This window comes from Bacillus sp. MZGC1, from assembly GCF_002998605.1.
GTDB lineage: Bacteria > Bacillota > Bacilli > Bacillales > Bacillaceae > Bacillus.
Genome location: NZ_PVRE01000001.1, coordinates 1 through 115,343, shown reverse-complemented (window position 1 = coordinate 115,343; position 115,343 = coordinate 1). Strand labels below are relative to the sequence as shown.

The following is a 115,343-nucleotide window of genomic DNA, read 5'->3' as shown; positions in this document are numbered from 1 at the left end:
TCAGAACAATGACGCAGTGGGCATTTATCATGAAACCTATCAAATTCAAGCCGGCTCGTATGAATCCGTCTATATGAACATGCCTTCCTACGGACTGAGCCAAGCGAGAGCTCCTATTCCAATTGGTAAAGGAAAACAAACAGCGAAAGAACGGCTGAAAACAACAAATTCCTAGAGAGCGAATCTCTAGGAATTTCTTTTTGCAACGGTCACAAAATGCTTTAATATGCGGGCTGTTAATCCCCAAATGGTGTAGTTTTCATAATCATAAAACCATTCCTCTATCGATCGGCTCCCCCAGCGGTACTTCTCACCATTCATGATTTTTTCATAAGGGAAATCCTCAGCTGGTGTTGGCTGAACGGGTACATGATGTAAGTACGGCTCATATTGGCTGAGCCATGATAGAGGCACGGTAAAGGTCTCTTCTACTTCTTCTTGATTGAAGGAGTGTTTCACTTTTTGTTCATCAATGATCCCGACATATGGGTAGACCACGAAGGATGGAGAAGCAATGTAAGGACTGAGCTGTCCAAGAATCTCCACCGATTCTGGTGGAATACCCAGCTCTTCATGTGTTTCTCGCAGTGCAGCTTCCTGTGCTGTTTCGCTGCCGTCGAGTTTGCCACCAGGGAAGCTAATATCTCCCGGCTGTTTTCTCATGATCAGCGATCGCACCTCAAATAATATATGCCATTCCCCGTTTACTTGCACCAAAGGGACAAGGACCGCAGCTTTGAACGCTGTCTCTTCTCCAATAAATAACGGTTGTGATTGATGTAAGTCATTTTTTAATTGGTCAATGAACACGGACATCACCTGTTTTCTGTTTCTTTTTCCTTTAGCGTATCATGGTTCACCTTTTGATTAAAGATGATCTTTCTGACAATTATTTTTATCAATTTGACAACTATACTTGTCAAATTGAATACAATGCTTTACAATCAAAGAAAGATTTCGATCAAAGTTGAGGTGACAGAATGAAAAATCGGCTAAAAGAGCTTCGTGCGCGTGATGGGTTGAACCAAACTGAGCTTGCAAAGCGTGCAAAGGTTTCTCGTCAGACCATCAGCTTAATGGAACGAGATGAATTAATGCCGTCTCTCTTGCTCGCTGTTAAGCTTTCACGAATTTTTCAGGAACCCATTGAACGTATTTTTCTATTCGAGGAGGATGAACTCACATGAAAATTGTATACAAAATGCTCTTAGGTGCTCTCCTTGGCTTTCTCGGCGCTTACTGTCTGCTGGCAGCCGAATTTGAGATGACACTTCTTGATGTTGCATTCGAAGCGACTCTTGTCATCAGCGGATTGACGATTCTATTGTTTATTTATTGTTTTTCAGGGATTTCACGTATGAAAAAAAGAGTATCACTTTCGGTATCTGGTGATGAGGAGGATGAACTGGAAGCAAAACAGTATCGAACCTTTACTGATTTGACGTTAGCCAATACGGTGAGTACCATTTTGTCCATTATTGCCATCGGTATGGCCATCGTAACCGAGCAGCCTATTTGGCTGATTCTGGTCAATGTTACTTTATTTATCGTCACCATTATCAGTTCTTATGTAGCGATATCCGTTCTAAAGCTTGTCTACCCTAATCGCAACCTACCAAGCCCATCTGACAAAGATTATAGTAAAAAGCTGCTCGCTATTTCTGACGAAGGTGAAAAGCATGTGATGCTTGGCGGACTGTTTCACACATATCAATTGATGAATATCCTGTTGATCGGTGCCATGTTTATTTTGATTGTGTATTCCCTTGGGGCCAATCACTCTCAGCTCTTCTCAATCATGGTGATTGGACTTGTTTTAATCATTTTGAATGCAAATTATATGTTCAGGATTAGAAATCGTTAAATGAACAAAAGCACAGCCTAATGCAAAGGCTGTGCTTTTTTCCGTCCATTATGACGCACGGCGTTTCTTTCGTGCATAAATCAATAATAAGAAACCAAACCAAACCGGTGTTAATAAGAGCGCCGGACGTGTTGCATCCGCAAACAGCATGATCACAAGAATGGCAGCAAAGAGCACAAGAACACAAATGTTCACAAAAGGTGTGAACGGTGCTTTAAAAGTAGATGCCGCATGCAGTTCAGGCCGTGTTTTTTTATATTTCAAATGGCAAATTAAAATAATACTCCATACCCAAATGAAACAAATGGCGCTGATGGTTGTGACAATACCAAAGGCTTGTTCGGGAATCAGCTTGCTTAAAAGAGCACCGACCGATACCACAATCGTTGAAACGAATAGTGCATTACTTGGAACAGCGTGCTTGTTCAGACGTCCAAAGGAAGCTGGTCCCTGTTTTTGATGACTGAGATTATATAAAATACGGCTTGTTGAGAACATACCGCTATTACAAGCTGAAGCCGCAGACGTTAAGACAACAAAATTAATAAGTCCCGCTGCTACTGGTATCCCAATCAGCCCAAATGTTTTCACAAAAGGACTTTCTGATGCACTGAGCTCAGTCCATGGGTTGATACATAGTAAAACAAAGATGGCACCCACATAGAAAAATAGAATTCTTAAAGGAATTTTATTAATCGCAGACGGGATGTTTTTTTGCGGATTGGCTGTTTCTGCTGCGGACACACCGACTAGTTCCACTCCCACATACGCAAAGATTACCATCTGGAATGACAGTAAGAAGCCTGTGACACCATGCGGGAATAATCCGCCGTGTGACCAAAGATTCGTTACCGTCACCGGACCTGCATCTGTTTGAAAACCCATGATTAAAAGGACAATTCCAACGCCGATCAGTAATAGAATCGTAATGACCTTAATCAACGCAAACCAAAATTCCATTTCTCCGAAAAGCTTCACCGTTAATAAATTAAACCCTAGTAAAATCAACAAACAAATGATGGCAGGAATCCATTGCGGGATGTCAAACCAGTACTGCACATACACTCCGACAGCAATGACATCCGCCATCGCTGTCATAATCCAGCAAAACCAATACGTCCACCCTGTCACAAAGGAAGCCCAAGGACCGAGATAGTCCTCTGCAATATCGGTTAATGACTGATAGCCCGCCTTCGATAAGAGTAATTCACCAAGTGCCCTCATGACAAAAAAGATCGCCATTCCGACAATTAAATAAGCAAAAATGATCGATGGACCTGCCAATTGAATGGCCTTTCCAGAGCCTAAAAACAGCCCAGTTCCAATGGTTCCGCCAATTGCAATCAACTGAACATGGCGGTTTGATAAATCTCGTTTTAATTCTTGTTGTTCCAATGCTAACGCCCTCCTACGACACGATCTTATACTGAAATAATGAACCCTCAAAAAGTCCATAAAAAAAGAGATTGGATGCGCTCCAATCTCACGGTCATAAAAGAATAGCAAAATAGAGAAAAGCAATACACGGCGTCATCCATGCATTACAAATACAATATTTCGTACTCTTCTGTCCTTTTGCCTGAGATTGTGAACCCTTCGGCGCCGCACATACATGCGGTCTCTCCAGAAGCTGCTCCTGCCATAGTGTGACCCACAGCAATCATAGCCTTCGTTATTTACTTAAAATGTTGCTATTTCTGAATAATTTCATATTTTACGCCTCTAGAAGAAAGCTGTCAATGGAAATCTTTTATGATTTCTGTCACTCTACCTGACATCACTTCATCAACACCCCTCATTAAGGTATAATAAATCAAAAGATGTTCGGCTCGTTTGATGGAGAAATCCATCCTGACCATGAACCAAGTTAGGCAATCCATTGAAGTTGGTGAAGATAAATGAAAAAAATGAACAAACAGCGTGTCACATTACAGGAAGTCGCCCGTCATGCCGGTGTATCGACTTCAACGGCCTCACTCGTTGTTCGAAACAACCCAAGAATCTCTGAAGCCACTCGAAAAAAGGTCCTGCAATCTATGGAGGAATTAGGATACGTGTATGACCGCGTCGCTGCTAACATGCGGTCAAAAAGTTCAAATATTGTAGGTGTGATTGTCACGGATATTTCAAACACGTTTATTTCTGAGTTTTTAATCGGCGTGCAAACCACACTTGAATCACTGGGCTATACCGTTTTACTTGGGACAACCTTTGACAGTGTCGATAAGCAGGAACGGCTCATTTCCACCATGGTAGAGCACCGAGTTGGCGGGATCATTTTAAACCCAGCTTCGAAAAGCTCTGCTCGGACGGTCAAACAATTAAATCAAATTCGCACCCCAAAAGTACTGGCAAATCGTGAATTAGCAGATGTGCATTGTGACTATGTCGGTGCTGATTATGAACAAGGCGCTTGGATGGCGGTCCATCATCTTCTTCAAAAGGGACATCGGCGCATTGCCTTTTTAGGCGGCATCAAGTCCTCCTCGACTTGGATTGACCGAATGAAAGGGTTCAAAAGAGCCCACGACGAGGCAAACCTAACAATTGATGAATCTCTTATTATTGATATGGAACCGACTCGTGAAGGCGGGAAAGAAGCACTCGCCCAAGTCATCGATCAGCCCGATCCTCCTACCGCTATTTTTTGTTTTAGTGACTTAGTTGCGTTTGGGGTCATTCAAGGACTGACATCACGTGACATCAAGCCTGGTGAAGATATCGATGTAGTTGGATTCGATAACATCCCTGAAGCGGAAATGTATCACCCGCCGCTCACCACTGTCTCTTCATTCCCACGGTCCATCGGGGTAAAAGCAGCGAACCTTTTATATCATAAAATGAACGAGCAGGATGAAGAGCTGCAGCGATTGATCTTAAAGCCTCAACTTCATATCAGAGAAACCTCTACCTCATTGTGAAAAGGAGAATTGTGTACAGCAATTCTCTTTTTTTATTGAGTAAGTCAATCATTTCTTTGTTTCATTTTTCTTTTTTTAAATCACAAAGTCATAAACTTGACACATTTTAAACACAGGAGTATATTTATCTCGTTGCTTCTTTTAGTATATCGTTATACCTATTTCTGTGTATCGTTGTTTTTATTCAACATCAGTTAAAAGTGGACTTTTCTGATTCTGATCAAATTATGAAGATTCACTTTCTTATCAAGGCTGTTTTTATTTTTATATTTTAGTAGAACGATGTACTTAATTGAAGAACAGATGAATATTCATTATTTTACATCAATCACATAAGGGGTGTTGTGATGGGCTTTATGTACATTCATAGAAAGAACAACCGACATACAAAGAATTTAACCCTAAAAGGGTTGCAAATATAGGAGTGGGAACATGAAAAATCCTTATATTAAATCATCACTCGGCATGTATTTAAATTACTTCATGCTCGGCATGATCAATATCATTGTAGCGTCCAATATGAATAGCTTATCTGAACGCTACCATGTGGATATTACGAAAATCAGCTTGCTTGTATCGGCGATCGGAATTGGTAAACTGATTGCTCTCTTTTTCTCTGGCCGGTTAGCAGACCGCTGGGGACGTAAGCCTGTCATTATTACAGGGAACTTTATTTACTTATTATTCTTAATCGGTATTCCAACGACAACGAATTATACATTGGCATTTATCTTTGCGATTTCAGCCGGGATTGCAAACTCATTACTTGATTCGGGAACATATCCTGCTTTGACAGAATCGTTTCCTAAAAAGGCAAGTTCAGCTTCTGTTTTAGTGAAGGCGTCCGTTTCAATTGGAGCGACTGTTCTTCCATTTATCTTGGCGTTCCTTATTGCACATGACATCTTCTGGGGCTGGGCGTTCTTTGGACTAGGACTTCTTTATTTACTTGTAGGGATTTACTTGATCTTTATGCCGTTCCCGAACCATAAGCAAGTCTCTTCACAAGATGACCTTCCAGTGCAGGAACAAATGAAGGAAGAACCTAAAATGTTGGGTGAAGGCTTAGCCGTCGTGCTCATGGGATTCACGTCTACTGCATTGTTTGTCGTATGGCAAACGTGGCTTCCACAGCTCGGATTGAAATTGATTGGGCTTGGCGCAGGACAAGCGACACGGCTTCTTTCTTATTTTAGTATTGGTGCCCTTGTGTCAGTTCTACTGCTCTCAATTGTATTAGATAAATTCATTTCGCCGATTATGGTCGCAATCATTTATCCAGTTGGAGCATTTCTTGCCATGCTTTCACTATTTCAAATTGAAACGTATAGCATTGTCATTGTCAGCACCTTTTTCTTAGGATTATTTACAGCAGGGATCTTCCAGCTGGCGATGAGTATTATGATGAAATTATTCCCTACAAACAAAGCAACGGCTTCATCATACGTCAACATTGCGGCAAGCTCAGCGTTTATTCTTGTGCCGCTCATTACAAGCGGTTTGGTCAGCACGTACGATATTAAAATGACGTTATTTTTCGATATGATCATTGCGGTTATTAGCGTATTGTTAGCGGTCTTTGTTCTTGGACGCATGAAAAAATTGTTTAGATAATTAAAGGAGATGTCAATCATGACAAACATACATGAACGTAATATTGATGGAAAAACCAAATTAGTAGGCCTTCTTGCTACACCAATCGGACACAGCCTGTCACCACGTATGCATAACCTTGGCTATACACTAACAGGAATCAACTACGCTTACCTCGCATTTGAAGTAGGGAATGAGGAACTAGAAGCAGCTGTCAACGGTATGAAAGCAATGGGTGCAGCTGGGTTTAACGTTTCTATGCCGAACAAAATGAAAGTGCTAGACTACTTAGATGAACTAGATGATTCTGCAAAATACACACGTGCAAGTAACACCGTCGTAAACAAAGATGGCAAACTGATTGGCTACAACACAGATGGTCTTGGTTACGTGAGAAACTTGATTGAACATGGCGTTGAATTAGCTGGTCAAAAGGTCACACTAGTCGGATCTGGCGGAGCTGCAACACCGATTGCCATTCAGCTTGCACAATCAGGTATTCGTGAAATTAGTATTTTTGCTCGTAATGATCAATACTTTGTTCAAGCAGAAGAAAATGTAAATTACATCAACAACGAAATGACATCATTTGGTGTCAAAGCGAACATTTTCCCACTTGAAGACAAAGACGCTTTCCGCCGTGAAGTAGCTGAAAGTGCAATCTTAGCAAATGGGACAAGCCTTGGCATGAAACCACTAGATCAGCTCAGCATCATCGATGATACGCTTGATGTCCTGCGTGAAGATTTAATCGTGACAGACGTCGTATATAACCCGCAAAAAACAAAGCTCCTTGCGCAAGCACAGGAAGCTGGTGCCAAAACCATTAACGGTCTTGGCATGATGCTATGGCAAGGTGCACTTGCTTACAAACTCTTTACTGGTGAAGATATGCCAGTTGATCAAGTGAAACAAATTCTTTTTGAAAATGACCGTTTCTAAACAAAAGAAAGACGACTTCCTGAGCGGAGGTCGTCTTTTTTATTCATGGACCATGATTTGACGGTATCGATACAGAATATACAGTGCACCGATAATAGCGACAACTGCCACCACCGCATCGAACAGAAAGATTTGTAAAATGGTCGAGTGACTTTCAATTAAACCTGTTACGACCGGAATGACAATAGCCGACACCCCGCCGGCTGTGGAGATAATCCCTGTCATCGTTCCTTTGTTCTTCCAGAAGAATTCAGCCATCACCGTTAACGTCAGCTGAAAAACACCGGCTGTTGAGAATCCCAATACAAAGGCATTGACAGTTCCGATGACCGGGGATTTCACGACCAATAGGAAACAGATGGAGACAAGTGTAATGATTGGATAGATCAGCAGCACAGTGACTGGACGGACAAAACGTCGCAAAAGAAATGCGAGCAATAAGACAGACAGCAGCCCGCCCATGCTATAGTAACTAAGCAGCTTCACAGCACTCCCTGAAGCCATCCCCAATATGGTCTCACCGTAAGTAGGCAGCCAAATTTGCGGCAACGCATACAGCCCATTTGATGTAAAGCTGATCACAATGAGTGCAATCCCTTCTCTCCAAAACGTAGGCTCTATCGAGAAGCGCGGAAGTCCGTCATGCTCCGTTACCTGGACTTGCTCCACCTTGCGATGATTCGGAAATGGCAAGCTCCACAGCATCAAGACATTCACAAGATAGATCAGAGCAGGAACAAAAAATGCCATCCCATAAAACAAATTATGCTCTGCTAAAAAGAAAATCGCCAGTGGTAGGATGGTTGCCCCAATCGAGATAAAGGCCTTCACCATCACATTCGCAGATCCCGAGTTTTGAGGAAAAGCCTCCATTAACGCTGGATACGTTCCTGCATCCATCGCCGAATTCGCCACCCCTGCCAAAATCGCAAACGCAAACGCAATTTGATAATTCGGAGACAATGGGATTCCGATGAGAAACGCCGCCATCAGCACACCCGAAACCAAAATGACCGGCTTTCGCCCAAAACGATCTGACAGCACGCCCGATAGACCATACGTGAGCACCCTGCCAATGCCGAGCGCCGAAATCATATAACTAATTCCCGCACTATTGGTATCTAACTGTTTGATTAAAAATGGCATATTTGAAGCCAAAATAATATTGACCATACCTAATAAAAAATAATTGATATAAAGACTAGAAGCCGTTCTCACATACGGATTTCTCATCCTGACACACCCCTCAACACCATCGCAATGAAGTGACAAATAATGGTTACGCTTACAAGATCTCATATGTGAGGAAGAACAGCTTTGCAGCCTTCACGTTCATACATCTCATCATGTCATGCAGCTCACAGCTTACATGCCCTTCATGTATCAAGCATTTCTTCAATTTTTCACTCTCTTATTTTATATGAATGTGAAAGGTAATGATAGTGAATTGCTTAAATTTGAGAGAAAATCATCGATCAAGCGTATGACTCCATCGATAGAAAAAAAGAGTGGCTAATTCCACTCCCTAAAAGATGTGTCAACTCTATTCATCGTTAATTATTCTAGCCCCCAAATACTTAGCTCATAAAAATATTCCGTTCGCTCTATGCATAACCCAAAACAAAAATCCTCTGCGACTAAAATAAAATCCCCGTATCCACTTGAAAATTTCGTTTGCTCAAGAAGCTGGTTTGTATGAAAAAGGAGTGAGTTATTCAATCAGTGTAAAAGGAGAGACCGTTCGATTGAAGTTAGCAGAGATTCATTCAAAAAATAAGGATTAAGAATAGTACACAAGTGGAAACATGAAGAAATGGTATCTTTATGGAGAACAGCATTGCTTTCATCAATTGAAATGAAACAACCAGCCATCGAAAGAGTTTCGACAACTGGCTGTTTCATAAAGTGTCATGATCCCTGTCTCAAAAATGAGAGTCAGTCCCGAATGTGGGGATTGTTTAATATGTTAGAGATCATTGTCTTTTGAAGATACTATGAATAGCTTTGTATTCGCTGCCGTATTTTCTGGGTAAGATCTTGATTTAATATCATTGCCAATTCGGCCTCATTTACAACAGAGCCCCATCTGAAAATAATTTCACTATTCAAACCATATTTCAAAAAAAGTGCTTGATAATCTACTTCGTGACTATCCTTGTTCAAACCTGAGTAAAACAAATCTTTTATAGATTCCTCTGAAAGAATAGAATCCCTTCTAGTGGCAATCATGAAACTCGATTGATACTTATCCATTATCCGCAATGCTTTATCTAATTCAGGCTGAGGAACTTTCGCCATACTAACATAAAAATGATTTCTAAGTTCATCATAAAAGTAGTTCTGGCCCCTTTTCAAAACCTGAAGTATTTATTTCTGAGTCAATAGACTTCCATACTTTTCGAAATTTCTCTATTCGAGAATGTACATCACTTACTTTCTTACTCAGGAATATATAAAAATGGTAATTATTCAACTGGTCGCTAAAAATTTCGATAAGTTCATTTTGACAATAACGTTGAAAAGTCTTAATTCCGCCATCATCTAAAAAGTAATATCCATTAATACTATATACACTTAGCTGTTTAAGTTCATTTATTTTTTGATCTAACCACTTATAGTAGTTTGTAACTTCTTTTTCGAATTCAAGTTCTATTTTCATTAGGCATCTTTTAATCAGTAGTTACATTTGCTCAAATTGAACAAATGCTTTTTCTTTTTGTAAAAACTCCTCAAAAAGAGATGCTAATCTATTTATATTCTCTTCTTTTGAATACAGCAACGGATTATAACCATCTGAAGGAGGCATATAATGAATAAACGGTTCCATATCCTCAGGATAACCAAAATCTGCGTATACTTCAGAAAGTTCATCCAACAACTCTTCAGTTGAATTCTTATTTATTTCTTTTAAATGAGAAGTTATACCATATCTCCATTTCCTTTTTTCAATGTCCCATTGGCTGGATTCTTCTTCTATCAAATCATTATATAATTCTACCAATACCATTTGAAGTTTTCTATAATCTTCATCTGGGTCGCCAGCTCCCCAAGCTAATTCTAGGATTAAAGAATTTTCACATTCAATATGATTAGATAAATATTCCACAGCATACTTGCTTATTTCTTTATATGAAATCAAATCTAGCCTAATTCCTACATATATAGTTTTCCAATCATAATGAATATTATAAGTTTTTAAGACCTCTATAGAACTTTTCATTTTTTCTTCATTCCTATCTTTTAGGATTTTGATTAGGTAATCCTGTAATTTCACCTTCTGGAATAAACCTTCTATGAGTAACCCCCTTATTGGGATCGACAATCCACTCAAAAATACCATTTTGATCTTTTACCGAAAACACTCTTTCAATTATACGTAAATCTTTATTATAAACATCCTTGTAACTATAGTATTTCATTCCACCTTCTATTTGATATAACTTAACCTTTGTTTTATCACCACCAACCAAATCAAACTCTTTAGCCAGTGGTGTGTAATTGTCAATTATATCATTGAAACCATGTTGACCATCTGGCTTTTTCAACGCACTTCCGACCCTTTTATTATCTATTACCGGATGTTCAATTTTATCTCCTTTAATCCCCATCTTCCCATTGAACCCTTTCGCCCCAAACGGCAAAAGCATTCCCAGCGCCGCGTTCATACTCGCTTCCTGCTGTTCTTTCGAGACCTTATTTCCAAACATGTCTCGCCCAGTAATCGCTTCACTGAAGCCGTTTGTTGCGGTGAGACCATATAAGCCTTTTTGAGATGTTTTTAAGGCGTCAAAGGACTTTTGCGATGTCTTGTAGATGTCGACTGCTCGTACTGCTGCTGATGTGGCTTGAGTCGTTTTATAGACAGCCTTTCCGCCTTTGAAAATACGGCCTGCCCAGCCGACGATTGGGATATAACCTGCTGCTGCCATGCCGCCTGCGGCGACGCGCTGTCCTGCGGTAAGTTCTTCGCCTGTGATCGGGTCAACGCCCGTTGCGGCGCGTTTTGCATCGTTCACGCCAGTCAGTTCATTCACGATATTTCCACCATAATCAAGTGCTTTTTCATACCAAGGGCGGTTGGCGAGTGCTTCTTGTTCCTTTGCGATTTCTCTAGCTTCTTCTTGTTCTTTTTTAATTTTGAGATATTCAGCAGTTTGCTTCTCAATATCGCTTTTTGCCTTGTAGATTTCGCTATTTTGATACGCTTTCTTGTCAAAATTCATCGGCGAAATGGCTTTTCCATCATTTGTCGCATTCATCATTTCTGCGTACAATGCCATTGTAGCTTGCTGCTCCGTTTCTGATAAAGCATATTCATCTTTTAAATTTTGATCAAGCTCTCTTAGGTCTTTTACTGTCTTTTTTCGTTCATCTTCTGCATTTGCAATTTTTTCATCAAAGGTTTGGCTATCAAATACTTCTAGAGAAATGAGGTCGTCGATGTCTTGAAAAATCGTTTTGAGTGCCTTTTTTTGATCCTTTACAATACTTTTGGCGTTTTTGATTCCCATATGTACTGCATTGTCTAAAAAGTGTTCTTCTACAAAGGTATCGTCGCCAAAATTCGTATCATCGAGTGTCCCAGAAACACCTTCATGAAAGGCTTTTTGCTTATCAATGAAGCTGATAAACATGTCTACATTTCCAGCCAGCTCTTTATAAAAGCTTTTAATGTTGTCGGCGCCTTTTCCAGTGAAATCATCACCGAGATTTGCCACACCTTGTAGTGCCTTTTTTAAATCTACCATTTGTTCACGGAGTTCCTGATAGTGTTTTGCCCTTGTGTCCGTGGCACTTGTTAGTGCTTTTGTATCAAGTATCTTGCCCAGAAGAAGTCACTCCCTCCATTATTGATCATAAAGTCTATTTTACCGTGTCCACCAAAACGGAAAAATAGGCTAATTGACATAAAAAATGGAATAGACTCACTATTTAACGGGCTAAAAAATAAGCTAGACACTGTACTTTGCTCTGTCTAGCCATACCCATGTGTTATTTAAAATCATTGATAGGTCCTTTATCCATCAAAACCTCAATTTCATTAGAAGACTTCATTTTTAATTTAGGTCTGCGCTCAGAGTTTGGTTTGCTGTAAAGCTCAAGTGGGCGGATGATCACACCATCATTTGTATTTTGAAGTATACCTGGCACACAAGAATAAATACGATCATTGTCATTGGCATGTTTGGCATGAATCGTCACAGACGTTCCTTGGTGATTATCTATACTCATAGATACTCTATATCTATAAAAGGAACCTGTTCCGTTTGATTGGGCAGAATAAACAACCGGAACGACAGCAAGGATATCGTCATTTAACCGTAGTTTAATAACTTCTGTTTTCATTGATTCATGGTCTCTACCGACATCTCCCATATGCTCAACAGCTCCGTTGCCGTAACTTTTGAGAGCAGGAATTCCTTTCGCACCAAACATAGCCACATCTACTTGCTTTCCTGACTTTGTGTAGACCAATGCATAAATATCATAATCGGTGCCGGACTCCCAGGATACTGTAGCTGTGATCTCAGGCGTTTTCTCGATTATGATCGGTTTATGACCTTTGTCTAGACTAATTTTACCCTGAACTTTCTCTAAACTGATAGGTGCAGCGACTTTCTCTTTAGCAGTTGTCTTCGTTTGAGCAGGGTCTTTAATTGGTTGTTTTTCAGGAGCCATTTGATGTGTAGAAATATCCTGTTCATCAGGTTCAACCTCCACACCATAAAGCTTGCATAGACCTTCCAGTCCAGAATCGAAACCACGCCAAATTGAGCGTGCTTTCGTGTCACCATTTCTTATATATAGCTCTACTACGACAATGCCCTTTTCATTTGTAAAGTTTACTGGTGTTAGATAAAACACCTCGTCACCTGTTCGAATTTCTGCTTGCAAATTCTTCACTTGAGAAAAGCCCGTTCCTTGATCTTCTGTTAATGTAATAGCCATCTTTGTGATTCCAGCAGGCACTTTGCTCATATCAAAATTCAATTGATGCCTTTTCAATTGACCTGATACCTCTGCTGGTAGAAGTGCCGCTGCACCCGAAGCACTCTCTGGTTGATTGTAAAAAATAATGCCATGATCTCCTTCAACCTGATCCGAATCTGTTAAAAGAAACGCTGTTAAAGAAATATCAATTGCAGATGACACTTCATAGCTGATGGATACATGCCCCTTTGGAGAACTTAGTACGGTATTGGCTCCCATTTGCAGTGTTTGATTCATTTCAACAACTCCTATACTTTATCTACCATTTATCGTTTTTATAGATCAATTATACCAAATCATGTAATAGAACCTATTAATATCTTTATCTCTTTTCAACCTCTGCAATGATATGAGACAATGCTAACTAAAAACAAACCACTCCCGAAAGGAAAATCAATGTGTATAAAAGAATCATTCCTGCAATTATGGTGATATTCGGCCTTTGGATTCTTCTTCAAATATCCTTGAACATCAAGATCTTTCACAATCCAATGAACTATTTTGTCGCCATTACTCTCTTTTTTCTTTGTATTCAGGCATTAATAAAATTTAGACAATAAAAATTCACTCAGGCACATACACTTTTTTCAAAGGTAATAAAGATCTTGTCTCAGTTGGCATATCCTCATACCAATGTACAATAAGATTGACGAGTTCTTCTAAGTCCAATAGATGAACTTCATTATGCTTCGCAACAGCTTTTGCATGAGAGGTAAATCCACCAGTAGAAACAAATAAACTATTTGCATTCATGGGGTTTGCTCCTAATAATTGCTGCACTTCTGGCGCACTGGCTGAATTTTTCCGATGCTTGACTTGTACTTTAATAATAGGCTTTTCAAATCCAAATGCATCTTTATAAGCTAATATATCTACACCGCCGTCAGGACCTTTTGGACTCACACGAACATTGTATGACATAGCTTGCAGTAAGCCCCCGACTAAGTCTTGCATCTGCCACGGATCCAGTTTATCCACCTTATCTGCAATCATCACAGTTGCTTTGCTGACTAAATCTTCAATAATTTCATCTTCTTCTGTTTCATCTTCGAATGCTGGTATAGAAGTAGGGTTTTTAAGTAGGTGTTCAATTTCTTTCCCCCAATCGTCTACACGAAAAACAGTTGATATAGAACCGAGGCTGTTCTTAGCTGATTGGCTGAGAGAATCTCGTTTCACTGCGATTGGTTCCCAATTGACTTGAATATGATTTGGATACATTTTATCCCCTGCTGCTTCATCAAAAAAATGTGGAGCAGTCACCGTACCAACTCGATATTCACGGCTTTCTTTTATGTATGTAATAATTCGATCTCCCTTTTGAATTTCTCTACTAAACCTCCATACCTGACTAACCCAGCTTCTTCTCGTAAAAGGTTTGTTCTCGGCGTATATGACATCAGCTCGAGCATTCATCTCTTGCTTTGTTTGATATTGTTTTGGATTACCTAATTTAGGCCACCCGATTGATGCTAATCCTTTCTCTTCCCAAATCGGAATTAAATCATTCTGGTCGCCTGCACGCACCATCCACCATTTCGTCATTTACGATCTCTCCCATTCCAATCTTCTTCTTTTCTTACTAAATTATAAGACTTATATCTAGTGAACAAAAGGAGATACAAACCAATTTTCCCGAAAGAACGTAAAAACCCGAACAAGCACATACTTCGCTCATCCGGGCTTCTCTTTTCCTTTGTTACACTTCTTCACCGTTCGTGGCAATGACGTTTTGGTACCAAGTAAAAGAATCTTTTTTGAGTCTCTTCATCGAGCCGTTGCCTTCGTTGTCGCGGTCAACGTAGATCATGCCGTAGCGTTTTTTCATTTCACCTGTTGTGAATGACACGATATCAATGATGCCCCAAGGTGTGTAGCCAATAAGGTCAACACCGTCGTATTCAATGGCTTTTTTCAGTGCTTCGATATGAGAAGCGAGATATTGAATACGTTCTGGATCGTGAATAGAACCGTCTTCTTCCACTTGATCTATGGCACCAAATCCATTTTCTACAATGAATAGCGGGATTTGATAGCGATCATAAAAACGATTCAAAGTATATCTTAGGCCTGTCGGGTCAATGGACCAGCCCCAGTCGCTTGATTTGATATAAGGATTGTCTACACCATGCGGCAGGGCTCCGTTGACAATATCTCCGTTGTTATCAGACACTGCATCACTTTTAACCGTTGTCGACATGTAGTAGCTAAAGCCAAGATAATCTACTTTCCCTTTTCTTAAGCTTTCTTCATCGCCTTCTTCAAACGGAATATGATAGCCTTCGCGTTCGAATTCTTTAAGTGCATAGCTCGGATAGTAGCCCCGAACTTGTACATCTGGGAAGAAATAGCGTTGTCTCATATATTCTTCAGCAAGCATGACATCCTCTGGATTTGAGGAATATGGATAGATTGGTACGTGAGAAACCATTGCTCCAATTTGAAAAGCAGGATTGATTTCTTTGCCTTTTGCTACTGCCCACGCACTTGCAAGTAATTCATGATGTCCTGCTTGATACATGATTTCTTTGGCATTTTCGCCTTCTTTGACTGATACCCCTGAATTTGTCCAAAGGAACAGTGGGTTGTTGACATCCATTTTGTTATTGATTTCATTAAATGTCATCCAGTATGTGACTTTGTCCTTGTATCGATTGAAGCACACTTCTGCGAATTTTGCGAAATACTCAGCGACTTTTCGGCTTCGGAACCCGCCGTATTCTCTTGCCAAATGAAGCGGCATCTCAAAGTGAGACAGTGTAATTACAGGCTCGATGCCATGCTTGAGCAGTTCATCAAATACATCATCATAGAATTGTAAACCAGCTTCATTCGGTTCAGCTTCATCTCCCTTTGGGAAAATTCGGCTCCAGCCGATGGATGTACGCAGGCATTTCAAACCCATTTCGGCAAACATCGCGATATCTTCCTTGTAACGATGGTAGAAATCGATCGCTTCATGGTTCGGATAAAATTTGTTGTCTTCTATCGTCTCAGTAATTTGTCTCGGTACTCCGTGAGCACCAGCTGTCATTACATCCACAACACTTGGGCCTTTTCCTCCTTCATTCCATCCACCTTCGAATTGATGTGCAGCTAATGCTCCGCCCCATAGAAAACCTTTTGGTAATGTCATTATTTATTCCTCCTATTTTACAATTGTAATCATGACGTCCGTTGGCTGACATGTCGATTGTGCTTCTACCATCACATCTTCATACGCTTGTGTATTGGTGATGATGACTGGTGTGACTGTTTTTAATCCTTTGCTTTCAATGGCTTCTTGATCAAATGTCATCAACAAGTCACCCTTTTTCACCTTGTCGCCTTCTTGAATTTTGAGTGTAAATGCTGAGCCATCTAGAGAAACCGTATCAATTCCTACGTGAACAAGTAACTCCACACCAAATTCTGAACGAAGTCCAATGGCATGCTTTGTTGGTGCAAGCATGACAACACTGCCGTCAAACGGTGCATACAGCTTATTGTCTGTCGGTTCAATGGCAAAGCCTTTGCCCATCGCCCCGGAGCTAAATACGGCATCCGGTACTTCAGATAATGTGAGCACTTTTCCTGCAAGTGGTGCAGTGATTGTTTCTTCATTGTTCATCGAAGCATTCTTTTTTTCTTTATCTTGATCTTTGACAGTTGTTGTTCCGGCTGTCTGCTCCACTGTATCTTCCCCATAACCAAACATTTGAATGAGCACAACTGGTAAGATCAGCGCAATTGCGACACCAATTAAGATACCGATGATCGATGTTGGATAATCTGCACTAATTCCGTTCACAATTGTCAGCGGACCAGGCAAACCTGCATACGCAAAGTAATAAGGCGTGAAGAAGCTGGCAACGATGGCACCGGCTGCTCCAGAAATACATCCGAAAATAAACGGCTTTTTAAAACGTAAGGTAACACCGTAAATCGCAGGCTCCGTAATTCCGAAGAGTCCCGTGATTCCGGCTGAGACTCCGACTTTCCGAGTTTCGCGGTTTCTTGCTTTTAAAATAACTCCTAACACTGCGCCGACCTGAGCGATAACAGCGATGGTTTGATATGCCTGGAAGGAGTCACGTCCATATTGTTCAAAGTTGGCGAGCACCATTGGCGTAATGCCCCAGTGAACGCCGAATATGACAAGTACTTGCCAGAATCCACCGATAATGGCGCCTGCTAAAGCCGGTACATTTTCTGCTAAGATATTGTATCCGTTTGCAATCCCATTTGCACCTGCTGTTGAAAGAGGACCAATTAATAGAATGGTTAACGGAACCATGACGACCATACAGATAAATGGGACAAATAACGGTTTTACTACCTCGTGAATCCGTTTATTTAAAAATCTCTCTACATATGAAAGAATCCATACCAGGAACAGCGGAGGCAAAACAGATGACGTATAAACAGTTTCAGATAACGCAATGCCTAAAAAGGTAACGCCTTCACCTGAAGCCACACGCCCAGCAATTTCTGTCCAAGCTGGACTGACAAGCGCTGCTGTACACGCTACTGCGATATACATATTCGTTTTAAAATGCTTAGCTGCTGTGATGGCAATAAAGATTGGCAAAAACGTAAACGGTGCCCATGAAATGAAACTAAAGACTTCATATGTTCCCGTTTTCGAAAAGCTTGGAAATAACAAATTAATGAGGATAAGTGCACCTTGTAAAATACCAGCTGCAGCCAAAATATACACAAAAGGCGCAAACACAGCGGACATGGTCGCAATGACACGGTTCAGTACCGTTCCCTTGTTTTCATTAGGCTGGTCATCATCCGACGATTGGAGCTGAACAAGGTTGGAAAAATGCTCGTATACTTCACCAACATGCTGGCCGATGACGACCTGAAATTGACCGCCGTTTTCCACCACGGTAATAACACCAGGCATGGCGTTGACTGCTTCCTTGGCCTTTGGATTCGAACGTTTCAGTACCAAACGCAGACGCGTGGCGCATCTTGCGGCACTCACCACATTTTCTTCTCCGCCAACTGCCTCTAAGATGTCTTCTGCAAGCTTTTGATAATCCCTCACTTTTGACATATAACCCCCCCTTTATCACTACTAGTATATGTATATTATAATTATACCGGTACAATATATCAATACATATATAATTTTGATTAGCATATCAAAGGAAAATCGGTATGTGCTATAATACAAAGACAATAAATCGTGAAAACAAAGAGGAATGGCTATGTTAAAGTATCAACAAATTGCGAGCGATATTGAAAAATATATTGTCACCCATGAGCTGCAGCAAGGGGACAAGCTTCCTGTACTCGAAACCCTCATGAGCCAATTTGCTGTGAGCAAAAGCACCATTATCAAATCATTAGACTTACTCGAAAGAAAAGGAATTATCTATCAAGTGAGGGGCAGCGGCATCTTTGTTCGAAGACACAGGCGCAAGGGCTATATCAGCCTTTTATCCAACCAAGGGTTTAAAAAAGATTTAGAGGAATTTCAACTGACTTCAGAGGTTTTAATGCTAGACACCATCAAACCGCCCGAAGAAGCAGCGCTTAATTTGAATATTGAAGAAGATGAGGATGTTTTTTACCTCAAACGCATCCGTTACATCAATGGACAAACCTTATGTCTAGAAGAATCCTATTATCGAAAAACCATCATTCCCTATCTCAACACAGAAATTGCTGCCGATTCTGTTTTTAAATTTATCAGTGAAGGCCTTGGACTCAAGGTCGGCTTTTCCGATATGTACTTACAAGTAGGAAAACTGAATGAAACCGAAGCAAAGCACCTCGGCCTTAAACAAGATGATCCCGCTCTCCGCGTCGAGACCGTCTTTCATCTCACAAACGGCCAGCCCTTCGACTTCTCGAAAATCACATATAACTACATGCAATCCCAATTTTTTATTCAGGCGAATAATTATTATGGGTGATGGATGGAAAAAGCTTCCTGAGACAATCAGGAAGCTTTTTTGTCGTATGAAGAAATGTCGCATGATGAATGTTTTGCCGAATATGAGGCATCACCCGCTCACCTCATCAATTAATGAAAGACCGTTTCGATTCCGCCGCAGCAATACAATCCCTAATTCGGATACGAGCTTCACAATGTTATGACTCACGCCAGACTGTGTCAGCCCAAGTTTCTCCTCGGCTTTTAAAACTGCCGGATTCGACGACTGTTAGAAATATTTTGTATTGGAATGTGATCAGTTTGCTTATCTCATATGTTAATCTCACATTAAATCTTGGCAAAACCTACTGCTCGATATATCTTTGATCTTTCGATTTAAATGGCTTTCTACCAACTGAAAACATTTTTCCTGAATCAATGACCGTTTATGCGTGTCTAGTTGTTCTTTTTCATCACCATGCACATCTTCATCTTCCTCTAACTGAAAATCAGTTAAGTCCATTTTGTCATGAACATGAGTTTTAATAAAAACATGAGCATTGTGAAAATCGTGCATATGCTCTACTAAAGAAGAGATCGTGGTGATAAAATCATCGAATGTTTCTTCTTCAAACGTTTTTTTGAGATCGAGATTACTATGGACATCAATTGAAATGTAATTATATCTTTCATCCAGTTCTTCTTGGGTAGCTAGAGGATTATCGTGAGTCGTTGCTTTTCGATTTAAATCTGTAATGGAGAAATAAATGGTGATTTCTTTTTTATCGAGAAATTCATACTCCCATATTTCTGCGTCTCTTAATCTTAATATGCGGGTTAGGTTGTCCAACTTTTTAAACCCTCCATTGTTATTCATCTATTTCTAAAAAATGATGATCTTAATTCGTCGTTGCCGACGAAGAAGACCTAGACGCTGCCTCATCAGCCTTCACACAATCAATCGCAACAACCAGTGCAATCATCACAGGCTCCATCTCTTCTTTCAAAATATCAACCTTATAGCTGTCACCCCAAGTAAACCATTCCTTCTTCACCTGACCGATCACTTCGCCATTCTGCAGCACTTGGAAATTCATATCCCACCAGTTGCCTTGTACTTCTACACCAGCAGCATCAATTGAATATTTTGCTTTAAAGAACGTAAACTCTTTTTTGATCGTCAATACCTCTTGCCCACCAACTTCTACTAAAAACTTTGGTAAAAAGCTAAACATTTTCTTCGTAATCACGGCGATTTCTTCTCGTTCTGTATTCAGAATGGTGAACGTCTTCGGCATCTTCATAAAGCTGCCCTCAACCACATACACATCGTTCTCCTGCTGATCCTTTACCGTAAACCTGCCGCTCAGACTAAATACTTTCTGCTTCATGTAAAGCTGTTTCATATGTACCTCCCTCTACTAAATGACAACTTCATTAAAGTTTATCATACAGAAAAAGGCCCAGATAACCCAGCTGTAAATTTCTTCACCAAAAACTGTATCAAACTAAGCGTTTTCCCCATTCATTTTCTTTTTAAAAGCAAAAATGGCGATAGCTACAATAACACCTGTATATCCAATTACCCACCAAAGATGCAGTAAAATTGATGCATAGTCTCCAGAAAGTGCGGCTCTGCTAGCGTCTACTGCGTGAGCAAATGGAAGTGCGTACGCAATATCTTTGAACCAGCCTCCAACTAAATTCAAATCGAACCATGTACCACTTAACCATGCGCTCATATTCGTTAGTAGCGCTCCACAAATACCACCAACCTGCTTGTCGTTAAATATACTCCCCACTAAGAGCCCTATGCCGATAAATAGTAAAGATGTTGGCAAAAGGACAAGAATGGATAACAAAACATTGGAATTAAAAGGTAATCTTAAGAAAAGTGCTGCGATAAAGCTAATGATAACTTGAACAATTGCTATCGGTATGAGTGGGACAATATACCCTACAATGTAATCTGAGGCAGAAAGAGGTGTAGTAAACAATCGCATCAAAAATGATGTACTTCGATCTTTAGCTATTAACATTCCAGAGAATAGTGAGATAAAAGAAAGCCCGAAGACGGCTATGCCAGGAATTAGTTTATCAATGACAAATAAATCAGTTGGAACATTCGCTTGAATAGCATGAAGCAAAAATAAGATAACTAACGGGAAGCCTATACCAAATGCTAAGTTTAAAGGATCTCTCAAAATCTCTTTACGATTACGTGCAGCAAAGGCTAGTGACTTCATCTGGTGACCTCCTCATTGGTAGCTAACGAAATAAAGGCATCCTCAAGTGATTTGGTGTTGGTACTTTCCATCAATTCAGCTGCTGTTCCAACTGCCTTTAATTTTCCTTTCGCCATCGTCCCTATTCGATCCGAAAGGGCTGCTGCTTCCTCCATATAATGTGTCGTGAGAATGATGGTCATGCTCCCCTTTAATTTCTCAATAGTACTCCATAGCTCACGCCTTGCGATGACATCGAGACCGAGAGTAGGTTCATCAAGAAAAAGGATTTTGGGGTCTGTAATGAGTGCCATTGCAATACTAAGTCTTCTTTGCATTCCTCCAGATAAGGTTTTAGCCTTCATTTTAGATACCTCCGTCAGACTAAACGTACCAAGCATTTCCTCGACTTTTATATCAACCGTTTTCTTGTGGAATCCGTATATTTGAGCGATTAATTCAAGATTTTCTTTAACGGATAAATTAGGAGCTATTGCCGTTTCCTGTGGTGAAACATTAATCTGTTCTTTTACTGCATAGGGATTAGAAACAATACTGTTACCAAGGATCGTTGCATCACCGGTAGTAGGGATGCTAAGACAGGTCAACATCTTGATCGTTGTCGTTTTACCTGCACCATTCACTCCAAGTAAAGTAAAAAGCTCGCCTTGTTCAATTGAAAGATTAAGAGAATCGACTGCAATCTTTTCTTCGAATTTCTTAGTTAGATTCTTTGTTTGAATAGCAATCATTCCTCATCCTCCTGATCTTCCTGTGCCTTATATATATCGTCAGCAAACTGCAGGAAGGCCTCATTTTTTACAATGGCGATTCCTTGAGCTTCATCGCCCAAAATCAACAGGCTGTCTCCAGGACTGATGCTGAATATCTCCCTCGCTTTTTTAGGAATGACAATTTGCCCGCGTTCACCAACCTTTACAAGTCCAAATATGTGTTTTCCTTTTGGTTTCACCCCTACCTCTTCTGTACCATCCACATTATTCACGAGATCATCCAAAGCAACGCCATATATTTCAGCCAAAGCCTTACAATTGTTGATATCCGGCACAGTTTCTCCCGATTCCCATTTCGCAACAGCTTGCCTTGAAACACCAATTTTCTCAGCCACTTCTTCTTGTGTAAACCTGTGTATTTTTCGCATTTTTTTCAAATTCATATTGATCATGTTTTTCACACCCTTCAATATCATTATATAAGACTTATTCCGATCATCTACCAACTGAACATGACATCAGAAGTTATCTTCAATTTACATTTGGTTAAATGCCTAAGTTTAACCCAAAAAAGCCACCTCGAAATTAAGTGGAGGGGACTTTTTTGGTGTGTAATCGAATATAGGAACTGAGATTCATATGTTTAATCACATATACTAATTTTTAATTCTGCTACAACACCTTTTGCTAAAGCTAATAAGGGAAGTAAGAATGGCTTGGAAAATCGGTATTCCCCCACGCAAAGCATCACTAGATAAGTATAGTAATGTTATCAGTGAATAAAAAGAGGAACTATGAAAAATGTCTGTCACAGTTTGTGATGCAGAATATGTTGTAGGTTTGCCATAGAAAATAAAAAAGTCTCGTTTGAGGGAAATCACTCAAATGAGACTTTTTTGTTTAGTTTCAGCAATTATTTAATAACCATTTACAAAGTAAGCAATGGTTTCTAATTCATCTTCTTTCAGTTCTCTGTTCACGTAATTTTGATATTCTATCGTGATTTTCTGCTTATCTCCACCACAAAGATCGGTATATTTCGCAATCATCCTAAGCTTGTTTGTTTCCTGACGAAACTCCTCTTTTGTCCACGGTCTTTGATGTGAAGGAATATACATATCAGCATCAAAACCATCTAATTCATTTAAAAGTCGCAATGTTTCCTTCATCGTATAATGTACTTTTTCGGCATACATTTTCGGATAAATGCAATCACCAAGAAAAAGGATTTTCTCTTCTTTCACATACACGATGACTGAATCTGCGGCATGATCGCCTCCAACAAGTTGCACGACACACGTGACCCCGCCAAGATCGATCTCCATCCGACGGTCAAATGTCACATCCGGTAAAACCACTTTAATATCTCGATGATCCTGATATTCTTCCTTGATGGCCTTCGCACAGAACTCAATCTCCGTTCCTTCCCTCACCCGCTCATCAATCGCCTCATCTGACCACGAAAACGGAAGCAGCTTCTCCATTTCACTTCTTGTCTTTACAGAAGCAATCGAAAGCGAATCAGGCAGCGCTGGCAGACCAAAGATATGATCCCAATGCCAATGCGTGAGGACAACCATATCAGGAGTCAAGTTCTCATGTTTTAACGTTTCTTTGATAAAGTACTTGGCATGTTCTTTCGAGTTACCAGCATCAATCATTAATGTCTTGTTACTGCCCACAACCATACCTAGAATGGGGCGGTCGGTGAGTGATATTGGTGTGATGTAGGAGAAGGTTTGGCCTATTTTTTTGATTGTGTGCATGGTGTGCCTGCTTTCTTAGATTGTATATTGAAGTACTACTTACGCAGCTGGTTACAAGCCAGTTGTACGTATATGTTATAAGTTTGAAATTCACTTATTATTATAGTCATTAATAATTGAAATAGTCTTGTTTGCAACGTCACTTCCAAGAGATGCATACAATTTCTTATCACCAATAATATAAAATTCTTCTTTAGCTCGAGTGGCCGCAACATTCATTATATTGGGCTCTGAAACAGCCCATTTTGCTGCTCCACTGCTATTTGAATCTGTTCCTAGGACAAAATAGACAATTTTCGCTTCTTTTCCTTGAAAAGTATGAACAGTACCTACATTTGTTGGTTTACCGTCTTTTCGTTTAGTAAAGCAAATTTCATCTAAAACTCTTGTAATTTGATAAGCAACATTTCTAAAGGGAGATATTACATAGATATCATCAGCTAAATCTGTATTTGCTTGTAATTGCTTAGTAATTTGGTTTTTTAGTAACTCAGCTTGTTCTTTAACATATTTGTCATTCGCCTTTCCAACACAATGAAGCCACTCTGATGTCCCTTGCACCTCATCTTCATTTTTACCTTGTACCATTAAACCATCATAAGAAATTTCATTAGAAATCGTGAACATTGGATAGTTTGAACGTCTATGTACCCACAGTGGAATACCAATCCATTCGTCTTCGTTTTTTTGGAATCCATACTGACTAGTATCATCTACTATTGTTTGAGTGGATGCATTAGCAGATACAAATTTTTCGTCTACATTATAGTGTCTTCCAATCAAAGTTAAAACATTTGGATCTAAATTTAATACAGGCTTTATTTGTGAGGGGTCCCCTACAACCATTACTTTTTTACTTCTAAAAATTGCTCCTACACTAGCCTGCGGTAATGCTTGACCAGCCTCGTCAATGAATAAGTTGCCTATTGAATTTTCCTTGAGGTTTTTAAACATTCGACCAAAACTTGCAAAAGTAGTACTGATAACTGGCACAGCGAAATTGATCCATTGCCATGCTTCTGAAATTAACTCATGGCCATTCTCTTTCGCAATGTAATTTGATTGTTTATTCCAGATAATCCTTGCTGCCCTTAAATTTCTTACATTCTCAGAGAGGAATTGCTTTCTCACTTTTAATGCCGAAATAAATAATTCTGATTGTAAAATACGAAACTCCTTTGTAAACCAAGGATTAGACTTTTGGAGTTCTTCGTATGATAGAGAAAAGTCTATTTCCTTAATTTCACTTTGTGATTTGTTCTTTTCAAATGCATCAATTTCTTTTTTCATTTTTCCCAGATCATTATCCTTAGCATTCACCCATCGTTCAAAGGTAGATTTTCTTTCCATCATTTGTTTTTGAGTATGCTCTTTTTTAACAGCATTTTTCGCTAGATGATTTTCAAGCTGTCTATAATCATTTGTAAGTGTTGTTTTTTGTTGAGTTAGATCATTTAAGTGTTCATTCACGCTGCTTAGCTTTTTGAAATAATGTTCGACTTTAGATTTATTAAATATTTTCTGAAACCATAAAAAACTAGGCTTTTGTGAAGTAAGAACATGATAATTTCGTTCAGCTTGTACTTCTGCCCTTGATAAATTTTCAAGTTCAACAGAAACATTAGATAAAACTTTTTGAAATTTTAATTCCTCTTCTCTAAGTCTCTCTAATTCAACTTTTGCTTCTTTTTCATTACTAGTCAAAACTTTATGTTTTTCTTTTTTCTCATTTTCAAATTCTTTAACTTGATTTATATAATTGATATTTAGTTTTCGTATTTTATATAATTTTTGGCTATATTTTTCTACTTTATCTCTTTCAACTTTTAATTTATTATAAAGCCGTTTGAATTCCTGATATACTCCAGTATTCGATTGATCATCTTCCTCTAAATCTTTTTCAATTGCCTCTATATTGAGAAGCAATTTATTCATGTTGATTGAATTTCCACCTTCTAATGAAAAAACACCCCAATTTTTATCATTGAGCAGTTCACTTATAATGTATCGATCTTTCCCAAATCCTTCTCCTGTTAATTGAGAATTAGAAATATCTTTGAAATAATTTGCTTTCTCTAATTGATCTTGAAAACATTTTGGAATCTCTTCTTTCACCGGTAATTCATTAACGATATTTTGGACTGCTCCATTATTTGAACTTGCCACAATAATATTTTTATCAGAAATAGATCGTGGTAAAACGCCAAGTTTAGCATTTTGCCAATAGGTCAGACTGCCTTGAATCACTTTATTAGAAAGATTTGAAATAGCTAGTGCCTGTTGTACGACTAAATCAGCAAAAATATCCTTCAACAATGTTGTCTTGCCTGTTCCTGGTGGGCCGTTAATACTTCGGATATCGTTTTTGTCGTTTAAAGCTAAATTGACAGCTGCTTGTTGCATAAAATAGAGTGCATAATCAGGGTTTGATGGAAAACGTCCTAACGGATAATATTTTGGTTTTAAAGCAATTTCCTCAAAAATATAAGCGTTAAAATGTTCAGACTCTTTATGACTGTCTAGATTTCTTCTATTTCCAGTAAACCCGTTAAAATATCTGTTTATATTTTCAGTATCAATTAACTTTGCCATTTTTAAATCTTCAATAAAGAAGGAATGTAGATTAATATCCTCATTATCCAGATGTCGTATGAATTTATAACGGAAATTATCTATTGACACATGATACTTTTGTATAAGTTCAGAAAACACATTATGAAAACCCTCTTCAAATTTTCGATCTAATTCTTCTCTAAATAAAGTTTCAACTTTTAAGAAATCATCAGGTAAATGGCCATGTTCGCGGATATAACCGCTCATTGTTAAAAATAATTTATCAGCCACTAGGTTGAGTTGATGATCAAAATATAAAGCGAAAGTAAATTTTTCCGAATTACTTATTTCCTCATAAGTTTTCTCAATATTATATTTTTCTCTCAAAATATCAACAACTTCTTGGAAATTGAAAATACCAAAGTAAAATACGATTCCAGACTTTTTAAAGGCTTTATCTAACATATTATTTTGTTGTTTTTGATGAGATAAAAAATTCATAAAGAATTGTTGCCAATCTTTTTCAATACGATGAAATGTCTTTAATAATTTGCCACTTTTATTAATTGAACCTTCTGCTAACTGCTCTATTGTAATCCATGCATTTAGAATATCTTCCTTTTTATTCATGCTATATCTCCTGTTATCGAGCATATTTAAATATCGACAATTATACTTTTGAATAGTCTTTGAGTCTTTAATATTAAATAATAACATACTTTTCCAGTGTAACTCAATTCCATATTGTAGTTAATATGAAGCAGCAAAATATCAACTAAACATATTTCAAAATTTTTTTATAATAACCTTTCTTAGATGGTTTTATTACGCCATTAAATAAATAAAGCGCCATTCAATAGAATTGAATGACGCTTGCTTGATCTATAAATTAACTAATTCTGTTCTCTTTTTTTGAGCAGATAAACCATCCATTCCAACAGAACCATAATAAATAGCTAATCTATGTCCTTTACCAATAATCCCAACTGGATAATCAGCTTCTCCAATGAAACCTTCAAAGTCATCTGGATGGACATCAACTTCAATTTCATGGCCAATGAACGCATGATGATAAGAGAGATCCTGATAAAGTTCGATTAAAAACTGTAGCATTTGATTTTGAAGAATAAATACTTCTTGAGAGGCTACTTCTTCCCAGTTAAAATCTAGTAAGAAACCAAAGTATCCATCTTCTATATGAATTGTTAATCTTACTGGTTTAGAGCTATTTAATAGATTTAATACTTCAAATTCTGTATAGTGACCAGACAAATATGAATCTTCGATGATATTTTTACTTATACTTTGTTCAATCCAATTTTCTCCATCTGTATCTATACTATACTTTACTTTTTTAAAGGACACGTCCCTTTTTTTTAAGGAATTTACGAAAGACTGAAACATTTGAATATGATCATTTTCACGAAAAACAACACCAACATTTACAGATCCACCTATACCCATTATTAATCACCTCTTAACTATTAACTCACCGATTCTAATATAGTTATTTTTTTGTTTCGTTGAGAGCTTATAACCAGTAATAAATTCACCGTTCTGCTTGAAAAATGCAGCTTTATTCCCCCTTAAATGCATCATAACGTAACCTGATTGTCCACTATGCTTTGTTCTATATACATGACTTGAACGACTTACGTGGTTTCTTAGAGCTGTTTCAAATTTTTTTGCATTTGCCTTGCTATAAGATCCTTTTACACCAAAATCAACAGCATGTTTAAATTTCTTTTGTAGCTGCACAGATTTAAACGTAACTGCAGTAACAGCTCTTAAAATTTGACTTCTTGTATACATCTTAAAAGCAATCTTAGCAGAAGTTCTGATAATCACACCTAAAATAATAGCTGGTAAAATAGAAGCCTCAATTTCTTCAGAATTAACAGTGTATTTTTCACCAGAGTCTTTATCTGTTAAGGTAGCTTTAAACGTTTCATTATCCGCCTCTTCAACGGCAATGTCATATTCTTTGTTAATAAGTTTACCATTTTCATCAATAATAGATGACGTAAAGTTCATTTCTTCCGTTTCTAAGCTCATTTCAAGGTCACCCTTAACTTCAAGATCTTCTGAGTTAAAGGTAGTTTCAATATGAAGTGATTCTTCTTCTAAGTCAATTAAATTAATATCCAATTCATCAGTATAATCAATATTTAATTCATCATAGACTTCCTGCTTAATCTCATCAAACTGATTTTCTAACAATTGATTATTTACTTCATTACTTTCACTAATTGCTTCGGCTTGATTTATTGGTAAATTTACAATTACCATCGCAGTCACTATTAATATAGTTATTATTTTTTTATAATTCATTTTAGGCTCCTTTATGATTATAGATTAATAATCCGTTCCCTTGCTCATCATCATTTAAAGATTGAACTTTTCGGGATTCTTGTTTCAACTTTTTCATAAGTTCATCAACATTTAACTTCTTAGATTTACTCAAGTAATCCTGAACATACAGTGAAGTTACACCAGTAACATGTGCGGCTGCAAAGGAGGTTCCAGTAAACAAACTATATTCCCCCCTATGATTAGTAGAGAGTATATCAACTCCTGGTGCAATATAATCTATCTTTCCTCTTGCCGCTGAGCTTGGCCTTTTAAGATTTTTTTTAATAGAATTAACTGATATCACATTTGTGTATTTCGCTGGATACTCTACACCAGTTCCATATGTATTTCCTGCTGCAGCTACTATAATTATTCCATGTGACACTGCTTTATCAATGGATGACTTTAATTTAGCTTTATTAGTAACTACACCTGAACTGATATTGATTATATGTACACCTTCTTTTATGCTCCATTCAATACCCTTTATTAAAGATTCAACATCTCCTTTACCTTGTTGATTTAAAACCTTAACATCATAAAGCTCCACACCTGAATAATTGTAACTTGTTATACCTTTATTAGATTGTCTTGCTCCAATGATTCCTGCCACGGCAGTGCCATGACCAAAATCATCGGTGACAGGTCTTTTTGGAGTAACAGCATTATATTCCTTTTTAACAATACCTTTTAAATCCTGATGTTGTTGATTAATACCACTGTCTAAGATAGCTATTTTAACTTTAGTTCTTCCTTCGCTTCTTCCACTGTTCATCATATATGGATCAAGCAACTTAATATTCCATTGGACTTTTATGTCTTCACTGAAGTTAGCTTTCTCACTCTCTTTATTCGTATTGTTTAAGTTATTAAATACAAAAAAAACAATTAAGAAAACTAACACTATTATACTAATTATAAACGTGTAAATTTTTATTCTTATATATAAAACCTCCTATTCATGACTTAAGAATCACTTAACTTCAAATATATGATAACTTATCGTAATGGAAAATTCAATATTTTTATCCATAATTAGTTATTTAATGAACGTAATTATTAACTTAATTACTTTTTCAGCTTAATATATTAAAGGGGTTAGTTAAACGGAGATTTACTTCTATTAACAGATTACGGTAGGGAATTAATGATTAATCCAGATTCAAACATCAATGATTTTTGGAATAATCAGCTTCCAAAGGAAACTTCAGGGAAGTTGCAATCACTAGAGGCCCCATTCGCAAGTACACATTACGAGGCACTCAATTCGTTAATTAAAGCTTATGATGAGTATTCAATTCATTTAAGAAAATATCTTAAGTCATTACTAATGAATATGAATCCCTATAATTTCGAGTCGTTAGTAATACAGGTATTAGTACAAGTAAATGAGGCACCCTACGGTGAAGTTACTAAAAAAAGTGGCGATGATGGTATTGATGGTCTACTATATAGAACCTTACTCAAACAAGGAGAAATACTCGTTCAAATTAAAAGATATTTAGAAAATAATCTAGTAGGTGAACAAGATATTCGGGATTTTATTGGAGCATGGAGCCAAAAACATAACACTGGTGCTTACTTCGTCACTACCTCTAGTTATACGAATAAGGCAAAATTAAAAAGTGAAGAACGCTGGATCATACTTATTGATGGGAATCAATTAGTTGATTTAATGATTAATCATCAAATTGGGTTAAAAGAAACTAATGATTTAAAGTTCTGTTTAACCCCATCATTAGAATTATTTGATTAATTTTAAAAAGGGATGAACCATGTTCACCCTTTTTAGATTGGGTTTAATTAGTTTTTTTAAAATTAAATGGTAACTAATATTTATGCGCAAAAACCCCATTCACTTATGATAAGGCTCCCCCCGCACAATCCGAAACGCTCGATAAATCTGCTCCACCAGCACCAATCTCATCAACTGATGCGGGAACGTCATTTTCGAAAACGACAGTTTCTCATTCGCACGCTGCATGACGGCGTCGCTTAATCCGAGGGATCCGCCTATGACGAAACATACCTTGCTTTTTCCGTATGTTGCCAGCTTATCTATTGTATCGGCTAATTCTTCGGAACTTTTCATTTTTCCTTCGATGGCGAGGGCGATGACGTGGGCGTCTGGGTTGATTTTGCTTAGGATGCGTTCGCCTTCTTTGTCTTTGATGATTTTCATGTCTTGATCGCTGAGGTGTTCGGGTGCTTTTTCGTCTGCGAGCTCAATGATGTCGATTTTCGCATAGGCTTGTAATCGCTTTGTGTATTCCGCTATGCCTTGTTTTAAATATTTCTCTTTTAATTTTCCTACTGTGATAATTGATATATTCACAGGTCATCCCCACCTTAAGAACAAGTTATTCATATAAGTTATCAACAATTGTGGATAAAATTTGTGTATTTTGTGTCCGATCATTCGTTCCCCACTATATATATTGCAGGTTCATCGCACAATTCACAGGTTGTGGATAAACTGTGTGTATGTTCGATTTTTCTGAATTCTGGTGGCTGTTCGTGATCATCTATGTACATGTCTAATACGGTTTCTATGTGTTCTGCACAAGCATATAATGTTTTGTTCATAAGTTTCTTATTCCTCCAATATGTTGTCTGGTTATTCACAAGTGTTTCGCTCATTGTTCAATATAACCGATTTATTCACATGTTAATAGTCTTTTGCCATTTCCCACACCTTTTATCCACAAACCAAACAAAGAAGCCTCCACTTCTGTGAAGGCTTCTTTCTATAAAAATGGATTATAAAATCTTGTTCCTCTAACAAATGTAATCACTAGCGACACGATGAGTACCACACCAACAAACAATAACGCAGCATAATCTGCTTTTTGAAAGTCTTTCGCCGTGAACCATGTGCGCTTTTTATGCTTTCCAAATCCGCGCAGCTCCATCGCATTGCTGATCGTTTCAATCCGCTCCAAGCTGGAGAAAATGAGCGGCATCACAATCGACAGCGCATTTTTAATCCGTTTCCCCAGTTTTTCATTCTTCGATAAATCAATTCCTCTTGCTTGCTGAGAAATCGCTATCGTTCGAAAATCCCGCTGAATATCTGGAATATAGCGTAAGGCAATCGCGACAGCATAGGAAATCCGGTAGCTGACCCCGATTCGGCTGAGCGATGAGGCAAATTCACTTGGATTCGTTGTGACGATAAACAAAAGCGCTGCTGGCATGACGGTCACATATTTCAGCGTAATATTCAATTGATAGAAAAGCTGTTCCAGTGTGACGTTGTACCAGCCTGCAATATGAAACAGCTCATGCTTTGCTCCGTAGATGGCGACTCCTTGCTGGGGCGCAAAGACGTAAATGGCGATGTTGTTGATGACTAGGAAAATCGCCAGAACAATCACCACGAAGGAAATATCACGAAATCGCACGTTCGATAGCTGAAAGAATACGATACTGGCGGCTAGCATAAAGACTAAAATGCCTGTATCATACGTGAGCATCGCTGCGGATGACCAGAGGATAAAGCAAATGAGTTTGGTTGCACCTGTCAGCCGATGAATCGGCGACGGGCGATCGATATAGGACAGCATGTCTACAGCCATGTCATTCGTTCCTTTCTGTCAACCTCAATGAAGCGATCCACGAGTTCATTTGGATTCGGCCAGTCTGCTTTCAGCGCCAGTTCATACAGCGACGTTTCCTTTAAGCTCGCCTTTTGGACAAGCAGCTGATCTGTCAGCACTTTGGCTGGGGTATCATCTGCGATTTTTTCTCCATCTGAAATGACAATGGTTCTTGTCGTGTATTCGAGCATCAAATGCATATCATGGGTGATCATGAAGATCGTGACACCCTGCTGATTTAATTGCTCTAAAAACGTCATCATTTCTGTGTAATGTTTAAAATCCTGTCCTGCGGTTGGCTCATCTAAAATGATGATTTCTGGCTCTAATACAAGAATTGATGCAATGGTGACGCGTTTTTTCTGTCCGAAGCTGAGGGCTGAAATCGGCCAGTTCCGAAATGGATATAAGCCGCATACTTTTAGAACCCGCTCCACCCGTTCTTTGATGTCGTCTTCCTTTACGCCTCTTAAAACGAGACCGAGTGCGACTTCATCAAAGATCATTTGTTTTGAAATCATTTGATTTGGGTTTTGCATGACAACGCCGATTCGTTCAGAACGCTGTTTGATTGTGTCTCCTGTGATGTCATCGCCATTCAGATGAATTGTCCCTTTCGTTGGCTTTTCAAATGCGCAGAGCACCTTGGATAGTGTCGTCTTGCCTGCGCCATTGGCTCCTGCGATGCTGATCATTTCTCCTTTTTTGACGGTAAAGGAGATGTTGCTCAGCGTGTTTGGTCTTGTCGGATAGTCAAAGCTCAGCTCACGCACCTCTAGTAAATCCTGCGCTGCAATCTGCTCTACTGACGGCTCAGACGCTTCCATCCACTGCTCGATTTTCCCTTTTTCCTCGTCATTTAAGGTGAGATGCTGTAAATTAGCTATCTGATCTCCCGGTGTAATTGGAATGCCTGCATATTTCATGGCCTTTACATATAAAGGCTCGCGCAAATATGCCGCTTCTAATACATTTGAGGCGAGCAATTCATCTGGTGTCATATCCGCCGCAATCGTTCCGTCATTGACGACGATGATGCGGTCCACATGACGGAAGAGGACGTCCTCTAACCGGTGCTCGACCATCACGACCGTTTTTTTCGTTTCTTTTTGCAGTCGATCAATAAGATCGATCACTTCTTTGCCTGTAGACGGATCAAGGCTTGCAAGTGGTTCATCAAACAGCAAAATGTCGACATCGTTGACAAGTACGCCCGCAATGGCGACACGTTGTTTTTGACCGCCTGACAGCTCATGCACGGACGATGCCAGCTTGCCGTCTACCTCTGTTAATCTTGCCGCTTCTTCGACACGTGTTTTCATTTCTTCGCGTGTGACTTGATCATTTTCAAGAGCAAACGCGATGTCTTCTCCAACGGTCAGCCCGATAAATTGTCCATCAGGGTCCTGCAGCACCGTTCCGACGAGCTGTGAAAGGGAGAAAATGTTCTCTTTCTCTGCATTTTTCCCGCCGATGTGAAGACTTCCTTCTATAGAACCTTTATAAGACGCAGGAACTAGCCCATTGATACAATGGGCTAGCGTGCTTTTTCCCGATCCAGACGGGCCTGCGATGAGGACTTTTTCCCCTTCATAGATGGTCAGGTTGATATCTTTCAATGTCGGTTCTGCCTGACTGCGATACTTGAATCCGAAATGTTCGAATTGAATCATCGGTTTCTTCATTTATGTGTTCCACCTTGCTTCATGATGTTTCTTTCGATAGACTGCCGCTTTTGCTTCTCGTTTTCGCATAAGCCGCAATGATGATGGTTCCTAGTACACCGACTGTGATGATGTTCGAGATCCCTGCCACGATGCCTTGAACAAATACTTTGTTCGCAGGTTCTGCATAGATCACAATGTCGAGTACAGGAGCAATGACAAACCAGCCTAATGCCTGCGCACCTGCTTGTACGGCGTTGAAAAGCGTGATCTTCTTCCAGCCAAAGTCGCCCTCTTCTACTTTTAAACGGTTAGAAATGAAGCCAATCAATAACCCAACAACACCTGAAACGATAATCCAGCTCCACCAAGGGCCGAATGTGGTGGCATCTTTAATGAGATGACCAATAAACCCAATCAGTGCGCCTGCAACAGGACCAAAAAGCACAGCCATTAATGCAAGGAATGCGTACGATGTCTCAATTTGTGTATTCGGAATCCCAGTTGGAATGGAGACGAAGCGTCCTAAAATGACAAAGACGGCTGCGCCAATTCCGATGGCAACGACAGTTTTCGTTGAAAGTTGTTTACCTGCCATGATGTTTCCTCCTCTTATTCGTATATAATGCGCGGAGCTTTGCGAATCGAAAGGCGCCAGCCTGTGCCTGTACCGATGTTATAAGCCTTTGCAAATGACCCTTGATTGATCGCCACGCCTAAATGATCGAGTGAATTGACATATACGAGTGGTTCGCCTACCTTTAAATCGGCAAAAGATCGTCCATAGGTCATGATATTTTTATACACATTTTTCGGCCCGTTGGCAATGGTAACTTCTATTGCATCGCCGTAATTAATTGAAAGCTGTTCAAATAACGTGTGATGAATGTTTGTCCATAGGTTTCCGAACCTCACGTCTAAAATATCAATCGTTCCTGTGATGACTTCTTCTTTCGCATACGCCTGTACGACTGGAAGGTGAATAATATCATCAATATTCGCCTTTGGCCCAACCTCTTCAAAAGAAATCACACCTGAAGCGATTCTCGCCCCTGTATACGCGTAAATGTCTCTCCCATGGAATGTATGTGATTTTCCCGACTTCGGCAGCCGGTTAATGGTTTCATCTAAATAACGGGCTTCCACAATGCCAATATCCTGCGCGACGTGCGTGAGTGTCCCGTTATCTGGGGTAATGATATAGTGCGAGCTGGTGGTTTTGACGACAAGACTCTTTCTTTCTGACCCAACTCCTGGGTCAACAACGGAAACGAATACCGTCTCTTCCGGCCAGTATGTGACGGTTTGGAGCAGGCGGTAAGATGCCTCCCAAATGTCATACTGCGGTATATTGTGTGTTAAATCAAAAAGGCGGATCCTGCTGCTCACCGTATTTGCCACTCCGTACATTGCGCTGACTGCTCCATCATCAATGCCGAAATCTGATTGTAAAACCAATGCATGTTCACTCATGTCAATCTCCCTTTCATTTGAAAAAATGGATGTGGTGTTTCACGTGGAACATTTGAACATTTGTATGAAAAAAGTGGACAATAAAAAATACCCCATCCTTATCTTTGAATCATAAGGACGAGGTATTTGTCTCGTGGTACCACCTTTATTTACTGTTTGCTCGCGCTAAACAGCCTCTACAAGTACAAAGCTCCAATCTGGCTCATATACTGTGGTTTTGATAACGAGTACCAACTCTCGTCGTGTCCTACTAATATCATAGATATGTTCAGCACGAGGCTCAGAGACCATTTTTCGAATCATTATTTTTGCTTCTTTTCAGCTGCCGAAGCTCTCTGTGGAAAAATTGATGATTGTACTTTCTCTCGTCATTGCCTGTTTAACTATCTTGAATTAAAGCTATCATACATGATGTTTTTTGATAAATCAAGATATTTTTCTGAACATTTTCAAAAGTGAGTCAACTGATGCTGGAAGAGTCTTCTTTTTATAAAATTTAAACAAATGTTAAAGAGCGAGATATGGTGTCTTTCCTTTCTAGCGGTATAATAAAGATGAAGGGAGGTACAGCGTGTGTGGACCATCTGTATGAATGAGTTTAAGCAGCTCTTCAAAAGCACAAAATCGATTTTAACAATTGTTATTATTTTCATTTTATCTACTTTTGTTTCAACTCTTCCGTTTATTGCTGCTCATCAAGACAAATGGGAGCAGGCAAAGGATCCTTATTCTATTGGGAATGAACTGGTGATGTCGTTATTTGGTTTCTTCCTTATTTTTTTATTGTCTCACGATATTTTGAGCCGAGAAATTCATTTGAAAACCATCCGTTTTCTCGTCAGTAAAACAACCCGTTTGAACATTATTATCGGAAAATATCTTGGGCTGATGCTGTTTTGGCTTAGCTGCATTATGACGACTTACGTACTGAATATGGTGATTTCACATCGTTTTCTGTTCTCTGATGCGTTAAAAATCTTAACCTTTATCAGTGTCGGTATCTCATGTACTTTATTTTTGTCCATGCTCTTTCCAACACCGCAGAAATCAATGTTTGTTGGGATGTTGTTTTCCTTTCTTTTCCCGATCGTCAGTATGATATCTGTTCTTTCTTCAGAACGATTGATTCATTGGTTCCAATATATGACGCCTTATTATTATGCACGCTTGAGTGAACCGCTGACCTATGTACTCATGAATACAGCATTAACCGTTGTATTACTCATTGGAACAGCACTCCTATTTCAAAGGAGGGATGTCTAAATGCTGCATACAAAAGAGCTCACAAAAAAATATCGGACAAAAGTCGCGATAGATCACATTACCCTTGATGTCAATCAAGGCGATATCTTCGGACTCATTGGACCTAAGGGTTCTGGTAAGACGACGTTTTTCAATATCATTACGGGAATTTCCCGGCCAACCTCTGGTACGTTTACGATGATGGATATGCCTTCATTAAAAAAGGTGAGGCAGCATATCGGTGTTCTGCCTGAATATACGGATTTATATGAAGGGCTCACGGCACTTGAACATATTGCCTACTTATCCAAAATCACCGGGACACGCCAGAAAACGAGTGATTATGAAGAACTGCTCGAATTTGTCGGTTTACATCACTATCATCAGGAAAAGGTCGGTACCTTCACACCTGGTATGAAGAAGCGGCTCGGAATGGCGCAGGCCATCGCCCATCGGCCCGAATTTATTTTACTAGACGAGCCTTTTGCCGATATTGATGCTGATTCGATCTTGCACATCCAGCAGGTCATTGAAACGTTAAAACATGAAGGGAAAACCGTCTTTTTAACGGCTGACCGCCCAAGGTTCACAAATAGTATTTGTACCAAAACAGCATTCATTTCTGAAGGAAAATTAGTGTCCCCCCATACTCATCCTCAAGAAAAAACCATCACATCCTCAAACATACGTGCAACCTTCAAGCATGCGTGGATTGATGATGAGGTGAAACCTGTTCTCACGCAGTACTTACAAACTGTCGGAACAGATCTTGTGATCAGTGATGACGAGACCTCATTGTTGATTCGTTCAGAAGCCCAAGTCCCATCGATCATCCGCGCTTTCGTGAAATGCAAAGTCGATTTATACAGAGTCACGGCTCAGGATGCCATGAGCACTTCATAAAAAAGTACCGTACGCGATCCGCACGGTACTTCTTCTTTTTTATAAAGGTTTACTCATATAGATTCCGGTTTCTGCAAATCCGGTCTTCTCGTACAGTGAACGGGCGATTTGATTGTGAGCAAAGACATGGAGCGAGAGTTTTTGCACTCCTAATGACTTTGCCTGCTCCTCTAATGCAGCAATGGCCTGCTTTGCAAAGCCTTTACCTCGATAAGCTTCGAATAAAATAAAGTTATAAATGAATCCTTCCTGCTGAGGGTGATTCGGGTTATAACAAAGCCAAACCCAGCCAATCGCTTCTTCCCCGTTCAAGAAATTCCATAGCTCATGATGCTCTGTCTGCAGACCTTCGGGAAGCAGCCGATCAAATTGTTCTTCGGCGTTTGCAAGTGATTCTTCCTTTTCCCATGTCCCTGCGAGTACCTTTTCTTCTGCGTACCGCTGAATGGCCTTCTCCATCAATACATCGTAATCCGTTTGTGACATTGGTTGTAGTGTAACCAATTCGTACCGCCCCCTTTCCTCCATCATATGATGAGCATGCGAAAAAAACCAGTCCCATCAAGGAACTGGTCATCCGCCGAATCGGTCGGTTTGAGAAAGTTTGACCTCTACTGATTTTTTCTTTCCGCTTCGGTAAAACTCCATCTTTACCTTGTCGCCGACTTTCTTTTGATATAAATACTTACGAAGATCTACGATATTCTGTACACTCTTGCCATCAAAGGAGGTGACGACATCCAGCTCTTTTAGTCCCGCTTTTCCCGCTGGAGACAAAGACTCGACACTCATCACGACAACCCCTGATGTGACTTTAGATGGCAGCTTCAACGTTTCCTGCCAGTGATAGCTCGCAATATCTGCTAATGATTTCATGCCAACGCCTAGATACGGACGCTTCACCTCTCCGTAGTGCTCTAAATCTTCTATGACAGGGATGACTAGATTCGCCGGGATAGACAGCCCGATGCCTTCTACCTCTGATTCAGCAATCTTCATTGAGTTGATGCCGATCACTTTTCCGTCCATATTGATCAGTGCACCACCGCTGTTGCCTGGATTGATGGCGGCATCTGTTTGCAGTACCTCCGCATTCCAATCCGCCTGTCCGTCCCCATTCGAGTCTACAGGAATCGCACGTTCCGTTCCAGAAATGACACCTTGTGTGACAGAGCCCGCGAATTCAAGCCCTAACGGATTTCCAATGGCGATGACTGGCTCACCTGGCTTCACATGATCTGAATTGCCAAAGGCGGCGGTCTTCTTGATCTTATCACTTTTGACGGTGAGAACCGCTAAATCCATCAGCTGATCGCTTCCAACAAGATTGGCACCAATTCTTGTCCCATCCTGAAGGCTCACTTCAAGCTGGTTGGCGCCTTTGATGACATGGTGGTTGGTCACGATATAAAAGGTATCACCCTTTTTCTTATAAATCACACCTGACCCGCTGCCTGCCTCCCCGCCTTCTTCCCAAAAGCTCGACTTTTGGATATTAATGACGCCGACAACCGTATCCGACATATTAGATACGACTTTCGTGACCGCATCATTGACGTTCACATTGACGGTCTTTAAAGGGCCCTGTGCTGATTGCCCATCTCCGTTCTGCTGCCACCCAAAGGGACTGCCGCTCTGTCCTGACACATAGGGGAAAAAGAATCCCATTAAAAAAGCTCCTACCAATACACCGATCAGACCAGATAGGAAATATCCTTTTCTGCTTCGTCTCGGCTTCCACTCTACATCGCGATAATCCACTATGTTTCCTTCCTTTCAGTGAATAGATGATGTATATAGTGTTGGTAAGAAGCTCTTATCTTAATCATACGATTGTAAAAATCATACGGCGCAAAGCGGGGTTGCTTTTTTCGGGTCCGTATCATATAAATCAAAGCCATCCCCGACAACAAAGCCCTTCATCTCAAGCGTCTGCTGGACCGCCATACGGGCTAAATCCTTCATGTTGTTGTCTTGACTCAAGTGAGCCAAATAAATGCGTGAGGTCGCATCTCCAATCACATCTGTCATCGCAAGAGCGGCATCTTCATTTGATACATGTCCGACATCGCTCAGAATTCTGCGCTTAATGCTCCACGGGTATCGGCCCATTTGCAGCATACCGACATCATGATTGCTCTCAAATACAAACGTATTGGCTGACTGAATGATGCCTTTCATACGATCACTCACATAGCCTGTATCCGTCATCAGGGCAAGTTTGCGCCCGCCATAATGGAACACGTAAAACATGGGCTCAGCCGCATCATGTGAGACGCCAAAGGACTCAACATCGAGACCACCAAAGGATTGGACGGTTTCCATATCAAAGTGGAATTTTTGCTCTGTGTCAATCTTCCCGATATGAGACTCCATCGCCTTCCATGTTTTCGCATTTGCATAGACAGGGAGCTTGTACTTTCTTGCCATGACACCGAGCCCTTTAATATGATCTGAGTGCTCGTGTGTCACAAAAATGCCGTCCAAGTCTTCAGGCTTGCGGTCGATTTGACCAAGCAGCTCGACCATCTGTTTGCCGCTTAATCCAGCATCCACTAAAAAGGCATGCTCGTCTGTTTCTAAATAAAAAGCGTTCCCCGTACTTCCGCTCGCTAGTACACTGAACTGCAAGCTCATGTTCTCTCACTCCATTGAAGATTTGTCATCTTTCTCTATATGATCAAGTGTTGAGCCATCAATGGCATTGATCAAATATTCTTCTTCTGTCTTTTTCTTTGAACTAACTGATACGCCTTCAAGCTCGACTCGCCATACAGGCACCATGACCTGCGTGCTTGCACCCGGGTATTGCGTATAGTAGCCAAGTTCTACCTTTTTCACGGTCGTGTTTTGGCTCAGCATGTTTTGTGTATATAAGTCCTTCACGGTTTCAAGGGCTGGGACAAGGGTTTCTTTTCTCACTTCATTAATCGACGTCACCATCGACTGCTGATACGACACGACCTCGTTTTGATCGTTTACATCTAAGGTGATTTTCCCGATGGTTTCGGTGTCATCAAGGCCTTCTTGGAAGATGTATTTCCCTTTATACGTTTGGAAAAAGACGATCTTCCCTGTCTCTTCATCAATACTCCACAGCTTATAATTCTTCCCATCCAGCAAACGCTGGTTTACGAGGTTTGTCGCCGCTGTTTTTATATCCTTTTTTGGCAATGCAACGGGTTTATTGAAGGTCATCTCAAGCAGTGTGACAGGATCATCTTTGTCCGTTTTCGGGAATGTGCTTTTCGCCTTTTGATCAGCTAATCCGTCGACATCCTTTTTCGTATATTGCTTCTTTTCAGCTGTAATGCGGTATCCAATCTTCGCTTCATCTGATAGATTGCCATATTTGATCCCATCTGCCTTCATTTCTTCCAGCGTATCCGTTTTTTCGATAATCGCAAAATGATCGGTTGATCGTTTTTCAAAGTATTGAAAACCTAGAAAGATATCGAGAACGAGAAAGGCTAGGATAAAGATCGTTTTGGTCTTATTCCACTCCATTATTCTCGCTCCCCTCTGTCAACAAATCATGCGATAGTATCACGGTTTTGCCATTATATTTCATGCACCATACTGGCTCCAGCCAGACAAACATCGCTTGATCTTGATCTGATGGGGTTGAAGCAGCTTGATAGGCCGGGAAAATTTGTTCAATTTTCTCCAGGTCATCATATTTCGTCTGCTTGACGATTAAGTCCTTCAGCTCTGTCCCGTTCATCAGCTTGACCTGTTCACTCTGACTCGCTTTGTTGCCTAGAATATAGTTTGGACGCTTGTAATTCAAGATGTCATCATTCGCCCACTGTACTTCAAGAGAGGTCATCCCAAATGGATGCTTTGTACTGTTGACGATCGGCAGACCATCCATAAACATATTAAAGGAAAGCTGCTGGTTGCTGTTGATGCCAAAGTATTGATAGTCATCGGTAAAGCTCCCCGTATCATTGAAATACTTCACACTTCGCTTGATCAAATCCCCCGTTTGGAAAACGGTGCTGGAATTGATATTGCGGTGCTGATATTGGATGCGGTGGTCTTTTTGATTGGCTTCAAGACGGCTTGTGCCATCTGTGTACACTGTCCGATTTAAATTAGACTCCTCGCCCACAAGACTCGGGTCCGTAAACAGAGCGTCCTTGAATTTGCTTGTCTTAATCGTTTCGATAAAGAACATTTTCGCTTCAAGCTGCTTTTGCTTTCTCGGAAGGAGGAAATCTCGTTTAGAATTCGCTGAGAATGTATAGAGATCGTAGCGCGGCATCTCGTTTTGAGCGGCTGAGATACTGTCCATTAGATTCCGATAGTTAGCGGATTCTATTGTCAGCTCAAGCACCGTTTCCTTGCTGTATGAAACCAAATAGACTTTCTTATTGGCCTTGTCCTGCTGGGAGAACGGCACAATCATCCGATCAAACGAGTTGTATTCAATGGACTTATTCGGCCATTTAAACAGCGCTTGGAAAATATCAATCGGAATCGAGTCATTGAACACAAGATCCAATGTCTTCCCCTGTCCTCCGCTTCCATAGAAGAAATTCTTAAATCTCTGCTCAGAATATTGATCCGACACATCCGAAATCTCTTTGACATCCCAAAGGCTCACATCATTCCAGAAGTTTTGAAAGAGTTCCTTTTGATCGACTTTAAAGTGCTCCCCATTTGAATGGATGAACATCTCGCGCGGCTTCACGACATCAATGAGACTTCTAGGCTCATCGCTTGAAATCTTCTTCGTTTCCACGACCTGTGTGCCGGCATCTGCCTGGTCCTGCATGACGGGCTGGAACATCCAAATATTCCACGTAAACACAAGACTGATTGCAATTAGGATTGTCAATATTATGGTTTTAAAGGTCTCACGCTTCATCCCAATCATCCTCTTGTTCTTCATTGTACGGAAGGGTAAAGGTCACCGTTGTTCCTTTTCCTTCAATGCTGTCAGCCCAAATATCTCCGCCATGAGCCTGAACCATTTCTTTTGCAATCGCAAGTCCTAGGCCGGTTCCGCCAAGCTTTCTTGTTCTCGCCTTATCCACTCGATAAAAACGTTCAAAGATTTTATCCATATCCTTCTTCGGAATACCGATCCCTTCATCTTTGACGCTGAATAACACAAGGCCATTCTCCTCATCCAGATCAACGGTAAACGTGATATGTCCACCCTCTGGGGAGTATTTCATGGCATTGGAAATGATATTATCGAGCACCTGTGTGATTTTATCTTGATCAATTTCCACGTATATTTCACGCTGCGGCAGATTGCGGATAAACTCGACATGCTGCTCTTTCGTCATTTCAAAACGATCAATGACCAATGAGATAAACCTGATAAAATTCGTCCACTCACGGTTGAATTGATAATCCTTGCTGTCGAACTTAGACAGCTGCAGCAGGTCATTAACAAGCCGGATCATGCGTTCTGTTTCATTTTGCGTGACACTGAGGAACCTTGGCGCAAGCTCTTTATCACCAATTGCCCCTTCGGCCAGTGCCTCAAGATAGCTTCGCATCGTCGTCAGCGGTGTGCGTAGCTCATGTGATACGTTTGCGACGAATTCACGGCGTTCTGCATCAATTTTCTCCTGCTCTGTGACGTCATAAATGACCGCAATTAAACCATCAATCTTCCCATGCTCTTTCTGAATGACTGAGAAATTCACACGCAAAACAGACAGCTGATCTTCGCGTTCAATTTCTATCAGCATGGAATCTTGATTTTCGACTAAATCTTCAAATGTATGCGTGTCCTCGAGGCCCAGTAAGGACGTAATCGGCATCTCTAGAGCTGTTTCACGTGAAACATTTAACAGCTCTAATGCGGGGCTGTTTAATAGAATAATCGCACCGTTTTGATTCGTGGCGATGACGCCATCCGTCATATAGGCAATGACAGAAGAAAGCTTTTTCCGCTCACCCTCTGTCATGAGCTGCGCTTCCTCCAGTTCTCTCGTCAGATGGTTAAAGGTTGTCGCAAGCTGGCCAATCTCGTCATGTCCATACTTTCGGACTTTCCTGGAAAAATTCCCTTTGGCAAGCTCGATCGCTTGCTTTCTCATATCCGAAATAGGATGAGTGATTGTTCTAAAGATGAAGATACCAAGCAGTGCGGTCGTCCCAAGTGCGATCAGTGTGCCAGTCGCCAAAATGGTGTTAATGGTTCGCATTTGGTTAAACACGCTCTCCATCGAAGACACAACATAAATCACACCGACGGTTTCTTGGTTTTCATTTTTCACGGCTGTCGCAGAAATACGCACCCGTTTATTGGATTCTGGGTCATAGAATTTCTTTTCATAGTCTTTGCCGACCGCAAAAATACGGCTAATGATTTGATCAGTGATTTTCTTCCCGGCAATCTCCTGACTGCCATTATTCACAGAGGCAATGACCTCTCTGCTTTCGTCAATATAGCTGACTTCAGAAATTTCATTAGACTCATCTTTGTTGTTAAAGTCGTTTAATATCTTTTGAGCATCCTCTTTTAATTCTGCCTTGCTTTTCGATGAATCTTGTTCTAGGTAATACGATAACGAGTAGATTCGCTGATTCAAGGAATTATCATAGGAATTAATTAAGGACTGCTCTAGCTGCTTCACAAAGTACACGCCAATGATCTGCATGGCGACAATGATCAGCAGCACGTAAATTAAGGTCAATTTGAAGTGAATCGAGCGAAAAAAACCTACTTTATTCATAAGAATCTTAGTCCTGCTCTGGGTTTCTTAAATAGTAGCCAACGCCTCGTCGTGTCACGATCCAGCTCGGGTGGCTAGGATTGTCTTCAATTTTCTCACGAAGACGGCGGACTGTGACGTCCACTGTACGCACATCCCCGAAATAATCGTAGCCCCATACGGTTTGCAGCAAGTGCTCACGTGTCATAACTTGTCCGATATGTTTCGCTAAGTAATGAAGCAATTCGAACTCACGGTGCGTCAATTCAATTGTTTCCTCACGCTTAGACACCACATACGCATCTGGATAAATGACAAGTGATCCAATCTCAATATCATTTGATTCAGATTCTTCCTCTGTCTGCGGCGCAGCAATTTGTCTTCTCAAATTCGCTTTCACACGGGCAAGCAGCTCGCGCGTGCTAAACGGCTTCGTCACATAATCATCTGCGCCAAGCTCAAGACCGATGACTTTATCAATTTCAGAGTCTTTTGCTGTCAGCATGATAATCGGCATGTCATATTTTTTTCTCACTTCACGGCATACCTCAACGCCATCTTTGTTCGGCAGCATAATGTCGAGCAGAATGATGTCCGGTTTGATTTCTTCTACCATTTCAAGGGCTTCATTTCCGTCATATGCACAATGAACCTCATAGCCCTCTTTTCTTAAGTTAAACTCCAATATATCAGCAATCGGTTTTTCATCATCTACGACAAGAATCTTTTTTTCCATTGTGATTTCCTCCTGCATTTTTAGCATCTATGTCATTCCATTTTGCATCTCTCATCAGGCCTTTTCGTTTGAGCAAAAAAGGCTCACTGTCTATTATAACGTTTTACGTGGCAAAGATAAAAATAATAACGGCTTTCTTTTCTAGTAAACGTTGAATAGGAAGTCACCTCTCAAAAAAATTGATGGCTTTTTTCCTTTTTTATTGAAACTTTTCCAGTCACCAATCGTCTATATAGATGTAACGTCTTCTTCTTATGGAGCCGGGCCCTACCTAGGTCCGGCTTCTCCCTTTTATGCCTTCTTTTCATAAGAAAAACGCACCTGCGATTGCAGATGCGTTTGGAAGTGGCTCGGGACGGAATCGAACCGCCGACACACGGATTTTCAGTCCGTTGCTCTACCAACTGAGCTACCGAGCCATCATCAAAAGATGAATATGTATAAATGGCGGTCCGGACGGGACTCGAACCCGCGACCTCCTGCGTGACAGGCAGGCATTCTAACCAACTGAACTACCGGACCTCAGTAACTTGCCCGAAAAAGCAATCGTGGTGCTCCTTCAAGCAAGTGAGGAAAAATTAGCTTAACGCTAAAGTAAATCAATGACCCGTACGGGATTCGAACCCGTGTTACCGCCGTGAAAGGGCGGTGTCTTAACCGCTTGACCAACGGGCCAATACATGGTGAGCCATGAAGGACTCGAACCTTCGACCCTCTGATTAAAAGTCAGATGCTCTACCAACTGAGCTAATGGCTCTCGGTTTGTGAAAAGTGAATCTGAAGAAGCCGTATTGCGTCAAACCAATCGCTTTAAAAAAGCTGGAACATCGCATCCTAACAAGTTTCAGAGACCTTTGCAACAACGAGATTTATAATATCATAGAGTAATTACATATGGCAATACGTTTTTCGACATTTTTTTAAAAAAAGTGTCGGATGTCAAATCTGCTTTCAAAGCCTCCACTTCTGCAACCGCCTTCATTTTACACGTCTTTTCGGATGATCTCTGCCTATTCAAACACATAGACACGTTTCAGGCCGCTCAAAAATGGCTATACATGAAACAAGTGACATTGTCATTGAAAAAGGAGGAAACAGTATGAGTTCATTCAAATTAGGAGATAAAATGCCCAACTTTTCACTTCCAACAATACAGGGCGATCACATTGATTTCGACAAACATTTAGAGGAGCATCAAAGCTGGCACCTGATCGTTTTCTTTAGAGGATCTTGGTGTCCGGTATGTGTAGAAGAATTAAAAGAGCTCGAACAGCAGCAGTCATACTTTCAAGACAAGGATATCCACTTAATGACGATTTCAACGGATAACCCTGATGACTTGAAGGAATTTGCGGATAAAGAAGGACTATCTTTCCCGATCATGTCTGACCAGGACCTTACTTCATTAAAAGCATATGAAGTCCACTATCACGGAGAAGATGCTCCTTATGAAGATCACGGAGTGCACGGGGAACCTGCCTATTTCTTATTAAATGAAAAGGGCCAAGTCCTCTATCAGCAAAGACAAACAAGTCCGTTTGGCAGACCGCATGCCAACGAACTGCGCAAAATCATCCAGTACATCCGCAAAAACTTAAAAGGCCAATATAAAAGCGTGAAATAAGAAAGAACCCTCGTAATGAGGGCTCTTTTTTTATGATTGTCTTTTGTTAAATAGCCAGTCTGCGGCGAAAAACACAAGAAGTCCCGCCATGAGAATGACAAAAGTGACGGGTGGTCTGTCACCTTCAACATACGAGTACAGCGCATGTCCTCCTAATGCGAGAAGATAAAAGACAAACGCTGGTACAGCTGCTTTATGTGAATTCGCTTGTTCTCTTTTCGTCATTTTTTTAAAAAACATTGTAGCTATTCCCCTTTATGCTGCCTTCTTCATCGTCACCCGGCGAAGTGCCCGCAAACGAATATATTCCATTGGACCCATTCTCCAAACCTTTAGACAAAACGCTGATATGGCAATTTGCAGAAGTGAAATGAGCAGCCATGCCAATACGATAAGAGGGGCGTTGATTTGTCCGCCAAGACCCAATCCCCAGCTATAAAAAAGAACCGAGCAGATGATATTTTGCAGGATGTAACAGCTGAGTGCCATTTTCCCTACATATTCAAACCAATTCCACATGAACCATGATTCCGTGTGAACCAGGAGCTTCGCAATGACAGCGATATAGAAAAGAGAAAGGAATGGCGAAAACGCATAGCGCACAACGAATTCCACTAGTTCGTTCGGAACGAAGACAAGTGCATTCAGCGGCAGACCCACCCACAGACCGACTCGGAATAGTATTTTCCGTAGAGATTGCCCGCGTTCGTTTGCATAAAAAACACCGGCTCTCATCATCCGCACACCTAATAAAAACAGAAATGTGTTCATTGGAATGATAAAAATCGCTTCTTCACGGTACATGAAAAAGTGTTGTAATCGTTCTTGAACCTGCGAGATCCATGTCTCTGGCAGCTGCTCTTCCAGCGCCGGTTCACTGCTTTGATCATACGATTCTGTCTCCATTTCAGAGAGGGAGAACACCATCAGACAGGACAGAACAAGCAAATGAATGACTCCAGAGAACATCATGCCTCTTTTGATGCGCTTGCTCCCTCCTCGTACAATAAATGCCACAAGCAAACCGGTCACAGCGTAACTCATGAGCACATCATATTCCATCACAAGTGCAAAATGGACAAAGCCTTCGATAAATAAAAATAAAAGAATCCATAAATATGTACCTGGCCAAGGCATGTTTTTTCTTTTGGCCTGCTGATATTTCAGCTCTAGCCCTACACCGAACATGATTGTGAGCAGTGAGAGCATTTTCCCATAGACGAACATGGAAACAAGGCTTTCTAGAAAACTGCCATGTTCATATTCATCTGCAATCTGATCTGTCGCAAAGGTATCCCCTGCATACGCAAAAAACCAGACGTTCGTTCCCAATGTGCCTAATATGGCAAAACCTCGTAAAATATCTAATAATCTTATTCTTTCTTTCACTAGAACGCTCCTTCCCCCTATACAGTTATCATATTTTGGTAATGATCGGAAGCCTGTTCTACTGAAATTAAGAAATATTTAAACAAAAAGACACCAGTAAAATGTGCAATTTTACTGGTGTCTGATCAGTCTATTATTATGGACGGTACACGCTGCGGACAACGTTCGTTTGGGAACGATCTGGTCCGACTGAGAAAATGGAAAGTGGAATACCTGTTAATTGTGAAATGCGCTCTAAATAATGACGGGCATTTTCAGGCAGTTCGCTTAAATTCTTCACGCCTGTAATATCCTCTGTCCATCCTGGCATTTCCTCGTAGACAGGCTCACATTTCGCTAGTTCATTTAGACTTGCTGGAAATTCTTCTGTGATTTCTCCGTTCAATTTATAAGCGACACAGATTTTCAATGTTTCAATCCCTGTCAGTACATCAATTGAGTTAAGAGATAGATCTGTAATCCCGCTCACACGGCGAGCATGACGGACAACGACACTGTCAAACCAGCCAACACGGCGCGGACGTCCAGTTGTTGTACCGTATTCACGGCCAACCTCACGGATTTGATCGCCAATTTCATCATGGAGTTCTGTCGGGAATGGGCCATCTCCAACACGTGTTGTGTACGCTTTTGACACGCCGACCACATGTTGAATTTTCGTTGGTCCTACACCAGAACCAATCGTCACTCCTCCAGCCACTGGGTTAGATGACGTGACAAATGGATATGTCCCTTGATCGATATCAAGCATAACGCCTTGTGCTCCTTCAAATAGCACACGGCGGCCTTCATCTAGTGCGTCATTCAAGACAACAGATGTGTCCACGACATATTTTTTCACTTGCTGGCCATATTCATAATACTCGTCTAAAATATCTTCAATCTTGAAGCCTTCTGTGTCGTACATTTTCTCTAAAAGACGATTTTTCTCTTCTAGATTACGTGCAAGCTTCTCTTCAAATACTTCACGATCTAATAGATCTGCGACACGGATACCGATACGAGCTGCTTTGTCCATATAAGCTGGTCCGATTCCTTTTTTCGTCGTACCGATCTTGTTAGCCCCTTTCCGCTCTTCTTCCACCTCGTCCAATTTTAAATGGTAAGGCAGAATCACATGGGCTCTATTGCTGATTCTGAGGTTATCTGTACTCACATTCCGTTCGTGAAGATACGCAAGCTCAGTGACCAACGCTTTAGGATCAACCACCATTCCATTACCGATGACACAAGTTTTCTCTTGATAAAAAATACCGGACGGAATGAGGTGTAGCTTGTAAGTCACTCCATCAAATTTGATCGTGTGACCTGCATTGTTCCCCCCTTGATAACGGGCAATCACCTCTGCATTTTCTGAAAGGAAATCGGTAATTTTCCCTTTCCCTTCGTCACCCCACTGCGTACCTACTACGACTACTGAAGACATATCGTGCACCTCCGTTAACCTTTCAAAACGTTATCTCTTTCAAACACATTTATTTTATCAATGCAAAACGAAAAAGTCAACGTGAAATCCGAACATTAATATCTCGAAATCAAATTTTGTTCGTTTTAATTATGAGAAAAAGCGCTTTAATCACTTCTTCAGCGCTTAAAAAGGGAGATTTTGAGTAAAAACAACTATTTTGATGGTTCCTAATTTCTATTGATTTTCAATTAAATGAATCATCGAGCTTGCCATAAAATCAGGTGAGTACGGTCTCCCTGTCCTCAACCACCATTCTGCTGTTCCAACATAAGCAGAAATGACGAATTGCTGCTGCATGTCGATTGGAACGAGATGTGGATGAGGCTTTGAGCCTGCGATTTCCTCTAACCCCATAGAAAAGCTTTCTTCAAAAAAAGCACGAACCGTTTCATGAATATTGAGCTCTCGTCCTCGTTTCAAAAGAATTTGATACTCCTCTTCATGTTCCTGCAAATGCTGATAAAATCGAAAAATATACACATAAGACGCATGCTCTTTTTTCACATCATCTTCTTGTACAGGAGCAAAAATGGCACATTTCATCACATCAAACATCTCATCCATCACCTGCTGGGCAAGATCAAATTTATCCTCATAATGCTGATAAAAGGTGGTGCGGTGGATGCCCGCCACTTTCGTCAAATCCTGTACAGAAATCTTCTCCCACTCTTTTTCTCTTAATAACTGAAATAACGCTTTTCTTAATTGCTGCTTCGATTCCGTTGCACGCTTATCCCCTCTGTAGCAGTCCGCCACAAGCCATTCTCCCCTTCCTATGAACTTCAACAGATTCCGCTTTTCTGTTGGTTGAATCCTCAAGGCTGATGAATTAACTTTAATCTAACACAATGAAAAAAAGGAAGCATCTGACAACCTATAAGGAGTGATGATCATGGAAACAACTACACCAACTGCCGTGCAAAAAGCGTTATTAAGAGGAAAAAACAAGCAGGATCCGTATAACCCATTTGATTGGTATGCCAACATGCGTCAGACATCACCTGTTCATTTTGACGAAGCCAGCCGAACATGGAGTGTATTCACCTATGAGGAAGCAAAACGTGTGACAATCGATAAAAATACCTTTTCTAGTCAGCCTCCTAAAGACCAGCGGAAGCATTCATTGATGAAAACAATGGTGATGATGGACCCTCCCAAACACACTCGAATCCGCTCCATTGTGAGCAAAGCCTTTACACCTCGAGTCATGAAATTGTGGGAGCCGCGTATTCAAGAATTGATGGAGGAACTCATGGCACAAATAGAAGGGAAAAACGAGATTGACCTAGTGCAAGCCATCTCTTATCCGCTTCCTGTCATTGTCATTGCAGAGCTTTTAGGTGTACCGTCAGAGCATAAACAATCCTTTAAAGAATGGTCTGATATTCTCGTCAGTATGCCTAAAAGTGAAGATGAGGAGGATGTCGCTGAATGGCAGAAAATTCGGGACCAAGGAGAGGCTGACATGATGGCGTTTTTTGCAGACATCATTGAAAGGAAACGTCACAACCTCGGTGAAGATTTGATTTCTCTCATTATTCAAGCGGAGGAGAATGGAGACAAACTGTCAGCGGATGAATTAATTCCATTCTGTAATCTTCTTCTTTTAGCTGGCAACGAAACAACCACCAACCTGATCTCCAATATGATCTTCAGCTTGTTAGAACAGCCGGGTGCGTATGAAGCGCTCGTTCAATCACCTGAGCTCATCCCGCGTGCTGTGGAGGAGGCCGTCCGTTTCCGTGCACCCGCTCCTACGATCGTCCGCTATGTCACAGAAGACACAGAGCTTGGGGGAAAAGTGCTGAAAAAGGGAGACAATGTGATTGTGTTTCTTGCTTCTGCCAACCGGGATGAGCGTCAATTTTTAAACGCACATGAATTTGATATACACCGTCACCCTAACCCTCATATTGGTTTCGGGCACGGCATCCATTTCTGTCTTGGCGCACCACTTGCCCGCTTGGAAGCATGTACTGCCATCAAGGCCTTATTGGACCGATATGAGTCACTAGAGCTCCTCTCCTATATGCCGATGACAAACAGCAGCATGTATGGACTGAAAGAGCTGAAACTGCGTGTCACGCCTCGTTCATAACAGAAAAGACTCCCGGGCATGGGAGTCTTCCTTTTAAACGGGGGTAATTCCTTCTGTGTTCATGAGCACAACTCGATATCCATCTGGATCTTCAATGGTTGCCCCTCCTCGATCCCAGTATGGGTTCGTAGAGGTGACTTGCCGTCCGCCAAATGAGATCAGTCTCTCTTTCATCTGCTGAAACTCCTGTTCATCAGGAATATAAAAAACAAGCAGCTGTTCTGGATGCGGAACGGGCAGGCTCTCTTCTTCTTCATGTTTGGTGATTTCTAAATGAACATGCTGATGAGGAAGCCCCAGCATCACACCATCGTATCCTTCATGCTGATCAAATGAACCTATTCGTTTGAGCCCTAAGCCTTTTTCATAAAAAGAAACAACCTCTTCCATGTTGACGGTTGGACGTGCGATGCGTAATTGAGCGGCTTCGAACTGTTGAAATTTCATCAGTCATCACTCCTTTTCTCCTTTTAGTATACGATTTCTCTCTCTCCCTCTCCTCCTCATTTCGACCGTTTTTCAATCATTCTTTCGATGTAGATCCATCAAAAAAAAGCCCAGCTTCTTGAGCTGGGCTTTAAGCACCGGGCGGAACACCCGCATCGTCAAACCTTCTTTCCAGATTGACGAATTTGTTATATTCTTTGACGAACGCCAGTGATACTGTACCAACTGGACCGTTACGCTGTTTGGCAATGATGATTTCAATAATGTTCTTATTCTCTGATTCTTTGTCGTAGTAATCATCACGATAAAGGAATGCCACGATATCGGCATCCTGCTCGATACTTCCTGATTCACGAATATCAGACATCATTGGACGTTTGTCCTGACGCTGCTCTACTCCGCGTGAAAGCTGAGACAAAGCAATAACCGGAACTTCAAGCTCCCTTGCCAGCGATTTCAATGCCCTAGAGATTTCAGAAACCTCTTGCTGACGGTTATCGCTTGATCGTCCGCTCCCTTGAATGAGCTGTAAGTAGTCAATCAGGATCATGCCAAGACCGTTTTCTTGCTTCAAACGGCGGCATTTCGAGCGAATTTCACTTACCCTGATTCCAGGTGTATCATCAATGAAAATCCCACTATTTGATAGCGAGCCCATCGCCATTGTCAGCTTGCCCCAGTCCTCTTCTGTCAGATTACCGGTTCTTAGGTTCTGTGCATTGATATTTCCCTCTGCACAAAGCATACGCATAACTAGCTGCTCAGCCCCCATCTCTAAACTAAAGATGGCGACACTTTCGTCTGTCTTCGTCGCGACATTCTGTGCGATGTTCAATGCGAAAGCCGTTTTCCCTACTGATGGACGAGCCGCGACAATAATCAAGTCATTTCGCTGGAATCCAGCAGTCATCCGGTCAAGCTCAGAGAATCCCGTTGGAATCCCTGTGATATCGCCTTTTCGGTTATGAAGCTGTTCAATATTATCATATGTCTGAACAAGAACGTCCTTAATGTTTTGGAAGGCTCCTGAGTTTTTACGCTGCGCCACTTCCATAATGGTCTTTTCAGCATCACTCAACAGATCCTCTACTTCATCCTCACGCGTGTACCCATCCTGTGCAATGGTTGTCGCCGTACGGATCAGACGTCTTAAAATTGATTTCTCTTCTACAATTTTTGCATAGTATTCAATGTTTGCGGCAGTTGGGACAGAGTTCGCAATATCGGTTAAATACGAAATCCCGCCTACCTCTTCTAGTAAATCTGTATTGGCAAGTTCAGAAGTCACCGTGACAAGATCGACCGGTTCCCCTCTATCACCAAGTACAAGCATCGCATTGTAAATCTTTTGATGCGACATTCTATAGAAATCCTCTGGAATTAATACCTCAGAAGCGAGCGTGAGCGCAGATGGTTCTAAAAAAACAGCACCTAATACGGCCTGCTCGGCTTCTATATTTTGCGGCGGCAGCCGGTCATCGAGAAGTTCCGTCATGCCAAGCACCGTCCTTTCATAAAAAAATACGCTACTCATCATTTTAACATTTTCATCAATAAAAAAGTGAAAAACATCGACTATAGTCAAAATTACCATGAGGATGTTTCGTTGAACAGCCAACCAACGCATTTCAATAGAAAAGACTCTGTAACATAAATTGTTATAGAGTCCTTCTGTATCGGATTTTTATCTGTTGAAGTTCACACTTGTGATCGATGCTCCAACACGGCATGTTCGAATGCGTTTTTTTAATCTATCGTTTTCTTAACTCCATAATTTTCTTTTTGCCCAATGTCTTGTAAAGACCCGTTTTGATAACCAATAGATAGCACCAAATCGGGAATTGAATCAAAGCCGTTTTTGGCTAGATCAAATAGCTGTGCTCCGTAATGTGAAGCGGCAATGCGTGCATTTTCTGCTGTGTATGGATTTTTCAGGAGTTCTTCTTTGTATATATCAAAAATATTCTTCCCTTTATCCGTTACAAATTGACCGTTTACAATGCTTAAATCTTTTAAATTGTAGCCTGTGACCGTTTTGATTTGATTAACAAGGTGGAATTTGGCAAGAGAATCAGGCGTGAATTGAGTAGAATCGTCAGATCTGCTTTTCATGATGTGGAAAAATAATTCTCTTGTATTGTTGGTTGTATTTAATAGGTCTTCTATTTGTTTGGTCAGCGATTCGTCTGTTGAACCACTCACCAATAATTTGAAATGATTTGGGTCAATGGTAAAAGTTAAATTTGTGTTTTTAGGAATGGTTATACCGTTTTTAGAGAATAAATCTTGCAATTGTTCGTTGACCTTTTGCCGATTGAATATTTTTTTCTCTACGCTTTCTTGGGTAGGATCGTACCGTTTTTCATTACGGAAGATGGCGTCATTAAAGTCATATTGACCTCCTTTATTATTCCTTGCCCAACTCATTTCCATAATGTAAGCAGCTTCTCTTTCCGGTTTTGTTAGATCACTTCTGAAATAAGAAGAATAAGGGTTTCTATACTTATTATATATATGGTCTTGAGGATCTTTGAATCGTTTATTTTGTTCATTTATTTTTTCGTATTTTTCATCTAGTATTTTCATCCGTCTATCAGCTTCGGTCATCACCTCATTTGTACTTTTAATAGCTGATTGACCTTTATAGTCGATTCGGTTCTGATTGTTTGAAGCACCTGCCGTGTATGACGTATTAATATTCATTTTGATTCTCCTTTTTAAAAAAATAGTGATTATTAAATATATCGGCAATTCAGTTAAAATTTGTTAGTTTTGATCCGATATAGTAATTATTACAAGGAGGGTTAAAATATGACAAATACTATCTTCAAACGTTTTTTATTACCTGCATTGGTATTAGTGCTTGTTACTAGTTTTTTTGCACCTAATTCTGCGGAAGCAGCTATTACAGGGAATAACAGTCCTAACACAGCAAGTTCAATGGGATATTGGAAAAATAGTCGTCCAGATACAACAATCTTACCTGAAGGTGAAAATGAAGCGTATTATCAGTTTACGATAAATAAAGGTGAAAGAGTTTATGTCAGAAGTTCTTATAATAAGCAATATACAGGGATGAATATCGAGGTGTATAATTCTAAATATTCTAGGACAGGGTCCGAAGTTATTAATCCTGATTCAGTAACGCCTTTTATTTTTGCTAATACTGGTGAAGTTACATCAACTTCAGAGACTTATTTTGTGAAAGTGACCCGTGGTACATATACAGGGAATATGTACTTTACTGTTTCCATTCAAGATCGTATTAAATCTGGGAATGGGACATTCAATTTTACGGGGACTTCTACCAACTTGGGGAATTCTTCTTTAAATTTTTTAGGAGTTGATTCTTCAGTCATTACAATGGATTTAACTAATAATTCCACAGTTCCTAAACGTGCTGTAGTTAAATCGATTACGACAACTAGTACCCAAACACCCAACCAAGGGAATGTCACACACAAACTGATGGCTAGTGAAAGTAATATTTGGTACACATCACTTTTTTCTTCTGCAACAAGCGGTTCTTACCGTATTTCTCTTGAAGATGAATTAAAAGTCGCTCAAAAATGGAACTTTAAGTACAACGCAAAAGCTACAGCGAGATCTACTATGAGCAATGTCAAAGCCGATATCCGTTACGAATATGATGTCACAGATGGATTCTAATTTAATGGTGTTTACAGACATGTTCACCAATTGATCAAAAAGTAAGGGTACATTCCCTTACTTTTTTAATTGTGTCATTTTTGATGCTATACTTCGCCACTTTTAAAACAGCTACGCATGATATTGAATAAGTTGTGAGATATGATCACCAGCTTTTTGCAAAATCCTCCTCTTTTTGCCTAAAAATATAAGAGGGTCTATAGACTCATTTTTCCTCAAAATTATTTCGAGAAGAAAAACCTATATTTATTCCTGAATCAAACAGAAGAAAATGGTAAATATTCCGAGGCAGTCAAGGTCTTTTGACATTTCTCCTCTTTTTAAATGACAAGGTCCGGTATTCCCTATTTCAAATCATTTGTTAGTGAGTTAGTCCGTTATTTTCTAATATTAAGATTAAAATATCAAATACACAACATAATGAACATTTGACTTCATAATTGATAACCATTATCATTTGATTTGCTTGCGTGATAGTTGAGAATCATTTTCATTTGGAGGAACCATTCTTCAATTACTACACTCATCCAATATCCGCAAGCCTGCTTTTATCATCGTATGATGGTCGAATTTGAGGAAGGAGATTTTTTACATATGTCCAAACGCCCTGAAGGAATGGGTACTGAGGATTCACTTTTCGGAGAAAGCCGTCCTTTTTTTATACCTGGGACGGAGCAACTGGATATCACAGCACACCCATACAGACTTTTTATATTTAAACCGAATACTACTCCTCCAGCGGCTGGTTTTCCAGTCATGTACGTGCTTGATGGGAATTCACTTTTTGGCACAATGGTCGAAGCCATTCGTTTACAGTCAAGAAGACCTGAAAAAACAGGTGTCGTACCTGCCATCATTGTTGGAATTGGCTATCAGACAGAAGCGCCCTATCATCCGCTCAGGCATTATGATCTCACTCTTACCAGCCCTGATGCTTCCATTGGGGGCAAAAGAAAGGACTTCTCCATCCATACATATGGCGGGGCCTCTGCTTTCTTTTCTTTTTTAGAAAAGACTGTAAAGCCTTATATCGAGCAACGCTTTCCGATCAACCTGAGTCGTCAAACACTGTTTGGGCATTCTCTTGGCGGTCTTTTTGTATTACACACACTATTTGAGCACCCTGATGCTTATCAGACATATATTGCGGGCAGTCCTTCTATCCACTGGAATAAAAAATTATTTCTAGAAAAAGAATACCAATTCACCAACCGTATACGTCAGGTGCCTATGGATGTAAGGCTGTTTGTAGGTGTAGGTGAGCTAGAAAAACATCATCCATGTCAAATGAATGATCATGCAAAGTCACTAGCAAATCGTATGTTGCCTTTATCCTCATATGGCTTACATACGGCCTATCATGAGTTCCCTGAAGAAGGACATACGTCCGTTTTACCGGTGCTGATGAATTACGCTTTCCGTTTTGCACTCTATCATGATGATCCTTTAACAACCACAGACATGAAAGAAAGGTAGTGAACACATGAAACATAGTGGTCTATCTCAAAAGATTGCCCTTATCACAGGTGCAGGACAAGGTATTGGGCAAGCAGTCGCAAAAAGACTATCCGAAGAAGGTGCGATCATTGCAGCAGTTGACGCAAATGAAGATCAGCTGCAAAGCACCATCCAACAAATGAATGATGAAGGCATACGCGCCTTTGCCTATCCAGGTGACATTACCAATCAAGCTTCTGTTCAGCACATTGTCGATCAAATTGAAAAGCAGCTCGGACCCATTTATTTACTAGTCAATGTAGCAGGCATTCTTCGAATCGGTTCTATTGACCAGCTTTGTGCAGATGACTGGCAACAAACCTTCGCAGTCAACACACATGGTGTCTTTTACGTATCTCAAGCTGTCTCCAAATACATGATGAAAAGATCAGAAGGGGTCATTGTGACCGTCAGCTCTAACGCAGGTGCCATCCCTAGAATGAATATGGCTGCCTATGCCGCATCAAAAGCCGCAGCTACTTCCTTTACAAAAACGCTTGGATTAGAGCTAGCAGCCTATGGAATCAGATGCAATGTCGTCTCTCCTGGCTCTACCGCAACACCTATGCAATGGGCTTTATGGTCTGATGAACAAGGAGCAGATCAGGTGATTAAAGGTTCATTAGAGACGTATAAAACCGGTATTCCTTTACAAAAAATCGCTGATCCTCAAAACATCGCTGATGCAGTAATCTTCTTTGCATCTGAGCAATCCAGTCATATTACGATGCAGAATCTCACGATTGATGGTGGCGCAACACTCGGAATCTAGCATTTCATCAAAAAGGAGGCCTTTTCATGAAACATTCAATATTGTCGTCAGAAGAAAAAGTACAGTTGATTCAAGACTATCAGCCAGGCGCTTTTTTCCTTGCTTCCCCTAAACGTACGATACTGGCAGAAGGGATTTTCCAGCATATTGAAACCAATCAGCTAAATGAACTATCCACAAGGGTAGCTCACGTATTTGACGCTGCCAAACAAGCTGGTATTCGAACACCGATTGTTGCTGGTGCTGTTCCGTTTGATCCGGCGCAACCCGTTCGTTTAAGTGTTCCAATCCATGTACAGTTTAGTGATCCACTCGAATTTCATCAAGGTGATGAGGAGTCGGAAATGGCAGCTCCATCCTATGAGGTGACACCTGTCCCCTCTCCAGATGTCTACATGAATGGTGTGAACGAAGGGTTAGCTAAAATTGAGAAAGGAGAGCTTAGCAAAATCGTACTCTCTAGATCTCTCCATCTCAAATCAAATCGAGAAATTAATACGAAAGCAATACTTGAACGACTTGCTCGTCATAATACGACTGGCTATACGTTTGCTACAAATGTAGCTGACCCGGAATCTTCCCAAAAGCGCACACTGCTTGGGGCAAGCCCTGAGCTGCTTCTTTCAAAAACTGGTTCAACTGTTATTTCCAATCCACTTGCTGGTTCTCGGCCACGCAGTTCAGATCCAGTAGAAGACCAGCGTCGTCACGATGAACTCCTTACTTCAGCGAAGGATTTACACGAGCATGCAGTGGTTGTCGATGCTGTCACTAAAGCGCTTGCTCCTTACTGTCATACACTAGATGTGCCTGCATCACCATCCGTCATACAAACAGAAACGATGTGGCATTTATCTACTGTCGTTAAAGGTGAATTAGCAGATTCAGGTGTATCCTCAATTGATTTAGCGCTTAGCCTTCATCCAACACCCGCAGTATGCGGAACACCTACAGCAGATGCTCGTGAAGCAATCCAAGCGATTGAACCCTTCGATCGAGGATTTTTCACAGGAATGATCGGTTGGTCAGATGCAAATGGTGATGGTGATTGGATTGTCACCATTCGTTGTGCAGAAGCTGAGGGGCACTCCCTTCGCCTCTTTGCTGGTGCAGGAGTGGTCAAAGGATCAAAGGCAGAAGAAGAGCTAGCCGAAACATCTGCAAAATTCAACACGATGCTTCATGCGATGGGCATCCATCAGTTATAAAAATACATAGGAGATGACAAAACATGTTTGTTCAACCACCTACATGGCCAGAAGAATTTGCAAAACGCTACCGTGAAAACGGCTGTTGGCGTGGGGAAACCTTTAGCGGCATGCTTCGTGAACGCGCCGCATCGTTAGGGAATAAAACAGCAATTACATATGCTGATACGCACATGAGCTACCAAGAACTTGATGAGCGCGTCAGCAGTCTTGCCGCCGGTTTTCATCAGCTTGGAATTCAAAAGGGAAGTCGAGTTGTCGTTCAGCTTCCTAACATTCCTGCTTTTTTTGAAGTCATTTTCGCTTTATTTCGAATCGGTGCTTTACCCGTCTTCTCGCTACCATCTCATAGAAGCAGTGAAATCACTTATTTCATTGAGTTTGCCGAAGCAGACGCATATGTCATACCAGATATCGATGGTAGCTTTGATTATCGATCACTCGCACGTCAAGTGAAAGAAAAGCTTCCCTCATTACCTCATGTCATTGTTGCAGGGGAAGCTGAGGAATTCCTTGACTTGGATGATCTGCGCAAGGACCCATCACTTGATCCTCAAATTCATGTAGAGGCAAGCGAAATTGCGTTTCTTCAGTTATCTGGAGGCAGCACAGGCCTTTCAAAACTCATTCCTCGTACACATGATGACTATATGTATAGTCTTTGGAAAAGCAATGAGGTGTGCGAGCTTACACAAGATAGTGTGTATCTAGCTACACTTCCAGTTGCACACAACTATCCATTAAGCTCGCCTGGAGTCCTTGGGACGTTATACGCTGGTGGAAGAGTCGTTCTTGCACCTGGATCAAGCCCTGATGTAGTCTTTCCACTCATTGAAAAAGAACGAGCAACCATTACCGCTGTCGTTCCACCTATCGCATTGATTTGGCTAGAGGCTGCTCCTCATCGATCAGATGACTTATCCAGCCTTGAGGTCTTGCAAGTAGGTGGTGCTAAATTCAGTGCTGAGGCAGCAAAACGAGTGATGCCTGCCCTTGGGTGTAAATTACAGCAAGTTTTTGGCATGGCAGAAGGTCTGGTCAACTATACCAGATTAAATGATCCTGAACATGTCATTATTCATACACAAGGACGCCCGATGTCTGAATATGATGAGGTACTAGTGGTAGATGATGAGGACAAGCCCGTCCCGAATGAAGTGGCTGGACATCTTTTAACAAGAGGACCTTATACGATTCGTGGCTACTATAAAGCTGATGAACAAAACAAAAAAGCATTTACACCCGATGGCTTTTACAGAACAGGTGACATCGTGCGATTAACCAAAGAAGGAAATGTTGTTGTAGAAGGCAGAGACAAGGATCAAATCAATCGTGGTGGCGAAAAGGTTGCCGCTGAAGAAGTTGAGAACCATTTACTTGCGCACCCTGACATTCATGATGCCGCCATGGTGTCCATGCCAGATCCATTTCTTGGCGAACGCTCATGTGCCTTTGTTATTGCAAAAGGAAACAACAAGCCAGCACCACATGCATTAAAGTCATTTCTAAGAGAACGCGGGCTCGCTGCCTATAAAATTCCCGACCGCATTGAATGGATCGATGCGTTCCCACAAACAGGTGTAGGCAAAGTCAGTAAAAAAGCATTAAGAGAATTAGCTGCAATCCATACTGCCAACGTATAAAAAAAGAGGAGTGAAAACCATGGCAATCCCTACTATTCCTGCGTATCCAATGCCGAGCACACAAGATTTACCCGAAAATAAAGTGAACTGGATACCGGATCCGAAACGTGCTGTTCTGCTGATACATGACATGCAGCAATATTTTTTAAATGCATTTCAACAAGATACATCACCAATCACAGAGTTAGTTCAACATATTGAACAATTACGTAATACATGCAATGAACTTGGCATTCCAGTCGTCTATACAGCTCAACCTGGTGACCAAGACCCGAAGGATCGTGCCTTATTAACAGATTTTTGGGGACCTGGACTTGGTGATGATGAAGCATTGACAAAAATCATTGATCAGCTTGCTCCATCTGAAGCAGATACAATGCTGACAAAATGGCGTTATAGCGCATTCAAAAAATCCAATTTTTTAGATATTCTTCAAGAAGGCGGGCGTGATCAACTGATCATTACTGGCGTATATGCACATATTGGCTGTATGCTGACAGCCGCAGAAGCATTCATGCTCGATATTGAAACCTTTTTTGTCGCCGATGCCGTTGCTGACTTTTCACTTAAGCATCACAAAATGGCAATGACCTATGCAGCTGAACGCTGTGCGGTCACCACAACGACAAACCAAATCATTAGTCGTTTAACAGGACAGGAAGCAGACGATGACCTATCTTTTGAGGCCATCCTTCACCAAGTAGCTGAGTATCTCGAAATCAAGCCGAATGAAATACCGCTTGACGAGAATCTCGTCTACCTTGGGCTTGATTCTATTAGAATGATGAGCCTAGCGGAAAAGTGGAGACAGCAAGGAATGACAGTCAATTTCGTTGAGCTTGCAGCAAATCCAACGCTCACTCATTGGCGAACTCTTCTTTTCCCAGAAAAACAGCCATCTATCCCAAATATCGATTACATGTAAAGGAGGTATAGACCCTTGTCGATCCAGTCAGTCGATTCATTCCCACTAACCGGTGCCCAATCAGGCATATGGTATGCGCAGCAGCTTGATCCATCTAATCCCATTTTCAATACAGCTGAGTATATAGATATTAAAGGTTATATTGACCCCATACACTTTGAAGCAGCCATTAGAAAGACTGTCTTAGAAGCAGATTCCTTGTATATGCGCTTCGTTGAGGATACTGACGGTCCAAAGCAATGGTTTACATCTAAGAAAGAGATTCCATTTCAATATATCAATTTACAATATGAAAAACAGCCGCTTGATGCGGCTAAAGCATGGATGAATGCAGATCTTTCAACATCAGTCTCTTTAGAGAAAGATGTATTATTCCGTGAAGTACTTTTTCAACTTGCTGACGACCGATTTATCTGGTATCAGCGCATTCATCACATTGCCATTGATGGATTCGCCTTTTCGCTCATTGCACGCCGTGTTGCTGAGGTCTATTCAGCCCTATCGAAAGGGACACCTGTGCCTCCTCAAACATTTGGAGCCTTACATGACGTAGTCCAAGAGGAGATCACCTATCAACAGTCCAATCGGTATGAAGAGGATCGAGCGTTTTGGAAAAATCGCTTTGCTGATCAACCTGAAATTGTGAGCCTTGCTGAGCTTGCCCCAAGAACTTCAGATGATTTTATCCGAAAAACCGCTAGCTATGATGCTGAAAAGGTAAGCAAAATGAAAAAAATTGCTCAAGCTTTCGGTTGTACTTGGCATGAAATGATTCTTGCCGCATCCGCTCTATATATGCATCGTATGACTGGTGCACACGATATTGTTTTAGGATTGCCTGTTATGATGCGCCTTGGATCTTGCGCCTTGCAAACACCCGGAATGGTCATGAACCTAGTACCGCTTCGTTTAACATGCAAACCAGAAATGACGCTCTCAGCACTTGTTCGCCAAGTATCTGATGAACTGAAAGCCATTCGGCCTCATCAAAGATATCGTCACGAAGACATGCGGAGAGACTTTAAACTCATCGGAAGAAATCAACGATTATTCGGCCCACAGATCAATATCATGCCATTTGATTATGATCTCATGTTCGATCAGAGCATTGGTCAAGCACATAATCTTTCAGCAGGACCCGTAGATGATTTATCGATCAACATATACGACCGCGCGGACGGGAACGGATTTCAAATCGACTTTGATGCAAACCCTGCCGTTTACAAAGAGCAAGCAGTTGACGCTCATCAGCATCGTTTTCTTCAATTGCTGGAGGAAATAACTGGACTAGAACAAGATCAGACAATCAGTCAATTCAACCTTCTTTTGTCTAAAGAAAAAGAGAACATCCTCAAGCACTGGAATGATACAAAACGAGAATTACCAAAAGAATCTTTACGGGAACTATTTGAAAAACAAGTCAGCAAAACACCACAAGCAAAAGCAATACAGTTTGAAGGAACCACTTTGACCTACGAAGAGTTAAATCAACGGGTAAATCAATTAGCTCATTATTTGAAAAGGCATGGCATCGGACCAGAACAATTTGTCGCAATTGCTCTGCCTCGATCCATCGATATGGTCGTAAGTCTGTTGGCCGTCGTCAAAACAGGAGCCGCATATCTGCCATTAGACCCTGATTACCCTAGCGATCGTGTCGCCTATATGCTAAATGATGCCAAACCAGCGTGCTTGCTCACAGTCAAAGAGACTGCAGACCGTTTGGACCATCCACACATCGTTCAACTCGATGATTCAACTGTTTATCAGGAGATCGTAGGGAGTCCGCATCTCAATCCGACCTGGAACGAAGGCTCTCCACATCACCCGGCTTACATCCTCTACACGTCAGGATCGACAGGCAAACCAAAGGGTGTTGTTGTAACAAAACGAAATGTGATCAACTTTATATTGTCCATGCAAGATTCATTTTTATTAGATCAAGGAGACCAGCTTTTAGCGGTAACGACCATTGCCTTTGATATTTCCGGGCTAGAAATGTTCCTCCCACTCTTACATGGGGCTGCTCTTTTATTGGCAAAAAAAGAAATCATACAAGAGCCAGCAAAGCTTTCAGACATGATTCGTTCTCATCATGTCACAATCATGCAGGCAACACCAACGTTGTGGCATGTATTGGCAGATGAATACCCTGACGTGATAACAGGTATGCGTGTTCTTGTTGGAGGAGAAGCACTCCCTGCCTCCCTTTTGCACACATTGCAATCTCTTCAATGCGACATTACCAATTTGTACGGACCTACAGAAACGACGATCTGGTCTACGATGGAAAATGTCACAGCACATCAAGAGAATAGCGGGCCGCCAATTGGCAAACCCATTTGGAATACGAGTATTTACATTTTAGATGAAGGGCTAAACCCTGTCCCAGCAGGATCAATCGGTGAACTTTATATTGCAGGTGAAGGAGTATCCAGAGGATATCTTGGACGATATGATTTAACGGCTGAACGTTTTGTGGCTGATCCATTCGGTACAAAAGGCACGAGAATGTATCGTACTGGTGATTTAGCCAGATGGCGTGAGGATGGTTCAATTGATTATATCAGCCGTGCCGATCATCAAATTAAAATCCGCGGCTTCCGTATTGAACTAGGTGAAATCGAAACCGTGATTATGCAACACCAATCCATAAAGCATACATCTGTTATCGTTCGTGAGGATCAACCTGGACAACAGCTGCTTTGTGCGTATGTTGTGCTGACAGATGGCACTTCTCTGCACCCTTCAGAGCTCAGGCAGTTTGTGGCTGCATCACTTCCTGATTACATGGTGCCTTCTGCTGTTGTCGTTTTGCCAGACCTTCCACTTACACCAAACGGCAAAATCGATCGCAAAGCATTACCAGCACCAAATATGTCTTTAGTTAGTTCTGACCGTACACCTAGAACGCCCCAAGAAGACATGTTATGTAGTTTATTTGCAGAAACCCTTGGCCTATCTCAAATTGGCATAGATGATAGTTTCTTTGACTTAGGCGGACATTCCTTACTCGCCGCTCGTCTGCTTAGACGTATACGCGATACACTTGGTGCAGACCTAAGCATGAGTACCATTTTTGAATCACCTCGAGTTGCTGAGCTTGCGCAGCACATTGACAAAGCGAAGGACATTCGGCCGCCGCTTCAGGTAGAAAACAAGCCAGATGAGATTCCGTTATCCTTTGCCCAAAAACGGCTCTGGTTCCTTCATTGCCTTGAAGGGCCAAGTCCAACTTACAATATCCCACTTGTCATTCAGCTGACAGGTACACTAGATCAAAAAGCTTTAATTGGTGCATTGGCAGATATCACTGAAAAACATGAAACCCTTAGAACCATTTTTCCAAATAAGAACGGCATGCCAAGACAGGTCATTTTACATCCAAAAAGTGTTCAGCCTGAACTCCATGTCACAGCTTCAAGCGATCAACAAATTGAGAATCAGTTAAACGAAGCCATTCGCTATAGCTTTAAGATTGAAGAAGAACCCGCACTGCGAGCAGATTTATTCATGCTTGATGCAAATCGATCCGTACTGCTTCTATTGCTACATCACATCGCTGGTGACGGCTGGTCACTTGCACCATTGACACGAGACTTAGCTGCTGCTTACGAAGCACGTATACAAGGGAAATCACTCTCCTTGCCAGCCGAACCTGTTCAATATGCTGACTATGCTATTTGGCAACAGAAGCTGTTGGGCAGTGAAGAAGAGACGGATAGTCTATTTGCCAAGCAACTAAGCTATTGGACAGGTGCCTTACAGGACCTGCCAGAAGAACTGGAGCTTCCCTATGACTTCCCGCGTCCACAGGAAGGAAGCTTCAACGGTGCTACGATAGACTTTACGATTGAGCCCGCTTTACACCAGCTGCTCCTTGAGCTTGCAAAGCAGCATCAAGTGAGTTTGTTCATGGTGCTTCAAGCATCACTTGCAGCATTACTGACACGCCTTGGGGCGGGGACAGATATCCCAATTGGCAGTCCAATTGCTGGACGGAATGACGATGCACTTGACGACATTGTGGGATTGTTTGTGAACACACTAGTATTACGTACAAATACAGCTGGTAATCCAACCTTTAGTGAGCTATTGAAGCGAGTTCGAGACGTTGACTTAGCAGCCTATGAGCATCAGGATCTGCCATTTGAACGGCTAGTCGAAATCCTAAATCCAACCCGATCCAGATCACGCAATCCATTGTTCCAGGTCATGCTTGCCTTCCAAAATACACCGAAGGCGGAAATGAAGCTGACACAACTTGACTCAGATCTCTATGTGAAACCAGTAGGGTCAGCTAAATTTGATCTGACCATCGAATTGACAGAACAAAGAACTGAAACTGGATCAGCAGCAGGATTAACAGGTTTGTTTGAATTCAGTACAGATGTATTTAAACAAAGCACCATTCGAGCAATCGCTGACAGAATGAAGCGCTTTTTAACAGAAGTAGCTGAGCGCCCACACCTGCCGATTGGTCAAGTGAACATTTTGTCGGATAAAGAACGACAAACATTTCTCCCTGACAAAAAGACATTCGCTCAGTTAGACCAAGCACCTAGTCTCCCAGCCTTATTTGAAAAAACGGCGCAGCAATACCCTGATCGAGTGGCTGTAACGGATGGCAATCAACAGCTTACCTATGAAGAGTTAAACAACAAAGCCAATCGACTTGCTCATTTATTAATAGAAAGAGGCGTTGGACCAGAACAGTTCGTTGCACTTGCCCTGCCTAGATCAATCGATATGCTCGTAAGCTTATTAGCCGTTCATAAAGCAGGCGCAGCCTATGTTCCGCTTGATCCTGACTATCCAGCAGACAGGCTGGCATACATGATACAAGATGCCAAACCCGTTTGCAGCATCACAACAAAAGCAGATGCAGTGCATCTCCCTGCTGATTGCGATTTGATTTTGTTAGACGAAAAAGAAACGAGCGATCAATTGCTGACTACGCCAAATCACAATCCGGCTGATATAGACAGAATTGAGCCACTATCTTCTCTGCATCCGGCCTATATTATTTATACATCCGGTTCTACAGGGAAACCAAAAGGAGTGGTCATCCCACACCAAAATGTCATCCGTCTTCTGACATCTACTGCACATTGGTTCCATTTTGATGAAGAAGATGTTTGGACAATGTTTCATTCGTATGCCTTTGATTTTTCAGTATGGGAAATATGGGGACCACTTTTATATGGAGGTCGACTTGTCATTGTACCTCATACCATCTCTCGCTCTCCAGAAGAGATGCTGCAGCTTCTAGTCGAGGAAGGTGTGACTGTGCTTAATCAAACACCTTCTGCCTTCTATCAGCTCATGCAGATAGACAAGGAACAACAGACACTTGGTCAAGCATTATCACTCCGCTATGTCATCTTTGGCGGTGAAGCATTAGAGCTTAGCAGATTAGAAGATTGGTACAGCCGTCACCCAGACTGTAAGCCAAAGCTAATTAACATGTACGGCATTACAGAAACCACCGTACACGTTACGTACAATATACTCAATCGAGACATGATCGCAAAGAAATCCAGTAGCTTAATAGGCGAACCGATTCCTGATCTACACGTTTACGTACTAGATGAATACCTACAACCTGTTCCCCCTGGGACGACAGGTGAAATGTATGTAGCTGGAGCTGGCTTGGCAAGAGGTTATCTAAGCAGGCCTGACCTGACCTCAGATCGATTCCCTGCCGACCCTTATGGAGCACCTGGCACAAGGATGTATCGTACAGGTGACCTCGCACGCTGGACAGAAGAAGGGGCACTTGATTACATTGGCAGAGCTGATCACCAAATTAAAATACGCGGGTTTAGGATTGAACTTGGAGAAATCGAAGCCGTTCTGGCACGCCACGATGCAGTTGCACAAGTTGCCGTCATTATGCGAGAGGATCAGCCTGGTGACAAACGCTTAGTCGCATATATCGTAACAACTGAAGAAGACTGTTTCGATACAGAGACCCTTCGTCATTTTGCCGCAGCCAGTCTTCCTGATTACATGGTGCCTGCGGCATATGTACAGATTGATACCATGCCACTTACAGCAAACGGGAAGCTTGATCAAAAATCACTGCCGGCACCTCAATTGCATATAAAGCAAACGGATGGCCGCGGCCCAAGAAATCCGAAGGAGGAAATCCTATGTCATCTCTTTGAAGAGGTGCTTGATTTGCCAAAAATCAGCATTGACGATCGCTTTTTTGACATTGGCGGGCATTCCTTACTTGCGGTTCGTTTAATCAGCCGCATTCGTGATGCACTTGGTGTCAAACTAAGCATCGGAACGTTGTTTGAAGCACCAAATGTTGCAAGTTTGGCAGAGAAACTAGAAACAGGAAGCGATGAAAACGCACTAGAAATCTTGCTGCCACTACGAACAAATGGAGAAAGATATCCTCTCTTCTGTGTTCACCCAGCAGGTGGTCTTAGCTGGTGCTATGCAGGTCTCTTGAATACATTAGAGAAAGACATCCCTATTTATGGATTACAGGCACGAGGAATCGCAAGAAAAGATGACTACCCGCGCACACTAGATGATATGGCTGCGGATTATATCAAGCACATCCAAACGATTCAGCCAAAAGGCCCTTATCATCTTCTTGGCTGGTCACTAGGCGGAAACGTTGTACAGGCAATGGCTACACAGCTCCAGCAGCAAGGTGAAGAAATCTCACTCGTTGCGATGCTGGATGCCTATCCGAACCATTTCTTACCGATTAAAGAAGCACCTGATGAAGAAGAAGCACTAATCGCTCTTCTTGCGCTCGGCGGTTATGATCCAGATACCTTAACAGATGAACCGCTCACAATGAAAAGTGCCGTCGACATCTTGAAAAAAGATGGCAGTGCACTAGCAAGCTTAAGTGAAGATGCCATTAGAAATCTAAAAGAAACCTATGTCAATTCAGTTCGATTGCTCGGAGAATATCAGCCAAAAACTTATCATGGAGATATATTATTCTTTAGATCTACCATTATCCCAGATTGGTTTACACCAATTGATCCCGAAGCATGGGCACCTTATATCAACGGAAAAATTGAACAGCACGACATTCATTGCCGGCACAAAGACATGTGCCAGCCTAAACCCCTAGCAGAAATTGGTGTCATCTTAGACAACACACTGCATCGGGTCAAACAAAAGCACTAAGAATAAAGGAGAGATGACAAATGACAAATCCCTTTGATCGTGAAGACGGTGTCTTTCTTGTGCTTGTCAATGAACAAGGACAGCATTCACTTTGGCCATCATTTGCACCAGTGCCAGATGGATGGGAAAAGGTCTTTGGTGAAGACACTAGAAATGCCTGCATCGATTATATCCAGACACACTGGCAGGACTTACGGCCTTTAAGCTTAACAAAAGAACCTGCCCTAGCACATGGAAAAACGGAATAAATCATCGCACCCTGATCTCACTCAGGGTGCTTTTTTGACAGAATAAACATCACCATCTTTCCAGCCCTTTCTGCTACAATTTAATTGAGAATGTTTATCAATCATTAAGAGATCAGGTGGTTTTATGGGAAATAACAATCAATTACGTACAATGGCAAATGCCGAACAATTCATCTATCGATTAACATATACTGAAAAAATAAATAATGCAGAGCTTCCGCATACGGAGCAACAGCTATCAGATACATTCTGCCTCCTCTTCAGCATAAGCGGCAGCGGTTTACTCACATTGAACGATCAAAAATGGCGATTGAAAAATCTGACACTCTATACGATCATGCCTGGGGAAACATTTATGTTGAAAACAGAGCCTTATCGAAAACACGAGCTCTATCTGTTTCGCTTTCAGCTCTACACACTGCAAGATCAAAACATAGGAGAAGTATCAACTGAACATGCCCGTTCTTTACTGAATGTATGGCAATTTATCGATATTAGCTCGATTGAACAAATTCATTCTTTACTGCCTGAAATGACAGAGGAATGGAAAAGACCTGAATCCATTAGCTTTTTTAGAAGCCAAACTCTTTTTCAACAGCTCATTATGCAGCTTTTCACACTGCATAAAGAAGATATTTGTGACACGGCACATGCCCTTTTCAAAACAAAACAATATATTGATCAACATTCCGAAGAACCCCTCAGCCTTACAAGTCTATCTCATATGGCTGGCATCAGCGCCAATCATTACAGTGACCTATTTAAAAAGCATTTTGATGTGAGTGTCACTGATTATATCACCAAGAAAAGGATGGCTAGAGCCAAACAGTTAATGGCAAAAAGCAATGCAAAGCTCAAAGACATTGCACTGGAAATCGGCTATCAAGATCCCTATTACTTTAGCCGCATCTTTAAGAAAAAAACTGGCATGACCCCTTCTGCTTATATGAAAAGCCGTCAGCGGAAAATTGCAGCCTATGGTCATTCCATACTCGGTCAGCTCACACCAATTCATATCATCCCATATGCTGCCCCTCTTCATCCTAAATGGACAGCACATGATTTTGAGCATCATGCAGAAGAAATTCCGATTCACCTGAGTGCACATCGTATCAACGAGCACGCTGAAGCCAATTTACAGCAATTAAAGGAAACAAAACCTGAGCTGATCATTGCCAATGATCATGTGACAGAGGAAGAAAAACAAGTGTTGAAAACCATCTGTCCTGTTCACTTTGTTCCATTCACACAATTGAATTGGCGCGCTCAATTCAGACAAACAGCTATGTTCCTGAACGAAGCGAAGGAAGCAGAAGAATGGTTGCTTCATTACGAGGAAATCGTCATTCAAGCGAAAAAGGCATGCCTTGTTGATCATCCACCAAAAACCGTCCTGCCTCTTCGTATCTTTCAAGATCAGCTCTACTTGTCTGTAAATCGCACCATGTCAGAAGTGATTTTTCATGACATTGGTCTTCTGCCAGCTTTTCAGAATGATGGTCAGCTAATAGAAAAAAAAATCAGCATTCGCTCCATACAACAGCTAGACCCAGATGCCATCTTTCTCTTCTTGCATAAAGAGCCAAAAACCATTGCATTTTATCAAAAGTTAAAGCAACAGGAGGCTTGGCAAAATCTCAAGGCTGTGAGTCAACAAGCAGTCTATCCACTCGCTTCTGACCCTTGGCGTGAATACACAGCAGCCAGTCATCAACGAGTCATTCAGGACCTTTTATCTTTTTTTCCGTAAAAAGTCCATCATTTGATAGAGAATTGTCTATGGATAAAAGGACGAAAGCCTAATACAATCTTTAATTGAGAACAATTATCAGTTAAAGGAGAAAACAAATGAAAAAATGGTTAGCATTGCTTACCCTTTGTATCATGACGATCACCACAGCAGCCTGTGGTGCTACAGAAAATAAACCTGCTTCAAACACAGCCAAAAGCAAGTCAGCTGAAGCAACAGAAACAAAAATCAATTACTTAGATCAAACGTACAAGCTCAAAACACCAGTGAAACGAATCGTCATTGCTGGAAGCCTAGAATCAATGGAAGATGCAAAATTACTTGGTATCCAACCTATTGGTGCTTCTACCGTAGGCGGCACATTCCCTGAATTATTTAAAGACATCACAGCGAAAACAGAAGGCATCGGTGAAAAAACAGAACCAAACCTAGAGAAAATCTTAAAACTAAAACCAGACGTGATACTCGGATCAACAAAGTTCCCGCCTGCAACAATTAAAAAACTGGATAAAGTCCAAACGACGATCCCAGTATCCCATGTCTCTTCTGACTGGGAAAGCAATCTTTTATTGCTCGGTACACTGACTGGAAAGAGTGAAGAAGCCAAAAACATCATTTCTGATTATCAGAAAGATCTCAAACAAGCGAAAGAAACCCTGAAAGACAAAAGCAACAACAAAACAGCTGTCATTTTACGCATTAGACAGGGCGACCTGTACGTGTATCCTGAAGACGTATACTTCAACTCAACCTTATATGGGGACTTAGGATTTTCAGCACCAAGTGATATCAAAAAAGCCAAAGCACAAGCGATGATTTCGATGGAGCGCCTGGGCGAGCTAAATCCTGACTATATTTTTGTTCAGTTCTCTAAAGCGGAAAACTCATCGAATCCAAACGCATTGAAGGACTTAGAGCAAAATAAAATTTGGACAAGCCTAAAAGCTGTGAAAAATGGGCACATCAATGCAAATGTCGTTGATCCTATGCTTCAAGGAGGAACAGCACTAAGCAAAACAACCTTCCTTGATAAAGCTGTCAAATGGTTAGAGAAAAACAACTAAAAAAAGAAGCGCCAATTTGCGCGATCAGATTGTTGACAAAGGGCTAAAATGATCTTTATTTTTAGCTCTTTGTCTTCTTTTCAGCGTAGTTGAAAACCTTGAGGAGAGAATACACATGAACGGAACGTTTCTATATGACGAGTTTAATGGGCGTCAGCTTGATATTTACCTTCCACAGGACACCTCTATTGATGTTCCAGCTGTCTTTGTACAAGATGGCTCTTCTTTGTTTAGAACACACCTGCTAGAGATCGAAAGAATGATCGAAGCCAATACCATCTCGCCAATCATCATTGTCGGCATACACCCCTTCAATCGACTTGATGAATATACACCATGGAAGGCGTCATCACTGCGTTCTGAGTTTCCTGACTTTAATGGCGAGGCACAGACGTATATGTCATTTTTAGCAAATGACTTGCTCCCATATATCAAAAGAGAATATCCAGTCAAGCAGACCTGTCATCAACATAGTCACGTAGGTGCTTCATTAGGTGGACTATTTGCTATTTATACCCTATTGATGCACCCTGCCCTTTTTAAAAACATCGCATCTATCTCTGGGTCATTTTGGTATCAAGATTTTCTACCGTTTGCTAAACAACAAAGCATTCAGTGTGTGGAGCACCTTGTCTATTTATCTGTAGGCAGTGAAGAAGGTAAAGGCAAAACATCTGCTCAACAGCACATGCCTTTATTCAACAAACAACTACATGACCTTTTATTACAGAAAGGGATGCAGGATTGGCAGCTGCAATATCACATCGAACAAGGGGAGGGCCATCATCTGAAACAATTTCAAAAAAATTTCTTATCGGCCATAAAGTGGTTTTATAAAAGAGAACTCTAATTTTTTATCAGCATGGCACAAAGCCGATATGTTATATTGGAACGTATAGATTGAAAGAGGAGGGATTTGCTCATGAGACCTTTACAAATCTCAGCCGATACAGCACAAAAACTTGCGGCATCACTCAATGTACCCATTGAACAAATCATGCACATGCCGCAGCATATCTTAATCGCTAAACTAGCAGAACTTGAACAGAAGAAAGATCGTTCTTCTTAAAGAAATAAAGGAGTTTACATTCATGGAACAACATCTAGAACAATCAACATTACATCCTCGCAGTAAAGGACAAACCATCCTGCTGATTGCTGGGATTTTACTCATTGCATTTAATCTGCGGCCTGCCATTACGTCCGTGGGGCCTCTCATCGGCGCCATTCGTTCCGATTTACAGCTTTCAAATGGACTTGCGGGTTTTCTCACAACATTACCACTGCTCTCATTCGCATTGCTTTCTCCAATTGCACCTAAAATCGGAAAACGTCTTGGCAATGAACGAACCCTTTGGCTTGGGCTTGCTGTCCTTTTATTTGGGATTGTGATTCGCTCGTTTGGCACGATCATCTTCTTAATGATGGGAACCGCGCTTGTCGGTGTCGGGATTGCAATATGTAATGTGCTCTTACCGGGGCTCGTGAAGCATAAATTTCCTGCACATGCTGGATTGATGACGAGCGTTTATACGACCTCGATGTCCGTCTTTGCGGCACTTGCATCAGGTGTCAGTGTTCCACTCAGTCATACGATGCCTGGCGGCTGGAATACATCATTCCTCGTATGGGCTGGCCTTGCTCTTCTCGCGATGATGGTCTGGGCGCCACAGCTTCTTCATCAGAACACAGCGGCCGTCAAAAGCATTTCGCTCACAGAGCAGCCAATATGGCGTTCACGTGTCGCATGGCAGGTGACCTTTTTTATGGGGTTGCAGTCATTCCTTTTCTATAGCAGCATCGCCTGGTTTCCCGATATTTTAACATCACATGGAATGAACCTGTCGACAGCCGGCTGGATGCTGTCCATTATGCAGTTTGCTGGACTGCCATCCACCTTTTTAACGCCTGTTTTTGCAGAAAAATTAAAAACACAAAGACCGCTTGTCTTCGGACTTGTCCTTGTGTATTTACTCGGCATGATCGGACTTCTTCTCGGAGGATCGTCGCCTATTCTCGTGATCTCTGTTTTATTGATCGGTATTGGACAAGGTGCCAGCATCAGTCTGGCGCTCACATTTATCGGGTTACGAACGACCAATATGGAGCAAGCCGCTGCCCTTTCCGGAATGGCGCAGTCTCTCGGTTATTTATTAGCCGCCGTTGGTCCGTTCATGATCGGTATCCTTTTTGATCTCACACATACATGGACGCCATCCATTATCATCTTTATCATCATCCTATTTTTCATGTTTTTATCCGGTATGCGAGCCGGACGAAGCGTCTATATTTCAGATCCATCATAAAAAAAGAACCCGCCTCCTCGTGAGACGGGTTCTTTTCTGCTTTATGCTTGTTCTGTCACATGAACCTTTAACGTTGCTTGTACCTCTGGATGAAGCTTCACCGGTACATTTGTGTAACCTAATGCACGGATGGCGTCATTCAGCTCGATTTTGCGCTTATCGAGTTTGATTTGATGATCTTTTTGTAATTTATCAGCGATTTGTTTGCTTGTAATCGATCCAAACAGACGACCGCCTTCACCTGATTTTGCAGTGAGCTCCACTGTTAACGCCTCAAGTGTCTCTTTTAGTTGCTTCGCTTGTTCAAGCTCTTGGATGGCATTCTTTTTCTCTTTGTTTTTCTGCCCTTCCAATGCGCTTAGGTTCGTTGGATTTGCTTCAACCGCTAACCCTTGTTTGATGAGAAAGTTGTGAGCGTATCCGTCAGCTACATTCTTGACTTCGCCTTTTTTCCCTTTGCCTTTTACGTCTTTTAGAAAGATGACTTTCATCTTTGAACCCCTCCTTCGAAATATTCATCAATGGCAGCTTTTAACTGCTCTACCGCTTCTTCAATGGTTATACCATACATTTGGGTGGCAGCGTTAGTCAAATGACCGCCGCCATCTAACGCTTCCATGATAATTTGGACGTTGATATCTCCTAATGATCTCGCACTAATGCACACCGTGTTGTCATCTCGTCTAGCGACAGCAAATGACGCTTCTACCTCACTCATTGACAACAGAGAATCAGCCGTCTGGGCAATCGTAATTTGATCATAATACTCCGAGCTGTCTGACGGCAATGAAGCAATCGCCACCTGATTTTGATACAAATCTGTATGTTGAATGAGTTTTGCCCGTTTGATGTAATGATCAACTGTCTCTTTTAGGAATTTTTGCACAAGGACAGGATCTGCCCCCTTCGCACGAAGATAGGATGCTGCATCAAACGTTCTTGATCCCGTTCTCAGCGAGAAACTCTTCGTATCCACGATGATCCCTGCGAGAAGCGCAGTAGCTTCAATCATGTTAATACGCAATTTCTTCGGCTGATACTCTAAAAGCTCTGTCACAAGCTCTGCTGTGGATGAAGCATACGGCTCCATATAGACAAGTAATGGATCACGGATAAACTCTTCGCCGCGTCTATGATGGTCAATGACCACGACATTTTCAATCTTATTGAGCAGTCGTTCTTCCATGACGAGAGACGGTTTATGTGTATCCACGACCACAAGCAATGTATCATCCTCTGCAAGCTCCATGGCTTCCTCTGGGGTGATAAAACGTGACCAAAGATCTTCATAATTCTTAATCTCACTAATCAAGCGTTGAACACTGTCACCAATCTGGTTGGCATCAATGACAATATAGCCTTCTTTCCCATTGGCCTGGGCGACCTTTAAAATTCCAATTGATGCACCGATCGAGTCCATGTCTGGGAACTTATGCCCCATGATCATGACATTTCCGCTTTCAGATACAATTTCTTTTAAAGCATGAGAAATGACTCGTGCGCGTACACGTGTCCGTTTCTCCATTGGATTCGTTTTCCCGCCGTAGAATTTCACTTTTCCATTTGGCTGCTTAATGGCTACCTGATCCCCGCCTCGTCCGAGGGCAAGATCAAGACTCGACTGCGCAAGTGCCCCAAGCTCTTTTAAAGAAGGAACGGACGCTCCAATCCCGATACTCAGAGTAAGCGTCGCACTATGCGCCCCTGTTTTCTCACGGACCTCGTCTAAAATGGAGAACTTCGACGCTTCCAGCTCTGCTAAGATGCTCTCATTTAGAACCGCCATAAATCGTTCAGACGAAATTCGCTTCAGGAAAATGCCATATTCTTGTGCCCAATTGTTTAACAGCGACGTCACTTCACTATTAATGGTGCTGCGCACCTGATCATCAAGACCCTGCGTGACATCATCGTAATTGTCTAAAAAGATATAAGATAACACCGTTCGTTCATTTTCGTACTGTCTTTCAATCTGCACCTGTTCCGTGACATCAAAGAAATATAAAAGGCGCTCTGACCGTTTAATAATGACTTTGAATTTCCGATCATTCAGCGTCACATTTTCTGTCTCGACCTCTTGTTTAATAAGAGGCACAACGGACTCGAATGTATCATACAAAGATCTGCCGACAAGCGTGCTTTCATGAAAGCACGAAGCGAGAAATGGATTTGTCCATTCGATATAATACTGGTCATTAAACAGCATAATACCAATTGGCATTTCCATTAATGCTTCTTCTCCAACCTTTTTGACTCGATAGGATAATGTTGAAATATATGAATCAATCTCTTTTTGCACTTGCGTATCTGCCCACTTTAAGAAGTAGAGCACACCTGCAAGAACGAAAAGACCAACCGCTCCTATGATCCAATTATAATAAAGGTTGAGGAGGACTGTGACCACCGCAAGGACAATCAAAGCGATGATCGGATACTTGATGACAGGTTTTCTATAGAAGCTTGGCACTGATATCAACTCCTCAACATTCAGAGTGAATTATTTGTTTTTTACTTTCTCTCTTAAATCAAAGCCTATGTCAGCAATCCCTATAATACGCACAATCACACCGACTGGCGGATAGAGAACCCCTAACACGATAGCGAAAATGGGCACCGCTTTTGAGATGCTTTTTTCGTGGCAATAATAGAAGATAAAAGAAAATCCCTGAATAAGCACCAGTATTAATAAAATTTGAAAAGCACTCGTTTGAACAAGCCATAAAAAGCTGCCTTTTTCCGTCCGAATCAGCATCAAAAGCAGTGTGAGTAAATAATACCATACCATGCTTTTTGGCAGCCGCATATCCTTAAATTTCTTCAAGACCGGCATGTCTTTGACAAACCGTTTGATCAGAGGCTGCACGAACCAGTGATTCACGAACGCCAGCAATGTGACACCAATTAACAGCGCTACAGGCAAAGCACTCAATGCAGCATCCTGCATCTCTCTGAACTGCTTCAGCTGCTTCGCAATGTTCTGCTCAGAAGCGCCGGATTGCTTTAAGACACTCTCTAACATCGGAATCATTTGTTCAACCGACTCTTTCGCGATACCCATGATATCGACTTGAAAAAGCTGAACACTGACAATAAAGGAGATAAGAAAACTGAATAAATAGATCAGCGCACCTGTAATGATGGCATTCCCAGGCTGCCTTCTGCTGTAGAAAACACCCATGCCTAATCCGGCAGCAATCAGAATTGGCGCACTCATGAGTCCAGCAAGAGACCCAATTAAAAAGCTGATCACTATCCCAATAGCGCCAGCAGCAATTCCTTTTTTCAAGCCGTGCCTGATTGTATAGAGGATAATCGGTATCGGAGCAGCTAGAAAGAAAATAATGGATAATAGCGGCACATACAAATAAAACAGCATCATGACAGAAAAAATACTGATCATGATAGCGCCCTCTACTAACGCTTTTGTTTGTTTCACACCTTCACCTCTATCCAATCCTTTTTCTATATCTTGCTCAATGTGTCCTTCTATGTATACGTACGATGTAAGCTACACCATGTCTTACCCCAACCTTTATTTTACCATAGCGGCAAATCGCAAGTAAAATGCAGGCTATCTTAGGAGCGTTTCACGTGGAACACCAATATAGATTCGTACATGCAACTTTTCAATCAGCATGTTACAATTTTTTAGATTATTCTTAGCTATAAACCCTGAATTCAAGGTCAAAAGCTGTTAGAATAGAAACATCATCAATAAATGTAAGAAGGAGAATTCACATGGGAAAAACACTCGTATTCGGACACAAAAACCCTGACACAGACACGATTTGCTCTGCTATCGCTTACGCTGATCTGAAAAACAAAATCGGCGTTCAGGCAGAAGCGGTCAGACTTGGAGAAATCAATGGAGAAACACAATACGCATTAGATTTCTTTAAACAAGAAGCACCTCGTTTCATTGAAACGGCTGCAAACGAATCAAAGCAAGTCATTCTTGTCGATCATAACGAATTCCAACAAAGTGTAAGCGATATTGATCAAGTACAAGTGACTGAGGTTATTGATCATCACCGTATTGCCAACTTTGAAACAAGTGAACCTCTTTACTATCGCGCTGAGCCTGTTGGCTGTACAGCAACAATCTTAAACAAAATGTACAAAGAGAACCAAGTGAAGATTGAAAAAGAAATCGCTGGTTTGCTTTTATCTGCAATCATTTCTGATTCCTTGCTATTCAAATCCCCAACATGCACACAGCAAGACATTGATGCTGCGCATGAGCTAGCTGAAATTGCAGGGGTAGATCCAGAAGTTTACGGCCTAGACATGCTGAAAGCTGGCGCTGACCTAAGCCAAAAAACGGTTCAAGAATTAATTACAATTGATGCAAAAGAATTTGCACTAGGCAATAGCAAAGTGGAAATTGCGCAAGTTAATACAGTAGATATCGCGGAAGTAACAGCAAGACAGGCTGACATTGAAGCGAAAATCAATGAAGTCATCGCAGCGAAAGGTCTTGATCTCTTCGTTCTTGTGATCACAGACATCCTAGAAAATGACTCCCTTGCTCTTGCACTCGGTACCGAAGCTGAAAAAGTAGAAAAAGCATTTAATGTCACACTTGAAAACAACACCGCTTTACTAAAAGGTGTTGTATCAAGAAAGAAACAAGTGGTACCTGCACTAACAGACGCACTTTCTTAATCAACACAACAAGACTGCTGACATGTTCAGCAGTCTTTTTTCTTCTTTTAATGAATGTACATATCGCTGACAAGAATATCCTTTAGCACACTTGTTGGAATCGTGAATTCAACTACACCCATGTAACCAGGTGCCACATCATATTCATTAAAGGAAATCACCAGTTTGCCTTTTGAATTGATATAGAAGCTTTGATCCGGCTTAATTTTCTTAAATGGATCCGCCATATCTTGCTTGCCAATCCAGTAAATCTTATTTGAATCCTCTTTCATCTGTTTCTTCATTTGATCTTTAATATTTTCACTAATGACATCTATATACCGATCATCTTTAAACAAACTTGGTAATGTAATCAGTACATGATTTTTCTTATCCACCGTATCATATGTCATTTCCTCTGCCGCAGAAGCTTGAGTCGTCACCTTGTATCGACCTAACGAGAGAATTTGGTCATTGTTCGTTCTCACTTCATATCCGCTCTCTACACTTAAATGACCATTTTTATAACCCTTTGTTTCCTTTTCAAAATCTTGATACAGCTTTTTGTTTTCAGCTAAATATTTTTGATTCAGGCTGTCTTGTAATTTTCCGTCCCCAAGCCCTGAAACGTGTGGTGTTTTAAGGTCAATATTCGTTCCTTGATCACTCTTTTTAAATTCTGTGAATGTCACGACTTTCACCAGCTCGCCAATGACAGGCACCTCTGAAATGGCTCTTGCCGCCTGTGGACTGACATTAACAGTCGTGACAAATAGAGCAGCCGCAGCAACAAGTCCGATGGTCCATTGCTGAAAATGAGGTTTTTTGTTTTTTCGTTTCAATGTCCGTTCAACCATAGCATCATATTCCGGTGGAATAGGGATTTCTAAATATTCCTCTTTTAACTGTTCCAAATGCTTATCCATTTATATTTCCTCCTGCGATAATTCTACTTTTAAAAGCCGCAACGCCTTATATAATCTTGTTTTGATGGTGTTTTCGTTTTCTTCGAGAATATGGGCGATGTCCTCTAATTTTAAATCTTCAAAGAATCTCAAAATGATGATAACCCGGTACATCTCAGGCAAATCCTCTATGGCTCGTCTGACATCTTGATCCTCATAGACATCTGACTCACCCTTTGACAAGAATTCGAGTGTGTCATCATCTGTCACTTTCACCCGCTTCTTCTTTCGTAAAAAGTCTAGGGCAGCGTTCACCACGATTTTATAAAACCAGCTATGCATCTTAGTTGCATCCTCTAATCGGTGAACAGATTTGAGTGCTTTATGAATCGCCTCTTGAACGACATCCATCGCATCCTCTGGGTTTTTGACATAACTATAGGACAATCGATAAAAACTGTGTTTATGCTCCATTACGTAATCAGCAAATTGATCCTCAATCTTTCGTTTCTTCATTTTACAAAGAGCTCCTTTATCTTAAATGCGCATCGGTTATTTCTTACAATGGATAGACGCGCACCTTTTGAAAATAGTTTGCGCTCGGTTATTTTTTTAACATGTCATCCCATTTCCGTTTCTATACAAAAAGAGCGAACCAGACAGGTTCACTCTTTCAAAGCAGATATTGTTTGATGGACAAACTGTTTAAGTGGAGAAAGCGGATGAATGATCGGAACGCCTGTCTCCTCTTCCATCTGCTGTGCCGCATGAACCATCGATAGCTGCATCACGCAAATATCTCCGCTTTTTTTCATACATCTTCTAAGTTGCTTTTTGATTTGCTCCTCATAAGCCTGCATATCACCATTTAGGCAAAGGTGAAAGAAATCCTCCATCACCATAACTTCTGCATCAATCTGTTTGCCGTGCTCTTTTGCATATGATTTAAGCCGCTTCATCGTCCCTTCCACTGTATCCGGGTTTGAAAACACAAGTTGAAGAGGCCCTTTTCCCTGACAAATCAGCTCAAACAACGGTTCATCGATCGGAACAATCGGTTGTTTAAAAAGATGCTGCTGATTACCCAAAGCGGCAATGTATTGTGTACACGTGAGCAGAATGAGATCGGCTTCATCTTCTTGCATCAGTTTGTTGATGACATAGGCTTGCTGCTTGTGTTGATCAAAAGTGGGATCTTGTGTAGCGCGTTCTATAAATGATGAATCGACCGTGTGATAAAGCGCAATATCGGTATCGCCAAAAACATCTTCTATATATGACTGATTGGACGGATGGGCGTGAAGGCAGTGTAATCGAATCATCAGGTTCGCTCCTCGTGAAAGTTTTCAATCATTATATCAATCCTTGTATGAAATAGGGAGCATGATGACCATATTGTTAGGGAGATATTGAAGGAGGGATTTAATTGAAAGAAGAACAACACCCTAAACCATCTTCAGAGTCAGAAGACACTTTAACCAATCGGCAAGGTCATCCCGTAACAGACAATCAAAATATGAGAACCGTTGGGAATAGAGGACCAACTACGCTTGAAAACTACGATTTCCTAGAGAAAATTAGTCATTTTGATCGTGAACGCATTCCTGAACGTGTCGTCCATGCGCGCGGGGCCGGAGCTCACGGTTATTTTGAAGCCTATGGCACATTCGGTGACGAACCCATTTCCACTTATACAAGGGCAAAATTATTTCAGGAAAAAGGAAAAAAGACACCTGTTTTCGTTCGTTTTTCTTCTGTGATTCACGGCGGTCATTCACCAGAAACATTGCGTGACCCTAGAGGATTTGCGATTAAATTTTATACAGAAGAAGGCAACTGGGATCTCGTGGGGAACAACCTCAAAATTTTCTTTATCCGAGATGCTTTGAAATTCCCTGATTTGGTTCATGCCTTTAAGCCTGATCCTGTCACCAACCGTCAAGACGGCGAGCGTATTTTTGACTTCGTCTCGCAATCACCTGAAGCGACGCATATGGTGACATTTCTCTTTTCACCATGGGGCATCCCAGCAACCTATCGGCACATGCAAGGCTCAGGTGTCCATGCCTACAAATGGGTGAACCATGAAGGAAAAGCAGTGCTGGTCAAATATCACTTTGAACCGAAGCAAGGCATTCGCAACCTGACGCAAGAACAAGCTCAAGCGATTCAAGGAGAAAACTTTAATCATGCCACACAGGATTTGTATGAAGCCATTGAGCAAGGAGATCATCCTGAATGGGAGGTATATGCGCAGATCATGGAAGATGATGCCCATCCTCACCTTGACTTTGACCCGCTTGATCCGACAAAGCTTTGGTACAAGAATGACTATCCATGGAAACCGATTGGACGAATGGTGTTAAACAAAAATCCAGAAAATTATTTCGCAGAAGTCGAGCAGGTCGCCTTTGGGACTGGCGTTCTCGTAGACGGTTTGGATTTCTCAGATGATAAGTTGCTTCAAGGGCGCACCTTCTCCTATTCTGACACGCAGCGATATCGTGTGGGGCCAAACTATTTACAGCTGCCGATCAATGCACCGAAAAAGCATGTGGCCACGAATCAAAGAGATGGGCAAATGGAATACCATGTCGATCAAGGCAAAGAGCAAAACCCTCATGTGAATTATGAACCATCGATCCTCGGCGGATTAAAAGAAGCCAAGCAGGATGGAAAAGATCATACGCCTTTTGTAGAGGGTGACGTCAAACGAGAAGCCATTGACCGCCCGAACAACTTTGGCCAAGCCGGAGAAACGTATCGCCGTTTCAATGATTGGGAACGTGAGGAACTGATTAAGAACTTAGTCAACACCCTTGCGACCTGTCAAAAAGACATTCAAGAGCAAATGATCGAAAACTTTACAAAGGCTGACCCTGATTACGGAAAGCGTGTCGCTGATGGCTTAAAAGCCTTCAAACAAGAACAGCCAAGCGGACCTATAGGCTCTACAGGCGCCGCACAAGCTGTGGACGAAGCGATTAACAACAGCACACCATCAGATCCTTATTAAATAAAAAAGAATGCAGCGCCTAGGCTGCATTCTTTTTGTATTCATCGATTAAGCGTTTTGACCCTTTTTGATCCATTCTGCTACATTGACTGTACGTTTTGCTTGATGTTTTGCAGCAGCTTCTGCATCCTCTTGGATCTTTCCGTTTTGGTCAACAGTGACACTCACGCCATAAGGGTTGCCCCCTGCACCGTATAACGAGTCATCTGTGTATCCAGGAGCGGCAATAATCGCTCCCCAGTGGAACATCGTTGTGTAAAGGCTAAGAATGGTCTGTTCCTGCCCGCCATTTGGGTTTTGTGCAGAGGTCATCGCACTCACTGCTTTGTTTGCTAATTTCCCTTGGAACCATAAGCCGCCAGTTGTGTCTAAGAATTGCTTCATTTGAGCCGGTAGGTTACCAAAACGTGTTGGCATGCTAAAGATGATAGCATCTGCCCACTCTAAATCACTTAATTGAACCTCTGGAACATCCTTTGTTTCGTCTAAATGTGCTTTCCATGCTGGATTTGATGCTACAACTGCTTCTGGTGCCAATTCAGCAACCTTTAATACCTTCACTTCTGCGCCAGCTTCTTTCGCTCCAGCTTCAGCCCATTTTGCCATCTGATAGTTTGTACCTGTTGAACTATAATAAATAATCGCTAATTTTACGTTTTCCATTTGTTCCATCTCCTTTTGTTTGGTTTGCCCAAAAAGCTTCTGTAAAAATCCCACCTGTATTCCCCACCTTCATTAAAATTGACGACGATACCATAATGCCGCAGCATCGACTTCTTCTCTTGTTAGCTGATGTCCGCGATTTTCCCAATGAAGCGTAACTGAAGCGCCTGCGCCTTGCAGCAATTGCTCGAGCTCCTGTGATTCCTCTGGACGGCACATTGGGTCATTTTCACCAGCTGCGATAAAGACTTGTTTCCCCGCTAATGAAGGCAATGAAACCCCGCGTCTTGGGACCATTGGATGATGCAGGATAGCTCCTTTTAACGCATCCTCGTAATGGAATAAAAGACTTCCAGCAATGTTTGCCCCATTAGAATATCCGATAGCCACCACATTGTGACGATCGAACCCATATTCATCTGCTGCTTCTCCGATAAATGTATATAGTTCCTCTGTACGCTCAATTAAATCCTGCTCATCAAATACACCCTCTGCCAAACGCCTGAAAAAGCGCGGCATACCGTTTTCCAACACATTTCCTCTCACACTAAGAACGGATGCGTCAGCATCTACTAAATCGGCAAGCGGCAATAAATCTTCTTCCGTCCCGCCAGTACCATGCAGTAATAACAAAACAGGTCTTTGTTCATTCTTTCCTTTTCGAAAAAGATGCTTCATCATGAATCTCCCTTCCCTTTAATCTCTCTCACTTCTATTGGCAGCACAATTTGTTCAATCTGACTGCGCTGCGCCTCATATTGCGGTGGCAGTTTCAATGCTTCACCCATTGTTTCCACTGATTCATCGTGTGCAAACCCTGGAGGATCAGTCGCAATTTCAAATAATATGCCGCCAAGCTCTCTAAAATAAATAGCATTGAAGTAATTTCGATCTTGCACAGGTGTCACTTGATACCCGCTTTGCGCAATATGTCTTTGCCAATCTAATTGATCCTGATCATCTGTCGCTCTCCATGCAATATGATGCACAACCCCAACACCCATACGTCCGCGTGCAACAGGTGTCTTGTTCACATCAATCACATTGCCTATCTCACCAAACGAACGGAATCTCACATAGTCCTCTTCTGCTCCAACTCGTTCAAAACCCATTGTTTGTTCTAGCAGCTGCATCGTTTGCTCCGGCTGTGATGTTAACAAAACAGCTCCGCCAAATCCTTTTATCGCGACATCTGGTGTGACCCCGTTAAATGTCCACTCATTTTGTTTTCCCTCCGCTCGTTCTACTAGCTCAATCAACAAGCCGTGTGGATCTTCAAATGAGAGAAAGGCTTCATCAAAGCGTTCAACCATTTCATAAGTAATATCAAACTGCTCAAGACGTTCCTTCCAGAAAGAGAAAGCGCCTGGCGGTACAACATATGTCGTCACGCCCACTTGGCCAGCGCCAATTTGTCCCTTTTGAGCACCTGGCCAAGGGAAAAACGTGATAATCGTCCCCGGAGATCCTCCTTCATTTCCAAAATATAAATGGTACGTACCTGGATCATCAAAATTAACGGTCTTCTTCACGAGACGAAGTCCTAAAATACCTGCATAAAAATCAACGTTCTCCTGAGGATGCCCTACAATTGCTGTGATATGGTGAATTCCTTCTGTTTTCTTCAATTCTAATGACCTCCTAATCATGAAGTACAAGCCTCTATTCATTATGTCTTTACTGACGTCTTTATATTATCTCGAATTCGAGATATTAAATCAAAAAAATATATTTATCTCGAATTAAGGATATGATGTTTTTAAATAAATGTCAACGGTTTTTGTTTTCCCTTTTAAAAAAGCAGGTCTGCTTTTTACATAACAGACCTGCTCTTCCTTGATTATTGCAGTAATTTTTTCTTTTTTAAATAGGCTTTCGCAACCTGAAATGCATCCTTACCTCTCACATTTACTTCATAATTCATTTCTCTCATCTCATCATCTGTGATTTGACCACCAAGCTTATTGAGAGAGGTCTTGATCTCAGGGAACTCAGTTAATGTCTCCTGTCTTAGCAGCGGTGCTCCTTGATATGGCGGGAAAACATGCTGATCATCATCAAGCACCTTTAATTTGTATTCCCTCAATTCACTGTCTGTCGAATACGCATCGACTAAATTGATATCTCCTTTTTGAATCGCTCGATACCGAAGCTTCGGTTCCATCGTCACCACATCGTCAAAGGAAAATTGATAGGTCTTTTGAATACCTAGATACCCATCCTGTCGATCAGAAAATTCTAAGGTGAATCCAGCCTTTATGCGATTCTTGATCTTGCCTAGATCTGAAATATTGGATACATCATATTGATCAGCCAGCGACTGAGGCACGGCTAAAGCATACGTATTGTTGTAAGCCATCGGCTCAAGAAGGCGGAGCTGAAAGGATGATTCCAAACCACGCCTCGCTTGCTCATACACTTTTTCTTTATCTGTGCTTTTCGCTGTTTGTTTGAGGAACTCAGAAATCGCAGTACCGGTAAACTCAGGATAAATATCAATATCACCAGACCGTAAAGCTTGAAAAACAAAGGACGTCTTGCCAAGACCAGGCTTAAGATTGACTTGAATATCCGTATCCTGTTCAATTAAAAGCTTATACATCGAGATCAGGATTTCAGGCTCTGATCCTAACTTTCCACCGATGGTGATTTCTTTCTTTTCTTGTTGAAACAGTAATGGGCCCGCGACAACTGCTCCTGCAATCACAGCAAAAACCGTCACAGAGATCACAGTCTTTTTAAAAGAGATTTTCTCAAAAGTGCGCAGCACCACATCAAATAAGAGTGCGAGTAAGGCAGCTGGTATAGCCCCAATGACAATGAGCGACATATCATTTCGATCAATTCCCAGCAAAATCAGACTTCCTAACCCCCCAGCTCCGATCAGTGCGGCAAGAGTGGCAGTTCCCACAATGAGAACCATCCCGGTTCTGATACCTGCCATGATTACTGGCATGGCCAAAGGCAGCTCCACCTTTAATAACCGTTTGCGGTGATTCATTCCCATGGCAAGCGCCGCTTCTCTCAGGGAAGGGTCGACCTCCTGAATGCCTGTATATGTATTTCTTAAAATAGGGAGTAAGGCATAGACGACAAGCGCAATAATGGCAGGCACTTGTCCAATCCCAACGAGAGGAATCAACAAGCCAAGCAGCGCGAGCGACGGAATTGTTTGCAAAACCGCCGTCACCCCAATCACCCACTCTGCAAGCTTTGGCACCCTCGTTAAATAGATACCTAATGGAATGGCAATCAAAATGGCTAAAAATAAAGCAATAAACGAAATTTGAATATGCTCAAGTAAGGCGTGTCCCAATTGTTCTTTTCGGTCCAATAACACACTGATCCAATCATTCATGTGACTCGCCCCTCTCTCTAGGAGAATCAGCTAAAAACTGAATCACCGCTTGACGATTCACTAGTCCAATTCGCTCCCCGTCCTTTTCTACAGCCAATTCCTCATGCTTTGCCAATTGGGATAAGACCTCATCCAGCGTGGCATGTGCTGTGATCACTTCATAGCCTAAAAGAGACTCATGAGCCATTGGTCTAGCCATGGCCTCTAGCTCAAACGCTTGATGTCCCACATGGCGAGCAGCCCCTGAAACAAACTCCCGAACAAAAGCATTGACTGGGTGTTGAACCAATTCCTCTGGACGACCAATCTGCACCACTTCCCCTTCCTTCATGATACAAATTCGATCACCAAGCCTCATCGCTTCTTGCATATCATGCGTCACGAAGACAATGGTCTTTTGAATACGGCGCTGCAAATCAAGCAGATCATCCTGCAATTTCTCCCTCGTTAGTGGATCTAACGCACTAAAGGGTTCGTCCATCAGGACAATCTCAGGATCAGCTGCAAGTGCACGTGCCACACCGACACGCTGCTGCTGTCCACCAGATAGCTCTGATGGCTTTCGAAGTCGATACATAGCAGGATCAAGCCCAACCATCTGCATCAATTCATCCACCCGCTTATTGGTCTTTTTCCGGCTCCACTGTTTGAGCTCTGGCACCACGGCGATATTTTCTTCAATGGTCATATGAGGAAAAAGAGCAATTTGCTGCAGAACATACCCAATTTCCCAGCGCAGCTCATACATATCATAATCATTTATTTTTTGACCCTTTATGTAAATCTCACCTTCTGTAGAAGAAATGAGACGATTGATCATTTTCAATGTCGTCGTTTTCCCGCTTCCACTAGGTCCAATAAATACAAAAAATTCACCTTTCTGAATCTCTAAATCAACCGATTGAACGGCATAGCGCTCATCAGAAAATTGCATCGATACCTTCTTAAATTCAATCATCTTCCCACGCCCTGACTGCAATTATTTTCTAGACTATCAATATGACAGATTGACCCCGTATTTGTATAGAACAAACTGTCACTTTCTCTCTCTTTTACATACTTCCCCTAGGATGCCCGCCAAAAACAGCTCTAGCCAATTCGGATGAGATTCTTAGTGAAACAAATAAAAAAAGCGAAGAGCTCGAGGCTCTCCGCTTTTAAGTCAACGACTTACTCACCAGTAACGTATGGAAGTAATGCCATTTGACGTGATTTTTTAATCGCTAATGTCAATTTACGTTGATACTTAGCGCTAGTTCCTGTTACACGACGAGGTAAAATTTTACCACGCTCAGAAACAAACTTTCTAAGAAGATCAACATCTTTGTAATCGATGTGCGTGATACCGTTAGAAGTAAAGAAACATACCTTACGACGTTTCGCACGACCGCCTCTGCGTCCACCTGCCATTTGTTTTCACACCTTTCCTTTAGTCAATTTTTCAGATCAATTAGAATGGCAAATCATCATCGGAGATGTCAATCGGTTTACCATCATTCGCGAATGGGTCATCATTGAAGCTATTTCCCTGATTACGATTTTGTTGGTTGCTCTGATTGCCATATGGATTTTGATTTGGTTCATTTCCGAATGGATTCTGATCGTTTTGGCTACCGCCATAATACTGGCCTCCGCTATTGCCACCGCCGCTGTATCCACCTGAACCAGCACCGCCGCTCTTAGGCTCAAGAAATTGAACACTTTCAGCTTGAACCTCTGTCACGAAGACACGCTGTCCTTGCTGATTTTCATAGTTTCTTGTCTGCAAACGACCGTCTACACCGGCAAGACTTCCTTTTTTTAAGAAATTAGCCACGTTCTCGGCTTGTCTTCTCCAAGTAACACAGTTAATGAAATCGGCTTCACGCTCTCCAGATTGATTCGTAAACGTACGATTCACAGCTAGAGTAAACGTGGCTACAGCCGCACCATTAGGCGTGTAGCGAAGCTCAGGGTCTTTTGTTAGTCTTCCGACCAATACAACACGGTTTAGCATATTGAAAGACCACCTTTAAATATATATTTCAATGATTTATACTTCTTCTTTAACAACAATGTGGCGAATGATATCGTCACTGATCTTAGCTAAGCGGTCAAATTCTTGAACTGCTGCAGCGTCAGATTGAACGTTTACGATTTGGTAGAAGCCTTCACGGAAATCGTTGATTTCGTATGCAAGACGACGTTTACCCCAATCCTTTGTTCCAGTGATCTCCGCACCGTTAGAAGTTAACACGTTATTGAAACGCTCGATAACTGCTTTTTTAGCCTCATCGTCAACTGTTGGGCGGATGATGTACATAACTTCGTACTTTCTCATCTGATTGCACCTCCTTTTGGTCTAAGCGGCCCTAAACGGGCAAGGAGCAATAAATTATATTACTCACAATTGTATATTATAACAAATTACTTGGCCTATGACAAGAACCTATACATTAAAACGGAAATGAATGACGTCTCCATCTTTCACTACATATTCTTTACCTTCTAGACGGACTTTTCCAGCCTCTTTTGCAGCAGACATGCTTCCACCAGCAAGTAAATCTTCATATGCAACCGTTTCAGCACGAATAAACCCACGTTCAAAGTCCGTATGAATGATTCCAGCACATTCCGGTGCCTTCATTCCTTTTTTAAACGTCCAAGCGCGTACTTCCTGCTCACCTGCTGTGAAATAAGTAGCTAAACCAAGAAGTGAATAAGATGCTTGAATCAGCTGATCTAGACCTGACTCTTTGATGCCAAGCTCTTCAAGGAACATCTGCTTCTCTTCTCCTTCAAGCTCTGCAATTTCAGACTCGATCTTCGCACAAACGACGATGACTTCAGCATTTTCACCAGAAGCAAACTCACGGATTTGCTGCACATATTCGTTACCGTCATGATCCGCTACTTCATCCTCACTCACATTTGCTACATAAAGAACTGGTTTAGATGTGAGTAAATGAAGCTGTTTCACAAGCTTCTGCTGCTCATCTGTAAATTCTACAGATCTTGCCGATTTCCCAGCTTCAAATGCGTCCATTAGCTTCGACAAAATATCAAATTCAGCTACCGCTTCCTTATCCTTTTGTTTTGCAAGCTTACTCACACGAGCCAAACGCTTTTCAACTGTTTCTAAATCAGCCAAAATTAATTCTAAATTAATGGTTTCGATATCTGACACAGGGTCAACCTTACCTGATACGTGTGTGATGTTATCATCTGCAAAAGCTCTCACCACGTGACAGATCGCATCTACTTGACGAATGTGAGAAAGGAATTTATTCCCTAAACCTTCACCTTTAGAAGCCCCTTTGACAATACCGGCAATATCAGTGAATTCAAAAGCAGTCGGAACTGTCTTTTTCGGCTGCACCAATTCTGTTAGTTTTTGCAAACGCTCGTCTGGAACTTCTACAATTCCGACGTTTGGATCAATGGTACAAAACGGATAGTTAGCAGACTCCGCTCCAGCCTGTGTAATTGCATTAAATAGCGTTGACTTCCCGACGTTAGGTAAGCCAACAATACCAGCTGTTAAAGCCATTCTTTCATCTCCTCTATATCAAACGTGCTCGTTATACTGCGTAATATGAACCTAGAGCAATTATAAGTAGGTTTACATGAAAAGACAAGCTAACCGTTATGCATTATCAATAGAAGAAACATTGCCAAAAAGGATAAATCAGTGCTTTAAAACGCGAATTCACACCTGCTTCTTCTATACAAAAGACGAATTTCATCAAAAAAGCATGAGGCCTACTTAAGCAGTTGGCTCCTCATGCTTGACGAGAATTTTCTTCATTTTTCGTTCAAAGTCTCTTCTTGGGATCATCACGCTGTGCCCGCAGCCTTCACATTTAATGCGAATATCCATGCCCAATCGAATAACTTTCCACCGATTGACACCACATGGATGGGGTTTCTTCATTTCAACGACATCATGTAACCCAAACGCTTTGTCTGCCATCAGCCTTCACCTCTCTTGCTCACTTCATTGAATCTATTGTACAAAAAAACGGCGATGAAGAGCAATGTACAAAACAAAGAACCTCTTTCAATCATTCATCCTATTCTTTTTTATAGAAAAAACCCTTCTTTTAGATCATTTTATTTGTGACCAATAGTTACTTAAACTCCGCTTTTTTTCAATATTGTCACAAACACTGTAGGTCAAAAGGTTTTTATTGGTAGAACGCTGTGGTTTTTCCATATTTTTTGATTTATGATATCTGCATAAATGTTATGTGAGGGAGCAGGTACGATGGTCAATCGAAAGGATAGATTAACTGATAAAGAATATAAAATCATATCCGATCATGCTGGAAACATAGACAATTACCAGCAGCACCATACGATAGAAATAGGTCAGCAAACGCTCACTGTCCATGATTTTCTCAAGGTCGATCATCAATTATATGGTTTAACGATGCAGCCGGAACAATCAGACGAGTTCATCGTCGCTTTTCACTGTCCGCAGCCAAATCAAATGCCGGTGACCTCGCCACAAGATGTACACACCGCGGCACAGTCATTGCTTAAAACGGATTATGCCTATCCCATTGAAAGGAAGTCCCTTGATGGCAATCAAGATCATGTCTTTTTTAAAGGAAAGGAATACATAGAGCAAGTCTGTCAGCAGCATCCAAATGCAGGTATCTATCTCACTGGACAAGCCCTTGCCGGTGCTGTTTGTGCTTATGTTGCAACAGAACAGCCAGCTGTCAAAAAAGCCGTCACCTTTGATAGCCCAAATATATGGAGCAGTCTGTCGCCTGCGATTCAGCAGAAAGCGCAGCAAGGTCAATACACACGGATATTGACTGAATATATTCAACCTAGTCATTATGTAGGTTTACTCAATCGTCATGATCATGGGGTTGGTCAAGTCAAGTATACTGTACCGCCACGGCAGCAAGACGCCATCCAAGAACCCGTTAAATACAAGAAAAGAGAAATTGACACCTTTTTAAAATCAGCTTTTGCGTCTATGAATATAGAATGGAACGAATCCTTTGATACAAATGCTTTTTTAGCTCTTATTTCTGGGAGTTACAAAGTAAATGGGTATTCATTCCACACAGATGGGTCTGCCCGTATTTTAGATGAACAGCTTGATCATAATACAAGTTTTACAGCCCTGCTGTTGCAAGAAATCCATTCTGGACGTGCATATGCACAAAGCGGCCTTGAAATTATCATAAAATCCCATTTACTGAAAAATTCATCCTACGATCTCCAAAGCGTGATTGAACATGAAGTACACACTATATTTGAGAAAATCGATGGGATCGATGAAAGTGTAAAAGACGCCGTCCAGCATGTAAAACAGGAGCTCAAAGGACTCGTCGGCTTTGGTCACTATGATTTACTAAGTCCTAGTGATGTGGAAGCACTAGTAGAGGAAGTGAGGATGGAACAACATCATTCCTCCTTTTATTCACACGAAAAACAGCTGAATGCCTTGTACACCCTGAGAGATTACGAACAAGAACTTTCTACCCTTTCAAGACATATGTACACAATGGGTGATGACTACGCCAAGGCAGATAGACGCCTTGCGATGCAAATGGGTATTCATTAAGAAAGGAGTCATCGCATGATCAATCAAAATAAACCTCCTAGTGACGCCCAGCGTTTCTTGCAAAATGTGAGTGCCCGCCGCTCCATGTCTGTATTTGAAAATCAATCGGCACCGCAAACACAGACGCAGTCCCCCGAAGAAATGGCCGCAATTCAGGCCATACGCAGAGAAGGACAGCGAAAGGATCTAAAACGGCTGCTCAAAATGCGGCTTCATGACGAATTAGCAAACACTCGCGTGCACTTGGAGTATCAATTGTCTAAAACCGAAGATATGATCAACCAAACGACCATTGTCAAACAACACATCTCCCAGCATTTAAAGGGACAAGCCATTTCAGAATTAGAGGAACGACTTCAGCGTCTCAAGCAAATGCCAGTCTATGATGATATCAAAGACGCCATTGATTCTATTCGGATAAAATAAGCACAGCTCTGACAAAGAGAGGTGCTTATTTTATTTTATCAATATAATTTTTAGAGCGGGAAAATATCTTTTTACTTAAAATCGGATATAGCATTAAACAGACAAGCAAATAAAGATTCAGCAAACTATATATCGGATACAAGAAAGCAATCAAATCGGCAAACCCAAGAGATGTTAAAGGCGCCATCAAAAGAAGCATCACGAGCACAACCAGCCAGCGAGGCAATGGTACAAAAGAGAGCATCCGGCTGGATAAACCAAATAAACCTGCCGCTGTCGTCGTATAAATAGCTAGACAAAGGACAACGGTCATAAACACAAACAATGATGTCGGCGCTCCTTCTAATACTGTAAACAAAGGAATGCCTTCTGCTGATAGGCTCCCAGAAATATCAACCAGTATTTCGTTATACACGTACGAGATGACCCCAAAAATCAGGCCGCTTAATATACTCGCCACTTTGGCCTCTCCAAGCCCCTTCATTTCTTTCCCAACCGAAGACAATACTGCGACAACAGATAATATATTCAAAGAAGCAAAGACAATGCTGGCAGGCCAATTGTACTGCTGCCCAAAATCAATCCGCCACATATGATCATGGTTCATATAATAAAAAACAAACGCATAGATGAGCCCCGCCACCAAAATTGGTATAATGAAAGCATTCACAGATAAGAGCCCTTTCACATCCCAGAAAAAAATCATAAATGAAAACAGACAAAATGCACCGATGCCAATCCAAAATGGCACATGATACATCTCGAGTGTCACCCCGCCACCGGCAATCATGACTGTCGTTGTCGTGAATAAATAAAGGACAATTAAAACGTCATACACTTTAGCCAGCCATGGACCGACAAGCCGCTCTAGCACTGGCACAAAGTGATCGGCACGTACCTCATAACTGATTTTCAACACCACATAGGTAGACAGCATGAACATCAATGTAAACAATAGAATGGCTAGTCCGCTATCAATGCCAAAAAACTGCCAAATTTCTTGGCCGGAAGCATACCCCGCTCCTATTAAGCTTCCTAAAATTAAAAGCGTCCACCTTGAACCAGCCTTCCACACAATCATCACCTCATAGGTATAGAATTAAGCTTGTTTCCGTATACTGTTACTAACTACTATGACAAGGAAGTGAGACCTATGAATAGCAAGAACGGTCTTTTTTTTAGAAATAGGGTGAAAGAATACGTGTCCCATACGGATACAAACGCCATTCAACAGCTTAAAAGTATTTTATTCTCGCATCTTCAGAAAGCAGGAAAAAGACCCGTTGCCATCGTTTGTATTGGAACAGACCGCTCAACAGGCGACTCTCTAGGTCCACTTGTTGGTACAAAACTTTCAGGTCTAGATTTGAAAAAGCTTCATGTATATGGAACGCTCTCTGACCCAGTTCATGCGGTCAATTTAAAAGAAAAGCTCGCTGAAATTGAACAAGCTCATAAACATCCGTTTATTGTAGCGATTGATGCCTGTTTAGGAAGAGTGAAAAGTGTAGGCTCCTTCCAAATTGGAGATGGCCCGTTAAAGCCTGGGGCGGGTGTACAAAAGGAGCTGCCAGAGGTAGGAGATATTCATATTAATGGAATCGTCAATGTGAGCGGTTTTATGGAATACTTCGTTCTCCAAAACACACGTCTTCATCTTGTCATGTCTATGGCCAATACACTTTCTGAAAGTCTATCTCACATTGATCAAATGGATTGGACAAGAGAAAAAAGCCGTTCTCTTTTCGCTCCTATTCAAAATATCACTGGGAGAATATAAAAAAGACCATCTCGTATCAAGATGGTCACTCTGATGATTCTCTCGTAGAAAGCAATTCGAGGATTCTTTCTAAATCTTCGTTGGAGAGAAATTCAATCTCAATTTTTCCTTTTTTCTTCTGTTTCTTGATCGTCACTGAAGTGCCAAAGTAGTTTTGTAAGAAAGACTCTCTTTCTTTCAACACTCGATCCTTTGGTGCTTCTTTTTTCTTTGTTTCACGTGGAACATTTTCGTTTAACTGCTGAACAAGTTTCTCAACCTGGCGTACGTTTAACCCCTCATCCACGATTTTCTTTACCAATGGCGCTAGCTTATTTTTGTTTTTCAAGCTAAGCAATGTTCTTCCATGTCCCATCGATAATGTTCCATCTGCAATCAGCTTTTGTACTTCATCCGGTAAAGTCAAAAGACGGAGATGGTTCGCAATATGCGGTCTGCTCTTCCCTAATCGCTTCGCTAATTCCTCTTGCGTCACACTTAGATGATCTAGCAAGGAAGCATAGGCTTCCGCTTCTTCTAATGGAGATAAATCCTCGCGCTGCAGGTTTTCTAAAAGGGCAATCTCTCTCATCAGCGTTTCTGAGAATTCTCTAACGATCGCAGGAATTGTTGTCAGACCAGCTTGTTGCGCTGCACGAAAACGGCGCTCTCCTGCTACAATGTCATATCCTTTAATCGATTTACGGACAATGATCGGCTGTAAAACACCGTGCTGCTGAATTGATTCTTTGAGATCAGACAATGCATCATCATCAAACGTTTTCCTTGGCTGATAAGGGTTCGGACGCAAATCCTTTAATTTGATTTCTTCGACCGTTTCTTCATTTGAGTCTACATGGTTAAATAGTGCATTAATACCCTTTCCAAGACCTTTAGCCATTCGCATCCACTTCCTTTGCTAAGTCTAAATAGACATCTGCACCTCTTGAACGTGGATCATACAAGATAATCGGCTTCCCATGACTAGGCGCTTCACTCAGTCTCACATTTCGCGGAATCACGGTCTGATAGACTTTATCTCTAAAGTATTTCTTCACTTCTTCGATGACCTGAATCCCAAGATTTGTTCGTGCATCAAGCATTGTCAGCAAGACACCTTCAATGGCAAGATCAGTATTTAAATGTTTCTGCACGAGACGAACTGTGTTTAACAATTGGCTCAATCCTTCAAGCGCATAATATTCACACTGTACCGGGATTAAAACGGAATCGGATGCTGTTAACGCATTAATCGTCAGTAATCCGAGTGATGGCGGGCAGTCAATAATCATATAATCATAATTTTGCTTAACAGATTCAAGTGCTCTCTTCAATCTCACTTCACGTGAAATCGTAGGCACAAGCTCTATTTCAGCCCCTGCAAGCTGTATCGTCGCAGGAATGACATCAAGATTTTCGACCTCTGTCGTCTTAATCACATCAAGGACATCTGCATCATCAACTAAAATATCATACACACACTTCTCTACGTCGGCCTTCTCAATCCCAATACCACTCGTGGCATTGCCCTGCGGATCAATATCAACTAACAACACTCGTTTACCTATGTATGCTAAACACGCACTCAAATTAACAGAAGTTGTCGTCTTCCCGACGCCGCCCTTCTGGTTGGTAATCGCTATGATTTTCCCCACGATGTCACCCACTTTCAACTTAACAAGTTTCTCATTTTATTCATACTTCCTATTCTATCAAAAAAAGTATGAAACGTTTGCTTTTTTTGTTTCTCCATTATATATTCGTCAGCAAATGTCTATTTTCGTACATGAAAGGACGAACCAAAACGGATTAAAAAATATATCGATATATCTTTTTGGTGGAAAAGACAAGCATAAAAAACCCTCACTTTCATCAAAAGTGAGGGGCACATGTCAAAAATGTAATCCACCAATTTTACGGCCTTCGTTCACAATGACTTTAGGAGTCACTGTATGATAGCTTCTCTTTTTTAAGAATCCGTAGGGGGTTTTAATGGTATATGTCGCATGTCCCAAAGCGTCACCTGTTTTGGCATAGGCCTGCCACACAATCTTTGAACAATAAGTCGGGTCCAGTGATTGAATTGACAGGGTGATGGAGTATCGAGCCTTTGGATGAGTTTTCACATAATCGTGCGCCCATTCCCCTGCCAGGTCTGCTGTTTCCTCTTGATTAATCCGAATTACCTTTGTATTGGCATTATAGCGAAACCAGTTAAGAATGGAATCAAGCTGAGGATGCTGTCGAAACCCTGGAATAGAAGCAAAGCTTTTCTCATTAATGACGATACCTGCATGTCCAACGATACCCTTCAAAGCATCAGTACTTGTCACCAATATATCTCCTTTTTTAGGCATAATATCGGTACCAGGATACGGCTTTCCTAAAAGGTGCTTGATGGTGTGCGGCTTTTCATCCGTTACCAACTCATCCTGCTTGTTTTGTTGTAAGCCATAATCCTTCAAATCATCCTCAGCTGAAATCAAGTCAATTGTGTCGTCCTGAGACTCATGCTCATGATTTAATTGCTGTAAAGTGACCTCCTTAGAAACAACACCTTGTTTCTTCAGAACGTTCAGTTCTTTTTTGGCCAGCGGGCTTTCTTCTGCAGGAGCCGTTGGCGAATTCACAGCAAATATGGTTGTTTCATTTGTAAAAAGAGAAAAAGAAAATAGTAAATAACAAATAATAACAAATGTCGTCTTTTTCATTTTCATCGAGTCATGTCACCTCCTTTCTTCTATGAAAATCACATTTTACCAATTTATGAATAATAAGTAAATATAATGTGGAACCAATAAAAAAAGCTGACGAGTGGCTCTCATCAGCTTTTTTCTATTTAGGAATCCGAATCGTTAATTGGATATATTCCTCAAACTCTTCTTCCTCGGTATTTATTTTAAGCCCGCTGTCTTCTACCATATGGAGAGACTGACGAATGGTATTCATCGCAATTCGTGTATCACGACTAAACGCCTTACGTTTTGGCTTCGGTTTGCGATCTGTTTTTTGTTCAAGCATTTTCACTACACGCTCTTCAGTCTGTTTTACATTCAGCTGCTTTTCGATGATTTCCTGCAATAGCGCGATTTGTAATTCTGGAAGCTTTAGGGGTACAAGTGAACGTGCATGCCTTTCAGAGATTTTTTTCTCTAAAATGGCCTGTTGTACCTCTTCAGGCAACTTTAAAAGTCTTAATTTGTTTGCAACAGTTGATTGTCCCTTGCCTAAACGCTGAGCAAGCGCCTCCTGTGTTAAATCATGAAGCTCTAAAAGACGTGCATAAGCATGAGCCTCTTCAATAGCAGACAGCTCTTCCCTTTGCAAATTTTCAATCAATGCCACAGATGCCGTTTCCGTATCAGTAAAGTCTTTTATAATAGCGGGGATTTTCTCCCATTGAAGAGTCTGTACCGCTCTCCAACGTCTTTCGCCGGCGATCAGTTCATATTTACCTTCTTCTTCTGTTGGTCTGACAACAATAGGTTGGATAATGCCATGGGTATGAATCGTCGTGGCCAGCTCATGTATCTTTTCTTCTGAAAAAATGGTGCGTGGCTGAAAACGGTTTGGCATAATTGTGTCGACCGGGAGCTCCTGTATCTCTTCCTTTAATGTATCATGCTCAGCAATCTCTGCCTCTATTTCGGTTTCACGCTCAGGATGTTCTTTGTCACCAAGCCCGAAGAAGCGTGAGAGTGAATGCTTCATGAACCTACACCACCTTTAAAAACTACCTTTTTATAATTCTATTTTCTCATGTTTTTTCCTTCTGTAAAATCTTAAATATTGAAGAAAAACCGACCTTTTACATGATCAACCTTCTATTGGTGATTTATTAGGTGTTCCTGGTTTTCTAGGATATTTTTTTGGTGTTTGCTTTTTCTTTTCAATGACAATGATGTTCCGTTCGCTTTCTTCTAAAGGAAGAACAAAGGAATGCTTTTCAACAACCTCTCCTCCGAGGACAGTAACAGCTTTTTTCCCTGCTTGCATTTCTTCATCAGCGGCAGATGCTTTTAATGCAACAAACAATCCTTCCTTTTTTACAAGGGGCAGACATAGTTCGCTCAAGACGGATAAACGCGCAACCGCTCTAGCAGTGACAAGATCATAGCTTTCACGCTTTTCCTTACGTTGTCCAAACGTCTCCGCACGATCATGATAAAAAGTAGTATCTTGTAAGTTTAACCCTTTTGCTAACTCATTGAGAAACGTAATTCGTTTCTGAAGAGAATCAACAATGGTTACATGTAGATGAGGGAAGCAAATTTTAAGAGGAATGCTTGGGAAACCAGCACCAGCTCCAATATCGCAAATCGTCGTCACTTTGTGAAAATCAATAAAAAATGCTGCTGAAATTGAATCATAAAAATGCTTTAAATACACTTCTTCCTTTTCAGTAATGGACGTTAAATTCATTTTCTCGTTCCATTCTACAAGCATGCGGAAGTAAGTTTCAAATTGTTCAAGCTGCACAGAAGAAAGAGTCATCCCTTTCTCCTCTAGTGCTGCTGTAAATTGTTCAATGTTCATGCCGACATCCTTTCTATTCTGCTATCTTCGCAATACGTCCCTGCTCTAAATATACTAAAAGGATAGAAATATCAGCAGGGTTAACGCCTGAAATACGAGAAGCCTGTGCAACAGAAAGCGGTCGGACTTCTTTCAGCTTTTGTTTCGCTTCAGTTGCAATCCCTTTGATGGCATCATAATCAATACGATCAGGAATCTTTTTGTTCTCCATCTTTTTCAGCTTTTCAACTTGTTGGAGTGACTTTTCAATATATCCTTCGTATTTAATTTGAATCTCTACCTGCTCACACACATCAGAAGGAAGTGGTGTTTCAGCAGGAGCTAACGTCACAACAGATTCATAGTTCATTTCTGGACGCTTCATCAAATCACTTGCACGAATACCGTCCTTCAGCTCACTTCCACCAAGTGAACGAATAAATTCTTGTGTCTCTGCTGTAGGTTTGATGATGACAGAATATAAACGTTTTTTCTCTGCTTCAATGGCTTCTTTTTTCTGCTGGAATGTCTGGAATCTTTCTTGAGAAATTAATCCAATATGATAGCCAAGTTCAGTTAATCTTAAATCCGCATTGTCATGACGAAGAAGCAAACGATACTCTGCACGGGATGTCAAAAGACGGTAAGGTTCATTTGTTCCCTTTGTGACAAGGTCATCAATGAGAACACCGATATATGCATCAGATCGGCTTAAAATGACTTCTTCTTTACCCAATGCTTTTCTTCCTGCATTAATACCTGCCATAATTCCTTGACCTGCTGCTTCCTCATAGCCAGATGTACCATTAATTTGGCCCGCTGTATATAATCCAGAAATTTTCTTCGTCTCAAGTGTAGGCCACAACTGAGTAGGCACAATTGCATCATACTCAATGGCATAACCCGCTCTCATCATTTGTACATTTTCGAGCCCTGGGATGGTGGAAAGCATGCGCTGCTGTACATCCTCTGGAAGACTTGTAGACAATCCTTGAACATACACTTCCTGCGTATTACGACCTTCTGGCTCTAAGAAAATTTGATGTCTCGGTTTGTCATTGAAACGAACCACTTTATCTTCAATGGAAGGGCAGTATCTAGGACCAGTTCCTTTAATCATACCTGAATACATTGGAGAACGGTGAAGATTCTCATCAATAATTTGATGTGTTTCTAAACTCGTATATGTTAACCAGCATGGCAGTTGGTCTGTAATATATTCAACCGTTTCATAGGAGAACGCCCGCGGAACATCATCACCTGGTTGAATTTCTGTTTTACTATAGTCAATCGAGTGACTATTCACTCGAGGAGGTGTTCCTGTTTTAAAGCGAACCAAATCGAATCCTAACTCTGCTAGGTGATCCGATAATTTGATTGATGGCTGCTGGTTATTAGGACCACTTGAATACGATAGATCCCCTAAAATAATGCGGCCTTTTAAGAAAGTCCCAGTCGTTAATACAACAGACTTCGCACGATAGTTTGCTCCTGTTTGGGTAACGACACCTTTACATTCATCATCTTCTACAATTAAATGATCCACCATACCTTGAAGCATTGTCAGGTTCGGTTCATTTTCCATTGTTTTTTTCATTTCATGCTGATATTGGAACTTATCTGCTTGCGCTCTTAACGCACGGACAGCAGGTCCTTTCCCCGTATTCAGCATGCGCATTTGAATATGCGTCTTATCTATATTTCGTGCCATTTCTCCGCCCAGTGCATCAATTTCTCTAACGACAATCCCTTTTGCAGGACCGCCTACGGACGGATTACATGGCATAAAAGCAACCATATCGAGGTTGATAGTCAATACAAGTGTTTTAGCGCCCTGTCTTGCAGAAGCAAGGGCAGCCTCAACCCCAGCATGACCGGCACCCACGACGATTACGTCATAATTGCCAGCTTCATAACCCATTTCTTATGTTCCTCCCTTTACTTTCCTAAACAGAATTGAGAGAATAGCTGATCAATCAAGCTTTCATGAACAGCATCTCCTATAATTTCACCGAGCTGTTCCCAGCAGCGTGTTAAATCTATTTGAACAATGTCGATCGGTACGTCCATTTCAATGCCTTCAAGAGCATCCTCAATTGATTGTTTTGCTGCCTGAAGGAGGGCAATATGCCTTGTATTACTTACATACGTTAAATCTCCACTTTCAATTGATCCAGTGAAGAACAGTGATTGAATCGCCATTTCAAGCTCATCAATGCCCTTTTCTTGTAATAATGATGTGGTGACGACCGGACGATCCTTCGCTAACTGCTTGACCTTTTCTACATCAAGCTTAGGCTCAAGGTCTGTCTTATTCACAATCACGATGATATCCATACCTGAGACAGCCTCAAAAAGCTTCATATCTTCTTCTGATAATTCTTCGCTATAATTGAGCACAAGTAAAATCAGGTCAGCTTCTTTTAAGACCTGTCTAGATCGTTCAACCCCTATACGCTCAACAATGTCCTCAGTCTCACGTATACCCGCAGTATCGACTAGACGAAGAGGTACACCTCTTACATTCACATATTCCTCAATGACATCTCTGGTAGTTCCAGGAATATCTGTGACAATCGCCTTTGTTTCCTGTACAAGGCTATTCAGCAAGGAAGACTTTCCAACATTCGGCCTTCCTATAATCACAGTGGATAAGCCCTCTCGAAGGATTTTCCCTTGCTGAGAAGTCGAGAGCAGCGACTCAATTTCTTTTTTGACCGATGTCGCTTTTTCCACTAAGATGCGATGTGTCATTTCTTCAACATCGTCATACTCAGGGTAGTCAATATTGACTTCAATATGCGCCAGTGTTTCTAGGATCTCGCCGCGCAGTCGCTGAACCAAACCGGAGAGGCGTCCCTCCATTTGAGTGATTGCTACGTTCATCGCACGATCAGTCTTTGCCCGAATCAAGTCCATGACAGCCTCTGCTTGCGAAAGATCTATTCTTCCATTTAAGAAAGCACGTTTTGTGAACTCACCTGGCTCCGCTAATCTTGCTCCTTCTCTTAAAGCAAGCTGCAATACTTTATTGACCGTTACAATTCCGCCATGGCAGTTAATCTCAATAACGTCTTCTCTCGTAAATGTTTTTGGCGCTCGAAGTACTGACACCATGACCTCTTCTATTACTTGATCAGTACTTGAATCCACAATATGACCATAATGAATTGTATGGGAATCCACTGATACAAGTTTTTTCTCCTTAGGCCCTTTATACATCCGATCAGCGATCTGTACCGCATCAGGCCCACTTAAACGAATAATCGCAATTGCTCCTTCACCCATCGGTGTAGAAATGGCTGCAATTGTATCCATCACTCAATCACCTCTTTCTCTACTTAATAGACAGTCTTTTATCTATTAAATGGACGTTGTCCATCTCTATATTAAAAACGCTTAATCCAAAATTTAAAGATACCATAAATGAAAGCGAAGTGAAAGTATCCCATATCTAATTATCCACAGCTTTGCATCCTATCTATTTTAACACTTAACTTATCCACATGTGAATAACGACGTTCTAAACTTATCTTCACATCTTACACCGAAATCCAATAAATTTAAACGCCCTGATCCCTTTGCTTACTTGTAAAAATGGCGTTTTCCACTCATATCACACACTAATTTTTTAGAAATAAAGGATGAATCTTCTATAGAAAGACAATTTTTCAATAAAAAAAGACTAAAATCCAGCTTTGCTGAATTCTAGCCTTTCTGTTATTTTTTATACAGCACCACAACATGACGCTTGCTGCCTGTATCTTCCGATGCCGTTGCAAGTTCTTTAGAAAATGCGGCGATCGTATCATGAATTACTTTTCGTTCATTAGAAGGCATTGGTTCTAAATGAACCTTTCTCTTCGTTTTTAAAACTCTGTTTGCTGTCTTGATGGCATATTGTTCAAGTGCTTCTTGTCGCTTCTTCCTATAATCTCCAATATCAATGGTAATATGATGATACTGATCAGAATAGCGATTAAACACTAACTGTACCAATGTTTCTAAAGAGTACAAAGTTTGTCCTCTTTTTCCAATCATTAATGACGTTTTATCTCCATCAATGTGGAAAGAAATCTTTTTCGGTTCCTTTTTGGAAACAATCTTCGCTTTAGGATCAATTGATTTAACAATATTATCTAAATACTGTGTAGCTAATTTAAGAGCATTTCTCTTTTCTATCAACTTGACTACAGCTTGTCTTTTGCCAAATAATCCTAAGAAACCTTTATTTCCTTCATCAACTATTGTGATATCTACTTCTTCTTTTAGAAGCTGAATTTGTTTAAGTCCGGAATCTACTGCTTCTTCGATTGTGCGACCGACAGCAGTTATTTCCTTCATTTTTTATTCCCGCCAGCTTTTTCTTTTGTATCCAATTTTACTTGAGGAGTTTTAATCACTAATGTTTGGATGATCATGAAAATGTTACCTACAACCCAGTACAATGAAAGTGCTGCTGGGAAACTAATGGCAAATACAATGATCATAATCGGCATAACCCATAGCATGATAGCCATTTGAGGGTTGTCCGAAGGATTTCCAGCCATCATCAGTTTTTGCTGAATGAAAGTAGCTACCCCCGCAATGATCGGTAATAGGAACAATGGATCTGGACTGCCTAAGTCAAACCATAAGAATGTATGCTTTTTAATTTCTGCTGTTCTCATAATCGCATGATAAAAACCAATTAGGATTGGCATCTGAATTAAAATCGGGAAACATCCAGCTAATGGATTGACGCCATTTTTTTGGAAAAGGGCCATTGTTTCCTGCTGAAGCTGCTGCTGAGTTTTTTGGTCTTTAGAGCTATATTTTTCACGAAGCTTTTTCAATTCAGGCTGCAATGCTTGCATTGCTTTTGTACTTCTTAACTGCTTAATCATTAATGGTAAAATGAGCAAGCGGATTAACAGTGTCACAATAATGATCGCAACCCCGTAGTTTTCACCAGTCAAATTTGCCATGTACGTGATTAATTGAGATAGCGGGTAAACAATATAAGAATTCCAGAATCCCTTACTATCTGATGTGATTGGTTCATTGATTTGTGTACATCCTGCCAATAGAACCAACACGCCAATCAAGCTAAATATTAGTAATAATCGCCTTTTCAACAAGATTCCTCCCATTACTTCAAACTTTATTTAAGTTGGAATTGATTACGAAAGTGACTCACCTAACCAGTATGGTAACATTTTTTCATTACAAAGTGGTGGTTTCATTTTAATTCACTAGATGAAGGAAGCGCTTTTAAAAATTGATTCAACGAAAGTTTCTATTACGAAGACTTTTTCGGTTGTTGTTGATAAACAGCGGATTTTCTAAATAAATGTTGGAGAGACTTCTTTGTTTCTTCAAAGGTCAATTCACTTGCTGGTTTTCTTGCAATGACAATGTAGTCTTTTTCTTGCTTTAACTTATGACCTTCCTCTAAAAACACCTGGCGGATCAGTCGTTTAATTCGATTTCTCATCACTGCATTACCAATCTTCTTACTGACAGACAATCCCAAACGCAGTTCATCTTGATTTGGTTGATCCAGCTGGTAAATAACGAATTGACGATTCGCCATTGATTGACCTTTTCTGAACACTTTTTGAAACTCTTCATTTTTTTTTAGCCTGTTTCGCTTCTTCATGTTTTCTTCCACTCCGATAAAAACTGACAGTTCATTTACGATTTTATGTAAAAAAGACCACTGACATTATTCAGTGGCCTAAGCTGATAATTTTTTTCTACCTTTGCTGCGGCGTCGCTTTAAAACTAGACGTCCGTTTTTAGAACTCATACGGCTGCGGAAGCCATGAACTTTACTACGCTTACGGTTATTTGGTTGAAACGTTCTTTTCATTTATGACACCTCCCTGAGGAATAGCTGTTTAAGACAGTCTAACTCATTATATTTGTGTAACCCATCGATTGTCAATATCAATGATAAAACTCTTATTATCAACCTTATAAGCATAACATAATTTATCAAACGAAGAAACCTTCTTTTTCAGTTTCCAGCATTTTATTCTTTTTTCCTCCTAAAAGGCCTGCAAAACAAGGGTGTGGATATTTTTCCGGCATATTTAGACTATCCACATCCATTATCGACATTTTTTTCACACAAATAACCGATGTGGATAATTATTTTTCAACAGGATGTAAAGTGTGTGGATAAGTTTGTGACACCCATTGCACCATCTTGTTTATTTTGATATTATATTTGTGTTTTAACTCTTAATTACTTATCTGACCTATTTGCGTTATCCACAAATTGTGGATAAGCTGTGGAAAGATATTACACAGGCTGTTGAATTATTTATCCACAGACTGTGTAATTTGTCGAAAAGACGTTTTTCTACTATATTATTTGTTTTCAACAACGTATGTGCACGAATGGTGATGACCATTTGCTCTTTTTCGTGTTCTATAACAGTTTGATATTGGTCATTTTATAAAGAAAAGGAGGGGGGAGAAGCCTTATGGAAAATATTTTGGATCTGTGGAATAAAGCACTTCAAAAAATAGAGACAAAGTTGAGCAAACCCAGTTTTGAGACATGGATGAAATCGACAAAAGCCCATTCTCTTCAAGGCGATACGCTTACAATTACTGCACCTAATGAATTTGCTAGAGACTGGCTGGAATCAAGATATCTCCACTTAATTGCTGATACCATCTACGAACTGACAGGTGAAGAGCTCAGCATTAAATTTATTATTCCTCAAAATCAGGATGAAGTAGAAGCCATGCCAAAGTCTCCAATTAAAAAAATGTCTAAAGAAGAGGCCGTTGATATTCCACAAAATATGCTGAATCCAAAATATACATTTGATACTTTTGTTATTGGTTCAGGCAACCGATTTGCGCATGCCGCTTCACTTGCAGTTGCGGAAGCACCGGCAAAAGCATATAACCCGCTCTTTATTTATGGGGGCGTTGGTTTAGGAAAGACTCACTTGATGCATGCGATTGGTCATTATGTCATCGACCATAATCCATCAGCCAAAGTGGTCTATCTATCATCTGAAAAATTTACAAATGAATTTATCAACTCAATCCGAGACAACAAAGCTGTCGATTTCCGTAATCGCTATCGGAATGTAGATGTGCTTTTGATAGATGATATTCAATTTTTAGCAGGAAAAGAACAAACACAAGAAGAGTTTTTCCATACATTCAACACACTTCACGAAGAAAGTAAGCAAATCGTCATTTCTAGTGACCGGCCGCCGAAAGAAATTCCGACACTTGAAGACAGATTACGCTCTCGATTCGAATGGGGCTTAATCACAGACATTACCCCGCCAGATTTAGAAACACGTATTGCAATTTTGCGAAAAAAGGCAAAAGCAGAAGGCTTAGACATTCCGAATGAAGTCATGCTTTATATTGCCAATCAAATCGACAGCAACATTCGTGAACTGGAGGGTGCTTTGATTCGTGTCGTTGCTTACTCTTCTTTAATTAATAAAGACATCAATGCGGATCTAGCAGCTGAGGCCCTAAAGGACATCATTCCTTCATCGAAGCCAAGAGTCATTACAATTAAAGATATTCAAAGAATTGTAGGGCAGCAATTTAATATTCGCTTAGAGGATTTCAAAGCGAAGAAACGTACGAAGTCAGTTGCTTATCCAAGACAAATTGCCATGTATCTCTCTAGAGAAATGACCGATTCCTCTCTGCCTAAAATAGGAGAAGAATTTGGAGGTCGTGATCATACGACTGTCATTCATGCTCATGAGAAGATTTCGAAATTAATGGTTGAGGATGAACAGCTTCAGCAGCATGTGAAAGAAATCAAAGAACAATTAAAATAACCAAGCTGATATAATAAGTACGGGAAAATGTGAATAACTAGAGCATAGTCATACACAGTCTGTCCACATGTGGATAGGCTGTCTTTCCTTTCTTTTTACCGACTTATCCACATATTCACAAGCCCTACTATTACTTCTACGATTTTTATTAATAAAATATATATACATGTCATTAAGAAAATTTAGGAGGACCACTATGAAATTCACGATTCAAAAAGATCGTCTTGTCGAAAGTGTCCAAGATGTATTAAAGGCCGTATCCTCTAGAACAACGATACCTATTTTGACAGGGATTAAAATTGTTGCATCTGATGAGGGGGTTTCTCTCACAGGAAGCGACTCTGATATCTCAATTGAATCCTTTATTCCTCAAAGAGATGGAGATTTAGAAGTAATCACGATTGACCGTCCAGGGAGTATTGTGCTTCAGGCCCGCTTCTTTAGTGAAATTGTGAAGAAACTGCCAATGGCTACTGTCGAAATTGAAGTAGAACAAAATCACCTCACGATCATCCGTTCTGGTTCAGCGGAATTTAACTTAAACGGCTTAGATGCTGAGGAATATCCGCATCTGCCGCAAATTGAAGAGCATCATGCATTTCAAGTCCCGACAGATTTGCTTAAAAACTTAATTCGTCAAACCGTTTTTGCAGTGTCCACCTCAGAAACACGACCTATCTTGACAGGTGTAAACTGGAAGGTAGAGAAAGGTGAATTAATATGCACGGCGACGGATAGCCACCGTCTTGCTTTAAGAAAAGCGAAGTTGGATATTGACGAGGAAAGCTCATACAATGTTGTAATTCCAGGGAAGAGTTTAACAGAGCTAAGTAGAATCCTTGATGACGGACAAGATCTTGTGAGCATCGTGATTACAGAAACGCAAGTTCTCTTTAAAGCACAAAACGTGTTATTCTTCTCAAGATTGCTGGATGGTAATTATCCAGATACAGCTCGCCTGATCCCGCAGGAAAGTAAAACGGATGTCGTGGTCAACACGAAGGAATTCCTTCAAGCCATTGACCGTGCATCACTTTTGGCAAGAGAAGGACGCAATAATGTCGTAAAGCTGTCGGCTGATCCTGAACAAAGCCTTGAGATTTCTTCTAATTCACCTGAAATCGGTAAAGTAGTCGAAACGGTTCAAGCAGATGACATTAAAGGGGAGGACCTCAAAATCTCCTTCAGTCCAAAATATATGCTGGATGCGTTAAAAGTATTAGAGGGAACAGAAATTCATGTAAGCTTCACTGGTGCCATGAGACCGTTCCTGTTGCGCACGCCAAATGATGATTCAATCTTGCAGTTGATTCTCCCAGTCAGAACATATTAATCCAATCTAAAATAGCTGCTGTGCACTCACACAGCAGCTTTTCTTCTCGTTTACCATGCTTTCTTTCATCCTAGTTCGCTTTCCCCCTTTCCTTCTTGTCTTGTTTTTTAGTACAATTAGATATTAGTGATATTGAAAGAGGTCGATATAATGCCTAATCTTATAACCATTGAGAAAGAAATGATTACATTAGGGCAGTTTTTGAAATTAGCCGAAGTCATCCAATCTGGCGGAATGGCGAAATGGTTTTTAAGTGAACATGAGGTGTTCATTAATCAAGAGCCAGATAATAGACGGGGACGCAAACTATACCCAGGAGATGTTGTCGAGATAGAAGGTTATGGCACATTTCAAGTTGTGAATTAGAAACGGGTGACAATACATGTACATTCAAAGTCTGGCGTTAACTTCATACCGAAACTATGAACACACTGAGCTTCAATTCGACAACAAGGTGAATGTCATGATCGGTGAGAATGCCCAAGGTAAAACGAACTTGATGGAAGCGATCTATGTATTGTCGATGGCAAAGTCGCATCGTACGTCAAATGATAAAGAACTTATCCGATGGGACCAAGACTATGCTAAAATAGAAGGTAGAGTCATCAAAAAAAATGGTCCACTCCCAATGCAGCTCGTGATCTCAAAAAAAGGGAAAAAGGGCAAGGTCAATCACATTGAACAACAGAAGCTCAGTCATTATGTTGGTGCGTTAAACACCATCATGTTTGCACCAGAGGACTTAAGTCTTGTGAAGGGCAGCCCGCAAATCCGCAGAAGATTCCTCGATATGGAGATTGGACAAGTTTCGGCTGTCTACTTGCATGATTTATCGCTCTATCAAAAAATCCTCTCTCAGCGGAATCATTACTTGAAACAATTGCAGACAAGAAAGCAAACGGATCAAGCGATGCTGGAGGTTTTAACAGAGCAGTTGATTGATGCGGCAGCGAAAGTTGTCAAAAGACGACTGACTTTTACGAAACAGCTCGAGAAATGGGCGCAGCCGTTGCATTTTGGCATTTCTAGAGAGCTAGAAACACTCACGCTCCAATACCAGACTTCGATAGAGGTATCAGAAGCGTCAGACTTGTCGAAAATAAAGAATAGCTATGAAGAATCGTTTCAGAAACTAAGAGACAGAGAAATAGACCGAGGAGTGACACTGTGGGGACCTCACAGAGATGACCTTCTTTTCTTTGTGAATGGTCGGGATGTTCAGACATATGGCTCTCAAGGGCAGCAAAGAACAACAGCTCTTTCACTAAAGCTGGCAGAAATCGACCTGATACATGAAGAAATCGGAGAATATCCCATTCTTCTACTCGATGATGTTTTATCTGAACTTGATGATTACAGACAGTCTCATTTGCTCCATACCATTCAGGGACGTGTACAGACCTTCGTCACCACAACAAGTGTTGAAGGCATCGATCACGCCACCTTGAAAGAAGCGGAAATTTTCAGAGTAGCCAGTGGAAAAGTAATTGACTGATAAATGAGGTGTGAGTCTTGTATATTCATTTAGGTGATGATTGTGTTGTTTCTACACGAGAGATTGTCGCAATTGTTGATTACAAAATGAGGTCGTCTTCTGTTGTAGAAGAGTTTCTCCAAAAACAAGAAGAACAAATCATTTCGTTATCACAAGGAACACCCAAATCCATCGTCGTCACAACTGAATCTGTTTATTACTCTCCTCTTTCCTCAAGCACGCTCAAAAAACGTGCTTCATTTGTGATTGAAATTGAAGTCTAAAAGCTCAATTCATATAAATATATCGTTTAAGAAAAGTGTAGGTGAATGTACGTGGCAATGGAACAGCAACATAATAGTTATGATGAAAATCAGATACAGGTGCTCGAAGGACTAGAAGCTGTTAGAAAACGTCCAGGAATGTACATCGGGTCAACCAGTGCAAAAGGACTTCACCATCTTGTATGGGAAATTGTCGACAACAGTATTGATGAGGCTTTAGCTGGATATTGCACAGATATTACGGTGCAAATTGAAAAGGATAATAGCATTACAGTGAAAGATAATGGCCGCGGGATTCCGGTTGGGATTCATGAGAAAATGGGACGTCCTGCTGTAGAGGTCATTATGACTGTTCTTCACGCTGGCGGTAAATTTGACGGCAGCGGTTATAAAGTATCTGGCGGTCTGCATGGCGTAGGGGCATCTGTTGTTAATGCGTTATCTACGACCTTAGACGTGACCGTATATCGTGACGGGAAAATTCATTATCAACAATTCAAACGCGGTGTTCCAGCTGGAGATTTAGAGATCATTGGTGAAACAGATGTTACAGGGACAACCACTCATTTTGTGCCAGATCCAGAAATTTTTACTGAAACCATTGAATTTGATTACGACACACTTGCCAACCGTGTACGTGAGTTAGCTTTCTTAACAAAAGGTGTAAACATCATTATTGAAGATTTACGTGAAGGTAAAGAACGACGAAATGAATACTGCTATGAAGGCGGTATTAAGAGCTATGTAGAACATTTAAATCGCTCAAAAGAAGTCGTTCATGAAGAACCCGTTTACATCGAAGGTGAAAAAGACGGAATCACGATTGAAGTGGCATTACAATATAACGATTCCTATTCAAGCAACATCTATTCCTTCGCCAACAATATCAACACGTATGAAGGCGGAACGCACGAAGCAGGCTTTAAAACAGGTTTGACGCGTGTTATCAATGATTATGCTCGTAAAAATGGCGTATTCAAAGATGGAGACTCGAATTTGAGCGGTGAAGATGTGCGAGAAGGCTTAACAGCCATTATCTCCATCAAACATCCAGATCCTCAATTCGAAGGACAAACGAAGACAAAGCTTGGGAACTCAGAAGCAAGAACCATTACCGACTCCCTTTTCTCTGAAGCACTTGAGAAATTCCTCTTAGAGAATCCTGATGCTGCAAAGAAAATTGTGGAGAAAGGTGTGATGGCAGCTCGTGCGAGAATGGCTGCCAAAAAGGCACGTGAGCTGACAAGACGTAAAAGTGCACTGGAAGTCTCCAGCTTACCGGGGAAACTGGCGGACTGTTCTTCTAAAGACCCTTCCATCTCTGAACTCTATATCGTAGAGGGAGATTCTGCGGGCGGATCTGCTAAACAAGGCCGTGATCGTCACTTCCAAGCGATCTTACCGTTAAGAGGGAAGATCCTAAACGTTGAAAAAGCGCGACTAGATAAAATTCTATCGAACAACGAGGTTCGCTCAATGATTACAGCATTAGGAACTGGAATCGGAGAAGACTTCACTTTAGAGAAAGCTCGCTATCACAAAGTTGTGATCATGACGGATGCCGATGTGGATGGAGCGCACATTCGAACGCTGCTTTTAACATTCTTCTATCGCTACATGCGTGAAATTATTGAAAACGGTTATGTGTATATTGCACAGCCGCCTTTATATAAAGTGCAGCAAGGAAAACGTGTTGAGTACGTGTATAACGACAAACAGCTAGATGAGCTGTTAAAATCACTTCCTCAAACACCAAAACCTGGACTTCAGCGTTATAAAGGTCTTGGAGAGATGAATGCTACTCAGCTTTGGGAAACAACAATGGATCCTGATGCGAGAACACTTCTTCAAGTCACACTTGAGGATGCGATCGATGCTGATGAGACATTTGAAATGCTCATGGGAGATAAAGTAGAGCCGAGAAGAAACTTTATCGAAGAAAACGCGCAATACGTGAAAAACCTCGATATTTAGATAGATCCCTACTGAGAACAACCTTATTTCTTGTTTGGAATAAGGTTGTTTTTCAAGAAATAGGGGCGTATAACCAATGTCCTGTTTTTTCGTGTTTTCGTTGATTTTCTAGTAAATAAATGTGTATAAAGACGAGATTATTGATATAATGGAGAATAGTCTTGTGAAGATAAATACATATTTTACTCCCACATAATTTATTTCATGTGATACGTAAAGGGAGGTTCTTATAGTGAGTGAACAACATACACCAAATGTACGCGAAGTGAATATTAGTCAAGAAATGCGTACGTCCTTTTTAGATTATGCAATGAGTGTGATTGTGTCGCGTGCATTACCAGATGTGCGAGACGGATTAAAGCCCGTGCATCGAAGAATTTTGTATGCGATGAATGACCTAGGTATGACAAGTGATAAACCATTTAAGAAATCTGCACGTATCGTTGGGGAAGTTATCGGTAAGTATCACCCTCACGGTGACAGCGCTGTATACGAAGCAATGGTTCGTATGGCGCAAGACTTCAACTATCGTTATATGTTAGTTGATGGTCATGGAAACTTTGGTTCAGTCGATGGAGACGGAGCAGCGGCGATGCGTTATACCGAGGCGCGTCTATCGAAGATTTCTATGGAAATCCTCCGTGATATCACAAAGGACACCATTGATTATCAAGATAACTATGACGGCAGTGAAAGAGAGCCAATGGTGATGCCTGCAAGATTCCCGAACTTATTGGTCAACGGAGCGACAGGAATTGCTGTAGGAATGGCGACCAATATTCCGCCGCACCAATTAGGTGAAGTGATTGACGGGGTATTGGCCATCAGTCAAAACCCGGAAATGACAACACAGGAGCTTATGGATATCATCCCAGGGCCAGATTTCCCAACAGCAGGTCAAATCATTGGCCGAAGTGGTATTCGAAAGGCGTATGAAACAGGGCGCGGCTCTATTACATTAAGAGCAAAATCGAATATTGAGGAAACATCTAGCGGTAAACAGCGCATTGTTATCAATGAGATCCCGTACCAAGTCAACAAAGCCCGTTTGATTGAAAAAATTGCTGATCTTGTGCGTGATAAAAAGATTGATGGCATTACAGATTTGCGTGATGAATCAGATCGTAATGGTATGCGTATTGTCATTGAACTGCGAAGAGACGCAAACGTCCATGTTCTATTAAACAATCTTTATAAACAAACGACACTTCAAACGTCATTTGGTATCAACTTATTAGCACTTGTTGATGGACAGCCGAAAGTCTTGTCCCTCAAACAATGTCTTGAGTATTATCTAGAGCATCAAAAAGTGATCATTCGCAGAAGAACGGCGTATGAGCTGCGTAAAGCAGAAGCAAGAGCACACATTTTAGAAGGCCTCAGAATTGCACTTGATCACTTAGATGAAGTCATTGCTTTAATTAGAGGCTCTCAAACTGCGGAAATTGCTAGAAATGGTTTGATGGAAAACTATAGCTTGTCTGAAAAACAGGCACAGGCCATTCTTGATATGCGACTTCAGCGTTTGACTGGCCTAGAACGAGAAAAGATAGAAGATGAATATAAAGGACTTGTTGATTTGATTGCTGAATTAAAAGCCATTTTAGCAGACAATGAGAAAGTACTTGAAATCATTAGAGAAGAATTAACAGAAATTAAAGAACGCTTCAATGATACGCGCCGGACTGAAATTGTGACAGCGGGTATTGAAACAATTGAAGACGAAGATTTGATTCCTGTTGAGAACATCGTGATTACGCTGACGCATAATGGTTATATCAAGCGTCTCCCTGCATCAACATACCGCAGTCAAAAAAGAGGCGGTAAAGGTGTCCAAGGAATGGGAACCAACGAAGATGATTTCGTTGAACAGTTGATTTCAACATCGACCCACGATACGATTCTTTTCTTCTCTAATAAAGGGAAGGTTTATCGTGCGAAAGGGTATGAGATTCCTGAATTCGGACGGACAGCGAAAGGGATTCCGATCATTAACCTTCTTGAAGTAGAAAAGGGAGAATGGATTAACGCCATTATTCCAGTAAGCGAATTTGATGAAAATTCGTATCTCTTCTTTACAACAAGACACGGTGTATCAAAACGGACGACATTGTCTCAGTTTGCTAACATTCGAAACAACGGTCTTATTGCACTCAGCCTTCGTGACGAAGATGAACTGATGGCTGTTCGTTTAACCAATGGAGAAAAACAAATCATCATTGGAACGAAAAAGGGGATGCTGATCCGTTTTGACGAGACAGATGTTCGTGAAATGGGACGTACGGCAGCTGGAGTGAAAGGTATCACACTTTCCGAAGATGACATTGTCGTGGGTATGGAAATCCTTGAGCCAGATGCAAACGTATTGATTGTAACTGAAAAAGGATATGGCAAACTAACCCCTGAAAAAGAATACCGTGTTCAAAGTCGTGGAGGTAAAGGTCTTAAAACGTGCAAAATCACTGATAACAATGGTCCGCTTGTCACAGTGAAGGCAACTAATGCTGAAGCCGAAGAAGACTTGATGATTATTACAGGAAGCGGTGTAATCATTCGTATGGCCGTTTCTGACATTTCGACAACAGGTCGAGTCACTCAAGGTGTCCGCCTAATCCGCCTCGGTGATGAGGAACATGTCGCTACAGTGGCATTAGTTGAACAATCACAAGAAGACGATGAAGAGATTAGTGAAGAGAACGTAGAAAATATAGAGTCAGATCAAGAGCAACCTGAGTAAAATGAAGCCGGTTCTTCACCGGCTTTATTTTTTTTGAAAAAACATCATTTTTTTTGAAATTTATAATGCTTTTTTCATAGATATGTGTTAATCTTTCAAAGGAGCAAAAAGAGGCTCTATTTTTTATCTCATTCTCAGTAAAAACTTCTTAAAAAACAAAATGTTTTTTAAGAAAAATGTTGACTGTTGATAGAGATACATGATATATTTAAGTGGTCGCTTTAAGAGAGTGGCACACAAGTTCTTTGAAAACTAAACAAGACAAAACGTACCTGTTAATTCGAGTTTTTATAAAAAAATCCTATGATACATCATAGGTAGTCAGTCAAACGCTGACGAAAAACAAAACTTCGGTTTTGTACTTTTTCGGAGAGTTTGATCCTGGCTCAGGACGAACGCTGGCGGCGTGCCTAATACATGCAAGTCGAGCGGACAGAAGGGAGCTTGCTCCCGGATGTTAGCGGCGGACGGGTGAGTAACACGTGGGTAACCT

General features: G+C 41.1%; 107 protein-coding genes, 4 tRNA genes, 1 rRNA gene, 1 pseudogene, 1 riboswitch and 1 other annotated feature (1 of these 115 running past the window's edge). Of the genes and pseudogenes, 39 read left to right on the top strand and 74 right to left on the bottom strand.

All coding sequences use genetic code 11. The features are described from left to right. Positions 1–175 carry the 3' portion of a DUF4188 domain-containing protein gene (locus C6Y06_RS00555; protein ID WP_095285585.1) on the top strand. 308 nt of this gene lie to the left of the window's left edge, so the window shows 175 of its 483 coding nt (coding positions 309–483); its start codon lies beyond the left edge, outside the window; it ends in the stop codon at positions 173–175. A gap of 11 nt (positions 176–186) precedes the next feature. Here C6Y06_RS00555 and C6Y06_RS00550 read toward each other — a convergent pair whose 3' ends face one another. Further along, positions 187–810 (bottom strand): NUDIX hydrolase, encoded by a 624-nt coding sequence (locus C6Y06_RS00550; protein ID WP_066031498.1) that lies wholly within the window; start codon positions 808–810, stop codon positions 187–189. A 170-nt stretch (positions 811–980) separates the two neighbouring features. Here C6Y06_RS00550 and C6Y06_RS00545 point away from each other — a divergent pair, with 170 nt between their 5' ends. Both C6Y06_RS00545 and C6Y06_RS00540 read left to right on the top strand, forming a co-directional pair. Beyond that, positions 981–1,187, top strand: coding sequence for a helix-turn-helix transcriptional regulator (locus C6Y06_RS00545; protein ID WP_034323321.1), 207 nt, complete (start codon positions 981–983; stop codon positions 1,185–1,187). Further along, positions 1,184–1,864: a DUF3169 family protein gene (locus tag C6Y06_RS00540; protein WP_106036354.1), complete on the top strand. Its 681-nt coding sequence runs from the start codon at positions 1,184–1,186 to the stop codon at positions 1,862–1,864. Before C6Y06_RS00545 ends, C6Y06_RS00540 begins: the two co-directional genes overlap by 4 nt. 48 nt (positions 1,865–1,912) lie before the next feature. Here C6Y06_RS00540 and C6Y06_RS00535 read toward each other — a convergent pair whose 3' ends face one another. Further along, positions 1,913–3,259, bottom strand: a complete 1,347-nt coding sequence (locus C6Y06_RS00535; protein WP_034660556.1) for an amino acid permease — start codon at positions 3,257–3,259, stop codon at positions 1,913–1,915. A 162-nt stretch (positions 3,260–3,421) separates the two neighbouring features. Further along, positions 3,422–3,501: riboswitch (glycine riboswitch) on the bottom strand. 261 nt (positions 3,502–3,762) lie between these two features. Here C6Y06_RS00535 and C6Y06_RS00530 point away from each other — a divergent pair. From C6Y06_RS00530 to C6Y06_RS00520, 3 genes are all read left to right on the top strand, one after another. Continuing rightward, positions 3,763–4,785, top strand: coding sequence for a LacI family DNA-binding transcriptional regulator (locus tag C6Y06_RS00530; protein ID WP_106030717.1), 1,023 nt, complete (start codon positions 3,763–3,765; stop codon positions 4,783–4,785). A 432-nt stretch (positions 4,786–5,217) separates the two neighbouring features. Continuing rightward, a complete protein-coding gene (locus C6Y06_RS00525; protein WP_106036353.1) occupies positions 5,218–6,399 on the top strand; it encodes an MFS transporter in 1,182 nt (393 codons plus the stop codon). A gap of 18 nt (positions 6,400–6,417) precedes the next feature. Beyond that, complete coding sequence (locus C6Y06_RS00520; protein ID WP_034660559.1) at positions 6,418–7,320, top strand: shikimate dehydrogenase; 903 nt, start codon at positions 6,418–6,420, stop codon at positions 7,318–7,320. A gap of 39 nt (positions 7,321–7,359) precedes the next feature. Here the strand turns inward: C6Y06_RS00520 and C6Y06_RS00515 are convergent, their stop codons facing one another. The 6 genes and pseudogenes from C6Y06_RS00515 to C6Y06_RS00495 form a co-directional block, all read right to left on the bottom strand. Then, positions 7,360–8,553, bottom strand: a complete 1,194-nt coding sequence (locus C6Y06_RS00515) for an MFS transporter (protein WP_106036352.1) — start codon at positions 8,551–8,553, stop codon at positions 7,360–7,362. Between the two features lie 324 nt (positions 8,554–8,877). Further along, positions 8,878–9,018: pseudogene (locus C6Y06_RS20670) on the bottom strand (YxiF family protein); the annotation flags it as partial. A 628-nt stretch (positions 9,019–9,646) separates the two neighbouring features. After that, positions 9,647–9,979, bottom strand: a complete 333-nt coding sequence (locus C6Y06_RS20230) for a hypothetical protein (protein WP_223250411.1) — start codon at positions 9,977–9,979, stop codon at positions 9,647–9,649. 21 nt (positions 9,980–10,000) lie between these two features. Further along, positions 10,001–10,540, bottom strand: coding sequence for a DUF2247 family protein (locus C6Y06_RS00505; protein ID WP_034660743.1), 540 nt, complete (start codon positions 10,538–10,540; stop codon positions 10,001–10,003). 13 nt (positions 10,541–10,553) lie between these two features. Beyond that, a complete protein-coding gene (locus C6Y06_RS00500; RefSeq protein WP_106036351.1) occupies positions 10,554–12,149 on the bottom strand; it encodes a ribonuclease YeeF family protein in 1,596 nt (531 codons plus the stop codon). A 163-nt stretch (positions 12,150–12,312) separates the two neighbouring features. Next, positions 12,313–13,548, bottom strand: a complete 1,236-nt coding sequence (locus tag C6Y06_RS00495) for a TerD family protein (RefSeq protein ID WP_106036350.1) — start codon at positions 13,546–13,548, stop codon at positions 12,313–12,315. A gap of 161 nt (positions 13,549–13,709) precedes the next feature. On the opposite strand from C6Y06_RS00495, the gene C6Y06_RS20225 reads away from it, so the two are divergent. After that, positions 13,710–13,871, top strand: a complete 162-nt coding sequence (locus C6Y06_RS20225; protein WP_223251416.1) for a hypothetical protein — start codon at positions 13,710–13,712, stop codon at positions 13,869–13,871. A 4-nt stretch (positions 13,872–13,875) separates the two neighbouring features. Here the strand turns inward: C6Y06_RS20225 and C6Y06_RS00490 are convergent, their stop codons facing one another. The 3 genes from C6Y06_RS00490 to C6Y06_RS00480 all read right to left on the bottom strand — a co-directional run bounded on the left by C6Y06_RS00490 (position 13,876) and on the right by C6Y06_RS00480 (position 18,358). Beyond that, entirely contained in the window at positions 13,876–14,856 is a 981-nt protein-coding gene (locus tag C6Y06_RS00490; RefSeq protein ID WP_066031490.1) for a restriction endonuclease, read from the bottom strand. A gap of 154 nt (positions 14,857–15,010) precedes the next feature. Then, positions 15,011–16,447 carry a 6-phospho-beta-glucosidase BglA gene (gene bglA / locus C6Y06_RS00485; protein ID WP_034660565.1) on the bottom strand — a complete coding sequence of 479 codons (1,437 nt, stop codon included), beginning with the start codon at positions 16,445–16,447 and terminating at the stop codon, positions 15,011–15,013. A 12-nt stretch (positions 16,448–16,459) separates the two neighbouring features. After that, positions 16,460–18,358, bottom strand: coding sequence for a beta-glucoside-specific PTS transporter subunit IIABC (locus tag C6Y06_RS00480; protein WP_060597661.1), 1,899 nt, complete (start codon positions 18,356–18,358; stop codon positions 16,460–16,462). A gap of 154 nt (positions 18,359–18,512) precedes the next feature. Here C6Y06_RS00480 and C6Y06_RS00475 point away from each other — a divergent pair, with 154 nt between their 5' ends. Continuing rightward, positions 18,513–19,223 (top strand): GntR family transcriptional regulator, encoded by a 711-nt coding sequence (locus tag C6Y06_RS00475; RefSeq protein WP_060597662.1) that lies wholly within the window; start codon positions 18,513–18,515, stop codon positions 19,221–19,223. A gap of 90 nt (positions 19,224–19,313) precedes the next feature. On the opposite strand, the gene C6Y06_RS20220 is transcribed toward C6Y06_RS00475, so the two are convergent. From C6Y06_RS20220 to C6Y06_RS00420, 11 genes are all read right to left on the bottom strand, one after another. Further along, a complete protein-coding gene (locus C6Y06_RS20220) occupies positions 19,314–19,397 on the bottom strand; it encodes a hypothetical protein (RefSeq protein WP_231135477.1) in 84 nt (27 codons plus the stop codon). A gap of 129 nt (positions 19,398–19,526) precedes the next feature. Further along, complete coding sequence (locus C6Y06_RS00465; protein ID WP_066031489.1) at positions 19,527–20,033, bottom strand: hypothetical protein; 507 nt, start codon at positions 20,031–20,033, stop codon at positions 19,527–19,529. A gap of 49 nt (positions 20,034–20,082) precedes the next feature. Next, positions 20,083–20,589 (bottom strand): LURP-one-related/scramblase family protein, encoded by a 507-nt coding sequence (locus tag C6Y06_RS00460; RefSeq protein ID WP_034660571.1) that lies wholly within the window; start codon positions 20,587–20,589, stop codon positions 20,083–20,085. Between the two features lie 102 nt (positions 20,590–20,691). Continuing rightward, positions 20,692–21,429, bottom strand: coding sequence for an ABC transporter permease (locus C6Y06_RS00455; RefSeq protein ID WP_060597664.1), 738 nt, complete (start codon positions 21,427–21,429; stop codon positions 20,692–20,694). Beyond that, on the bottom strand, positions 21,426–22,160 hold the full coding sequence (locus C6Y06_RS00450) for an ABC transporter ATP-binding protein (RefSeq protein WP_060597665.1): 735 nt from the start codon (positions 22,158–22,160) through the stop codon (positions 21,426–21,428). Before C6Y06_RS00450 ends, C6Y06_RS00455 begins: the two co-directional genes overlap by 4 nt. After that, positions 22,157–22,594, bottom strand: coding sequence for a helix-turn-helix transcriptional regulator (locus tag C6Y06_RS00445; protein ID WP_034660576.1), 438 nt, complete (start codon positions 22,592–22,594; stop codon positions 22,157–22,159). Before C6Y06_RS00445 ends, C6Y06_RS00450 begins: the two co-directional genes overlap by 4 nt. A gap of 465 nt (positions 22,595–23,059) precedes the next feature. Next, positions 23,060–23,908 carry an MBL fold metallo-hydrolase gene (locus tag C6Y06_RS00440; protein WP_060597666.1) on the bottom strand — a complete coding sequence of 283 codons (849 nt, stop codon included), beginning with the start codon at positions 23,906–23,908 and terminating at the stop codon, positions 23,060–23,062. A 90-nt stretch (positions 23,909–23,998) separates the two neighbouring features. After that, positions 23,999–27,091: an AAA domain-containing protein gene (locus tag C6Y06_RS00435; RefSeq protein ID WP_060597667.1), complete on the bottom strand. Its 3,093-nt coding sequence runs from the start codon at positions 27,089–27,091 to the stop codon at positions 23,999–24,001. Between the two features lie 252 nt (positions 27,092–27,343). Then, on the bottom strand, positions 27,344–27,925 hold the full coding sequence (locus tag C6Y06_RS00430) for an Imm64 family immunity protein (protein ID WP_066031487.1): 582 nt from the start codon (positions 27,923–27,925) through the stop codon (positions 27,344–27,346). 6 nt (positions 27,926–27,931) lie between these two features. Next, positions 27,932–28,792 carry an SAR2788 family putative toxin gene (locus C6Y06_RS00425; RefSeq protein ID WP_060597669.1) on the bottom strand — a complete coding sequence of 287 codons (861 nt, stop codon included), beginning with the start codon at positions 28,790–28,792 and terminating at the stop codon, positions 27,932–27,934. A gap of 1 nt (position 28,793) precedes the next feature. Continuing rightward, entirely contained in the window at positions 28,794–29,717 is a 924-nt protein-coding gene (locus C6Y06_RS00420) for a S8 family peptidase (protein WP_106036348.1), read from the bottom strand. A 243-nt stretch (positions 29,718–29,960) separates the two neighbouring features. Here C6Y06_RS00420 and C6Y06_RS00415 point away from each other — a divergent pair, with 243 nt between their 5' ends. Continuing rightward, positions 29,961–30,569, top strand: a complete 609-nt coding sequence (locus C6Y06_RS00415) for a restriction endonuclease (protein WP_066031485.1) — start codon at positions 29,961–29,963, stop codon at positions 30,567–30,569. A gap of 99 nt (positions 30,570–30,668) precedes the next feature. On the opposite strand, the gene rlmH is transcribed toward C6Y06_RS00415, so the two are convergent. The 6 genes from rlmH to C6Y06_RS00385 form a co-directional block, all read right to left on the bottom strand. Continuing rightward, the gene (rlmH, locus tag C6Y06_RS00410) at positions 30,669–31,148 is read right to left on the bottom strand and encodes a 23S rRNA (pseudouridine(1915)-N(3))-methyltransferase RlmH (RefSeq protein WP_034660583.1); all 480 of its coding nucleotides are present in this window, start codon (positions 31,146–31,148) and stop codon (positions 30,669–30,671) included. An 80-nt stretch (positions 31,149–31,228) separates the two neighbouring features. Beyond that, a complete protein-coding gene (locus C6Y06_RS00405) occupies positions 31,229–31,399 on the bottom strand; it encodes a CxxH/CxxC protein (protein ID WP_066031484.1) in 171 nt (56 codons plus the stop codon). A 161-nt stretch (positions 31,400–31,560) separates the two neighbouring features. Then, entirely contained in the window at positions 31,561–32,391 is an 831-nt protein-coding gene (locus tag C6Y06_RS00400) for an energy-coupling factor transporter transmembrane component T family protein (protein ID WP_060597673.1), read from the bottom strand. Next, positions 32,382–34,097, bottom strand: a complete 1,716-nt coding sequence (locus tag C6Y06_RS00395; protein ID WP_060597674.1) for an ABC transporter ATP-binding protein — start codon at positions 34,095–34,097, stop codon at positions 32,382–32,384. The genes C6Y06_RS00400 and C6Y06_RS00395 overlap by 10 nt, the downstream gene beginning before the upstream one ends. A gap of 19 nt (positions 34,098–34,116) precedes the next feature. Beyond that, positions 34,117–34,674, bottom strand: a complete 558-nt coding sequence (locus C6Y06_RS00390) for an ECF-type riboflavin transporter substrate-binding protein (protein ID WP_012011871.1) — start codon at positions 34,672–34,674, stop codon at positions 34,117–34,119. Positions 34,675–34,688: 14 nt separating this feature from the next. Further along, complete coding sequence (locus C6Y06_RS00385; protein WP_034660590.1) at positions 34,689–35,549, bottom strand: SAM hydrolase/SAM-dependent halogenase family protein; 861 nt, start codon at positions 35,547–35,549, stop codon at positions 34,689–34,691. Positions 35,550–35,659: 110 nt separating this feature from the next. Then, positions 35,660–35,930: a binding site (T-box leader), on the bottom strand. Between the two features lie 192 nt (positions 35,931–36,122). On the opposite strand from C6Y06_RS00385, the gene C6Y06_RS00380 reads away from it, so the two are divergent. Both C6Y06_RS00380 and C6Y06_RS00375 read left to right on the top strand, forming a co-directional pair. After that, the gene (locus C6Y06_RS00380; protein WP_060597675.1) at positions 36,123–36,812 is read left to right on the top strand and encodes an ABC transporter permease subunit; all 690 of its coding nucleotides are present in this window, start codon (positions 36,123–36,125) and stop codon (positions 36,810–36,812) included. Next, positions 36,813–37,694, top strand: coding sequence for an ABC transporter ATP-binding protein (locus tag C6Y06_RS00375; protein ID WP_066031483.1), 882 nt, complete (start codon positions 36,813–36,815; stop codon positions 37,692–37,694). It begins immediately after the preceding gene. A 39-nt stretch (positions 37,695–37,733) separates the two neighbouring features. On the opposite strand, the gene C6Y06_RS00370 is transcribed toward C6Y06_RS00375, so the two are convergent. The 11 genes from C6Y06_RS00370 to C6Y06_RS00320 form a co-directional block, all read right to left on the bottom strand. After that, a complete protein-coding gene (locus C6Y06_RS00370) occupies positions 37,734–38,198 on the bottom strand; it encodes a GNAT family N-acetyltransferase (protein ID WP_081311462.1) in 465 nt (154 codons plus the stop codon). Between the two features lie 69 nt (positions 38,199–38,267). Further along, complete coding sequence (locus C6Y06_RS00365) at positions 38,268–39,458, bottom strand: S1C family serine protease (RefSeq protein ID WP_374955721.1); 1,191 nt, start codon at positions 39,456–39,458, stop codon at positions 38,268–38,270. Between the two features lie 78 nt (positions 39,459–39,536). Continuing rightward, positions 39,537–40,331: an MBL fold metallo-hydrolase gene (locus C6Y06_RS00360; protein ID WP_034660602.1), complete on the bottom strand. Its 795-nt coding sequence runs from the start codon at positions 40,329–40,331 to the stop codon at positions 39,537–39,539. Positions 40,332–40,337: 6 nt separating this feature from the next. Then, positions 40,338–41,201, bottom strand: coding sequence for a two-component system regulatory protein YycI (locus C6Y06_RS00355; RefSeq protein ID WP_060597679.1), 864 nt, complete (start codon positions 41,199–41,201; stop codon positions 40,338–40,340). Continuing rightward, positions 41,188–42,567, bottom strand: a complete 1,380-nt coding sequence (gene yycH, locus C6Y06_RS00350) for a two-component system activity regulator YycH (protein WP_066031480.1) — start codon at positions 42,565–42,567, stop codon at positions 41,188–41,190. The genes C6Y06_RS00355 and yycH overlap by 14 nt, the downstream gene beginning before the upstream one ends. After that, positions 42,557–44,395 (bottom strand): cell wall metabolism sensor histidine kinase WalK, encoded by a 1,839-nt coding sequence (gene walK / locus C6Y06_RS00345; RefSeq protein WP_050944648.1) that lies wholly within the window; start codon positions 44,393–44,395, stop codon positions 42,557–42,559. Before walK ends, yycH begins: the two co-directional genes overlap by 11 nt. A 7-nt stretch (positions 44,396–44,402) precedes the next feature. Beyond that, positions 44,403–45,110: a response regulator YycF gene (yycF, locus tag C6Y06_RS00340; protein ID WP_034660610.1), complete on the bottom strand. Its 708-nt coding sequence runs from the start codon at positions 45,108–45,110 to the stop codon at positions 44,403–44,405. 346 nt (positions 45,111–45,456) lie between these two features. Then, positions 45,457–45,529, bottom strand: a tRNA-Phe gene (locus C6Y06_RS00335). Between the two features lie 26 nt (positions 45,530–45,555). Next, positions 45,556–45,632 (bottom strand) — tRNA-Asp (locus C6Y06_RS00330). A gap of 81 nt (positions 45,633–45,713) precedes the next feature. Further along, positions 45,714–45,785, bottom strand: a tRNA-Glu gene (locus C6Y06_RS00325). 6 nt (positions 45,786–45,791) lie between these two features. Then, positions 45,792–45,867 (bottom strand) — tRNA-Lys (locus tag C6Y06_RS00320). A gap of 342 nt (positions 45,868–46,209) precedes the next feature. On the opposite strand from C6Y06_RS00320, the gene C6Y06_RS00315 reads away from it, so the two are divergent. Beyond that, positions 46,210–46,734, top strand: a complete 525-nt coding sequence (locus C6Y06_RS00315; RefSeq protein WP_106036347.1) for a peroxiredoxin family protein — start codon at positions 46,210–46,212, stop codon at positions 46,732–46,734. Between the two features lie 30 nt (positions 46,735–46,764). Here C6Y06_RS00315 and C6Y06_RS00310 read toward each other — a convergent pair whose 3' ends face one another. The 4 genes from C6Y06_RS00310 to C6Y06_RS00295 form a co-directional block, all read right to left on the bottom strand. Next, on the bottom strand, positions 46,765–46,974 hold the full coding sequence (locus C6Y06_RS00310; protein ID WP_034660614.1) for a hypothetical protein: 210 nt from the start codon (positions 46,972–46,974) through the stop codon (positions 46,765–46,767). Between the two features lie 15 nt (positions 46,975–46,989). Then, entirely contained in the window at positions 46,990–48,123 is a 1,134-nt protein-coding gene (locus C6Y06_RS00305; protein WP_106036346.1) for a DUF418 domain-containing protein, read from the bottom strand. Between the two features lie 136 nt (positions 48,124–48,259). Beyond that, a complete protein-coding gene (locus C6Y06_RS00300; RefSeq protein WP_034660617.1) occupies positions 48,260–49,549 on the bottom strand; it encodes an adenylosuccinate synthase in 1,290 nt (429 codons plus the stop codon). 216 nt (positions 49,550–49,765) lie between these two features. Then, the gene (locus C6Y06_RS00295) at positions 49,766–50,377 is read right to left on the bottom strand and encodes a TetR/AcrR family transcriptional regulator (RefSeq protein WP_223251415.1); all 612 of its coding nucleotides are present in this window, start codon (positions 50,375–50,377) and stop codon (positions 49,766–49,768) included. Between the two features lie 106 nt (positions 50,378–50,483). Between C6Y06_RS00295 and C6Y06_RS00290 the strand changes: the two genes are divergently transcribed. Beyond that, positions 50,484–51,689 carry a cytochrome P450 gene (locus C6Y06_RS00290; protein WP_106036344.1) on the top strand — a complete coding sequence of 402 codons (1,206 nt, stop codon included), beginning with the start codon at positions 50,484–50,486 and terminating at the stop codon, positions 51,687–51,689. Between the two features lie 33 nt (positions 51,690–51,722). On the opposite strand, the gene C6Y06_RS00285 is transcribed toward C6Y06_RS00290, so the two are convergent. The 3 genes from C6Y06_RS00285 to C6Y06_RS00275 form a co-directional block, all read right to left on the bottom strand. Beyond that, a complete protein-coding gene (locus C6Y06_RS00285) occupies positions 51,723–52,136 on the bottom strand; it encodes a VOC family protein (RefSeq protein ID WP_095286160.1) in 414 nt (137 codons plus the stop codon). 130 nt (positions 52,137–52,266) lie between these two features. Further along, positions 52,267–53,631, bottom strand: a complete 1,365-nt coding sequence (dnaB, locus tag C6Y06_RS00280; protein ID WP_003214779.1) for a replicative DNA helicase — start codon at positions 53,629–53,631, stop codon at positions 52,267–52,269. Between the two features lie 251 nt (positions 53,632–53,882). After that, entirely contained in the window at positions 53,883–54,839 is a 957-nt protein-coding gene (locus C6Y06_RS00275; RefSeq protein ID WP_060597684.1) for a DUF4885 family protein, read from the bottom strand. Between the two features lie 108 nt (positions 54,840–54,947). Between C6Y06_RS00275 and C6Y06_RS00270 the strand changes: the two genes are divergently transcribed. From C6Y06_RS00270 to C6Y06_RS00210, 13 genes are all read left to right on the top strand, one after another. Further along, positions 54,948–55,805 (top strand): hypothetical protein, encoded by an 858-nt coding sequence (locus tag C6Y06_RS00270; RefSeq protein ID WP_106031728.1) that lies wholly within the window; start codon positions 54,948–54,950, stop codon positions 55,803–55,805. 594 nt (positions 55,806–56,399) lie between these two features. Then, complete coding sequence (locus C6Y06_RS00265; protein WP_066031477.1) at positions 56,400–57,281, top strand: alpha/beta hydrolase; 882 nt, start codon at positions 56,400–56,402, stop codon at positions 57,279–57,281. A 7-nt stretch (positions 57,282–57,288) separates the two neighbouring features. Further along, the gene (locus tag C6Y06_RS00260) at positions 57,289–58,074 is read left to right on the top strand and encodes a 2,3-dihydro-2,3-dihydroxybenzoate dehydrogenase (RefSeq protein WP_066031476.1); all 786 of its coding nucleotides are present in this window, start codon (positions 57,289–57,291) and stop codon (positions 58,072–58,074) included. Positions 58,075–58,100: 26 nt separating this feature from the next. Next, positions 58,101–59,282 (top strand): isochorismate synthase DhbC, encoded by a 1,182-nt coding sequence (dhbC, locus tag C6Y06_RS00255; protein WP_066031475.1) that lies wholly within the window; start codon positions 58,101–58,103, stop codon positions 59,280–59,282. A 23-nt stretch (positions 59,283–59,305) separates the two neighbouring features. Further along, the gene (locus C6Y06_RS00250) at positions 59,306–60,925 is read left to right on the top strand and encodes a (2,3-dihydroxybenzoyl)adenylate synthase (protein WP_060597687.1); all 1,620 of its coding nucleotides are present in this window, start codon (positions 59,306–59,308) and stop codon (positions 60,923–60,925) included. Between the two features lie 19 nt (positions 60,926–60,944). Further along, complete coding sequence (locus C6Y06_RS00245; protein WP_060597688.1) at positions 60,945–61,850, top strand: isochorismatase family protein; 906 nt, start codon at positions 60,945–60,947, stop codon at positions 61,848–61,850. Positions 61,851–61,865: 15 nt separating this feature from the next. Next, on the top strand, positions 61,866–69,014 hold the full coding sequence (locus tag C6Y06_RS00240; protein ID WP_066031474.1) for an amino acid adenylation domain-containing protein: 7,149 nt from the start codon (positions 61,866–61,868) through the stop codon (positions 69,012–69,014). Between the two features lie 20 nt (positions 69,015–69,034). Next, positions 69,035–69,262, top strand: coding sequence for an MbtH family protein (locus C6Y06_RS00235; protein WP_025093680.1), 228 nt, complete (start codon positions 69,035–69,037; stop codon positions 69,260–69,262). Between the two features lie 124 nt (positions 69,263–69,386). Then, the gene (locus tag C6Y06_RS00230; RefSeq protein ID WP_066031473.1) at positions 69,387–71,012 is read left to right on the top strand and encodes an AraC family transcriptional regulator; all 1,626 of its coding nucleotides are present in this window, start codon (positions 69,387–69,389) and stop codon (positions 71,010–71,012) included. Positions 71,013–71,110: 98 nt separating this feature from the next. Beyond that, entirely contained in the window at positions 71,111–72,076 is a 966-nt protein-coding gene (locus tag C6Y06_RS00225) for an ABC transporter substrate-binding protein (protein WP_034660636.1), read from the top strand. Positions 72,077–72,191: 115 nt separating this feature from the next. Beyond that, positions 72,192–72,926, top strand: a complete 735-nt coding sequence (locus C6Y06_RS00220) for an alpha/beta hydrolase (RefSeq protein WP_060597691.1) — start codon at positions 72,192–72,194, stop codon at positions 72,924–72,926. A gap of 72 nt (positions 72,927–72,998) precedes the next feature. Then, positions 72,999–73,145 carry a YycC family protein gene (locus tag C6Y06_RS00215; protein WP_003214589.1) on the top strand — a complete coding sequence of 49 codons (147 nt, stop codon included), beginning with the start codon at positions 72,999–73,001 and terminating at the stop codon, positions 73,143–73,145. A 22-nt stretch (positions 73,146–73,167) separates the two neighbouring features. Beyond that, on the top strand, positions 73,168–74,382 hold the full coding sequence (locus tag C6Y06_RS00210) for a CynX/NimT family MFS transporter (protein WP_060597692.1): 1,215 nt from the start codon (positions 73,168–73,170) through the stop codon (positions 74,380–74,382). A gap of 41 nt (positions 74,383–74,423) precedes the next feature. On the opposite strand, the gene rplI is transcribed toward C6Y06_RS00210, so the two are convergent. Genes rplI through C6Y06_RS00195 form a run of 3 tightly spaced genes read right to left on the bottom strand, consistent with a single transcriptional unit; the run spans position 74,424 to position 77,818 of the window. Next, positions 74,424–74,873: a 50S ribosomal protein L9 gene (rplI, locus tag C6Y06_RS00205; protein WP_034323903.1), complete on the bottom strand. Its 450-nt coding sequence runs from the start codon at positions 74,871–74,873 to the stop codon at positions 74,424–74,426. Further along, the gene (locus tag C6Y06_RS00200; RefSeq protein WP_060597693.1) at positions 74,870–76,849 is read right to left on the bottom strand and encodes a DHH family phosphoesterase; all 1,980 of its coding nucleotides are present in this window, start codon (positions 76,847–76,849) and stop codon (positions 74,870–74,872) included. Before C6Y06_RS00200 ends, rplI begins: the two co-directional genes overlap by 4 nt. A gap of 30 nt (positions 76,850–76,879) precedes the next feature. Next, on the bottom strand, positions 76,880–77,818 hold the full coding sequence (locus C6Y06_RS00195; protein ID WP_142395339.1) for a YybS family protein: 939 nt from the start codon (positions 77,816–77,818) through the stop codon (positions 76,880–76,882). A gap of 302 nt (positions 77,819–78,120) precedes the next feature. On the opposite strand from C6Y06_RS00195, the gene C6Y06_RS00190 reads away from it, so the two are divergent. Next, the gene (locus tag C6Y06_RS00190; protein WP_106036342.1) at positions 78,121–79,047 is read left to right on the top strand and encodes a manganese-dependent inorganic pyrophosphatase; all 927 of its coding nucleotides are present in this window, start codon (positions 78,121–78,123) and stop codon (positions 79,045–79,047) included. A 47-nt stretch (positions 79,048–79,094) separates the two neighbouring features. On the opposite strand, the gene rsiV is transcribed toward C6Y06_RS00190, so the two are convergent. The 3 genes from rsiV to C6Y06_RS00175 all read right to left on the bottom strand — a co-directional run bounded on the left by rsiV (position 79,095) and on the right by C6Y06_RS00175 (position 81,253). After that, positions 79,095–79,952, bottom strand: coding sequence for an anti-sigma-V factor RsiV (rsiV, locus tag C6Y06_RS00185; protein WP_106036341.1), 858 nt, complete (start codon positions 79,950–79,952; stop codon positions 79,095–79,097). Then, positions 79,953–80,447 (bottom strand): RNA polymerase sigma factor SigV, encoded by a 495-nt coding sequence (sigV, locus tag C6Y06_RS00180; RefSeq protein ID WP_106031716.1) that lies wholly within the window; start codon positions 80,445–80,447, stop codon positions 79,953–79,955. It abuts the gene before it with no gap. Between the two features lie 149 nt (positions 80,448–80,596). Next, on the bottom strand, positions 80,597–81,253 hold the full coding sequence (locus C6Y06_RS00175) for a hypothetical protein (protein ID WP_106036340.1): 657 nt from the start codon (positions 81,251–81,253) through the stop codon (positions 80,597–80,599). A gap of 194 nt (positions 81,254–81,447) precedes the next feature. Between C6Y06_RS00175 and katX the strand changes: the two genes are divergently transcribed. Further along, complete coding sequence (gene katX / locus C6Y06_RS00170; protein ID WP_231135476.1) at positions 81,448–82,947, top strand: catalase KatX; 1,500 nt, start codon at positions 81,448–81,450, stop codon at positions 82,945–82,947. Positions 82,948–82,995: 48 nt separating this feature from the next. Here the strand turns inward: katX and wrbA are convergent, their stop codons facing one another. The 10 genes from wrbA to C6Y06_RS00120 all read right to left on the bottom strand — a co-directional run bounded on the left by wrbA (position 82,996) and on the right by C6Y06_RS00120 (position 90,920). After that, the gene (gene wrbA, locus C6Y06_RS00165; protein WP_003215063.1) at positions 82,996–83,610 is read right to left on the bottom strand and encodes an NAD(P)H:quinone oxidoreductase; all 615 of its coding nucleotides are present in this window, start codon (positions 83,608–83,610) and stop codon (positions 82,996–82,998) included. A 72-nt stretch (positions 83,611–83,682) separates the two neighbouring features. Further along, the gene (locus tag C6Y06_RS00160) at positions 83,683–84,291 is read right to left on the bottom strand and encodes an alpha/beta hydrolase (RefSeq protein WP_060597699.1); all 609 of its coding nucleotides are present in this window, start codon (positions 84,289–84,291) and stop codon (positions 83,683–83,685) included. Beyond that, complete coding sequence (locus tag C6Y06_RS00155; RefSeq protein ID WP_223251414.1) at positions 84,288–85,259, bottom strand: ring-cleaving dioxygenase; 972 nt, start codon at positions 85,257–85,259, stop codon at positions 84,288–84,290. The genes C6Y06_RS00160 and C6Y06_RS00155 overlap by 4 nt, the downstream gene beginning before the upstream one ends. Positions 85,260–85,450: 191 nt before the next feature. Then, positions 85,451–86,968 (bottom strand): ABC transporter permease/substrate-binding protein, encoded by a 1,518-nt coding sequence (locus C6Y06_RS00150; protein WP_106036338.1) that lies wholly within the window; start codon positions 86,966–86,968, stop codon positions 85,451–85,453. After that, positions 86,961–87,926 carry an ABC transporter ATP-binding protein gene (locus tag C6Y06_RS00145; protein ID WP_060597702.1) on the bottom strand — a complete coding sequence of 322 codons (966 nt, stop codon included), beginning with the start codon at positions 87,924–87,926 and terminating at the stop codon, positions 86,961–86,963. Before C6Y06_RS00145 ends, C6Y06_RS00150 begins: the two co-directional genes overlap by 8 nt. Positions 87,927–88,138: 212 nt before the next feature. Continuing rightward, positions 88,139–88,378, bottom strand: coding sequence for a 30S ribosomal protein S18 (gene rpsR / locus C6Y06_RS00140; protein WP_008347556.1), 240 nt, complete (start codon positions 88,376–88,378; stop codon positions 88,139–88,141). 40 nt (positions 88,379–88,418) lie between these two features. Beyond that, entirely contained in the window at positions 88,419–88,964 is a 546-nt protein-coding gene (ssbA, locus tag C6Y06_RS00135; RefSeq protein ID WP_034660649.1) for a single-stranded DNA-binding protein SsbA, read from the bottom strand. A 36-nt stretch (positions 88,965–89,000) separates the two neighbouring features. Then, positions 89,001–89,288, bottom strand: a complete 288-nt coding sequence (gene rpsF, locus C6Y06_RS00130) for a 30S ribosomal protein S6 (RefSeq protein ID WP_003215073.1) — start codon at positions 89,286–89,288, stop codon at positions 89,001–89,003. Positions 89,289–89,396: 108 nt separating this feature from the next. Further along, on the bottom strand, positions 89,397–90,497 hold the full coding sequence (gene ychF / locus C6Y06_RS00125; protein ID WP_034660650.1) for a redox-regulated ATPase YchF: 1,101 nt from the start codon (positions 90,495–90,497) through the stop codon (positions 89,397–89,399). 216 nt (positions 90,498–90,713) lie between these two features. Further along, on the bottom strand, positions 90,714–90,920 hold the full coding sequence (locus C6Y06_RS00120; protein WP_012011910.1) for a DUF951 domain-containing protein: 207 nt from the start codon (positions 90,918–90,920) through the stop codon (positions 90,714–90,716). A gap of 294 nt (positions 90,921–91,214) precedes the next feature. Here C6Y06_RS00120 and C6Y06_RS00115 point away from each other — a divergent pair, with 294 nt between their 5' ends. After that, entirely contained in the window at positions 91,215–92,534 is a 1,320-nt protein-coding gene (locus tag C6Y06_RS00115) for a hydrolase (RefSeq protein ID WP_106036337.1), read from the top strand. A gap of 15 nt (positions 92,535–92,549) precedes the next feature. After that, positions 92,550–92,960 (top strand): hypothetical protein, encoded by a 411-nt coding sequence (locus C6Y06_RS00110; RefSeq protein ID WP_060597704.1) that lies wholly within the window; start codon positions 92,550–92,552, stop codon positions 92,958–92,960. A gap of 25 nt (positions 92,961–92,985) precedes the next feature. Here the strand turns inward: C6Y06_RS00110 and C6Y06_RS00105 are convergent, their stop codons facing one another. Beyond that, positions 92,986–94,041: a YkvI family membrane protein gene (locus C6Y06_RS00105; RefSeq protein WP_080869565.1), complete on the bottom strand. Its 1,056-nt coding sequence runs from the start codon at positions 94,039–94,041 to the stop codon at positions 92,986–92,988. A gap of 72 nt (positions 94,042–94,113) precedes the next feature. On the opposite strand from C6Y06_RS00105, the gene yyaC reads away from it, so the two are divergent. Continuing rightward, positions 94,114–94,740 carry a spore protease YyaC gene (gene yyaC, locus C6Y06_RS00100; protein ID WP_003215235.1) on the top strand — a complete coding sequence of 209 codons (627 nt, stop codon included), beginning with the start codon at positions 94,114–94,116 and terminating at the stop codon, positions 94,738–94,740. A gap of 25 nt (positions 94,741–94,765) precedes the next feature. Here the strand turns inward: yyaC and C6Y06_RS00095 are convergent, their stop codons facing one another. The 11 genes from C6Y06_RS00095 to rpmH all read right to left on the bottom strand — a co-directional run bounded on the left by C6Y06_RS00095 (position 94,766) and on the right by rpmH (position 105,088). Continuing rightward, a complete protein-coding gene (locus C6Y06_RS00095) occupies positions 94,766–95,620 on the bottom strand; it encodes a ParB/RepB/Spo0J family partition protein (protein WP_060597705.1) in 855 nt (284 codons plus the stop codon). After that, positions 95,613–96,374, bottom strand: a complete 762-nt coding sequence (soj, locus tag C6Y06_RS00090; RefSeq protein WP_034620351.1) for a sporulation initiation inhibitor protein Soj — start codon at positions 96,372–96,374, stop codon at positions 95,613–95,615. The genes C6Y06_RS00095 and soj overlap by 8 nt, the downstream gene beginning before the upstream one ends. Positions 96,375–96,611: 237 nt before the next feature. Further along, positions 96,612–97,436: an orthopoxovirus pf05708 family protein gene (locus tag C6Y06_RS00085; protein WP_106036336.1), complete on the bottom strand. Its 825-nt coding sequence runs from the start codon at positions 97,434–97,436 to the stop codon at positions 96,612–96,614. 118 nt (positions 97,437–97,554) lie between these two features. Further along, positions 97,555–98,430, bottom strand: a complete 876-nt coding sequence (gene noc / locus C6Y06_RS00080) for a nucleoid occlusion protein (protein ID WP_034660661.1) — start codon at positions 98,428–98,430, stop codon at positions 97,555–97,557. Between the two features lie 105 nt (positions 98,431–98,535). Next, entirely contained in the window at positions 98,536–99,255 is a 720-nt protein-coding gene (gene rsmG / locus C6Y06_RS00075) for a 16S rRNA (guanine(527)-N(7))-methyltransferase RsmG (RefSeq protein ID WP_106036335.1), read from the bottom strand. A 13-nt stretch (positions 99,256–99,268) separates the two neighbouring features. Next, the gene (gene mnmG, locus C6Y06_RS00070) at positions 99,269–101,155 is read right to left on the bottom strand and encodes a tRNA uridine-5-carboxymethylaminomethyl(34) synthesis enzyme MnmG (RefSeq protein WP_066031461.1); all 1,887 of its coding nucleotides are present in this window, start codon (positions 101,153–101,155) and stop codon (positions 99,269–99,271) included. 17 nt (positions 101,156–101,172) lie between these two features. Beyond that, positions 101,173–102,552, bottom strand: a complete 1,380-nt coding sequence (gene mnmE, locus C6Y06_RS00065) for a tRNA uridine-5-carboxymethylaminomethyl(34) synthesis GTPase MnmE (RefSeq protein ID WP_106036334.1) — start codon at positions 102,550–102,552, stop codon at positions 101,173–101,175. Positions 102,553–102,954: 402 nt separating this feature from the next. Further along, positions 102,955–103,578, bottom strand: a complete 624-nt coding sequence (gene jag / locus C6Y06_RS00060) for an RNA-binding cell elongation regulator Jag/EloR (RefSeq protein WP_066031460.1) — start codon at positions 103,576–103,578, stop codon at positions 102,955–102,957. Next, positions 103,575–104,357 (bottom strand): YidC family membrane integrase SpoIIIJ, encoded by a 783-nt coding sequence (gene spoIIIJ / locus C6Y06_RS00055; protein ID WP_095286180.1) that lies wholly within the window; start codon positions 104,355–104,357, stop codon positions 103,575–103,577. The genes jag and spoIIIJ overlap by 4 nt, the downstream gene beginning before the upstream one ends. A 158-nt stretch (positions 104,358–104,515) precedes the next feature. Beyond that, positions 104,516–104,875, bottom strand: a complete 360-nt coding sequence (gene rnpA / locus C6Y06_RS00050) for a ribonuclease P protein component (RefSeq protein WP_034660668.1) — start codon at positions 104,873–104,875, stop codon at positions 104,516–104,518. A gap of 78 nt (positions 104,876–104,953) precedes the next feature. Next, complete coding sequence (rpmH, locus tag C6Y06_RS00045; protein WP_008360908.1) at positions 104,954–105,088, bottom strand: 50S ribosomal protein L34; 135 nt, start codon at positions 105,086–105,088, stop codon at positions 104,954–104,956. A gap of 619 nt (positions 105,089–105,707) precedes the next feature. On the opposite strand from rpmH, the gene dnaA reads away from it, so the two are divergent. The 8 genes from dnaA to C6Y06_RS00005 form a co-directional block, all read left to right on the top strand. Continuing rightward, positions 105,708–107,048, top strand: a complete 1,341-nt coding sequence (gene dnaA / locus C6Y06_RS00040) for a chromosomal replication initiator protein DnaA (RefSeq protein ID WP_034660669.1) — start codon at positions 105,708–105,710, stop codon at positions 107,046–107,048. A 196-nt stretch (positions 107,049–107,244) separates the two neighbouring features. After that, on the top strand, positions 107,245–108,381 hold the full coding sequence (gene dnaN / locus C6Y06_RS00035) for a DNA polymerase III subunit beta (RefSeq protein ID WP_034660670.1): 1,137 nt from the start codon (positions 107,245–107,247) through the stop codon (positions 108,379–108,381). Positions 108,382–108,531: 150 nt separating this feature from the next. Continuing rightward, positions 108,532–108,747, top strand: coding sequence for a S4 domain-containing protein YaaA (yaaA, locus tag C6Y06_RS00030; RefSeq protein WP_003215257.1), 216 nt, complete (start codon positions 108,532–108,534; stop codon positions 108,745–108,747). 16 nt (positions 108,748–108,763) lie between these two features. Then, positions 108,764–109,876 carry a DNA replication/repair protein RecF gene (gene recF, locus C6Y06_RS00025; protein WP_066031459.1) on the top strand — a complete coding sequence of 371 codons (1,113 nt, stop codon included), beginning with the start codon at positions 108,764–108,766 and terminating at the stop codon, positions 109,874–109,876. 17 nt (positions 109,877–109,893) lie between these two features. After that, positions 109,894–110,139 (top strand): extracellular matrix regulator RemB, encoded by a 246-nt coding sequence (gene remB / locus C6Y06_RS00020; RefSeq protein WP_008360920.1) that lies wholly within the window; start codon positions 109,894–109,896, stop codon positions 110,137–110,139. 57 nt (positions 110,140–110,196) lie between these two features. Beyond that, positions 110,197–112,113 carry a DNA topoisomerase (ATP-hydrolyzing) subunit B gene (gyrB, locus tag C6Y06_RS00015; RefSeq protein WP_060597746.1) on the top strand — a complete coding sequence of 639 codons (1,917 nt, stop codon included), beginning with the start codon at positions 110,197–110,199 and terminating at the stop codon, positions 112,111–112,113. A 232-nt stretch (positions 112,114–112,345) separates the two neighbouring features. Beyond that, entirely contained in the window at positions 112,346–114,850 is a 2,505-nt protein-coding gene (gyrA, locus tag C6Y06_RS00010; protein WP_060597709.1) for a DNA gyrase subunit A, read from the top strand. 363 nt (positions 114,851–115,213) lie between these two features. Further along, positions 115,214–115,343, top strand: a 16S ribosomal RNA gene (locus C6Y06_RS00005); the annotation flags it as partial.

Coding starts and splice junctions, on each gene's coding strand:
- C6Y06_RS00105 (WP_080869565.1), bottom strand. CDS start 94,041: ATGATTGTGTGGAAGGCTGGTTCAAGGTGGACGCTTTTAATTTTAGGA.
- C6Y06_RS00505 (WP_034660743.1), bottom strand. CDS start 10,540: ATGAAAAGTTCTATAGAGGTCTTAAAAACTTATAATATTCATTATGAT.
- C6Y06_RS00360 (WP_034660602.1), bottom strand. CDS start 40,331: ATGAGCTTGCAGTTCAGTGTACTAGCGAGCGGAAGTACGGGGAACGCT.
- C6Y06_RS00160 (WP_060597699.1), bottom strand. CDS start 84,291: ATGATGAAGCATCTTTTTCGAAAAGGAAAGAATGAACAAAGACCTGTT.
- C6Y06_RS00300 (WP_034660617.1), bottom strand. CDS start 49,549: ATGTCTTCAGTAGTCGTAGTAGGTACGCAGTGGGGTGACGAAGGGAAA.
- dnaA (WP_034660669.1), top strand. CDS start 105,708: ATGGAAAATATTTTGGATCTGTGGAATAAAGCACTTCAAAAAATAGAG.
- bglA (WP_034660565.1), bottom strand. CDS start 16,447: ATGACATTACCAAAAGGTTTTCTATGGGGCGGAGCATTAGCTGCACAT.
- C6Y06_RS00250 (WP_060597687.1), top strand. CDS start 59,306: ATGTTTGTTCAACCACCTACATGGCCAGAAGAATTTGCAAAACGCTAC.
- gyrB (WP_060597746.1), top strand. CDS start 110,197: ATGGAACAGCAACATAATAGTTATGATGAAAATCAGATACAGGTGCTC.
- C6Y06_RS00315 (WP_106036347.1), top strand. CDS start 46,210: ATGAGTTCATTCAAATTAGGAGATAAAATGCCCAACTTTTCACTTCCA.
- C6Y06_RS00375 (WP_066031483.1), top strand. CDS start 36,813: ATGCTGCATACAAAAGAGCTCACAAAAAAATATCGGACAAAAGTCGCG.
- C6Y06_RS00210 (WP_060597692.1), top strand. CDS start 73,168: ATGGAACAACATCTAGAACAATCAACATTACATCCTCGCAGTAAAGGA.
- C6Y06_RS00515 (WP_106036352.1), bottom strand. CDS start 8,553: ATGAGAAATCCGTATGTGAGAACGGCTTCTAGTCTTTATATCAATTAT.
- C6Y06_RS00525 (WP_106036353.1), top strand. CDS start 5,218: ATGAAAAATCCTTATATTAAATCATCACTCGGCATGTATTTAAATTAC.
- C6Y06_RS00435 (WP_060597667.1), bottom strand. CDS start 27,091: ATGAATAAAAAGGAAGATATTCTAAATGCATGGATTACAATAGAGCAG.
- C6Y06_RS00220 (WP_060597691.1), top strand. CDS start 72,192: ATGAACGGAACGTTTCTATATGACGAGTTTAATGGGCGTCAGCTTGAT.
- wrbA (WP_003215063.1), bottom strand. CDS start 83,610: ATGGAAAACGTAAAATTAGCGATTATTTATTATAGTTCAACAGGTACA.
- dhbC (WP_066031475.1), top strand. CDS start 58,101: ATGAAACATTCAATATTGTCGTCAGAAGAAAAAGTACAGTTGATTCAA.
- C6Y06_RS00490 (WP_066031490.1), bottom strand. CDS start 14,856: ATGACGAAATGGTGGATGGTGCGTGCAGGCGACCAGAATGATTTAATT.
- C6Y06_RS00245 (WP_060597688.1), top strand. CDS start 60,945: ATGGCAATCCCTACTATTCCTGCGTATCCAATGCCGAGCACACAAGAT.
- C6Y06_RS00235 (WP_025093680.1), top strand. CDS start 69,035: ATGACAAATCCCTTTGATCGTGAAGACGGTGTCTTTCTTGTGCTTGTC.
- C6Y06_RS00150 (WP_106036338.1), bottom strand. CDS start 86,968: ATGAATGATTGGATCAGTGTGTTATTGGACCGAAAAGAACAATTGGGA.
- C6Y06_RS00520 (WP_034660559.1), top strand. CDS start 6,418: ATGACAAACATACATGAACGTAATATTGATGGAAAAACCAAATTAGTA.
- C6Y06_RS00475 (WP_060597662.1), top strand. CDS start 18,513: ATGTTAAAGTATCAACAAATTGCGAGCGATATTGAAAAATATATTGTC.
- C6Y06_RS00395 (WP_060597674.1), bottom strand. CDS start 34,097: ATGAAGAAACCGATGATTCAATTCGAACATTTCGGATTCAAGTATCGC.
- C6Y06_RS00430 (WP_066031487.1), bottom strand. CDS start 27,925: ATGGGTATAGGTGGATCTGTAAATGTTGGTGTTGTTTTTCGTGAAAAT.
- yycF (WP_034660610.1), bottom strand. CDS start 45,110: ATGGAAAAAAAGATTCTTGTCGTAGATGATGAAAAACCGATTGCTGAT.
- rnpA (WP_034660668.1), bottom strand. CDS start 104,875: ATGAAGAAGCGAAACAGGCTAAAAAAAAATGAAGAGTTTCAAAAAGTG.
- C6Y06_RS00230 (WP_066031473.1), top strand. CDS start 69,387: ATGGGAAATAACAATCAATTACGTACAATGGCAAATGCCGAACAATTC.
- yycH (WP_066031480.1), bottom strand. CDS start 42,567: ATGAAGCGTGAGACCTTTAAAACCATAATATTGACAATCCTAATTGCA.
- rpsR (WP_008347556.1), bottom strand. CDS start 88,378: ATGGCAGGTGGACGCAGAGGCGGTCGTGCGAAACGTCGTAAGGTATGT.
- C6Y06_RS00260 (WP_066031476.1), top strand. CDS start 57,289: ATGAAACATAGTGGTCTATCTCAAAAGATTGCCCTTATCACAGGTGCA.
- C6Y06_RS00145 (WP_060597702.1), bottom strand. CDS start 87,926: ATGATTGAATTTAAGAAGGTATCGATGCAATTTTCTGATGAGCGCTAT.
- C6Y06_RS00285 (WP_095286160.1), bottom strand. CDS start 52,136: ATGAAATTTCAACAGTTCGAAGCCGCTCAATTACGCATCGCACGTCCA.
- katX (WP_231135476.1), top strand. CDS start 81,448: ATGAGAACCGTTGGGAATAGAGGACCAACTACGCTTGAAAACTACGAT.
- walK (WP_050944648.1), bottom strand. CDS start 44,395: ATGAATAAAGTAGGTTTTTTTCGCTCGATTCACTTCAAATTGACCTTA.
- C6Y06_RS00405 (WP_066031484.1), bottom strand. CDS start 31,399: ATGAACAAAACATTATATGCTTGTGCAGAACACATAGAAACCGTATTA.
- rpsF (WP_003215073.1), bottom strand. CDS start 89,288: ATGAGAAAGTACGAAGTTATGTACATCATCCGCCCAACAGTTGACGAT.
- C6Y06_RS00415 (WP_066031485.1), top strand. CDS start 29,961: ATGATTAATCCAGATTCAAACATCAATGATTTTTGGAATAATCAGCTT.
- C6Y06_RS00095 (WP_060597705.1), bottom strand. CDS start 95,620: ATGGCTAAAGGTCTTGGAAAGGGTATTAATGCACTATTTAACCATGTA.
- dnaB (WP_003214779.1), bottom strand. CDS start 53,631: ATGACGGAACTTCTCGATGACCGGCTGCCGCCGCAAAATATAGAAGCC.
- jag (WP_066031460.1), bottom strand. CDS start 103,578: ATGAAGGAAATAACTGCTGTCGGTCGCACAATCGAAGAAGCAGTAGAT.
- C6Y06_RS00115 (WP_106036337.1), top strand. CDS start 91,215: ATGGTCAATCGAAAGGATAGATTAACTGATAAAGAATATAAAATCATA.
- yyaC (WP_003215235.1), top strand. CDS start 94,114: ATGAATAGCAAGAACGGTCTTTTTTTTAGAAATAGGGTGAAAGAATAC.
- noc (WP_034660661.1), bottom strand. CDS start 98,430: ATGAAGCATTCACTCTCACGCTTCTTCGGGCTTGGTGACAAAGAACAT.
- C6Y06_RS00495 (WP_106036350.1), bottom strand. CDS start 13,548: ATGAATCAAACACTGCAAATGGGAGCCAATACCGTACTAAGTTCTCCA.
- rsiV (WP_106036341.1), bottom strand. CDS start 79,952: ATGGATAAGCATTTGGAACAGTTAAAAGAGGAATATTTAGAAATCCCT.
- C6Y06_RS00190 (WP_106036342.1), top strand. CDS start 78,121: ATGGGAAAAACACTCGTATTCGGACACAAAAACCCTGACACAGACACG.
- C6Y06_RS00480 (WP_060597661.1), bottom strand. CDS start 18,358: ATGTCAAAAGTGAGGGATTATCAAAAGCTTGCAGAAGACATCTTAGAG.
- C6Y06_RS00540 (WP_106036354.1), top strand. CDS start 1,184: ATGAAAATTGTATACAAAATGCTCTTAGGTGCTCTCCTTGGCTTTCTC.
- recF (WP_066031459.1), top strand. CDS start 108,764: ATGTACATTCAAAGTCTGGCGTTAACTTCATACCGAAACTATGAACAC.
- mnmE (WP_106036334.1), bottom strand. CDS start 102,552: ATGGATACAATTGCAGCCATTTCTACACCGATGGGTGAAGGAGCAATT.
- C6Y06_RS00085 (WP_106036336.1), bottom strand. CDS start 97,436: ATGAAAATGAAAAAGACGACATTTGTTATTATTTGTTATTTACTATTT.
- C6Y06_RS00355 (WP_060597679.1), bottom strand. CDS start 41,201: ATGGAGTGGAATAAGACCAAAACGATCTTTATCCTAGCCTTTCTCGTT.
- C6Y06_RS00155 (WP_223251414.1), bottom strand. CDS start 85,259: ATGATTAGGAGGTCATTAGAATTGAAGAAAACAGAAGGAATTCACCAT.
- C6Y06_RS00275 (WP_060597684.1), bottom strand. CDS start 54,839: ATGAATATTAATACGTCATACACGGCAGGTGCTTCAAACAATCAGAAC.
- yaaA (WP_003215257.1), top strand. CDS start 108,532: ATGCCTAATCTTATAACCATTGAGAAAGAAATGATTACATTAGGGCAG.
- ychF (WP_034660650.1), bottom strand. CDS start 90,497: ATGGCTTTAACAGCTGGTATTGTTGGCTTACCTAACGTCGGGAAGTCA.
- C6Y06_RS00290 (WP_106036344.1), top strand. CDS start 50,484: ATGGAAACAACTACACCAACTGCCGTGCAAAAAGCGTTATTAAGAGGA.
- C6Y06_RS00455 (WP_060597664.1), bottom strand. CDS start 21,429: ATGAAGTCACTAGCCTTTGCTGCACGTAATCGTAAAGAGATTTTGAGA.
- C6Y06_RS00120 (WP_012011910.1), bottom strand. CDS start 90,920: ATGGCAGACAAAGCGTTTGGGTTACATGATGTCGTTGAAATGAAGAAA.
- mnmG (WP_066031461.1), bottom strand. CDS start 101,155: ATGGGTTATGAAGCTGGCAATTATGACGTAATCGTCGTGGGTGCCGGT.
- C6Y06_RS20230 (WP_223250411.1), bottom strand. CDS start 9,979: ATGAAAATAGAACTTGAATTCGAAAAAGAAGTTACAAACTACTATAAG.
- rplI (WP_034323903.1), bottom strand. CDS start 74,873: ATGAAAGTCATCTTTCTAAAAGACGTAAAAGGCAAAGGGAAAAAAGGC.
- C6Y06_RS00440 (WP_060597666.1), bottom strand. CDS start 23,908: ATGCACACAATCAAAAAAATAGGCCAAACCTTCTCCTACATCACACCA.
- C6Y06_RS00175 (WP_106036340.1), bottom strand. CDS start 81,253: ATGATTCGATTACACTGCCTTCACGCCCATCCGTCCAATCAGTCATAT.
- C6Y06_RS00385 (WP_034660590.1), bottom strand. CDS start 35,549: ATGAGTGAACATGCATTGGTTTTACAATCAGATTTCGGCATTGATGAT.
- C6Y06_RS00310 (WP_034660614.1), bottom strand. CDS start 46,974: ATGTTTTTTAAAAAAATGACGAAAAGAGAACAAGCGAATTCACATAAA.
- C6Y06_RS00460 (WP_034660571.1), bottom strand. CDS start 20,589: ATGAAACAGCTTTACATGAAGCAGAAAGTATTTAGTCTGAGCGGCAGG.
- C6Y06_RS00215 (WP_003214589.1), top strand. CDS start 72,999: ATGAGACCTTTACAAATCTCAGCCGATACAGCACAAAAACTTGCGGCA.
- C6Y06_RS00225 (WP_034660636.1), top strand. CDS start 71,111: ATGAAAAAATGGTTAGCATTGCTTACCCTTTGTATCATGACGATCACC.
- C6Y06_RS00425 (WP_060597669.1), bottom strand. CDS start 28,792: ATGAATTATAAAAAAATAATAACTATATTAATAGTGACTGCGATGGTA.
- rpmH (WP_008360908.1), bottom strand. CDS start 105,088: ATGAAAAGAACGTTTCAACCAAATAACCGTAAGCGTAGTAAAGTTCAT.
- C6Y06_RS00530 (WP_106030717.1), top strand. CDS start 3,763: ATGAAAAAAATGAACAAACAGCGTGTCACATTACAGGAAGTCGCCCGT.
- C6Y06_RS00450 (WP_060597665.1), bottom strand. CDS start 22,160: ATGATTGCTATTCAAACAAAGAATCTAACTAAGAAATTCGAAGAAAAG.
- ssbA (WP_034660649.1), bottom strand. CDS start 88,964: ATGCTAAACCGTGTTGTATTGGTCGGAAGACTAACAAAAGACCCTGAG.
- C6Y06_RS00265 (WP_066031477.1), top strand. CDS start 56,400: ATGTCCAAACGCCCTGAAGGAATGGGTACTGAGGATTCACTTTTCGGA.
- dnaN (WP_034660670.1), top strand. CDS start 107,245: ATGAAATTCACGATTCAAAAAGATCGTCTTGTCGAAAGTGTCCAAGAT.
- sigV (WP_106031716.1), bottom strand. CDS start 80,447: ATGAAGAAACGAAAGATTGAGGATCAATTTGCTGATTACGTAATGGAG.
- C6Y06_RS00445 (WP_034660576.1), bottom strand. CDS start 22,594: ATGATCAATATGAATTTGAAAAAAATGCGAAAAATACACAGGTTTACA.
- C6Y06_RS00545 (WP_034323321.1), top strand. CDS start 981: ATGAAAAATCGGCTAAAAGAGCTTCGTGCGCGTGATGGGTTGAACCAA.
- rsmG (WP_106036335.1), bottom strand. CDS start 99,255: ATGAACATTGAACAATTTACAGCAGCACTAGAGGAGAAAGGGATGACT.
- C6Y06_RS00400 (WP_060597673.1), bottom strand. CDS start 32,391: ATGGCTGTAGACATGCTGTCCTATATCGATCGCCCGTCGCCGATTCAT.
- C6Y06_RS00110 (WP_060597704.1), top strand. CDS start 92,550: ATGATCAATCAAAATAAACCTCCTAGTGACGCCCAGCGTTTCTTGCAA.
- C6Y06_RS00270 (WP_106031728.1), top strand. CDS start 54,948: ATGACAAATACTATCTTCAAACGTTTTTTATTACCTGCATTGGTATTA.
- C6Y06_RS00390 (WP_012011871.1), bottom strand. CDS start 34,674: ATGGCAGGTAAACAACTTTCAACGAAAACTGTCGTTGCCATCGGAATT.